The 90,486-nt window shown below is 38.5% G+C and carries 93 protein-coding genes and 1 riboswitch (1 of these 94 cut by a window edge); of the genes, 40 read left to right on the plus strand and 53 right to left on the minus strand.

Going from position 1 to position 90,486, the window contains the following annotated elements:
* The 10 genes from AOB46_RS15705 to AOB46_RS15750 form a co-directional block, all read right to left on the minus strand.
* On the minus strand, positions 1-565 hold the 5' portion of the coding sequence (locus AOB46_RS15705; RefSeq protein WP_062701071.1) for a TMEM175 family protein. Its footprint begins 14 nt before the window's first position; the window shows 565 of its 579 coding nt (coding positions 1-565); its start codon is at positions 563-565; the stop codon falls past the left edge of the window.
* Entirely contained in the window at positions 558-1,097 is a 540-nt protein-coding gene (locus AOB46_RS15710) for an NADPH-dependent FMN reductase (protein ID WP_062701073.1), read from the minus strand. The genes AOB46_RS15705 and AOB46_RS15710 overlap by 8 nt, the downstream gene beginning before the upstream one ends.
* Positions 1,098-1,126: 29 nt before the next feature.
* Entirely contained in the window at positions 1,127-2,026 is a 900-nt protein-coding gene (locus AOB46_RS15715; protein ID WP_062701075.1) for a pirin family protein, read from the minus strand.
* 45 nt (positions 2,027-2,071) lie between these two features.
* Positions 2,072-2,383: a GNAT family N-acetyltransferase gene (locus tag AOB46_RS15720; RefSeq protein ID WP_062701077.1), complete on the minus strand. Its 312-nt coding sequence runs from the start codon at positions 2,381-2,383 to the stop codon at positions 2,072-2,074.
* 166 nt (positions 2,384-2,549) lie between these two features.
* A complete protein-coding gene (locus AOB46_RS15725) occupies positions 2,550-3,425 on the minus strand; it encodes a pirin family protein (protein WP_062701079.1) in 876 nt (291 codons plus the stop codon).
* A 253-nt stretch (positions 3,426-3,678) separates the two neighbouring features.
* A complete protein-coding gene (locus AOB46_RS15730; RefSeq protein WP_062701081.1) occupies positions 3,679-5,082 on the minus strand; it encodes an MFS transporter in 1,404 nt (467 codons plus the stop codon).
* A gap of 128 nt (positions 5,083-5,210) precedes the next feature.
* A complete protein-coding gene (locus AOB46_RS15735) occupies positions 5,211-6,053 on the minus strand; it encodes a hypothetical protein (RefSeq protein WP_241489228.1) in 843 nt (280 codons plus the stop codon).
* A gap of 257 nt (positions 6,054-6,310) precedes the next feature.
* Positions 6,311-7,981, minus strand: a complete 1,671-nt coding sequence (asnB, locus tag AOB46_RS15740; RefSeq protein ID WP_062701084.1) for an asparagine synthase B — start codon at positions 7,979-7,981, stop codon at positions 6,311-6,313.
* Between the two features lie 324 nt (positions 7,982-8,305).
* Entirely contained in the window at positions 8,306-9,973 is a 1,668-nt protein-coding gene (locus AOB46_RS15745; RefSeq protein WP_062701087.1) for a GLPGLI family protein, read from the minus strand.
* Between the two features lie 172 nt (positions 9,974-10,145).
* A complete protein-coding gene (locus tag AOB46_RS15750; RefSeq protein ID WP_062701089.1) occupies positions 10,146-11,351 on the minus strand; it encodes an RsmB/NOP family class I SAM-dependent RNA methyltransferase in 1,206 nt (401 codons plus the stop codon).
* A gap of 384 nt (positions 11,352-11,735) precedes the next feature.
* Between AOB46_RS15750 and AOB46_RS15755 the strand changes: the two genes are divergently transcribed.
* Complete coding sequence (locus AOB46_RS15755) at positions 11,736-12,080, plus strand: zinc ribbon domain-containing protein YjdM (RefSeq protein ID WP_062701091.1); 345 nt, start codon at positions 11,736-11,738, stop codon at positions 12,078-12,080.
* Between the two features lie 495 nt (positions 12,081-12,575).
* On the opposite strand, the gene AOB46_RS15760 is transcribed toward AOB46_RS15755, so the two are convergent.
* Complete coding sequence (locus tag AOB46_RS15760) at positions 12,576-13,511, minus strand: sulfate/molybdate ABC transporter ATP-binding protein (protein ID WP_062701093.1); 936 nt, start codon at positions 13,509-13,511, stop codon at positions 12,576-12,578.
* A gap of 76 nt (positions 13,512-13,587) precedes the next feature.
* Here AOB46_RS15760 and AOB46_RS15765 point away from each other — a divergent pair, with 76 nt between their 5' ends.
* Both AOB46_RS15765 and pheS read left to right on the plus strand, forming a co-directional pair.
* Entirely contained in the window at positions 13,588-14,247 is a 660-nt protein-coding gene (locus tag AOB46_RS15765; protein ID WP_062701095.1) for a YceI family protein, read from the plus strand.
* A 126-nt stretch (positions 14,248-14,373) separates the two neighbouring features.
* Complete coding sequence (gene pheS, locus AOB46_RS15770) at positions 14,374-15,384, plus strand: phenylalanine--tRNA ligase subunit alpha (protein WP_062701098.1); 1,011 nt, start codon at positions 14,374-14,376, stop codon at positions 15,382-15,384.
* A gap of 262 nt (positions 15,385-15,646) precedes the next feature.
* Here pheS and AOB46_RS15775 read toward each other — a convergent pair whose 3' ends face one another.
* Positions 15,647-16,417 (minus strand): DUF3108 domain-containing protein, encoded by a 771-nt coding sequence (locus AOB46_RS15775; RefSeq protein WP_062701101.1) that lies wholly within the window; start codon positions 16,415-16,417, stop codon positions 15,647-15,649.
* A gap of 156 nt (positions 16,418-16,573) precedes the next feature.
* Between AOB46_RS15775 and AOB46_RS15780 the strand changes: the two genes are divergently transcribed.
* Positions 16,574-17,629 carry an NAD(P)/FAD-dependent oxidoreductase gene (locus tag AOB46_RS15780; RefSeq protein WP_062701103.1) on the plus strand — a complete coding sequence of 352 codons (1,056 nt, stop codon included), beginning with the start codon at positions 16,574-16,576 and terminating at the stop codon, positions 17,627-17,629.
* Positions 17,630-17,708: 79 nt separating this feature from the next.
* Positions 17,709-18,038, plus strand: a complete 330-nt coding sequence (locus AOB46_RS15785; RefSeq protein WP_062701105.1) for a 2Fe-2S iron-sulfur cluster binding domain-containing protein — start codon at positions 17,709-17,711, stop codon at positions 18,036-18,038.
* Positions 18,039-18,112: 74 nt separating this feature from the next.
* Here AOB46_RS15785 and AOB46_RS15790 read toward each other — a convergent pair whose 3' ends face one another.
* From AOB46_RS15790 to AOB46_RS15810, 5 genes are all read right to left on the minus strand, one after another.
* Positions 18,113-18,652: a hypothetical protein gene (locus AOB46_RS15790; protein ID WP_062701106.1), complete on the minus strand. Its 540-nt coding sequence runs from the start codon at positions 18,650-18,652 to the stop codon at positions 18,113-18,115.
* A gap of 15 nt (positions 18,653-18,667) precedes the next feature.
* The gene (locus tag AOB46_RS15795) at positions 18,668-19,249 is read right to left on the minus strand and encodes a TIGR00730 family Rossman fold protein (protein WP_062701109.1); all 582 of its coding nucleotides are present in this window, start codon (positions 19,247-19,249) and stop codon (positions 18,668-18,670) included.
* Between the two features lie 75 nt (positions 19,250-19,324).
* Positions 19,325-20,767, minus strand: coding sequence for an aminoacyl-histidine dipeptidase (locus AOB46_RS15800; RefSeq protein WP_062701111.1), 1,443 nt, complete (start codon positions 20,765-20,767; stop codon positions 19,325-19,327).
* Between the two features lie 122 nt (positions 20,768-20,889).
* The gene (locus AOB46_RS15805; protein ID WP_062701113.1) at positions 20,890-21,381 is read right to left on the minus strand and encodes a hypothetical protein; all 492 of its coding nucleotides are present in this window, start codon (positions 21,379-21,381) and stop codon (positions 20,890-20,892) included.
* Between the two features lie 19 nt (positions 21,382-21,400).
* Positions 21,401-22,006 (minus strand): hypothetical protein, encoded by a 606-nt coding sequence (locus AOB46_RS15810; protein ID WP_062701115.1) that lies wholly within the window; start codon positions 22,004-22,006, stop codon positions 21,401-21,403.
* 235 nt (positions 22,007-22,241) lie between these two features.
* On the opposite strand from AOB46_RS15810, the gene recR reads away from it, so the two are divergent.
* Together recR and AOB46_RS15820 are read left to right on the plus strand one after the other, a co-directional pair.
* Entirely contained in the window at positions 22,242-22,853 is a 612-nt protein-coding gene (recR, locus tag AOB46_RS15815; RefSeq protein WP_062701117.1) for a recombination mediator RecR, read from the plus strand.
* Positions 22,849-23,688, plus strand: a complete 840-nt coding sequence (locus AOB46_RS15820) for a glycosyltransferase family 2 protein (protein ID WP_117590584.1) — start codon at positions 22,849-22,851, stop codon at positions 23,686-23,688. Before recR ends, AOB46_RS15820 begins: the two co-directional genes overlap by 5 nt.
* A 56-nt stretch (positions 23,689-23,744) precedes the next feature.
* Here AOB46_RS15820 and secG read toward each other — a convergent pair whose 3' ends face one another.
* The 3 genes from secG to AOB46_RS15835 all read right to left on the minus strand — a co-directional run bounded on the left by secG (position 23,745) and on the right by AOB46_RS15835 (position 27,619).
* A complete protein-coding gene (gene secG, locus AOB46_RS15825) occupies positions 23,745-24,095 on the minus strand; it encodes a preprotein translocase subunit SecG (RefSeq protein ID WP_062701121.1) in 351 nt (116 codons plus the stop codon).
* Positions 24,096-24,228: 133 nt separating this feature from the next.
* A complete protein-coding gene (locus AOB46_RS15830) occupies positions 24,229-26,259 on the minus strand; it encodes a M16 family metallopeptidase (RefSeq protein ID WP_062701123.1) in 2,031 nt (676 codons plus the stop codon).
* Between the two features lie 46 nt (positions 26,260-26,305).
* A complete protein-coding gene (locus AOB46_RS15835) occupies positions 26,306-27,619 on the minus strand; it encodes a M16 family metallopeptidase (RefSeq protein WP_062701126.1) in 1,314 nt (437 codons plus the stop codon).
* A gap of 204 nt (positions 27,620-27,823) precedes the next feature.
* Between AOB46_RS15835 and AOB46_RS23415 the strand changes: the two genes are divergently transcribed.
* The 3 genes from AOB46_RS23415 to AOB46_RS15845 all read left to right on the plus strand — a co-directional run bounded on the left by AOB46_RS23415 (position 27,824) and on the right by AOB46_RS15845 (position 33,517).
* Entirely contained in the window at positions 27,824-27,973 is a 150-nt protein-coding gene (locus AOB46_RS23415) for a hypothetical protein (RefSeq protein WP_157845074.1), read from the plus strand.
* A 66-nt stretch (positions 27,974-28,039) separates the two neighbouring features.
* Positions 28,040-30,370 carry an ATP-dependent helicase gene (locus tag AOB46_RS15840; RefSeq protein WP_062701127.1) on the plus strand — a complete coding sequence of 777 codons (2,331 nt, stop codon included), beginning with the start codon at positions 28,040-28,042 and terminating at the stop codon, positions 30,368-30,370.
* Between the two features lie 384 nt (positions 30,371-30,754).
* Positions 30,755-33,517 (plus strand): TonB-dependent receptor plug domain-containing protein, encoded by a 2,763-nt coding sequence (locus AOB46_RS15845; RefSeq protein ID WP_062701255.1) that lies wholly within the window; start codon positions 30,755-30,757, stop codon positions 33,515-33,517.
* A 103-nt stretch (positions 33,518-33,620) separates the two neighbouring features.
* On the opposite strand, the gene tenA is transcribed toward AOB46_RS15845, so the two are convergent.
* The 8 genes from tenA to AOB46_RS15885 form a co-directional block, all read right to left on the minus strand.
* The gene (gene tenA / locus AOB46_RS15850; protein WP_062701129.1) at positions 33,621-34,271 is read right to left on the minus strand and encodes a thiaminase II; all 651 of its coding nucleotides are present in this window, start codon (positions 34,269-34,271) and stop codon (positions 33,621-33,623) included.
* On the minus strand, positions 34,258-35,091 hold the full coding sequence (gene thiD, locus AOB46_RS15855; protein ID WP_062701131.1) for a bifunctional hydroxymethylpyrimidine kinase/phosphomethylpyrimidine kinase: 834 nt from the start codon (positions 35,089-35,091) through the stop codon (positions 34,258-34,260). The genes tenA and thiD overlap by 14 nt, the downstream gene beginning before the upstream one ends.
* The gene (gene thiE, locus AOB46_RS15860) at positions 35,088-35,723 is read right to left on the minus strand and encodes a thiamine phosphate synthase (protein WP_062701133.1); all 636 of its coding nucleotides are present in this window, start codon (positions 35,721-35,723) and stop codon (positions 35,088-35,090) included. Before thiE ends, thiD begins: the two co-directional genes overlap by 4 nt.
* Positions 35,720-36,517 (minus strand): hydroxyethylthiazole kinase, encoded by a 798-nt coding sequence (thiM, locus tag AOB46_RS15865; RefSeq protein WP_185113877.1) that lies wholly within the window; start codon positions 36,515-36,517, stop codon positions 35,720-35,722. Before thiM ends, thiE begins: the two co-directional genes overlap by 4 nt.
* Positions 36,518-36,583: 66 nt before the next feature.
* Positions 36,584-36,676: riboswitch (TPP riboswitch) on the minus strand.
* A gap of 248 nt (positions 36,677-36,924) precedes the next feature.
* Positions 36,925-37,959 (minus strand): alpha/beta hydrolase, encoded by a 1,035-nt coding sequence (locus tag AOB46_RS15870; RefSeq protein WP_062701134.1) that lies wholly within the window; start codon positions 37,957-37,959, stop codon positions 36,925-36,927.
* Between the two features lie 23 nt (positions 37,960-37,982).
* Positions 37,983-38,366: a DUF3037 domain-containing protein gene (locus AOB46_RS15875; RefSeq protein ID WP_062701136.1), complete on the minus strand. Its 384-nt coding sequence runs from the start codon at positions 38,364-38,366 to the stop codon at positions 37,983-37,985.
* Positions 38,353-39,126, minus strand: coding sequence for a HipA family kinase (locus tag AOB46_RS15880; protein ID WP_062701139.1), 774 nt, complete (start codon positions 39,124-39,126; stop codon positions 38,353-38,355). The genes AOB46_RS15875 and AOB46_RS15880 overlap by 14 nt, the downstream gene beginning before the upstream one ends.
* 15 nt (positions 39,127-39,141) lie before the next feature.
* Entirely contained in the window at positions 39,142-40,395 is a 1,254-nt protein-coding gene (locus AOB46_RS15885; protein WP_062701148.1) for a DUF4886 domain-containing protein, read from the minus strand.
* Positions 40,396-40,469: 74 nt separating this feature from the next.
* Here AOB46_RS15885 and AOB46_RS15890 point away from each other — a divergent pair, with 74 nt between their 5' ends.
* Both AOB46_RS15890 and AOB46_RS15895 read left to right on the plus strand, forming a co-directional pair.
* Positions 40,470-41,312, plus strand: coding sequence for an alpha/beta hydrolase family protein (locus tag AOB46_RS15890; protein WP_062701150.1), 843 nt, complete (start codon positions 40,470-40,472; stop codon positions 41,310-41,312).
* A gap of 65 nt (positions 41,313-41,377) precedes the next feature.
* Positions 41,378-41,821, plus strand: a complete 444-nt coding sequence (locus AOB46_RS15895; RefSeq protein WP_062701152.1) for a hypothetical protein — start codon at positions 41,378-41,380, stop codon at positions 41,819-41,821.
* Between the two features lie 73 nt (positions 41,822-41,894).
* Here AOB46_RS15895 and AOB46_RS15900 read toward each other — a convergent pair whose 3' ends face one another.
* From AOB46_RS15900 to AOB46_RS15930, 8 genes are all read right to left on the minus strand, one after another.
* Complete coding sequence (locus tag AOB46_RS15900) at positions 41,895-42,716, minus strand: flavin reductase family protein (RefSeq protein WP_062701154.1); 822 nt, start codon at positions 42,714-42,716, stop codon at positions 41,895-41,897.
* Positions 42,717-42,804: 88 nt separating this feature from the next.
* Entirely contained in the window at positions 42,805-42,981 is a 177-nt protein-coding gene (locus tag AOB46_RS24105) for a GxxExxY protein (protein ID WP_157845075.1), read from the minus strand.
* 97 nt (positions 42,982-43,078) lie between these two features.
* Complete coding sequence (gene fahA / locus AOB46_RS15905) at positions 43,079-44,326, minus strand: fumarylacetoacetase (protein ID WP_062701155.1); 1,248 nt, start codon at positions 44,324-44,326, stop codon at positions 43,079-43,081.
* A 69-nt stretch (positions 44,327-44,395) separates the two neighbouring features.
* Positions 44,396-44,857, minus strand: a complete 462-nt coding sequence (locus AOB46_RS15910) for a hypothetical protein (protein ID WP_062701156.1) — start codon at positions 44,855-44,857, stop codon at positions 44,396-44,398.
* A gap of 71 nt (positions 44,858-44,928) precedes the next feature.
* Entirely contained in the window at positions 44,929-46,059 is a 1,131-nt protein-coding gene (gene hppD / locus AOB46_RS15915) for a 4-hydroxyphenylpyruvate dioxygenase (protein ID WP_062701157.1), read from the minus strand.
* A gap of 236 nt (positions 46,060-46,295) precedes the next feature.
* Positions 46,296-47,087: a hypothetical protein gene (locus tag AOB46_RS15920; protein WP_062701158.1), complete on the minus strand. Its 792-nt coding sequence runs from the start codon at positions 47,085-47,087 to the stop codon at positions 46,296-46,298.
* Positions 47,088-47,230: 143 nt separating this feature from the next.
* Entirely contained in the window at positions 47,231-48,502 is a 1,272-nt protein-coding gene (locus tag AOB46_RS15925; RefSeq protein ID WP_062701160.1) for an acetyl-CoA hydrolase/transferase family protein, read from the minus strand.
* A 26-nt stretch (positions 48,503-48,528) separates the two neighbouring features.
* Entirely contained in the window at positions 48,529-49,716 is a 1,188-nt protein-coding gene (locus AOB46_RS15930; protein ID WP_062701162.1) for a homogentisate 1,2-dioxygenase, read from the minus strand.
* Between the two features lie 121 nt (positions 49,717-49,837).
* Here AOB46_RS15930 and AOB46_RS15935 point away from each other — a divergent pair, with 121 nt between their 5' ends.
* On the plus strand, positions 49,838-51,901 hold the full coding sequence (locus tag AOB46_RS15935; protein WP_062701164.1) for a TonB-dependent receptor plug domain-containing protein: 2,064 nt from the start codon (positions 49,838-49,840) through the stop codon (positions 51,899-51,901).
* Positions 51,898-52,374 carry a thioredoxin family protein gene (locus AOB46_RS15940; RefSeq protein WP_062701165.1) on the plus strand — a complete coding sequence of 159 codons (477 nt, stop codon included), beginning with the start codon at positions 51,898-51,900 and terminating at the stop codon, positions 52,372-52,374. Before AOB46_RS15935 ends, AOB46_RS15940 begins: the two co-directional genes overlap by 4 nt.
* Before the next feature lie 85 nt (positions 52,375-52,459).
* On the opposite strand, the gene AOB46_RS15945 is transcribed toward AOB46_RS15940, so the two are convergent.
* Positions 52,460-52,837, minus strand: coding sequence for a winged helix-turn-helix transcriptional regulator (locus tag AOB46_RS15945; RefSeq protein ID WP_062701167.1), 378 nt, complete (start codon positions 52,835-52,837; stop codon positions 52,460-52,462).
* Between the two features lie 91 nt (positions 52,838-52,928).
* Between AOB46_RS15945 and AOB46_RS15950 the strand changes: the two genes are divergently transcribed.
* Positions 52,929-53,918, plus strand: a complete 990-nt coding sequence (locus AOB46_RS15950) for an NADP-dependent oxidoreductase (protein WP_062701169.1) — start codon at positions 52,929-52,931, stop codon at positions 53,916-53,918.
* Between the two features lie 4 nt (positions 53,919-53,922).
* A complete protein-coding gene (locus AOB46_RS15955; RefSeq protein WP_185113878.1) occupies positions 53,923-54,393 on the plus strand; it encodes a cupin domain-containing protein in 471 nt (156 codons plus the stop codon).
* A gap of 134 nt (positions 54,394-54,527) precedes the next feature.
* Here the strand turns inward: AOB46_RS15955 and AOB46_RS15960 are convergent, their stop codons facing one another.
* Positions 54,528-54,893: a DUF1304 domain-containing protein gene (locus tag AOB46_RS15960; protein ID WP_062701259.1), complete on the minus strand. Its 366-nt coding sequence runs from the start codon at positions 54,891-54,893 to the stop codon at positions 54,528-54,530.
* A 65-nt stretch (positions 54,894-54,958) separates the two neighbouring features.
* On the opposite strand from AOB46_RS15960, the gene AOB46_RS15965 reads away from it, so the two are divergent.
* The 3 genes from AOB46_RS15965 (at position 54,959) to AOB46_RS15975 (ending at position 56,471) form a co-directional block, all read left to right on the plus strand.
* Complete coding sequence (locus tag AOB46_RS15965) at positions 54,959-55,531, plus strand: Crp/Fnr family transcriptional regulator (protein ID WP_062701172.1); 573 nt, start codon at positions 54,959-54,961, stop codon at positions 55,529-55,531.
* 63 nt (positions 55,532-55,594) lie between these two features.
* Positions 55,595-56,023, plus strand: a complete 429-nt coding sequence (locus tag AOB46_RS15970) for a DoxX family protein (protein ID WP_062701176.1) — start codon at positions 55,595-55,597, stop codon at positions 56,021-56,023.
* A gap of 4 nt (positions 56,024-56,027) precedes the next feature.
* Entirely contained in the window at positions 56,028-56,471 is a 444-nt protein-coding gene (locus AOB46_RS15975; RefSeq protein ID WP_062701183.1) for a carboxymuconolactone decarboxylase family protein, read from the plus strand.
* Positions 56,472-56,675: 204 nt separating this feature from the next.
* Here the strand turns inward: AOB46_RS15975 and AOB46_RS15980 are convergent, their stop codons facing one another.
* The 4 genes from AOB46_RS15980 to AOB46_RS15995 all read right to left on the minus strand — a co-directional run bounded on the left by AOB46_RS15980 (position 56,676) and on the right by AOB46_RS15995 (position 59,435).
* Positions 56,676-57,659 carry an aldo/keto reductase gene (locus AOB46_RS15980; RefSeq protein ID WP_062701185.1) on the minus strand — a complete coding sequence of 328 codons (984 nt, stop codon included), beginning with the start codon at positions 57,657-57,659 and terminating at the stop codon, positions 56,676-56,678.
* 117 nt (positions 57,660-57,776) lie between these two features.
* Entirely contained in the window at positions 57,777-58,451 is a 675-nt protein-coding gene (locus AOB46_RS15985; protein WP_062701261.1) for a type 1 glutamine amidotransferase domain-containing protein, read from the minus strand.
* 82 nt (positions 58,452-58,533) lie between these two features.
* The gene (locus AOB46_RS15990) at positions 58,534-58,821 is read right to left on the minus strand and encodes a putative quinol monooxygenase (RefSeq protein ID WP_062701186.1); all 288 of its coding nucleotides are present in this window, start codon (positions 58,819-58,821) and stop codon (positions 58,534-58,536) included.
* Positions 58,821-59,435, minus strand: coding sequence for an NAD(P)H-dependent oxidoreductase (locus AOB46_RS15995; protein WP_062701188.1), 615 nt, complete (start codon positions 59,433-59,435; stop codon positions 58,821-58,823). The genes AOB46_RS15990 and AOB46_RS15995 overlap by 1 nt, the downstream gene beginning before the upstream one ends.
* Positions 59,436-59,759: 324 nt before the next feature.
* Between AOB46_RS15995 and AOB46_RS16000 the strand changes: the two genes are divergently transcribed.
* Genes AOB46_RS16000 through AOB46_RS16010 form a run of 3 tightly spaced genes read left to right on the plus strand, consistent with a single transcriptional unit; the run spans position 59,760 to position 61,974 of the window.
* Positions 59,760-60,506, plus strand: a complete 747-nt coding sequence (locus AOB46_RS16000) for a metallophosphoesterase family protein (protein WP_062701263.1) — start codon at positions 59,760-59,762, stop codon at positions 60,504-60,506.
* A 41-nt stretch (positions 60,507-60,547) separates the two neighbouring features.
* Complete coding sequence (locus AOB46_RS16005; protein ID WP_062701193.1) at positions 60,548-61,459, plus strand: LysR family transcriptional regulator; 912 nt, start codon at positions 60,548-60,550, stop codon at positions 61,457-61,459.
* A gap of 11 nt (positions 61,460-61,470) precedes the next feature.
* Complete coding sequence (locus AOB46_RS16010; protein WP_062701194.1) at positions 61,471-61,974, plus strand: GNAT family N-acetyltransferase; 504 nt, start codon at positions 61,471-61,473, stop codon at positions 61,972-61,974.
* Positions 61,975-61,984: 10 nt separating this feature from the next.
* Here the strand turns inward: AOB46_RS16010 and AOB46_RS16015 are convergent, their stop codons facing one another.
* Together AOB46_RS16015 and AOB46_RS16020 are read right to left on the minus strand one after the other, a co-directional pair.
* Complete coding sequence (locus AOB46_RS16015; protein ID WP_062701195.1) at positions 61,985-62,449, minus strand: GNAT family N-acetyltransferase; 465 nt, start codon at positions 62,447-62,449, stop codon at positions 61,985-61,987.
* 1 nt (position 62,450) lies between these two features.
* Positions 62,451-62,885 carry a GNAT family N-acetyltransferase gene (locus AOB46_RS16020; RefSeq protein WP_062701196.1) on the minus strand — a complete coding sequence of 145 codons (435 nt, stop codon included), beginning with the start codon at positions 62,883-62,885 and terminating at the stop codon, positions 62,451-62,453.
* 291 nt (positions 62,886-63,176) lie between these two features.
* Here AOB46_RS16020 and AOB46_RS16025 point away from each other — a divergent pair, with 291 nt between their 5' ends.
* The 4 genes from AOB46_RS16025 to AOB46_RS16040 all read left to right on the plus strand — a co-directional run bounded on the left by AOB46_RS16025 (position 63,177) and on the right by AOB46_RS16040 (position 66,481).
* Positions 63,177-64,052, plus strand: a complete 876-nt coding sequence (locus AOB46_RS16025) for an aldo/keto reductase (RefSeq protein ID WP_062701197.1) — start codon at positions 63,177-63,179, stop codon at positions 64,050-64,052.
* Between the two features lie 58 nt (positions 64,053-64,110).
* Entirely contained in the window at positions 64,111-64,590 is a 480-nt protein-coding gene (locus tag AOB46_RS16030; RefSeq protein ID WP_131724395.1) for a hypothetical protein, read from the plus strand.
* Positions 64,591-64,597: 7 nt separating this feature from the next.
* A complete protein-coding gene (locus AOB46_RS16035; protein ID WP_062701199.1) occupies positions 64,598-65,299 on the plus strand; it encodes a DNA alkylation repair protein in 702 nt (233 codons plus the stop codon).
* A gap of 117 nt (positions 65,300-65,416) precedes the next feature.
* Positions 65,417-66,481, plus strand: coding sequence for an NAD(P)H-dependent flavin oxidoreductase (locus tag AOB46_RS16040; RefSeq protein WP_062701200.1), 1,065 nt, complete (start codon positions 65,417-65,419; stop codon positions 66,479-66,481).
* 164 nt (positions 66,482-66,645) lie between these two features.
* On the opposite strand, the gene AOB46_RS16045 is transcribed toward AOB46_RS16040, so the two are convergent.
* Genes AOB46_RS16045 through AOB46_RS16060 form a run of 4 tightly spaced genes read right to left on the minus strand, consistent with a single transcriptional unit; the run spans position 66,646 to position 69,906 of the window.
* Positions 66,646-67,983: a UDP-N-acetylmuramate--L-alanine ligase gene (locus AOB46_RS16045; RefSeq protein WP_062701202.1), complete on the minus strand. Its 1,338-nt coding sequence runs from the start codon at positions 67,981-67,983 to the stop codon at positions 66,646-66,648.
* Positions 67,984-67,989: 6 nt separating this feature from the next.
* The gene (locus AOB46_RS16050; RefSeq protein WP_062701203.1) at positions 67,990-68,427 is read right to left on the minus strand and encodes a hypothetical protein; all 438 of its coding nucleotides are present in this window, start codon (positions 68,425-68,427) and stop codon (positions 67,990-67,992) included.
* A gap of 15 nt (positions 68,428-68,442) precedes the next feature.
* Positions 68,443-69,249 carry a lysophospholipid acyltransferase family protein gene (locus AOB46_RS16055; protein ID WP_062701205.1) on the minus strand — a complete coding sequence of 269 codons (807 nt, stop codon included), beginning with the start codon at positions 69,247-69,249 and terminating at the stop codon, positions 68,443-68,445.
* 27 nt (positions 69,250-69,276) lie between these two features.
* A complete protein-coding gene (locus tag AOB46_RS16060; RefSeq protein ID WP_062701206.1) occupies positions 69,277-69,906 on the minus strand; it encodes an NUDIX hydrolase in 630 nt (209 codons plus the stop codon).
* A 285-nt stretch (positions 69,907-70,191) separates the two neighbouring features.
* Here AOB46_RS16060 and AOB46_RS16065 point away from each other — a divergent pair, with 285 nt between their 5' ends.
* The 6 genes from AOB46_RS16065 to AOB46_RS16090 all read left to right on the plus strand — a co-directional run bounded on the left by AOB46_RS16065 (position 70,192) and on the right by AOB46_RS16090 (position 75,596).
* Positions 70,192-71,010, plus strand: a complete 819-nt coding sequence (locus AOB46_RS16065) for a hypothetical protein (RefSeq protein WP_062701208.1) — start codon at positions 70,192-70,194, stop codon at positions 71,008-71,010.
* A gap of 103 nt (positions 71,011-71,113) precedes the next feature.
* Complete coding sequence (locus AOB46_RS16070) at positions 71,114-71,521, plus strand: hypothetical protein (protein ID WP_241489229.1); 408 nt, start codon at positions 71,114-71,116, stop codon at positions 71,519-71,521.
* A gap of 9 nt (positions 71,522-71,530) precedes the next feature.
* Complete coding sequence (gene csgH, locus AOB46_RS16075; protein WP_062701210.1) at positions 71,531-72,262, plus strand: curli-like amyloid fiber formation chaperone CsgH; 732 nt, start codon at positions 71,531-71,533, stop codon at positions 72,260-72,262.
* Positions 72,263-72,273: 11 nt separating this feature from the next.
* On the plus strand, positions 72,274-72,684 hold the full coding sequence (locus AOB46_RS16080) for a curli production assembly/transport component CsgF (RefSeq protein ID WP_062701211.1): 411 nt from the start codon (positions 72,274-72,276) through the stop codon (positions 72,682-72,684).
* Between the two features lie 24 nt (positions 72,685-72,708).
* Complete coding sequence (locus tag AOB46_RS16085) at positions 72,709-74,073, plus strand: CsgG/HfaB family protein (RefSeq protein WP_062701213.1); 1,365 nt, start codon at positions 72,709-72,711, stop codon at positions 74,071-74,073.
* Between the two features lie 11 nt (positions 74,074-74,084).
* Entirely contained in the window at positions 74,085-75,596 is a 1,512-nt protein-coding gene (locus tag AOB46_RS16090) for a carboxypeptidase-like regulatory domain-containing protein (protein WP_062701215.1), read from the plus strand.
* A 268-nt stretch (positions 75,597-75,864) separates the two neighbouring features.
* Here AOB46_RS16090 and AOB46_RS16095 read toward each other — a convergent pair whose 3' ends face one another.
* The 5 genes from AOB46_RS16095 to AOB46_RS16115 form a co-directional block, all read right to left on the minus strand.
* Positions 75,865-76,509: a response regulator transcription factor gene (locus AOB46_RS16095; RefSeq protein WP_062701267.1), complete on the minus strand. Its 645-nt coding sequence runs from the start codon at positions 76,507-76,509 to the stop codon at positions 75,865-75,867.
* A gap of 219 nt (positions 76,510-76,728) precedes the next feature.
* Complete coding sequence (locus tag AOB46_RS16100; RefSeq protein ID WP_062701217.1) at positions 76,729-77,199, minus strand: OsmC family protein; 471 nt, start codon at positions 77,197-77,199, stop codon at positions 76,729-76,731.
* Positions 77,200-77,320: 121 nt separating this feature from the next.
* Positions 77,321-78,880, minus strand: a complete 1,560-nt coding sequence (locus tag AOB46_RS16105; RefSeq protein WP_062701269.1) for a ribonuclease E/G — start codon at positions 78,878-78,880, stop codon at positions 77,321-77,323.
* A gap of 364 nt (positions 78,881-79,244) precedes the next feature.
* Positions 79,245-79,535, minus strand: a complete 291-nt coding sequence (locus AOB46_RS16110) for an HU family DNA-binding protein (RefSeq protein WP_002984212.1) — start codon at positions 79,533-79,535, stop codon at positions 79,245-79,247.
* 138 nt (positions 79,536-79,673) lie between these two features.
* A complete protein-coding gene (locus tag AOB46_RS16115) occupies positions 79,674-80,345 on the minus strand; it encodes a response regulator transcription factor (protein ID WP_062701219.1) in 672 nt (223 codons plus the stop codon).
* 180 nt (positions 80,346-80,525) lie between these two features.
* Between AOB46_RS16115 and tssO the strand changes: the two genes are divergently transcribed.
* The 8 genes from tssO to AOB46_RS16155 all read left to right on the plus strand — a co-directional run bounded on the left by tssO (position 80,526) and on the right by AOB46_RS16155 (position 90,219).
* The gene (gene tssO, locus AOB46_RS16120; RefSeq protein WP_062701221.1) at positions 80,526-81,056 is read left to right on the plus strand and encodes a type VI secretion system TssO; all 531 of its coding nucleotides are present in this window, start codon (positions 80,526-80,528) and stop codon (positions 81,054-81,056) included.
* Positions 81,057-81,070: 14 nt separating this feature from the next.
* Positions 81,071-81,592, plus strand: a complete 522-nt coding sequence (locus AOB46_RS16125; protein ID WP_062701226.1) for a type VI secretion system transmembrane protein TssO — start codon at positions 81,071-81,073, stop codon at positions 81,590-81,592.
* A gap of 47 nt (positions 81,593-81,639) precedes the next feature.
* A complete protein-coding gene (locus AOB46_RS16130) occupies positions 81,640-82,542 on the plus strand; it encodes a PKD domain-containing protein (RefSeq protein WP_062701228.1) in 903 nt (300 codons plus the stop codon).
* A 47-nt stretch (positions 82,543-82,589) separates the two neighbouring features.
* The gene (gene tssR, locus AOB46_RS16135) at positions 82,590-84,989 is read left to right on the plus strand and encodes a type VI secretion system protein TssR domain-containing protein (RefSeq protein WP_062701230.1); all 2,400 of its coding nucleotides are present in this window, start codon (positions 82,590-82,592) and stop codon (positions 84,987-84,989) included.
* A 373-nt stretch (positions 84,990-85,362) separates the two neighbouring features.
* A complete protein-coding gene (gene tssD, locus AOB46_RS16140) occupies positions 85,363-85,767 on the plus strand; it encodes a type VI secretion system tube protein TssD (protein ID WP_185113879.1) in 405 nt (134 codons plus the stop codon).
* Between the two features lie 179 nt (positions 85,768-85,946).
* Positions 85,947-87,884: a type VI secretion system Vgr family protein gene (locus AOB46_RS16145; protein WP_062701236.1), complete on the plus strand. Its 1,938-nt coding sequence runs from the start codon at positions 85,947-85,949 to the stop codon at positions 87,882-87,884.
* A gap of 12 nt (positions 87,885-87,896) precedes the next feature.
* Entirely contained in the window at positions 87,897-89,402 is a 1,506-nt protein-coding gene (locus AOB46_RS16150) for a hypothetical protein (RefSeq protein WP_062701238.1), read from the plus strand.
* Positions 89,403-89,487: 85 nt separating this feature from the next.
* Positions 89,488-90,219, plus strand: coding sequence for a hypothetical protein (locus tag AOB46_RS16155; protein ID WP_062701239.1), 732 nt, complete (start codon positions 89,488-89,490; stop codon positions 90,217-90,219).
* Positions 90,220-90,486 lie beyond the last annotated feature (267 nt).

Consider the following 90,486-nt stretch of genomic DNA (forward strand, 5'->3'; position numbering starts at 1 on the left):
ATGATTTTTCGATTCTTCGGTCCGGAATCAGCCATATAAGAGCCACGATATAATAAAAACCTATGGCAATATAAGGATAAAAAAATGAAACGGCGATTCCTAAAACATAAAATATGATTGAAATATATTCCTTCAGTTTAGAGTGAATTGCTTCCTTCAGTTTTGAATTTTCCCCTTCACAGCGGATGATCACATGCTCAAGAATGGTGTAGGCAATAGCACTCATAATAAGCCCGAAACCATACGTGGCAACAGGATTTTCAGCAAAATGAGAGGTTCCTATCCATTCTGTGGCAATAGGCATCAGGGAAAGCCAGAACAACAGATGCAAATTGGCCCAAAGAATACTTCCGTTCACCTTTTTTACCGTCTGAAACAGGTGATGATGGTTGTTCCAGTAGATTCCTACATAGATGAAACTGAAAATATAAGCTAAGAATTTAGGCATAATGGGTTTAAGGCTGGCCCAGCTGCTGCCTTCCGGTACCTTTAGCTCAAGGACCATAATGGTGATAATAATTGCTAAAACACCATCACTGAACGCTTCCAGCCGTCCTTTAGTCATTAGATTTTACCTGATTTTTAAAGTCTTTTATCTTCATTTTCAGCTCAGCAAGCATATCGGGATTAATTACGCCGCTTTCCAGATCAAAATTTTCGTAGAACTTTGGAAGTGAGAATGTTTCCTTAATATCTGCCCCAAACTGGGGAAAGAATGTCTTGGCCGTATTCATTACATTTCCTCCGCCATAACCTCCGGGGGAAGTGCTCATCAACAGCATAGGCTTGTTTTGAAATACCTTTACATTGATCCTTGAAGCCCAGTCGAAAACATTTTTAAAAGCGGCACTGTACGATCTGTTGTGTTCCGCAAGTGAGCAGATAATTACATCGCAGTCTTCAATTACTTTTAAAAACCGGTGCGCTTCATCAGGAAATCCTTTTTTCTCAAGATCTACGGAAAAAACCGGCATATTGAAATCATTAAGGTCAATTAAATGGATTTCCTCATCCTGAAAATCTTTCAGAACAAATTTTACCAGTTCCCTGTTGATGGAAGTGGAAGACGTACTTCCTGCAAATGCTGCTATTTTCATGGTTTTTTATAATCAGTTCCGGACTGAATTTATTTTCTGTTTAAAATGGCTTTGGGAAGCGGAACGTATTCTTCTTCATCTCCCGGAACGAGTGGGAAAGCATCATGATTCTGATCGTTCCAGTTAACTTTGGCCTGATCAATCATTTCTTTATCTGAATTCACAAAATTCCAGAATATAAAACGTTCCTCATCAAAAGGTTCCCCTCCGAAAAGATAAACTGTTCCGTTTTCACTCATGTCAAACTCGCAAAGTTTAGTGTCTTTGGCAATCATCAGCTGTTTAGAGCCGTATGAATTCCCGTCAGTGGTTACGGTTCCGTCCAGGACGTACATGGCTGCTTCACCATACAAATCTTTACCGATGCTTATTTTCTTCGGTTCTTTGGTTTTGATCTCGATAAAAAATAATTTACTGTGAACAGGAACTGCCGACTTTCTGCCAAAAGCTTCACCGGCAATCAGTTTATACTGGATTCCGTCTTCTTCCCATACAGGAATTTCATCTGCTTCAATATGATGGAAAGTAGGTTCTGTCTGTTCCAGATGTTTCGGAAGACCTACCCAGATCTGGAATCCGTGAAGCCTTTTATCACTGTGTCTTAAGTATTCAGGGGTTCTTTCAGAATGTACAACCCCTTTTCCGGCAGTCATCCAGTTAACGGCACCCGGTTTTATCTCAATGGCGCTGCCGATGCTGTCTCTGTGGAAAATAGATCCTTCCAGCAGATAGGTCAGAGTAGACAATCCGATATGCGGATGAGGCGGAACGTCAAGATTTTGGTAATCTTTAAGTTCAGAAGGCCCCATGTGATCAATAAAAACAAAAGGACCTACTGCTCTTTTTTCACGGAAAGGAAGAAGTCTTCCTACCAGGAAATTTCCTATATCTGCGGCTTTTTCTTCTATGATGAGTCCGATATTTGACATAATAAAATAAATGTTTTAGTTGTTTGTTAATTTGTTTGAATCTGACTAAAGCTTGTCGTAACCGTTGAATCTTTCATCCACAATGCGTTTCCATTCCGGATGCTTCTGAATATAGGCAAAAACATAAGGACAATAGGGAAGAAGCTTTTTTTCATGTTCTTCAATGTAGTTCAGGGTTTTCTCCACAACAGCTGCTGCGGCACCGGTTCCTGCAAGTTCAGGTTCTGCTTCTGTATGCACCAGTGCAATCTGGTGGCCCATTTCACGGTAATCGATAAAAGCAAAATGCCCGTTTACTTCTATTTCAAATCTTTTATCAGTTTTTACGAGGGGTATATTTTCAAATTCTGGTTTCATAATTTTTGTAGTAAAGAAAAGTTATATCAATTTTGTATCTGAAGATTAAGCCTGACAGGTTTCTGAAACCCGTCAGGTTTGTTGGTATTAATTCTTAGTTTTACCCTAACATTATATAAAGTTAGTAAAAAAGGAATAATCAAAGATTAAGATAAATTTAATTCTTTTAATCTTCCAGGTATCCGAATTTTCCGGTGTTGAAGTCTTCAAAAGCCTGCATGATTTCTTCCCTTGAATTCATCACAAAGGGTCCGTGAGGATAGATCGGTTCATTGATTGGTTCTCCGCTGATGATTAAAATAACGGAGTCTTCATTTGCTTCTATGCTGAATGTCTCCCCTTCGTTTTTGAATAAAACAAAGTGGTCGGCAGCAACTTTTTCCTCACCATTTACCGTAATGCTTCCTTCAATAACGAGGGCTGCCGTATTAAAATGTGCCGGGAAGCTGAACTCTGCTTTTCCGCCTGCGTTTAATTTGGCATTCATCATATTCACGGGGGTAAATGTTTCAGCAGGACCGGTGTATCCGTTATATTCTCCCGCAATAATTTCTACTAATCCGTTGTCTCCCAGATCTGCACGCTCCATGGCAGAATTTTCTATAGCCTGGTATTTTGGGTTGCTCATTTTATCTTTGGCCGGAAGGTTTACCCAAAGCTGTACCATCTGAAAAATTCCTCCTTTTTTAGACCATTCAGTTTCATGATATTCTTTATGCAGAACCCCTTTTGCAGCGGTCATCCACTGTACGTCGCCTTCACCGATAATTCCGCCGCCTCCGGCACTGTCATGATGTTCTACCTTTCCCTGATAGGCTATGGTTACTGTTTCAAAGCCTCTGTGAGGATGAACGCCCACACCTCTTGGCCTTTCAGAACCGTTGAAGTGAAATTTTGAGTTGTAATCCAGCATAATAAAAGGGTCCATTCTCTTCATATCCAGTCTGCCTGCACCCGGAATAAAATTATGAACTCTAAAACCGTCGCCTACAAAATGCGCAGGTCTTGGAGATACTACGATTTCTACCTGTTTAGTTGCCATAATATTGTTGATTTATATAACAAAAATACGACAGACAAAATCCGGACACATTGATCTGTGATAAGTTCGAAGAGGAGCAGGTTAAAAGGCTGAAGCCGGAAAAATGAGCCTGTAAGCTGCTTTTAATGATATTGTTAAGAGTTTGCTTAGAAAAGACTTTTAAAAGTTCTTAGCATTTTTAAATAAAATTTACTACAGGCTAATAAGGGAGATAACATAAAATTATCCTGAAAAATGAAGACAGATACAGGAATTATTCCTCCTTCGATTTCATATTCTTTCCATCTGAAATATGCAGTCTCCTGAAAATCAATCCTGATAAAATAGTGAGTATTCCTACGGTAAGAAAAGTATAACGGAAGGCATTATGTGTTTCGCCTTTAATTAAATCTGAATTTTCAAAAAGTTTTAAAACGATCAGTCCAAAAGCAATTCCAAAGCCAATAGCGAGCTGCTGGTTGACTGATATAAGAGAGTTTCCGCTGCTGGTCTGAAAATTTCTGAGGTCTGCAATGGAAATGGTGTTCATTGATGTGAACTGGATAGAGTTGAAGAATCCCAATACCGCAATAATAGGGACAAACCAGTATAAAGATGTATGGATATCCGGAATGGCGAGAAGGCAGATCAGGGTTCCGATGATGAATGTATTTACCATTAAGGTCTGGCGGTAGCCGTAACGGTTCAGGATTTTAATAACGGAAGATTTACCGAATATTGCGGTTAAAGCCATGGGGGCAATAATCCATCCGGAAGTAACCGCCGATTGTTTATAATCCATCTGAATCATGAGAGGAAGCAGCAGCGGAATCGAGCTGATCCCCAAACGGGTAGCCAGATTTCCTACAATTCCTACTCTGAATGTTCTTACCTGAAATAAGTTTAAAGGGAAAATAGGATTTCCTTCTCTTTTGGCATGTTTATAATAATAGTAAAGAAATAAAAATCCGAGAATGAAAATTAAAAGCACCGGGCTTATATTCTGTATATCTCCGAAAAGCTCTAAAGAAATGGAGAGAAGGAGAGAAGCAGCAGCAAAAATTAAAAAGCCTTTAAGGTCAAAATCTACATCATTGGATTTATAGTCTGGCATAAATTTTAATCCTAAAATAATCCCTAAAATTCCGATCGGAATATTGATCAGGAAAATCCAGTGCCAGGAAAGATAATCTACCATATAACCTCCTACCAAAGGCCCTAATACAGGCCCGATCAGCGCAGGGATAATAGCGAAGTTCATCGCTTTAAGCAGCTCGTTCTTGTCAAACGTCTTAATCAGGGCCAGTTTGCCAACCGGGGTCATCAGACTTCCTCCAACCCCCTGAATAACTCTTGAAATAACCAGATGGGTCAGGTTTTGTGAAAGAGAGCAGAATAAAGATCCCAGACTGAACAGGACCAGTGAAAATATAAATATCTTTTTGGTTCCGAACCGGTCTGCCAGAAATCCGCTGGCCGGCATGAACACAGCTAATGTCAGAACATAGCTGATGATAGCGTTCTGCATATTCAGCGGGGATTCGTTGAGGTCCCTGGCGATGGATGGTAAGGAAGTATTAAGGATCGTGGAGTCCAGCATCTGCATGAAAATGGCAGTCGCCAGAATCAGTGGTAGGATCTTCTTTATAGCTGTTTGTTGTGGGCTTGATTCTGTCATAATGTACAGGCCGAAATGGTCAACGACATTCAGGCTTATTTATTTTGAATATAAGTGATCTGATCTTTAGATAAAGAATTCCTTATAAAATTAAAAAAGTCCTGTGAATTTTCACAGGACTTTTTAATTTATTTTCTTGGTTTTTCTACTCCTTTCCATTCGTCGCCGGCTTTTCGGTACTGGCTTAAGATGTAAGTTTTGAAATCCTTGGTTTTGTATTCTATGTTATCAGTGTTCTGTTCAAACGGCATGATATAGTAATAGTCAACATCTGTTTTATCAGATTTATTTCCTTTTTTTACTGTAGGAACATATTTAGAAAATTTATAGTTTGGAAGGTACTGTCTCAATCTGGTATAGAAAGCTTTGTCTTCCTTTTCATCCGGAATAATGTCTACGATATTGAAATTGTCCTTCTTTTTATCAATCCATAGGTAATAGGTTTTTTCTTCGCCTAAGTTTCTGTTCAGAGAGTTGAAGGCAAAAAGTTCTTTCGGAACCAGTTCCTTGATCTTTTCAGGATCTACTTTAGTATAATATTGTCCTTTGGAAGGATCTACATAGGTTTCGAGGTTGTACATCAGTACAGAATTGTTGGTGAAATTCTTATTTTTGAAATATTGGTTCAAAGATAGTTCAGCTGTTGCTCTTAACTCTTTTCCTCTTTCATCTAATTTTTTGGTAGGATTCTGAGGATTTACTTTTTTTACAAACTCATATAAAACAGCAGGCTTTACATCTTTAAGGTGAGGATACGTTTTAAGCTGTTCAGCTTTTACCAGCCAGTAAAATTGCTGATAATAATCGTCTTTATCAGAATCTTTTACGCTTTTATAAGCTAAAGCAAGCTTTTTTGAGTTCAGGTATTTGCCATATTTTCCCTGTCCAAAAGCAAAACTTATGGATAATAAGGCAAATAAAACAGTAAGATTTCTTCTCATTTTTTTATAATTGATATTTTCGTTTTCCAAATATAATTATTTATTAGATATTATTTTTGATTGTCAGTTAAATTCTGTCGATATTGTTATTGTTAATTCAAAAGAAAATCCTGTATTGCTACAGGATTGATAATTATAACTTTGAAGACTAGACCGGTAGAACTGAAAAATACATTGTAATGATTAATGTCAATAGTCAATTTAATTTTTTCTTCACAAAGTCAATGACGAATAAAACAGTGTCCGTAAATCCATGAGCACAGCGGGATTGGCCATTGCCCATTCACTTATTCATAGGATGTTTCATGAACCTTAACCGCCCTTCCGCTTGGATCATTCATTTTTTTGAAAGCTTCATCCCATTCTAAAGCGATAGGAGTGGAGCAGGCCACAGACGGAACAGACGGAACAGTGGCTGCTGCCGTTTCACTTGGAAAATGTTCTTCAAAAATAGTTCTGTAACGATATTCTTCCTTATTTTGCGGTGTGTTGAGCGGAAACCTGAATCTGGCGTTGGCCATCATTTCATCAGTGACTTCTTTTTCAGCAACTTCTTTCAGGGTGTCGATCCAGGAATAACCAACGCCGTCTGAAAACTGTTCCTTCTGTCTCCATACAATGGAATCAGGAAGAAGATCTTCAAAAGCTTTTCTCAGTACCCATTTTTCAATTTTTCCTTCAGCTGCACTGATCATTTTATCCTGAGGATTAATACACATGGCAATATCCATAAATTCTTTGTCAAGGAAAGGTACCCTTCCTTCAATTCCCCAGCTCATCAGGGCTTTATTGGCTCTCAGGCAGTCATAAAGATGTAGCTTGCTCAGCTTTCTTACCGTTTCATCATGGAATTCTTTAGCATTCGGGGCCTTGTGAAAATACAGGTAACCTCCGAACAGTTCATCGGAACCTTCCCCTGAAAGTACCATCTTAATTCCCATAGATTTAATTACCCTTGCCAGAAGATACATTGGAGTGGACGCTCTGATGGTGGTTACATCATAAGTTTCCAGATGATAGATTACATCACGTACAGCATCCAGCCCTTCCTGAACGGTGAAGTTCACTTCATGATGTACGGAGCCTATATGTTCTGCTGCTTTTTTTGCTGCAGCCAGGTCGGGAGAACCTGCCAGTCCCACGGCAAAACTGTGAAGTCTTGGATACCAGGCTTCCTGGGTGTCTCCGCTTTCAATTCTCTGTCTTGCAAACTTGGCGGTTACGGCTGAAATAACAGACGAGTCCAGTCCTCCGGAAAGAAGTACCCCATAGGGAACATCGCTCATAAGCTGTCTGTGTACGGCATCTTCCAGCCCTTTTCTGATTGCGGCGATATCTGTTTTGTTCTCTTTTACATGATCAAAGCTTTCCCAGCCTCTGATGTACCATTTTTGAAGTTCAGGGCCGTCCGGGCTGTAAACCACATGTCCCGGCAGGAATGTTTCAATGGTTTTGCAGATGCCTTCAAGGGCTTTTAACTCGGAAGCTACATAATAGTTTCCATTTTTATCCCATCCCTGATAAAGGGGGCAGATTCCCATATGGTCACGGGCAATAAGATATATTCCGTTTTCCATATCATAAAGAGAGAATGCAAAGATCCCGTTCAGCTTTTCAAGGAAATCTTTCCCGTATTTTCTGTATAAGGCAAGGATCACTTCACAGTCAGACTGAGTCTGGAATTCAAAATCAGGAAACTCTTCTTTCAGTTCTCTGTGGTTATAGATCTCGCCGTTTACTGCTAAAACTACTTTTCCGTCTTTGGTAAATAAAGGCTGCTTTCCGGAAGCCGGATCTACGATCGCAAGTCTTTCATGAGAAAAGATCACATGGTCATTCTGGAACACTCCGCTCCAGTCGGGGCCTCTGTGACGGATTTTCTTTGACATTTCCAGGACCTGAGGCCTTAATATTTCTGTTTTTTGTTTAGCATCAAACAAGCATACGATTCCGCACATTTTTTATCATTTTTTATTTGAAACAAAAGTAAAGGTGATGTTTAAAAATAACAATAAAAAATAAATAAAAGTTAATATTTTTAATCAATTTATTTATTTTAATGAAAAATATTAACTATAAAAATTGATATTGGTGTATTTGATTAATATTTTTCGTTTCCACGGACACTAGTGTATACTCTATACAAAATAAAAATGAAATAATTATTAATATATGGTAATTTATTATATGAATTTTAGCCCTTACTTTGTGGCTCGAAATAATTTTTTTTCATCATTTGTGTTTTTACCTTCTTGCAATTCTCTTTGCAAGAAGGTTTTGTTTTATTGGGACCCCAGCAAAACTCCTGAAATATTCCAGGAACTGAAGCTTATACCCTCTGTAGGACCTTGCGGAATTTTCACCTGTATACTGTGTTTACCCGCTTTCAGATCACCGAGAGAAATAAAATTGGGATTGGTAACTGTCCCGGGACACCAATTGGATCTGCTGAGGTCTGATGAGGAAAGGCCATCAGGAAAATTACCGGAGGCAGGATTATAAAGGCGGTAAGATCCGCAGTCTGCTCTCCAAGGTATAAAAGAGAAGGTCATTTTCCCGTCCAGCCAGATAGAATTGGCTTTGGGAACAAATTCATCTCCGTTTTCCCAGCCTCCGTGTCCTGTTGTTGTGAAACGGAGCTGAGCGTTTTTCAGTTCCTTCTTTAAAGTAAACTCCACAAAAAGACCTTTATCCTTATCAAACATCGTGGAATAATTCTGCCCGGCCATTTCCATAATGTTCAAAGTATTGAAAAGAGGAATGACCGTATTGTTTTTATGAACAGTCTGATCGCTGTTATGAATGGTAATTTCAAGGCTTACTCTGTGGCCGCCTTTATCGTAATTGCCTATAAAAGCGCCTACCCACAGTTCTTTTCCGGAAAGGGAAGGCTTCAGTTCCGTAATATCCTGGCGGAAAGGGCTGATTGTCTGCCAGTCTTTCCCTTTGAGTTGGATATGATTGAATTTCTGGATGCCGAATGCGGTAAAGAAACGCATCATTTCTACAGCTGGACTATAGTTTTCGTCAGCAGCTACACCAAAATATTGTTTTCCGTTTCCATTATCATAAGCAGGAAGTGTTTTGACACCTTTTTCCAATCCGTCAAAGAAAGAAACAGCTTTATCCTGCGGAATGAAGAATACGGTTCCGGTTCTGTCATACGCATCACCGTTGGACTGTTGTCTTAATTCCATAAAGATATTTTCTCCTTCTTTGAGGGCAGGGAACTTTATTTTTTTAAGAATAATTGTTCCGTTGGCGAATTTCTTTATGCTTTCATTGGATTTGGATTCATCTGAAAAATTGATCGTTTCATTTTCAAAAACTTTCAGTGTAGTGAAACGGCTTTTCCACAGAAGATCTTTATAGCCTAAAAGATCAGTGGACTGTACTGAGCCTTTGACGATCTGGTCAATATCCGTTTTCTTCACTTTCTTAATAGAGGTGGCCGTGATCAGTGAATTTTTGTTTCTTTCAACTTCCAGTACCAATCCTAAATTCTGTCCGAGAACAGAAGGTCCGCCATTGATTTTTAAGTCATTCGTGTACCAAATCTCAATGGTATTGGAATTGATTTTAGTGACTGCTTTTTTACAAGTATAGCCTAGGATTTTCTTGGTTTCATCCGTCATTTCAAAAGTCTGCTTTTTCACAGATTCCGCATCTGAGGAAGAAATAATTTCCCCCGGTTTCAGAAATGCATAAGAAACAATAGTATTGGTAGGCTTTTCCACTTTGGTGATCTCAAACGGATAGCTGCTCTTCTGCTCACGGATAGTCTGGTTCAGAATGAAATTTTCTTTTTCATTGGCCCATACCAGGGTAAGAGGCTGGTCAGACACTACCTTGCCATTATAGGAGCTGGTATACTGAATTTCATAGGTTTGCGCGGAGATCAGGCAGAATAAAAAGAGACTGAAGAAGCTTAATAGAATTCTTTTATGCATAATGAGATCATTTTCTATAAAGATAAAAATAGACTTTACAGCGTGAAAAATAAAACCGTTAACGTGATTAATGAGTAGAGATTGAATGTTCTGATGTTACATAATAACTTTAAAAAACAAAAAAACTACCCTGAAAATAGAGTAGTTTTTATATGGTATTGATAAATCCGGTTTACGAAACTCTTTCGATAAGTGCCATATAGAATCCGTCGTATCCTGTACTTGGCATTACCTTTTCATCTTTGATCATTTTGAATCCCGGATTGTTTTTAAGGAATTCATCTACCTGAAGATTGTTCTCTGAAGGCAAGATAGAGCAGGTGGCGTACACCATTTTCCCTCCTTTTTTCAGCATTTTAGAATAATCCTGAAGGATCTGCTGTTGTTCTTTTTTTATTCTGTCGATGAAATCCTGGTCGATTTTCCATTTGCTGTCCGGGTTTCTTTTTAAAACCCCCAGTCCTGAACATGGAGCATCAATCAGAAGACGGTCTGCTTTTTCATGAAGGCGTTTGATCACTTTATTGTCAGAAATCATGCGGGTTTCAATATTATGAGCTCCGGCTCTTTTGGCACGGCGTTTCAGCTCTGCAAGCTTCCATTCAAAAATATCTAAAGCGATGATCTGTCCTTTATTTCCCATTAATGCAGCAAGGTGAAGAGTCTTTCCACCGGCTCCTGCACATGCGTCTACTACTCTCTGGCCTTCTTTTACATCAAGGAAATATCCGATTTTCTGTGAAGAAGCATCCTGAACTTCAAACAATCCTTCTTTGAAAGCTGTGGTAAGAAATACATTTTTCTTTTCCTCCAGCTGTACGGCATCCGGGTAGTTTTTAATAGGATAAGAAACCACGTTTTCATCGGCAAGATCAGAAATAAGCTCTTTGGTAGATGTTTTTAAAGTGTTGGTTCTTAAAACAGTCGGTGCCTGCTCGTTCAGGGCGTGCATTTCTTTTTCCCAGCCGGAACCCAGTTCTTTTTCCAGAGTCTCAGCCAGCCATTCAGGGATAGAATGTTCAATAGCTTTGGTAGGAACCGTATTCTTTTTAAGTTTGGTAAGAATATCTGCGATTTTTATCCCGTCAAACTCTTCAAATTTCTTATAGTTGGTCTTGCTCCAAAGCAGATAAGCAAGAATAAGTTTATAGATGTTGTTGGGTTTTACCCCTTCTCCCATATAATATTCAAGACGTCTTTTCCAACGGATGATATTATAGAAGATCTCAGAAACAACGGCTCTGTCCTGGCTTCCCCATTTTTTATTAGCTTTTAAAAGTCTTTCGATTACTTTATCGGCGTATTTATTTTTCTCGAAAAATGTTTCCTGCAAAGCATCGTGAATTCCGATCGCCAGGTTTCTGTGAATAAGTTCCATAATTGGGTCTGCTGTTTTGAATCTGCAAAAGTACAATTTTTAAATGACAAGCCCTAAAATGAATATAAGTGCTTTTAATTGGCTGTCTTTTCCGGTACAATCTGAAATCCTTATTGCCGTATGTTAAGATCTGTTCTTTAGCAATGTTTTAAGATAGAACAAGGAAAATGGTTTCCGGATACAATATTTTTACGGTCACTGACTTTGGTGATTTTGTGAGCAGTAATTTTTTTATTGTGCTGAATTTCCAGCCGGATATTGATCTTCACCATTCAGCATGTTTTGTTTTTCACATCCATGAAGAGCAAAGCAATAAAAAATATCTCATGGTTGAAAAATTTTAATTAAGAATATAAAAAATTAACTTTGCAAAAAATTAAAAATATGAGTGATACTGTACTTTGTCCAAAATGCAGCTCTGAATTTACTTATCCGAGCGATAATATGATGGTGTGTTCCCAATGTTTCTATGAATGGAATCCTGAAGAAACTGCTGCGGAAGCTGCTAATGAAGGAAAAATCCTGGATTCAAACGGGAATGAGCTTATGGATGGGGATTCTGTAGTGGTGATCAAAGATCTTCCGGTAAAAGGAGCTCCAAAACCTGTAAAAGCAGGAACAAAAGTGAAAAATATACGTCTTCGTCCGGGAAGTGATCATAATATTGACTGTAAAATTGATGGTTTTGGTGCTATGGCCCTGAAATCGGAATTTGTGAAGAAAGCGTAGTACAGCTGGCTTTTGGCGGTTGACAATTGCTTGGCTTCGGATAAAAAGATTTTTTTTGGATCTGAAAAAAATCTAAAATTAGAGTCTCTATCCATACTTTTTGCCACTCATGCACGAATTATTGTATCAGTGCATGAGTGGCAAAATATTTTTCACTGATGGCAATGATGAATTCGATTTGAAGCTTAATAGGAAAATGTCTTTGTTTATCTTAATTAGTCAAAAACTATTTGTGTTAAACGCACAAAAAAAGGAAAAAATTGGACAGTGTAATCTTTCAAAGACTTAATTGCAAAAAGTTGCTAATGTCTGTCTCAGGGCAGAAAGAGAATTAACCAAAAATTTCCTTATGCTGTGTAAATACAAATGTAAGAAAAAGTTTAATAACGAAGTTCTGTATTTGTGATATTTTTATCCACAAACTAACAATAAGTGTAAGATAATCTTTGAGTTATGACGGGTTTTGAAATTCGAAAGTCTAAGGAACTGATTTTTTTAACCGAATGAAATACGAATCATTCCCTGTATCTTTTCATCAGTATACATCACCAGTTCTTTATCTTTCACCTTAATTTTGTTCCAGTAGTGGGTTCCGGCAAATCTGCTTTCAAGAACTTCGGCTTCCTGCCCGTTTCCTGTGAGTTTTATTTCCTTCGGGTAATAAAAAGATTTGGAAATCTGAAAATCAACAGTCTCGGTTTCATTAAAGATATTAACTTCTCCGAAAAGCCTGGCAACGTAAGAATTATACGGATTTCTGTAAGTCTCTTCCGGTCCGTCATTCTGAATTAGTCTTCCATCCTGAAGAATTACAATCTGATCCAGCCACGGCATAATATCCTGAAGTTCATGCGTAGAAATGATCAGGGAGATCTGGTGCTGTTTCACATATCTGAACAGCCTTTCACGAAGTTCTATCTTTCTTGGAAAATCCAGATTACTGAAAGGTTCATCTAAAATAAGCAGTTTAGGTAACACAGAAAGCGCTCTTGCTATAGCTACCCTCTGCTGCTGGCCGCCGCTTAAATATTTAGGAAGAACATGGGCAAACTCCTGAAGTCCTACTACTTCCAGAAGTTCCATGACGGTTTCTTTTTTCTGGGCTAAATTTATATTAGAGATAAATTTTCCTACATTTTCTGCAACGGTAGCATACGGCATAAGATCAAAATTCTGGGCAACAAATTTCATGTCCGCTTCTCCGGGAACAAGATTGCCTTTGGGCCCCAGTAGATGGGTCCCATTAAAAATAATCTCACCGCTTTCCCAATCCAGAAGTCCGTAAATAAGACTTAGAAGAGTAGATTTTCCGCAACCGCTTTCTCCTGCCAGAGCAATGATTTTTCCTGCTTCAAATCTTAGATTGAGGTTCTGGAATAACGGTTTGTCTTTGGTGTGGGAAAAGTATAAATTGTTTATTTCTAATAGCATAATACAAATGTAAGGTTTTTATGAAAACATAATTTTTTTTATTATATTAGCAGAAGTAATAAAAATATATCAAAAAATGAGAAAAAGACTGTTTTCATTAGCTATTCCCGCTTTATTTGCTGCAGCTGTAATGGTTTCCTGTAAAAAAGATAAGCCTCTTACCAGCGAAAGCAATGAAGTAACCACTACAAAGGAAGGGAACCAGTATACGCTGGATACATTGAACAGTAAAGTGGAGTGGAAAGGATATAAAGTTTTCAAATCGGAGAATACAAGCCATTTCGGAACCATAAAATTTGAAAGTGGTGATGTAACCGTAAAAGACGGGAAGCTTGAAAGCGGAAAATTTGTTGCAGATATGAATTCTTTAACTTCTGTAGATTTAAAGGATGATGCAGAAAGTTTAGGGAAATTAAACGGACATCTTAAGAGCGGAGATTTCTTTGAAGTAGAAAAATTTCCAACGGCTTCTTTTGAAATTACAAAAGTGGCACCTACTACTTCAGGGGATTACAATACTTTATTAGATGGTAACCTAACGATTAAAGGAATTACAAAACCGGTTCAGTTTAAAGCGAATGTTTCCGTAAAAGACGGAGAAGTAAGTGTTGCTACTGAGCCTAAAGATATCAAAAGAGAAGAGTTTGGAGTAAAATTCCAGGCTCCTGCTGAAAACGGAGTGATTAAAGATGAGGTAACCCTTCAGATCAACGTTAAAGCTTTAGAAAAGAAATAATTTTTTTATTTAAGTGAAATAAGTGATTGAAGTCTGCCTCCGAAAAAGGGGCAGATTTTTTTATGACAGATTCATTATTAAACTTAAAAACCGTATTTTTGCAAAACATTTTGAAAGGGTAAAACAATGATAGAAAAGATAGAAGAACTACTTACCGAGGTAAACGGCTTCAATGCTACATCAAAGGAGGAAATAGAAAACTTCCGAATCAAGTACAATGGGAAGAAAGGGGTTCTGAATGATTTTTATGAAACATTAAAGACAATTCCTAACGACCAGAAAAAAGATTTCGGACAGAAAATTAATACTTTGAAGCTGGCCGTGAATGGAAAACTGGAAAATCTTAAAGAAGCTTCCCAGTCTTCAATTGTTGTTGAAAAAGAAGACCTTACAAGACCTGCTTTTCCTTTGGATCTGGGATCAAGGCATCCTATCAACCTGGTAAAAAACAGAATTATCGAAATTTTTAAATCGATAGGTTTTGCTGTAGCCGATGGTCCTGAAATAGAAGATGACTGGCACAACTTTACAGCACTGAACCTTCCTGAATACCATCCGGCAAGAGACATGCAGGATACTTTCTTCATTGAGCAGAACCCTGATATTCTTTTAAGAACACATACTTCTTCTGTACAGATCCGTTATATGGAAGAAAATCAGCCGCCTATCAGAATTTTATCTCCGGGAAGAGTGTTCAGAAATGAAGCGGTTTCTTCGCGCTCACACTGTATTTTCCATCAGATTGAAGGATTATATATTGATGAGAACGTAAGCTTTGCAGATCTTAAGCAGACCATCCAGTTCTTCACTACAGAGCTTTTCGGAAAATCAAAGATCAGAATGAGACCTTCCTATTTCCCGTTCACAGAACCGAGCGCTGAAATTGATGTATATTGGGGATTAAACTCTGAAACCGATTACAGAATCACCAAAGGTACAGGATGGTTGGAAATTATGGGTTGCGGAATGGTAGATCCTGCCGTGCTGAAAAATGTAAATATTGATGCTGAGAAATATTCAGGATATGCTTTCGGGATGGGTATTGAGAGAATTGTAATGCTTCTTTACCAGATGAGCGACATCCGAATGTTCTTTGAAAATGATATCAGAACTTTAGAACAGTTCAAAACATTATAAAAAAATCAACCCTCCGGAATTTCCGGAGGGTTTTGTTTTTAATTACTGACCTAAGAAACAAAACGTAATTAAAAACGATCTTATTGAAAAATTACAACGTGTTTTTTTAAGGCTGCCGGGAAAGGTTCCTGAAGATATTTTTTATTCAGTTTTCCTCTGCTGTTATTATTAAGACAACCGTCTTCCGGAAAATATTACATCCGGAATAAAAAAATGCCTGTAAAAATTTTACAGACATTTGATTTATAAAAAAGGGATACTTTTACTTGATAAACTTTAAAGGATACTTTACATTTTTGTAGTCGTCAATACTGGCTTTTAAAGATCCTACGGCAAGTTCAGCTTTCAACAGCATGGGAACATGGTTGGCATCATTGGAAACCCACATGGTAACACCTTCTTTTTGCTTAAAAACCCTTCCGCTTTTTACAGACGGTATGATTTTCAGGCAGTTGATCTTCCCGAATTTTGTCTTCAGATCCTCTGTTCCGATTACTTTGAGCTGGAAAGGGAACATTTCATCATCAATCCATACATTCATGTTTATCACAGTGCCTACTTTCAGTTCATTGGGGCTTTTGCTTCTCAGATAATAAAAGCAGGAAAGCATATCCTGAACTCCTTTTACGGATTTAATCACTTTTGATCCGTTAGCCGGAGTTTTCTTATCCGTTAAGATCAAAGTATTATCGTTATGATTAAAAACGGTTTCAAAATGCTGGCGGTAGCTTCCTTCACGTACATTTCTTACATAAAAGCTCGGCAGACCGGTCTGCATATTGATAAAACTTTCATACAGATCTTCTACCTTAAAGAATGCTTTTACGGCACCTGTGGTCTGTCCTGTCCCTTTCACATAAAGATGGGGAACTCCCATATACGTTGTGGTTTTGGTCGTAAGATTAGCTGTTCCCGCATTCAGAATGCCATAATGTATTCTGAGGGTAATAGATTCACCATCAGCGATATTATCAACCTGGGCTTGACCCAAAAAGAACAGGAATACTGCAAAAAGGTTTAAAATTTTCTTCATGATATGACTTTTACAAAAACACTGCCAAATTTAAAAACACCGGATATTTGAATGTATTTGATAAATCTCAGGTTTTTATTTAGAATCAATTAAATAGGCTTCGCATTAAAATTAGTAAATTTGCAGGTATATGTATAATTAAATTATCTTTTTATTATGATAACTACCGATATATTGATCATAGGTGCCGGACCTACCGGGCTTTTTGCTGTATTTGAAGCAGGATTATTGAAAATGAAGTGCCATATTATTGATGCACTTCCACAGCCGGGAGGACAGTTGGCGGAACTTTATCCTAAAAAGCCTATTTTCGATATTCCGGGGTATCCTTCAGTAAATGCCGGAGAATTGATTGATAATTTAATGGAACAGATTAAACAGTTCCAGCCTGGATTTACTTTAGGAGAGACTGCGGTTTCTTACACAAAAGTAGATGATGAATGGTTTGAAGTAATTACTAACAAAGGAACAGTTCACAGAGCTAAAGCCATTGCCATTGCAGGAGGTTTGGGAACTTTTGAGCCGAGAAAGCCAACAATTGAGAATGTTGCTGATTATGAAGAAAAAGGACTTGAATATTTTGTAAAAGAGCCTGAGCATTTCAGAAATAAAAAAGTGGTGATTGCAGGAGGAGGAGATTCTGCTCTTGACTGGAGTATTTTCCTTTCCAATGTTGCCAGTGAAGTAACTTTGATCCACAGAAGAAATGAGTTCAGAGGAGCTCTGGATTCAGTAGAAAAAGTTCAGGATCTTAAAAATCAGGGAAAAATAAAACTGATTACCCCTGCTGAAGTTACTGCCATTAAAGGGAACGGAAAAGTAGAAGCAATTACCGTAGAGGTAGAAGGTCAGGAAGCTTACGATATTGAAACAGATTATTTCATTCCTTTATTCGGTCTTACTCCGAAGCTGGGAGAAATCGGAAACTGGGGATTAAATATCGAAAAAAATGCGATCGTAGTAAACAATGCTCTGGATTATCAAACCAACATCGATGGTATCTATGCGATTGGTGATATCAATACCTATCCTGGAAAACTAAAGCTGATTCTTTGTGGATTCCACGAAGCTACTTTAATGTGTCAGAGTGTATACAACAGATTAAACCCAGGGAAAAAATTCGTTCTGAAATATACAACAGTAAGTGGTGTAGACGGATTTGACGGAAGCCGTAAAGAAGCTGAGAAGGCAGTTGTTAAAAAAATTGACTAAATTTGCTGCAGGGAAAATGACAGAGCATCAGAGATGAAGATCTGTTTGTCATTAACTATTAACCAGCAATTATCAGTAAATGAACGATATCAATATTAAAATCACCGATAGAGAAGGAGTAACCCACGATGTAGTAGCCCCTACGGATATGTCTATGAACCTCATGGAAATTATCCGTTCTTATGAACTGGCAGAAGAAGGAACTATTGGTGTATGCGGAGGAATGGCCATGTGCGCTTCATGCCAGGTGTATGTAATCAACGATCCGGGGCTTGAGCCAATGGGTGCAGAAGAAGATGCCATGCTTGCAGAAGCTTTCCATGTAAAAGACAACAGCAGACTGGGATGCCAGCTGCACATCGTTAATGAAATGGAAGGACTGGAAGTAGAAATCGCTCCTTATCCTTAAACGAATATTTTTTAATCTTAATAAGAAACCCGTTCGAGCTTTTCGGACGGGTTTTGTTTATGCTAAAAAAGCTATTATCTGTAATCTGAAAAATAAATTGTTCCAAAATCTTTAACCGTTTCAACTTTTGTTTTACTTTCAACTTCCCCATTTTTATAGGATTCAGATATTCTAACTTCTTTGTGAAGAATGAAATTATTTGAAAGTTTATCATACTTAAAAGTAATTATTTTTTTCATTTTTGTCCCTTCTGGAACCAATTGGTAGACTAGAATAATAGAAAAACTATTCTTTCTAATTTTTAAATCCTTGAAAGGATCTGTGAGATCTTCATTACAGTCTGAACAAGGCACAATATTATTGTTTGATGTAGAAAATGAAGATGTTCCGTCTTTTTGTAACAAGTCTATTCTTACAATTCTACAGTTCATATCATCATAATCTCCAATATAATTATTTTTACATTTAACGCTTTCAATTTCTATATTGTCAGGAATTTTATCATTATTCAGATCATTTGTATATTCTTTGAAGATGTATCTTGATTTTTGCGCCTTACAAAAATTATTTAAAAGGAATGAAGAGAATAATATCAATATAAATTTAATCATCATTTATCAATCATTATTTTAAACTTTATCCTTCGAAATCCACTTACCAACTGTAGGTGCCTGATAGTTTCTCATCTTTTCCAAAAGTTCTTCGATGTTTCTACTTATCAAAAGCATATCCCGGTTCACCTGCTTTAAAAAACCTTTATCCACCATGGTCTGAACCAGTTTTATTAAGTCATCATAAAACCCGTCAATATTAAGAATCCCAATGGGTTTTTTGTGAAGACCAAGCTGTGCCCAGGTGATCATCTCAAAAAATTCTTCAAGGGTTCCGTAACCGCCCGGAAGAACGATAACACCATCACAAAGCTCATTCATTTTAGTTTTCCTCTCGTGCATGGTTTCCACAAGGATAAGCTCTGTTAAATTTTTATGGGCGATTTCTTTGGATTTTAAAAACTGGGGAAGAATGCCGGTCACTTTTCCGTTTTCGCTTAAGGCTCCATTGGCTATGGTTCCCATTAAGCCGGTTTCCGAACCTCCGTATACCAATTGTATATCTTGTTTTGCTAATGTTTTACCCAGTAAAAAGGCCTGTTCCTCATAGATTTTATCCGAGCCGAAGCTTGACCCGCAGAATACGGTGATACTTTTCATCGTTAAATGGATTTAAAATTAAAAATATCCAAAATCATAAGACTTTGGATATTCAATATAGCAATATTATTTAATTTATTTCAAAGGGATATTCGCTAAAATATCTTTTGTAAAGCTCCAGAATTTCTGTGCTGAAGGAATATTCGCCTTTTCATCGGGAGAGTGGGCCCCTCTGATTGTTGGTCCGAAACTCACCATTTCCATTTCAGGATAGTTGGCTCCGATGATTCCGCATTCCAGTCCTGCATGGCAAGCCACAACATGGGGTTTTTCTCCGAATTTCTCTGTGTACAGTTTTTCCATCAGCTGAACGATTTCTGAACCTGGCTTAGGCTTCCATCCCGGATAGGAACCGCTGAACTCTACGTTCATTCCTGCTAATTCTGCCACAGATTTTAATTGTTCTGCCACAGAATATTTGGAAGAATCTACAGATGATCTGGTAAGGTTTAGGATTTTAAGCTCTCCGCCTTTTAATTCCACTCTGGCTACGTTATTAGACGCTTCTACAAGATCTTTCACATCCGGGCTCATTCTGTAAACCCCGTTGTGAAGAGATTTTAAAGTCAGAATGATCTTTCTGGAATTGTCTTCAGAAACAGCTTTATCCGCTGAAGTAGAGTTTTCAATATTAATCTGGATGGCCGGTTCAACAGAAGCAAATTCTTCTAAAATATCTTTTTTAAGAACAGTTACTTCCTCAATGAATTCCTGAGCATTTCGCACAGAAACCAGAGCAACACCTTCTCTTGGGATAGCATTTCTAAGCCCTCCGCTGTCAATAGAGATCAGCTGGATGTTTTCCTTGGCGAGACCGCTGTAAAGAAGTCTTCCCAGGATAATATTGGCATTTCCGAAACCTTTATGAATGTCCATTCCGGAATGTCCCCCCTGAAGTCCTTTAACTTCAATTCTTACGATTTGTCCTTTAGGGGCTTCTGTTTCATATTGCTGGGTAATGGTTACGTCAACACCTCCTGCACAGCCTATATCAATTTCGTCATCTTCTTCCGTATCAAGGTTCAGTAGGATTTCACCCGTCAGTTGTCCCGGTTTTAAGCCTAATGCTCCTGTCATTCCGGTTTCCTCATCAATGGTGAAAAGCGCTTCCAGAGCAGGGTGAGGAATATCTGAACTTTCAAGGATGGACATGATTGTTGCTACTCCTAAGCCATTGTCAGCTCCTAAAGTAGTTCCTTTTGCCTTTACCCAGTCCCCGTCAATCTCCATTTTGATGCCTTCCGTTTCAAAATCAAAATTAACGTCATTGTTTTTCTGGCAAACCATATCCAGGTGCGACTGAAGCACAACGGATTTGCGGTTTTCCATTCCGGCCGTAGCCGGTTTTTTAATGATTACGTTTCCTATTTCATCCACAGTCGTTTCAAGTCCCAGATTTTCACCAAATTCCTTGATGAAAGCAATTACTTTTTCTTCTTTCTTTGATGGTCTTGGAACAGCATTCAGTCTGGAGAAGTTTTTCCAGATAATCTGCGGTTCTATATTAGATAATTCCATGAAATTTATTTTTTCTCAAAATTACGAAATAAAAAATGCTTCCGTGAATTCAGAAGCATTTTTTGTAGGGAGTTTTCAGAGCAAAACGGTAAATCTGCTCATTCGTCTGCATCCTTTTTTTATTAACATCCGCATTCTCCGTAAATAGGCATTGTCTCTACCGTTCCGTCCGGTTTTTCAATCGTCAGGGTACCTTCGAATAATAAAGCTTCCTCGCCTTTTATTTTTTTGCCTTTTACAGAGATTTTATAGTTGTCGTTTTCTATTTCTTTGGTAAGTTCCTCATCAGCTTCCATATCGCTTGAGGAGATCAGATTCATGGCTAGTCTTTGTCCGTCCAGCTTCATATAAGCTGTTTTTCCGGCATCATCTGCATAGATGTATTTCTCTGCTTCAAAATCAGCCTTATTTCTGGCAAAATAACATGAACATTCTTTAATCTCTTTCGGAAAAGGGAAGGTGTCTACCAGTATTTTTCCTGATGAAGCTTCTGTTTTTGCAGAATCTTTTGCAATATTCAGAGAATCGGCAGTTGCGGCCTCAGTAACGGAACCTTTATCCTTTTTACACGCTGTTAAAAGTAATGCTGAAAAGAAAATAATCAGATATTTCATTGTCTGTTGTTTTTAAGATTTAGCCCCTTGCTCTTTCCAGAAGAACCATCATCAGTAATGATAGGATGACAAGACTCTCATCTTCATCATCAATATCAATCATTCTGTCCAGCTGAAATCTTCTTCCGAAGAGTGAAGGCATTTTTTTCATTTTAAAATAAGCTTTTCCGTCAGTTCCGGTTACGGTGTAAGACGGATTAAGGAAATATCCTGTAAACATTCCGATGATTGGAATTTCACCTACGAAACCATCCCAGAATCTTACCCATGCACTGTCTTCCTGTACTTTGAATTTAGGCTGATCATTGGCGTCAAGAATATCATAGCTTGCTTTCCAGATAGAACGCATTCCTTTTCTGGCCAGTCTTCCGTAATTTTTGTTTTCAGTGATATCATTCAGAGAATAAGAAGCATTGAAATCAATCCATTGATTGGCTTTGATCCTGAACAGTTCTTTAGATTTGCTTTCATCATTGAACACAATAACATCTTCTTTCAGCCTGAACATTTTCTGACGGACATAGGCCACATAATTTCCGTTTCGGTCTGTAATGTTAAAGTCGCTGGCTAATGTGGTGATTTTGAATTTGAAATCCAGCGGATAATTAAGGTTTTTAAGTACCATCGAGTTTATTTTTCTTCAATTAATATTCGAACCCAAAGATAGAGGTTTTTTTAGAGATTGAGGAAAAAAGAGAGGAGAGAGATAAAAGATAATAGATAACAGACGGATAGATAATAGATATGAGACTGCATCTGCTATTCTTTATCTTAACCTAAATATCAGACATTACATATTGAGGACAAAACCATTCCATAAACCACTGGCACTCCTCAACTATATTCCTTATTTTTGCGTTATGGATTACCCTAGTAAAGTTTTGGCAAAGGCGGTTGATGAAATTTCGGGACTGCCCGGGATAGGAAGAAAAACGGCTTTGCGGCTGGCATTACATTTATTGAAACAGCCTAGCTCCAGGGCAGTAGGCCTCGGAAACTCCCTGATTAATCTTGTTAATGAAATAAAATACTGCAGAGAATGCCATAATTTCTCTGATTTTGATGTATGTGAAATATGTGATAATGAGAAGAGAAGCAGTGAGCTGATCTGTATTGTAGAAGATGTAAGAGATGTTATTGCTATTGAAAATACAGGGAAGTTTACAGGGAAATACCTGATTTTAGGCGGGAAAATATCACCCATGGAAGGAATAGGGCCTTCCCAGCTGAATATCCCGAGTATTGAAAGAAAGCTGAATGAAGGGAAAGTGAAAGAATTCATCTTTGCGCTGAGTGCTACTATGGAAGGAGATACAACGGCTTATTATATTTATAAGAAGTTTAAAAACTTCAATGTGAGCTTTTCAAGCATTGCCAGAGGAATTTCAGTAGGAGATGAGCTTGAATATGCGGATGAAATTTCTTTAGGAAGATCTATTATCAACAGGCTTCCGTATAACGAAAAAGATTAATATGAAGCTGTCTGTTATTATCGTCAATTATAATGTTACCCGGCTGCTCAGGAACTGTCTTTTGTCTGTCCAGAAATATACAGATCAGGAAATCTGTGAAATCATTGTTATCGACAATGCCTCTACGGACAGTTCGTGGAAAGAACTGATCTCTGAATTTCCGGAAGTCCATTTCATTGCTTCCGAATCTAATGACGGTTTTGCCATAGCCAATAATAAAGCCATTAAAACAGCATCCGGAGAATATCTTCTGATCTTAAATCCTGATACAGAACTGGAAGGTTTCTACATGCAGGAACTTCTGGATTTTGCCGATTCTAAGCCCGATTTTGGAGGGCTTGGCGTACGAATGCACGATGCACAAGGTGTTTTTCTGCCTGAAAGCAAACGTTCTGTTCCTGATATGTTCAATTCTTTTGAAAAGCTGTTTACCAATTTTAAAAAGAACAACTCAAAATCCTATTACAGAAACGATATTAATGAATATGCTGTAGCAGAAGTAGATGTGCTTACGGGGGCATTTCTGCTGGTGAAGAAAGAAGTGTACGAAAAAATAGGAGGGCTGGATGAAACCTATTTCATGTATGGTGAGGATATTGATCTTTGCTATACCTTATTAAGAAGCGGCTATAAAAATTATTATTACGGAAAAGCCTCTATTCTTCATCATAAAGGAGAAAGCACGATTAAAGATGAAGTATATCTCGAAAGATTTTACGGAGCCATGCTGATTTTTATTGATAAATATTATAAAAATTCCAAGCCCGTTCAGTATTCATTTTTAAAGACCGGCTTAAAGCTCAGACATAAAATTGAAAGAATTAAGCTCAAATAAAAAGCAGTTCAATAATTTGAACTGCTTTTGTTTTATATAAAAGTCTATGCTTTTTATTATTTTGCCGGAGCTACCGGGGTTTGAGCCGGAGTTGTTGTAGAAGCCGGAGCAGACTGCTGTTTTGCCGGAGCCTCTTTTTTCACAGGCTGTTGTGTCGGAGCAGTTGTTGAAGGTTTTCCGGTAACCACAACACTGATAAGGATAAGAACGATAATTGTTCCTCCTAACGTCCATGTTGCTTTTTCCATGAAATCATTGGTTCTCTGTACCCCAAACTGTGCAGAAGATGCACCTCCGAAAGTACTGGAAAGACCTCCACCTTTTGGATTTTGAGCCATAACAACAATTACCAGTAAAACGCAGGCAATCATAATAAGAACCATCAATAGTGTAAATATAGTATCCATTAATTCTGATATCTTTTTGAATGGGCAAATTTAATCTTTTTTTACCGAATGACAAAAAAAGATGTCTGCAAATATTATTTAAAATAAAAACGACAGCATTTGCTGTCGTTTTTTATATGAAAACAGGCTGTTTTTATTTAAAGTCTGAATCTTTAGCCTGGTTCAGCTGGTAAGATTGTACAGTCAGATCTACATCCATACCGCCCATATTCTGGATGATGGTAAACGGAAGTTTAACGCCTGAAACATCTTTATAATTGTTATAGCTTGTAGGAATGGAACCTCCTTCAGATGCTTTGATCTCTCCGGTCTTAAGACCTGTTTTAACACTGTAATAATATGTGTCTTTAGGCCCTTTTACCACATATGAATCTTCATTGTTGTATTTTTCGATTCCTGCCACTTTAATATCCGCAGATTTTGCGAAAGTAAGCTCAGGGAAAAGCTCAGGTTCAGTCATTTCAGCTTTTTCTTTATCCGTTAAAGGAACTTTTTGCCCCTGCGCCTGCTGATAGCCTTCTTTACCGTCAAAAACAATCTTCTGAAGAGTATTTCCTGCCATTTTCAGCTCCATAAGCATTTTGCCGCCTTTAGCCTGGATTAGTTTCATGCTCATATCCATTCCCTGGATTTTAGTGGTAGCATCCGAAGAAATAGAAGTAACCTTTTGAACTGCAGCCAGACCGCCGATTGCATTAATGTATTTATCGGCTACAGATGCAGCAGTAACATTGGCGTCTACCTTTTGTACAGCAGGTTTAGCGATTGGATTCGCTTCTCTGTCAAAATATTTTACCGGATAGCCCAGTTTTTCCAGTCCTTCAGAAATATCAGCTGCTTTTCCAGCGATGAAGATTCTGCTCTGGTTAGGAAGGATTGTAGCTTTAGCAGCAGCAGAAACATCAGCCACCGTTACTTTATCAATAGATTTCAGATAATTGGAGTAGAAATCTGCCGGAAGATCCTGTACTTTCTGGTTTAAAGCAAATCTTGCGATGGTTTCAGGTTTTTCAAGAGCCATAATGAAAGATCCTTTCAGTTTGGCCTTTGCATTTTCTAATTCCTGAGGTTTTATCGTGGTAATTCCGTTAAGTTCAGTCATGAATTCCTTAATGGCTTTGTCAGTAACCTCATTTCTTACACTGGCTTCAGCAGAAAATACCGGAGTATATTTGCTGGCACTCATGCTGGAGTAAGCTCCGTAAGTGAATCCGTTCTTCTCACGAAGATTCATGAAAAGTCTGGCTTCAGCACCCCCTCCCAGAATATAATTGGCAATAGTAGCCGCAAAATAGTTCGGGTCTTTCATTTTTAAAGTATTCAGATTCCCTACAGATACTACAGATTGTACCGCAGAAGGAACATCCACTACATTAATCTCTGTTTTTGCCACGTTAGAAGCGGGCTCTAAAGCAGCAAACTTGGTGCCTGCTTTTTTCCAGCCTCCGAAAGCTTTTTCAACCTGAGGCTTTATCTGGTCAAACTTCACGTCCCCTACAATCACAAGGTATGCATTGTCTGGTGTATAATATTTGTTATAAACATTCTGTACATCAGAAAGCTGAATTCTATTGATTGATTCAATGGTTTCAAATTCTCCTCTTGAAGTATTTTTTCCGTACATTAATGCATTGGAAACTCTTGACGCAATAGAAGGTGCATTTTTCTCGTCGGCCTTTAAACCTTCAATCGTTCTGTCCTTCGAGTTCTTGATCTCCTCTGCAGAAAAATTAGGATTTATAATAGCATCAGCCATCAGTCCTAAAACCTGAGGGAAATACTTTGATAAAGATCCTGCAGAAGCACCTGCTGATGAGAAATTAATTTGAGCTCCTAAAAAGTCTACCTTTTTATTGAATTCATCTTTGCTTAAGTTTTTAGTCCCGTTTTCAAGCTGTTCTGCCATGATCTCGCTTACTCCGGTTACATTTCCTTCATAATAAGGAGGCCTGTCCATGGAAAGGCTGGCGCTTACTCTCGGCAGTTTATTGTTTTCTACCACCATTACAGTGAGCCCGTTGCTCATCTGGAATGTTTTTGGTTTAGCAATATTGATGGCAGGAGTTGGCCCCGGCTTTGGCATTGCGTTAAGGTCTATTTTTTGTGCAGAAAGCATTCCTGCGAATAAAAATGCTGCCGCTATATATGTTAATTGCTTTTTCATTTGTAAAAATTATTATGGTAATCAATTCTTTCCTGTACTCCGTAGATTACTTTTTCTCAGGAAGGTAGTTAATGATTACTCTTTGGTTAGGATTCAGATACTTTTTAGCCGCATTTTGCAGATCTTGTCTGGTGATTGATCTGTAAATTTCAATTTCCTTATTGATAAGGTTGGTATCTCCCATCAATACGTGGTTGGTTGCCAGTGAAACAGCAATTCCCTGAATACTTGAGTTAGCATTTACAAACTGATTTTCAAACTGATTCTGAAGTTTCTGATAATCTTCTTCAGAAATTAAAGTAGTCTGAACTTTTTTGATTTCTTCATCAATTACTTTTCTCAGATCCGCTTCAGGTGTAGGTCCCATCGGGATGGCAAAAAATGCAAAAACTCCGTCTTTTTCAAAAGCAATCGGATTAGCAGAAACCTGTAAAGCTTTCTTATCCTGATCTACCAGCTTTTTGTATAAAACTGAGGATTTTCCACCGCTCAGGTAAGCAGAAAGCATGTCCAGTATTTTGGAGTCTCTTTCTGTATTAGCAGGCGTTCTGTATCCATAAATATAAGCAGGAAGCTGAATATTGGCATCCGTATACGTTACTACTTTTTCCTGAGTAATAGGAGCATCTTTAGTGTAGGTTCTTGTAATAGGCGCTCCTTTCGGAATCCCTCCGTAATACTCCTGAATCCATTTTTTAGTCTGTTCAGACTTAATATCTCCTGCTACAACTAAAGTTGCATTATTCGGGATATAATATTTTTTGTAGAAATTCTGGAATTCTTCCAGCTTGGCAGCATTAAGATCTTCCATAGAGCCAATCGTAGGCCAGTGGTACTGGCTGTTGGTGAACATATTGTTAAGAATAGCGGTGAAAAGATTCCCGTACGGTCTGTTATCCATGTTCAGCCTCTTTTCTTCTTTTACAACTTCCCTCTGAGTATCCACCCCGATCTGGTTGATTACGGCATGGCGCATTCTTTCCGCTTCCATCCACAGTCCAAGCTGTTCGTTGTTGGATGGGAAAGTTTCATAATAATAAGTTCTGTCGTTACTGGTGTTGGCATTGTTCTGTCCCCCGTTGGAAGAAACAATTTTCATCCATTCACCTCTTTTTATATTAGGCGTTCCTTCAAATAAAAGGTGTTCAAAGAAGTGAGCAAAGCCTGTTCTTTTTGCAGTCTCGTCCTTGGCTCCTACATGATACATTACTCCTGTAGTAACTACCGGTGCAGAATTATCTTGATGAAGGATTACGTGAAGGCCGTTTGGCAAGTCATACTCTTCGAATTTAATTTGCTGTGCATTCAGCATCATTCCGAAAAAAGATGCAGCTGCAACAGAAAGAAGTCGTTTTTTCATAAAGCAGAAATTGTTTTGCATAAATTAGTAGAGAAAACAGAGTATTTGTTACATTTCTTTACATATTTTTTTCATTTCTGTAAGAACATGAAAATTATTTTAAAATCGGAATGAAAGTTTACTACATGGTATTTTTTGTCTTTTTCTGTGTGTTGATAAGGGAACAGGAGATTATAGATAAAAAGGCCTTCAATAAATGGTTTTATGATCCAGTTGAGCTTTTCAGATTCTGAAGGAGCTTCCCATCATACACCGGTAAAATTCTTTCAATTCAAAGGAAGAAAAAGGTTCAGGCAAAAGGTTTTGAATAAGCAAACCCACACAGCACTGAAAGAATACCCGTCCGGAAGTTAAATTGGCCTCATAATTTGAATTCTCCTTTGAATACATTAATTTTGTGTTCCAAAAATTTTTTGCAGCATGGATTATCTGAAAGGACTCAATGAATCACAATATGAAGCCGTTACCTCTTTACAGGGACCTCTGATGGTACTTGCAGGAGCGGGCTCCGGAAAAACACGTGTACTTACAATGCGTATTGCCCACCTGATCAATAACGGAGTAGACCCTTTCAATATCCTGGCATTAACCTTTACCAACAAAGCCGCCCGCGAAATGAAAGAGCGTATTGCCAAGGTAGTAGGAACCAGCAATGCAAGAAGTTTATGGATGGGAACCTTTCACTCCGTTTTTGCCAGAATCCTGAGAATTGAAGCCCATTATCTGGGCTATCCTTCCAATTTTACGATTTATGACCAGCAGGATGCCCTGAATGTGATCAAGAAAGTATTGAAAGACATGAATATCGACGCCGATCTTTATAAACCTAAAAAAGTTCAGGCAAGAATTTCTACCTATAAAAACAACCTGATCACGGTAAAAGCCTATTTCAACAATCCCGAGTTGATGGAAGCAGATGAAAAGGCCAATATGAAATTCATCGGGCAGATCTATCAGAGATATGTGGATGCCTGCTTCAAAAACGGTTCCATGGATTTTGATGATCTTCTGCTGAAAACCAATGAACTTTTGACCCGTTTTCCGGAAGTGCTGGCCAAATATCAGGACAGATTCAGGTATATCATGGTGGATGAGTACCAGGATACCAACCATTCACAGTATCTTATTGTAAAAGCACTGGCTTCAAAATTTGAAAATATCTGTGTGGTAGGGGATGATGCCCAGTCGATCTATTCCTTCCGTGGGGCCAACATCTATAATATCCTGAACTTTAAAAAAGATTATCCTGACGCCATTACTGTGTCACTGGAGCAGAATTACCGATCAACACAAACGATTGTGAATGCAGCCAATGTTGTGATCGCAAAAAACATTCAGCAGTTCAAAAAGAATGTGTTCAGTGATAATGAAGAAGGAGACAAAATTAAAGTATACCGTTCCCTTTCCGATGCGGATGAAGCCAATTTTGTAGCCGGAAATATCTGGGAACTTCGCAACCGTGATCAGAGAAAATACAGTGATTTTGCTATTTTATACAGAACAAACTCCCAAACCAGAGCATTTGAAGATGCCCTGAGACGTAAAAATATTCCATACAAGGTATACGGCGGTCTTTCCTTCTACCAAAGAAAAGAGGTGAAAGACCTGATTGCTTACCTCAGACTTCTGATCAATGAAAATGATTCTGAAGCATTGACGAGAATTATTAATTATCCGGCAAGAGGAATTGGGGAAACTACACAGAACAAACTGATTGTTTTTGCAGATGCCCAAAATGTTTCCGTTTCAAAAGTTCTGGATAACCTTCCGATGTATGCTCCGCAATTAGGATTAAATAACGGAGTTTTAAATAAACTGAATGACTTCTGGTCGATGATAAAAGCATTCCAGGTATTGCTGAAAACTGAAACCGCTTACAGCGTAGCAATGGAAGTGGCAAAGCGAAGCGGGCTCATCAAATTTTTAAAAGATGATCAGACTCCGGAAGGAATTTCCAGAGTAGAAAACGTACAGGAATTAATGAACTCTATGCAGGGATTCATTGAAGAGCAGATGCAGCTGGAAGATGGCGACCCGAGCCTTTCCAATTTCCTTGAAAATATTGCCCTTTCTGCTGATACCCAGGATAAGGAGCTGGAAGATGATATGGTCTCGCTGATGACCATTCACCTTTCAAAAGGTCTTGAATTCCCGGTAGTTCATCTGGTTGGTCTTGAAGAAAATCTTTTCCCGAGCTTTATGAGTTCTGCAACCCGGGAGGATCTGGAAGAAGAAAGACGTCTGTTTTATGTGGCACTGACCAGAGCGGAGAAACAGGTTTTCTTTTCTTATGCCGTTTCCCGTTTTCAGTGGGGAAAAATTACTGATGCTGAGCCTTCAAGATTTTTAAGCGAGGTGGATGAAGAGTATATTGAATTCATCAATCCGGCCATAGAAAAAAGATTCATCAATAATGCCGGTCTTAAATCCAATATTTTTGATGAACATCCTTCTGAGCAGCGTTCTTTCAGAAAAGTAGAAAAGAAAACGATTGATAGAGGAGATGCTTCACAGCCAGCTCCTGAAGTACGAAAGCTGAAACCTGTAAGTACTGCTAAGATTATCAATCCAAGTGGGGCTTCTTCCCAGAATATTGAAGTAGGTGATAAAGTAAGGCACGATCGTTTCGGAATCGGAGAAGTAACTTTCCTGGACGGAACAGACCCTCAAAACATTAAAGCCAAGGTTGTTTTCATGCATGAGGGTGAGAAAAACCTGATTCTTAAATACGCGAAGCTTACGAAAATATAGAATTCTTCAGTATATAGCTGAAGCTACAATATAAAAACGGATCCGGAACAGGGTTCGTTTTTTTGTATATGATAAATAAGGGGATGATACTAGATGACAGACGGATAGATGATAGACATTCAGGCTAAGAGCAATACAACGTAAATCAAAAATGGGATTTTATTGAATGAAGAGGAGAAACAGTTACCTGTAACCTAAAAAAATATGACAGAGCCGGTCTATTGAAACCCTGCTTCATATATAAAAACTCATAGACTTTCGTCCTGCATAGACAAAAACTATAACTCTTTTTCAAAAAACAAAAGTCTATTAATTTTGTAGACTAATAAAATTACTTTACATTTGCCACTCAAAAAACATAAACTATTAATTGATGTAAAGGATATGAAAAATAAAAATACCATCTTATCAGCTTCTGTTTTATTTTTTCTGGGAACTTTTGCTTTCGGGCAGGAAAAAGAAAAGGACAGTCTGAAAACAAATAAGGTAGAAGAGGTTGTTATTCTCGGTTCAAGAGCAGGGGCAAGATCAAAAGCTGACAGCCCCGTTCCGGTGGATGTCTTTAATATAAAGGAAGCATCGGTAGTTCTTCCGCAATCCAGTATAGGGCAGATCCTGAATTCACTGGCTCCGTCTTTTACTTCTACCATTCAGACGAATTCAGACGGAACAGATCACCTTGATCCTGCCCAGCTGAGAGGATTGGGACCAGATCAGGTTCTAGTTCTGGTGAATGGAAAAAGAAGGCATACTTCAGCGCTGGTGAATGTGAACGGAACACCGGGAAGAGGAACGGTAGGAACTGATCTTAATGCCATTCCTTCATTTGCTCTGAACAGAATTGAAGTGCTTCGCGACGGAGCCTCTGCTCAATATGGATCAGATGCCATTGCCGGAGTTATCAACCTGGAGCTGAAAAAAGATACCGGAAAACTGACCGGACAGGTAAGCTACGGCGGAAATTTAACGCCAACGGCAAATGACCATACGGAAAATTTTGACGGCCAGAATATTCAGCTGGACCTTAATTATGGAAATAAGATTGGAAATAAAGGCGGCTTTTACAATATTACCTGGTCTTCACAGTTCAGAGATCCTACTTCAAGAGCAGGAGCAGAGAGCGGATCTATTTATAATGCCTATAATGCCATTGAAAAAAGAGCCCTGAATGACGGGGTAAACCTTTCATCTCTGTTCAGCAATATCAATAATACTCCGAATTCACAGCAGCTTATAGATTATATTCACCAATATGCACAGGGAGTAGGTTATTTCAGCGCTGCCCAGCAGAGTGCGATTCAGAATACTTCGATTATCCAAGATATAAAGGATGCCCAGGGAAATGTAATCCAGAAGGGTCTTCAGTCTTTACTGAATTTTGATGTTACTGATCAGGAACTGGCTTACCGGGGATTGACCAGAAAAGATTTTAATATGCAGGTTGGCCAGTCTAAGCTGAACAATCACCAGCTTTTTGCCAATATAGAAGTTCCGGTAAATGATGACTGGAAAGTATATTCATTCGGTGGATACAGCATCAGACACGGTGTTTCCGGAGGATTTTACAGGAAACCCAACCAGAGCAGAACGTTTACAGGGCTGTATGCAGACGGTTACCTGCCGCAGATTGGAACCGATATTCAGGATCTTTCTCTTGCGGCCGGAATCAAAGGACAATGGAACGGCTGGCATATTGATCTGAGCAATACATTTGGACAGAACTCATTTACCTATAACATCAGGAATACAGGAAATACCTCTTTAAGATTTAATTCTCCAAGGGAGTTTAATGCCGGAGGATTGAGATTTTCCCAAAATACAATCAATCTGGATTTTTCTAAAAAATATGATGTATGGAACGGAATTAATGTAGCTTTCGGAGGAGAAAACCGTTATGAAAATTTCAAAATGACAGCAGGAGAGGAGGCTTCCTACGCAACTTATGATGTTTCCGGAAATAGATGGACCAACAACAGCCCGAGACCTACAGACTTTTTCGGAAATGCACTTCCGGGAGGTTCCCAGGTATTCGGAGGATTCAGGCCTGCCAATGCGGTGGATAAAAACAGGCAATCTGTAGCAGCCTATGCTGACGTGGAATTCAATTTTACCAATTGGCTTTTGGTGGATGCTGCAGCGAGATATGAGAATTATTCAGATTTCGGATCAACTTTCAACTATAAATTAGCTTCAAGAATCAAAGCAGCACCTAACTTTAATGTGAGATTAGCCGGATCTACCGGATTCAGAGCACCGTCTATTCATCAGATTTACTATAATGTCACATCTACTTTATATACAAATGGCCAGCTTCTGGAAGTGGGTACATTCAGTAATGATTCCAGAATTGCAGAATTACTGGGAATTCCAAAATTAAAGCAGGAAACATCCAAATCGGCGAGTATAGGATTTACCTATAGAATTCCTTCGGTTAATTTATCTTTTACAGCAGACGGCTATTTTACAAAAATTGACAACAGGATTATTCTTACCGACCAGTTTTTAAGAGCTGATGTTCCGCCAGCGGCACAAGCTGCTTTTGATGCGGAGAATATCAACGGAGCACAGTTCTTTACCAATGCCATTGATACGGAAACAAGAGGAGTAGATGTTGTAATCGCCCATAATATGAAGGTTTCAGGGCTGAAGCTGGATAACAGTTTTGCCATAAATCTCAGCCAGACGAAGAAAGTAGGAGATATCCATTCTTCAGGATTATTGCAGTCTGCCAACCTTGAAAAAATTTATTTTTCAGAAAAATCCAGAGTGTATCTGGAAGAAGCTGTTCCAAGGGTAAAAGCCAGCCTGTCACATACCCTTTCATGGAAAAATGCAAGCCTTTACCTTAGAAATACTTATTTCGGAAAAGTAACCGGTGCAGATATTCTTGATGCCAATGGCGATGGAATTCTGGAACCAAACGAACATCAGCAGATCACAGATAAAATCATTACGGATCTTTCCCTGGCGTATCAGTTTACCAAAAATGTCGGACTGACAATAGGTGTGAATAATCTGTTTGATATTTACCCAACCAGAAATCTTCCGGCTTCTACCAACAATGATCAGTTTGTGTATTCACGTTCTACTTCACAGTTCGGACAGAACGGGAGATATGTGTTCTCCAGACTTAATTTCAATTTCTAATATTTTTTTTCACTTTCTGTTATTATTAAAACAGGTCCTTTTTGGGACCTGTTTGTTTTGTATTTAATCTGAAATAAATAAAGAATTAAAAATTTAACCCGGATTATTTCCACATCTTTAAATCATAAGCTGCTTCCCAGAAATGGAATTCCATCTTTGATGACATGACAAATGCTTCCGTCATTTTTTTTCTGGTTTCCGCGGTACTGCTTTCTGCTGCTTTGTCACAAATTGCGATAGCCTGATCTACAGCTACGGAAAATTCATCTCCGCCATAAGTGTCAATCCATTTTTGATAAGGGTTGTTCTTTGTTTTTGGCTGGTTTAAAATGTAATTTCCGACTTCCCTGTAAATCCAGAAACAGGGCAATACGGCTGCAATGGCCACTTCCACGGCTTCCAGTGCGGCAGTGCTTCTCAGAAAATGAATATAATGATGGCAGGCAGGCTGTAAAATACCTTTATCCGTAACGCCAAAATCCACGAAGTAAGATTCATGCAAGGCATTTTCAACCACAATAGCGTTTTCAGCAAACCTCATAAAAGCCAGAACATCCTGAATATCCTGAATTTTTGCCGCAATCAATGAAAGAGTTCGCCCGAAGTGCTCAAGATATAAAGAATCCTGAGCCATATAAAAACGGAACTTTTCCTGAGGCAGGGTGCCGTTTGATAATTCTTTAATAAAAGGCATGTCCAGAATAGACTGATAACGTTCTTCTATAACTTTCCACGTATGTTCAGACCATTTCATTTTTGATAAGTTTTTGAGGATTAAAAAAGTGATTCAACGGACCGTTTCCAAAACCTGTTTGCACATCTTTACCGTTTTCTATCGCCTGATATACGTATTGCTGTCCCAAAGAAACAGCATCATACAACGTTTTTCCCTGTGCAAGATAAGCGGCGATGGCAGAGGAAAGGGTACAGCCGGAACCGTGGGTATTATTGGTATCAAATTTTACCGTTTCAAAAGAATGGTACTGTTCATTTTCATCGTAATACAATGAAGTTATGGTTGAGGTCTCCTGATGCCCGCCTTTAAGAAGGATGCTTTTACAGCCCAGTTTTTTGATCTTTTCTCCCGCAGCGTATAAATCTTCAATGGTATGAACAGGCATATCAGCCAGGATTGAGGCTTCATCCATATTAGGAGTAATGACATCTGCTATCGGAAAAAGGTCTTCAATAATGGCGGTGATGGTTTCCTTTTCAATCAAACGGTGTCCGCTTGTGGCTACCATGACAGGATCAAAGACAATGGGTATTTTTCTATATTTGGCTAAAGTTGAAACGATGGTTTCTACCAGTTGCGGAGTATGAACCATTCCTATTTTAACGGCATCAGGGAAAATATCATCGAGGATCGCTTCAATCTGATCTGCTACTGCCTCTACAGGAACGGGATATATTTTCCTTACACCCTGCGTATTCTGAACCGGCAAAGCAGTGAGGACCGATGTGGAAAAGCAGCCTAAAGCAGAAGCCGTTTTAATATCAGCCTGAATGCCTGCGCCGCCGCTTCCGTCAAATCCTGCAATCGTCAGTACGGAAGGATATTTATATTTTTTCATTTTAAAATTTCATTTTTTAATTCATAAGCTGCCTTTTGAGGATTTGAAGCACTGCATATCGCGGAAACAACGGCAATGCAGTCGGCACCGGCATTAATGACTTCTCTTGCGTTTCCTGGATTAATCCTGCCGATTGCAACCAATGGTTTATCAGTAAGACTTCTGATTTCTGCTATTCCTTCAAGTCCCCATTCTGTTATGGTATCTGTTTTGGTTGAGGTTTTAAAGACAGGGCTTATTCCTAAATAATCGGAGACTGAAGTCTGTTCGTTTTCAAGCTGCGAAAGGTATTCAATGGAGTAACCTATCATCTTATTCTTAATAAGAGGATGCTGCCGGAGGTCAACAGGTGAGGCATCGCTGTTACCCACATGAATTCCGGCTGCATTGATGCTTTCTGCAACTTCAGTATTGTCATTAATGATGAGTGGAATATTATATTTTTCCGTAATTTCAATAAGCTGCCGGGCCTTCTGAAGAAATGAAGCGGTGCTGCTATGTTTTTCCCTCAGCTGGATGATGTCAACCCCTCCCAGAATAGCCTGTTCAGCTACTTCACGAAAATTTTTTCCGGCACAGTCTGCCTCGGAAATCACCAGATAAAGCTGATAAGGAAAAGAAGAAAGACTCATTTTTGTTCAATTTTTATATGGCTGAAAAATTCTTCTTCAGTTATGTTGTATAGTTTATCAAGCAGATTGGCCTGAAGACTTCCCGGACCTTTACTTTCCCGGGCAGCCAGCTCTCCTGATATACCAATCAATGCCATTGCTCCTGCCGTAGCGATGACTTTATCTTCCTGAATCCCGGCAAATGCTCCTGTTAATGCAGTGGCAGAGCATCCAAGACCTGTCACTTTAGTCATCATCGGATGACCGTTTTTGATGAGGACTTCCTGTTTTCCGTTTAAAATAATATCTGTTTCACCGGAAATACAGACGGTTGTATGATACTGTTCTGCAAGAAACTGTGCCGAATGAACAGCCTCATTGCTTTGTACTGTGCTGTCTACTCCTTTCGTTGTTGTAGTATTAGCTTTGGCAAGAGCGATGATCTCAGACGCATTTCCTCTGATTACCGCAGGCTGATATTGTAAAAGCTGTTGTAAAACCTGATCCCGGTATGAAGTAGCTCCTGCTCCTACAGGATCTAAAATCCATGGTTTTCCGGTGGAATAGGCAGTCTCAGCAGCTATGAACATCGATTCAGCCCAGTATTCATCAAGAGTTCCGATATTAATAACTATTGAATGGGAAATGTTGACTATTTCGCGGATCTCAGATTTTGCATGAGCCATGATTGGAGAAGCACCTGCTGCCAAAAGAGCATTGGCTGTATTGTTCATGACTACATAATTGGTAATGCTGTGAACCAGAGGGGATTTTTGTCTGACAAGCTGTACCTGTTCCCAAAGAATTTTTTCCATTGTTATCATTTAGAATAAGATCAAAAAAAGCTTTAGGAAAAATCCAGACAAAAAGGTACTGAGGCCAGTGTATTTTTTGCTTTTCCCTACGTCGGTGTAAGCCGTATCAGGTTCAAAGGGACTCTCTCAATTCTTTTCAGAATACCCCTAAAGCAAGACAAATGTATAAAAATTATCTGTGCAGACAAAAACCGGCAATGTATTTTCCTTTCTTTTGGGGAAAGGCTTCTTTTTTCAATAAAAACTGATTTTGGTTAAAAAGAAAAATTGAAATAACTTTCGCAGGATAATAAGTTCACCTGCTGTATCAGTGAGAAAAATGAAAATGACCTGTGAGGTTTTTCTTCACCGCAATGGCTTATTTATGGGCAATAAATCAACGCAGTTGATCCGATGAACCGGATGTTTTATTTCTTCCGGGAGACAATAAAATCTACCATCTGATCTACCATCTGATCCAGATAGGCTTTATCAGTTGTAGAAAAGCTGTGTACACCATTATCAATGATCATTAAAGACGTCTGAACTTTTGCTCTTTTCAGTTTCCGGTGCAGTTTTTTAGATTGGCTTAAAGGAACAATTTTATCCTTGTTTCCCTGTACAATTAAAGTAGGGACACCGTGAGAAGCAAAATTAACAGGAGATAGGGTTTTTAAATAATCTATAGCCTTTTGCTGGTCTTTATTAATATCATACCCGGATAATCCTTTTACCAGATTCTGCTGCAGGCTGATAATCTTTTTCGAGATCATGCCGATCATAGAAACCGGAATAGTGCCTGCACTCGTATGAAAAAGCTTATTAAGATCTGCGGGGCCGTAATGGTCAATGACATAATTCACTTTTGACGAATATGATGAAAGGTCCGGGCTGCCGATATACGTGTTATCGGGGGTATAAGCTGCGAGCAGAGAAAGGTGGGCTCCTGCTGAAGCTCCGAAAAGCCCGATGTTATTGGTATCAAAATTATATTTTTCTGCATTTTTCCTAACCCATCTTACCGCATCTTTAGTGTCTTCCAGTGGTAAAGGGAAATGAGTGCTTTCATTCAGCAACGTATAGTTGATGCTGATCACTGCATATTGCCTGGCGATCAGTTTTTTGATGGTGTTTTCAACATAATTATCAGCATGGATTATTTTATCACCTTCTATCCATCCGCCGCCATGAACATAGATTAAAACAGGAAGCAGATCAGCCGTTTTATTTTTAGGAGTATAAAGATCAAGTGCAACAGGATTTCCTTTTCTGTTAGTTTTATATACAATATCTTCAGAAACTGCTGCTATCTCCGGGAGCAGGGTACTCTTTACACGTGGAGCCTGAGTCGGGGATTGTGAAAAAGTCTGTGAAAAAATTAAATTGGAAAAACTTAAAAATAAAATAAAAAACAGGTTTGTGAAAAACCTGTATATTGATATGTTGTTAATTGTTGAATGCATAATAAACTTTTTTAAGGAATGTGCTATTTTACTAATTCCTCAAAAAGCTTACCAAAAGTGATTTCCAGATCTTTGGATTTTCCGGGATGAGGTCTCGAAGTTTGGATTACGGAGCTTCTTACAGCCGTCAGCCAGCGGAAACGTTCAGGAATGTCAAGAAGAGCAATAGGTCCGCCTTCTTTACTGCCTTCAGCAACTTTCTTGAAGCTTTCCAGATTATGGATGATGTCATCATAATCAAGTTTGCTGTGCATCAGCCTGAATTTATCAGGGCACAGATAGAATTCCACGCGGATGAACTTCTCTTTTTTGGAGAACATGACCAGCCCGATATTGAAAAATTCCTCCCTTTCAACTTTAGGTACCAGGCGTATTACAGCGTATTCGTATATTTTATCCTCTTGCATTTTTGGCTTCGTTTAAAAAGATTGGAGAATTTTCCAGTCTGGTTTTCAGGAATTGGAAATAGATTTCACGGATTTCTTCAGGAGTTTCATCAGCATCATTCCAGTGCAGCCAGTCTTCAGGGATCAGATTGACGATGTCTCTGAAAAGAGCATCATTCAATACTGTATGGGCAAATGCATCAGCTTCGTCCAGCATTTTGGCCTGCGGCAGCAAAACATGGTCTTTTACATATTTAAACGGTGTTTTGGCTGCTGTGTCAAAGTTCTGCCATGAATGATGGAAGTAAAAAGAGGCTCCATTGTCAATCACCCAGAGTTCTTTATGCCACATCAGGAGATTGGTATTTCTGAATGTTCTGTCGATATTCGTGATAAATGCATCCAGCCATACAATTTTGGAAGCCAGAAGTGGATCTATTTTTACACCGGGATCATAGGTAATAGAACCGGAAAGGTAATGAAGCCCCAGATTCAGACCTTCCGAAAATTTCAAAAGATCCTGGATTTCTTCATCAGCTTCCGTTCTTCCAAAATCTACATCCAGATTCACCAGTACCAGTTCCGGTATCTTCAGTCCAAGAGCTTCGGTGATCTTTCCACCCAGAAGTTCGGAGATAAGCATTTTTACTCCATGGCCGGCACCACGGAATTTCAGTACATATTTAAAATCATCATCAGCTTCTGCCAAAGCAGGAAGAGAGCCGCCTTCTCTCAAAGGAAGGATGTAACGCATTACGGTTACCGTTCTTAAATCCAGCATACCGCAAAAATAAGGTTATTTTTTTAGAATCTTTTTAGTGAATTCTGTTTCTCCTTCTTTATATTTTAACAGATATATTCCGGAGGAAAGATGATTTAAAGGAATAACATATCCCGGAACCGATTTTTCAAGTTTGTAACGAAGTATTCTTCCTGCAGCATCAGTCAGTGAGATCACTGAAATTTTCTTATCGGTAATAATATTGATGTAATCCTGTGCAGGGTTCGGATAAATATGAGTGGAAACTGTATTCTGTTCCTTTATTCCGAGACTATGAAAAGCCACAGATTTCGTTTTTGTTGAATTTTTATTGCAGGCATTGGTTATCAGGCTTACCTGATAATTTCCTGTGGAAGTATAGGTATGCTGAGGGTTTTCCAATGCTGAGGTTGTTCCGTCCCCGAAATTCCAGAGAAAAGATGTTGCATTCTGCGTTTGGTTGGTAAACTGTACGGTATTTCCGGATATCTGATAGGTAAACCGTGTAGGAACATCATTGGCACTGACAAACCAGGTATTCAGTCCATTGAAAGCTACATTTTTTACAACACTTTTTATCGCCTGCGATTCCGTAGTGGTGAGGTTTCCATTAAAAGAGGCGAGCTCGGGGTCTTTCTTAAATATCAGGGTATAGAAAGTATAGGCAGCTGCCATAGAGCCTAAATAGCTTGGATGTGACCCGTCTGAAGAATAAAGTTCCATTTCAGGATACTGCTGTCTGATCATTCTCCATACTTTCCCAACGGGAGATACAAGGCTTTCATTAAGACTGGCCATTTCTGTATATCGGGCAGAGATCAGGTCATCCATTCCCTCATAGGTACATGAGGCTGTATTGCCATTGGCACAGTTGGTTGCATCTCCGTTTTTATAGCCCCATGTCATAAAAAATAAGGGATTTCCGCAGGCGTTGGCGTTTTTTATCTGTTCTGCAAGCTGCTTTGCATAAGGAAACATTTCATTCTGTACATAGGAGTTCGGAAAAGACGGGATCTGGCTTTGCTCCTGTAAGACCACATAATCCCAGTTTCCCTGATTGATTACTGAGGCAACGGCCGGATTCTCCGAATGCTGTTTCAGTCGGGCCCCGCCTATTGTGTGGCTTTCATAAGCCAATTGATCTCCGGAAGAGGCTGCAATAAGTTTTACCAGCTCCGGCAGATTATTGGTGTAAGTATAGCTGTTTCCCACAAAGAAAACCCTTTTTACAGTTTGGCTGAGGGTGAACGAAAATAAAATTAAAAATAGAAAGAGTAGAGTTTTTTTCATATATTTAGTTTAGAGTGAATATTGCAAATATAGCTGTTGTTATAAATATAATGCAGTGAATAAAACATTTATTTATGAAATTGATAAAAGATTTTAATATAAAGCTGGAAAATCCGGAGACTAAAACATTTCTGGCCGATGCTTTCTATTCTGAAACGGGTGCAAAACTACCTCTCGTCATTTTTGTTCATGGTTATAAGGGCTATAAAGACTGGGGAGCGTGGACTCTTATGGCTGAAAATTTCGCGGAAGCCGGTTTTTTCTTTGTGAAATTTAATTTTTCCCACAACGGAACAACGGTAAATGATCCTCATAACTTCGCTGATCTGGAAGCCTTCGGAAATAATAATTATTCCAGGGAGCTTTCTGATTTAGGAGTGGTTATTGATTATTTCAGCCATCATCCTAAAGTTGATGACCAGAAAATTATCCTGATCGGTCACAGCAGGGGAGGTGGGGTTTCTATTGTGAAAACCTGTGAGGATGAAAGAATCAACGGATTGATTACGCTTGCCAGTGTAGATACCCTGGAACGCTTCCCAACAGACAATGCTCTTGAAAGCTGGAAGGAAAACGGAGTATATTATGTTCTGAACGGGCGTACCAAACAGGAAATGCCTCATTACTACCAGTTTTATGAAGATTTTGAAAAGAATATCCACCGTTTTGATGTGGAAAGAGCGGCTGAAATGGCAAAAGCCTACGTCCTGATTATTCATGGAACCCATGATGAAAGTGTGAGCGTAAAGAATGCTGAGCATCTTCATATTCTCAATCCTAATTCTGAACTCTTTTTAGTGGAAAATGCAGATCATACCTTCGGATCAAAAGAACCCTGGACGGAAAGCAGACTTCCGCAACACCTGAACACCGTAACAGAAAAATGTATTGAATTTATTCAGAAAAATATAAAATAAAACCTATCTGGAACAAAGTTTGAAGCGATAGGCTTAAAAATAATCATCACCTATTAAAAGTAATTATGAAAAAACTGATGGTATGCGCTGCTGCATTTTCATTGCTGGCTGCTGTTTCATGTAAAAAAGAAATCCCTAAAACTGCCCCTGCTGAAACCGTTAAAGAAGTTGTACTGGCACAAAATATTCTGACAAAGAATGTAGGTAAATATCCCACTGATATTAAGCTCTTTGAAGATAAAGAATTAACAGACAGACTTAAAAAGCTTATGGGAGCAGATTATGATGAAATGGTTAAAAATTTCAATGTGGTAAGTCCTATTAAAGTGGAAAATGAAGTATACAGGGCAAACGGATGTATGCAGCATAATTGTCCGGGATATTACGCATTCATTTATTTTGATGCTAAAAACGATAACCTGAATGTCCTGATAGACAGAGACGGAAAAGTGAAAGAATATGCTGAAAAAGGAAAAATAGAAGTCAGTGAAGAGCTGAAAACAAGGTAATAAGTTCTATTTTTTGATAAAAAAGGAGTGAAAGTTCATTTTCACTCCTTTTTCATATTTTAATTTATCCTGATTATTTCATTAAGATTTTCCAGGCTTCTTCAATTCTGCTTTCTAATAGTAATTTTTGGGCATCAGTGTGGATATTTTCATCGGCATAAAAATCTCCGGCGGGTAATACTTCTGTATTGGCAAGCATTCCCAGGTCATTTCCTGTAAATACTTTGCTGTATTTGATGGCATCCGGCAGAAGATCAAAGCCGATTCCTTTGGTAACCAGAGGTTTCGGAACCTCAAAAAGGCTGTTTTCATTGCTTCTGGAATACCAGTTACTTCCTAATCTTGCTACCATATCCAGTTTTTCCTGATCCAGATTTCCTGCTTCATTCAGATATTCTTCCCTGATATGGATTTTCTGAACTTCACAGATCACCAGATTTCCTGCGCCACCCTGATCTCCCAGAGACTTTACTTCTAAAACTCTGCACTCAAAATTAACCGGGCATTCTTCAATCAGTTTGGGTTTCACCAGATCTGCATCTTTCATGGTCAGTCCGGATTTCACAAATTCATTAACGCCTGTTTCATATTCTGTTGAAGCTAAAGAGATTTGCTGTACAATGGGAAAATTAACGGTTCCAATTACTACTTCCGGAACTTCCAGAACATTTTCCAGGGTATGTTTCGTTGTATTGTCACGCACTCTTCTTGAAGGCGAGAAAATCAGTATCGGGGGAACCGTACTGAACATATTGAAAAAGCTGAATGGAGATAAATTGATGTTTCCGTTCTTATCTACCGTAGAGGCCAGCGCAATAGGACGTGGTGATACGGCCGTCTGCATAATGGTCTGCAGCTGAACGGAAGTTATTTCGGAGGGGATTACTGTTTTCATTTTTTTATTTTTTTAACACTTAAGAGTTATTTTAGTTATCTTTAATGCTGTTCATTAAGGTACACTTAAGGTTGAAAATCTACGATTTTCATTCTTTTGGAAGTTCTTTAAATACCTTTGATGCGAAAGATTCACATCCTTCATGATAAAGATTAGTACCATTGAAATTAACTAGTATAGCTCGTGGTATTTTTAAAAGATTCATATAATTTATTGTTTGTGCTCTATGGATCTGATGAATTTCAGCAACTGATTTTAATTCCAAAACAATTAATTATTCTATCAAAAAATCACATTTTAGCTTACAGTTGATACGAGTTCCATTATCATGTAACTTAAAAATACTAAAGTGTTTTAAAAAATTATGTGGTTGGAATAATTTTACCGCTTACTTCTCCAAATCCCACTCTCACACCATCTTTTTCAGCCCAGGCTTTCATTGTTACTGTATCATTATCCTCAATGAATTTTCTTTCTTCACCATTGCTTAATGATAAAGGGTTTTGCCCTCTCCAGGTTAATTCCAGCATAGAGCCGAAAGATTTAGGATCGCTTCCTGAAATGGTACCGCTGGCATACATATCACCAACTTCCACATTGCATCCGTTTACGGTGTGGTGAGCAAGCTGCTGGGTCATATTCCAGTACATATGTTTATAGTTACTCTCACAGATCAGGTTTTCCTCACCGTTTTCAGGCTGGATGTATACTTCAAGGTTGATGTCGTAATTTTTATCTCCTTCAAATTTCAGATAATCCAATACTTCAGGATCCTGTGCAGGAGAAGCGGTTCTGAATGGTTCTAAAGCCTCAAGAGTTACAACCCACGGAGAAATGGATGATCCGAAGTTTTTAGCAAGGAAAGGTCCCAGCGGAACATATTCCCATGACTGGATATCTCTTGCAGACCAGTCGTTGAAAATTACCATTCCGAAGATGGCGTCTTCAGCCTCTTTTGTGGAGATGCTTTCGCCCATCTCTGTATTTTTGCTGATAATGAAAGCCATTTCCAGTTCAAAATCAAGCTGTTTGCTTGGTCCGAAAACAGGTTTATCAGCATCGGCTGGTTTTGTCTGACCTTTTGGACGGTTGATTTCTGTTCCGGAAACTACGATGGAGGAAGCTCTTCCATGATAGCCTACCGGAAGGTGCTTCCAGTTAGGAAGAAGGGCGTTGGCAGGATCGCGGAACATTTTACCTACGTTGGTAGCGTGCTCGATGCTGCTGTAGAAGTCCGTATAATTCGGAATGTGTACAGGCATCATCATTTTTACTTTATCAAGGTCGTAGAAAGCATCTTCAATGGTTTTTTGATCCTTGGATAAAGCAGAACCTTCCTGCAGAAGCTCCTGGATTCTGATGCGGACTGCATTGGTAACCGGTTTTCCCAGTTCAATAAATTCGTTCAGGGTATAGGCTTCAAATACATTATCGTCTAAGCCTTCTATATCTTCAAAATAACCCAGATCGTACAGGGTCGCAAGATCAATTACCTGATCTCCGATTCTGGTACAGCATCCAATATATTCTTTATTAAAAACAGTTACTCCAAAGGGAATATTGTGTATGGAAAAGTCCGAATTCGGGGAATATTCTACAAATGATTTCATAAGTTTGGATTTAAATTAAAGGATAGGAAAATAAGAGCATTGTTTTATGTTCCTGCCGGTGAGGGAAGTTTATTTCTTCTTTTTAGAATAGGATTCTTCATCAATCCAGCGGTCTTTGGTGTTGACATCAATAAGATACAGAATATCTTTTTGTTTAGTCAGCAGCAGGGTTTTGGTGACCGGAATCGGGACTTTTGTATTTTCAAGCATGTCTGCTCTTAAGGAAACAATGTTCTTTTTCCTTACGATATCGCCGGTAAAAACATTGGAACTGCTTTCTCCGGTAGCTTTATCATCAAAAACTTCTACATAGGTAGCCTGATTTCCTTTGATAATGATGAAGTCTCTTTCCGTATGGTCTGCTGCATCCTTAATGAAAACAAATTTCTTGTTATCAATGTTTACATTTTCAAGATGCTGGTTGATACCTTTTCTTTCTTCAAGTCTGTTGAGGATTTCATTGATGGTTCCATATTGAGCTTTAAGCCCTAATGTTCCCAGTAATAAAACTCCGATTAAAAGTTTCTTCATGTACTGTGTTTTATAAAAAAGTTTTGCCAGAACTCTTCATCCTGACAAAACTTTATAATGATATTGTTAAATTAAAGATTACCTCTTCTTTCCTGTTCTCTTTCCAGCGCTTCGAATAATGCCTTGAAGTTTCCGGCGCCAAAACTCTGTGCACCGTGTCTTTCAATAATTTCGAAGAACAGGGTAGGGCGGTCTTCTACAGGCTTCGTAAAGATCTGAAGCAGGTACCCTTCTTCATCATGGTCAATAAGGATGCCAAGTTCCTGTAATTTTTTAAGATCTTCATCAATATGACCTACTCTTTCAGGAACCATATCGTAATATGCTTCCGGTGGAGCAGAAAGGAACTCTACACCCCGTTTTTTTAATTCGGTTACTGTATGGATGATATCTTTTGTAGCAACAGCAATGTGCTGTACGCCTTCTCCTTCATAAAAATCAAGATATTCTTCTACCTGAGATTTCTTTTTACCTTCTGCAGGCTCGTTGATCGGGAATTTAGCATATCCGTTTCCGTTGGACATTACTTTAGACATTAATGCAGAATATTCTGTGTTGATCTGCTTATCATCAAAAGAAAGGATGTTTACAAATCCCATTACTTTTTCGTACCATTCTACGGTAGGGATCATTCTGTTCCAGTCTACGTTTCCTACGCAGTGGTCTACATACAGTAAACCTGCTTCTTCAGGTTTATAATCACTTTCCCATTTTTCGTATCCCGGCATGAAGGCACCGTTATAATTTTTTCTTTCTACAAACATGTGAACGGTTTCTCCGTAGGTATAAATTCCGGACATTCTTACTTCACCATGCTCATCGTTTAGCGTTACAGGCTCCAGATATGGTTTTCCGCCTCTTTTAGTAGTTTCTTCGAAGGCTGCATAAGCGTCGTCTACCCAAAGTGCCAAAATTTTTACTCCGTCACCATGTTTTTTTACATGTTCATTAATCGGGGAATCAGATTTAAGACCGGTAGTCAGTACCAATCTTATTTTTCCCTGTTGAAGAACATAAGAAGCACGGTCTCTTACTCCTGTTTCAGGACCTGCATATGCTACAGACTGAAAACCGAAAGCGGTTTTATAATAATGGGCAGCCTGTTTCGCATTCCCTACATAAAACTCAATGTAATCTGTACCGTTAATCGGCAGAAAATTCTCAGCTTGAGCAATTTTTTCGGCAAATGTAAGTGTTGACATATTTTCTTTTTACTTTTATTTTAATGGTATGCAAATTACAAAATTCTGAGTAATAGGGAAAATATTAATAAGCAATCCTTGGATTTACTTAACATAAAGTTAAAGAAAAGTTCATTTAAGTATATTTAAGTTTCTTATTCTGAAGTTGGGATATGTACATTTGTATTCACAAAAAACAAGTGGAAAAAAAATGTTTCGAAACACGAAAGCCGTAGAACTTCTACAGCTTTCGTCATTTATAAGAGTTCTACTTTTCTGTTGAGCCTTCCGGCATCGGGATTGTAATTGTCCCAGATCTTCCAGACATTGTCTATTTTACGGATAAAATAGATCTGGGTATTCAGCTGGTTTACAAAATGTTCTTCTCCTGTTTCACCTGCTTTGAAAAGCAGATTCCAGAATTCCTGGGATTCAAGGATTTTTTTATCCGGTTCATCAGTCACCAGATGAATATCAAAGACCTCATAATTAGACCGGTTGTTTTTGGTAACCAGCTGAAAGTCTCTTTCACAAAGTTCTTTACTGAACTGTGAGGTTCTCTCTAAAAAAGGGGATCCGTCAAATACAAGTTCCTTGAAAAGTTCGGGCTTATGAGCCGGGAAGTGTTTGTAAAATTCAAAGGTGGCGGCACAGTAATCATATACCAGCTGGGTAATAAATTCCTGGCTTCCGCTCTCTTTTTTTTCATGATTCCTTTTTTTTACCGATAAAGTATAGTCGTTGAGATCTCTGTATCCCAGAAAAATACATATTTTATCGAGAGTTTTCAGAAACCTCAGATCACTGTGGGTTTTATCCTTATAATCATTTTCAAAAAAGCGTTGCAGGGTAACGTGCGAAATTGTGTTTCCTATTTCAAATTTTTTTCCTCCTTTGAGTTCCTCCGCTTCAGATAGTTCTTCTTTAATGATTTCGGAAAGGATGATATAATGGCTTCTCTTCCATTCACTCACATTCCCCAAAACAGAATCCCTGACTTTTGAATGCTTTACAACTTCTTCTCTTATCGAATTATATATCGTTTTCAATTTCCTTGGTTTTGAAAGGATTTCATCAAAAATACTGCCAAATGTTAAAGTTTTTTGATGTGTGTTTAATTGGTATCTGAAAAATTTCTCTGCTTAGGGAACAAAAAATAGCAGGGCAAAGAAATCTTTCAGAATTGTTGTTGCTATTTAAATCTCTCATAAGCAGCCTTTTCCAGCATTTCTCTATCGTCCGGATGGGCAATGCTGATAAGTTCCTGGGCTCTCTGACGCAGGTTTTTACCATACAGATAAGCTGTTCCATATTCGGTCACTACATAGTGAATGTGCCCTCTTGTGGTGACTACTCCGGCCCCCTGTTTAAGAAAAGGAACAATCCTTGAAATTCCTTTCTTGGTTCTTGAGGTAATGGCGATAATCGGTTTCCCGTCTTCACTTAAAGCAGCACCTCTCATAAAGTCCATTTGTCCTCCAATTCCGCTGTACTGCATAGTTCCTATAGAATCTGCACAAACCTGCCCGGTAAGATCAATTTCAATGGCAGAATTAATGGCTACCATTTTTTTATTTCTCATAATATTGATCGGGAAGTTTACATCACTTACATCTCTGAATGCAAAAACGGTATTGTCATCTACATAATCATAGAGTTTTCTGGTTCCGAAGCAGAAGCTGGTAATGGTTTTATTATCGTTGTAACCTTTATATTTATTGTTGATCACATCGTTCTTAATGAGGTCAATTACACCGTCGCTCAGCATTTCTGTGTGAATTCCCAGGTCTTTATGGTTATTCAGACATTTCAGTACAGCATCAGGAATGGTTCCGATACCCATCTGAAGGGTGGATCTGTCTTCAATAAGCTCTGCAACATTTTTTCCTACCAGCATTTCCTCAGGGCCGACTTTGGATCCGTAATCTACGGTTGGAAGCTCTTCTTCATGCCATACAAGTTTGTGAATTCTGCTGATGTGGATCATGCCATCACCATGGGTTCTCGGCATTAAAGGATTAACGATGGCGACAATAATTTTGGCTGTATCTACTGCTGCTCTCGCCACATCTACAGAAGTTCCCAATGTACAGAATCCATGTTTATCGGGAGGTGAAACGGTTACCAGCGCCACATCCAGAGGCAAGATGTTTTTTCTGAACAGAATAGGAATTTCACTTAAGAAAACAGGAACAAAGTCTCCTCTGTCAGAATTTACCGCATCACGAACCGGAGTGGAAACAAATAATGAGTTAATGAAGAATTTGTCTTTATATTGAGGTTTGGCAATTTCCACATTTCCCTGCTGGGTAATGGAAACCATTTCTACATTTTCCAGACGGTTTGACTGTCTTGCGAGTTCGTCAATAAGATAATTCGGAGTACATGCGCTTCCGTGGAAAAATACGCGGTTTCCGCTTTTGATAGTATATATAGCTTCTTCTGCACTTATATAATTGTACATAATGAATTTTTTTATGAATGATTTTTTTATTCCTGGGAGCGGTCTTCCATGGTTTTGTCAGTTTCTTCCAGCCAGGAAGTTTTGTAGGAAGGATCTTCTACTTTTAAAGCTTCTTCGGTGATTTTCAACGGACGGAAAGGATCTACCATTACAGCATATTCCTCTGTGAATTTTTTACCGATGCTTCTTTCCATAGCGCCTGGGTGAGGCCCGTGAACAATGCCTCCCGGATGTAGGGTGAAGTCCATAAGATCAATATGGTTACGGCTCATGAAATCTCCTTCTGTATAGAAAAGAACTTCATCAGAGTCGATATTAGAGTGGTTGTAAGGAGCAGGGATTGCCAGTGGATGGTAATCATACATCCTTGCACAGAATGAGCAGACTACGAAATTATGTCCCTCAAAATTCTGGTGCACCGGAGGGGGCTGGTGAATTCTTCCGGTAATCGGCTCGAAGTTTTTGATATTGAATTTGTAAGGATAAAAATAGCCATCCCAACCCACAACGTCAAAAGGATGCGTTGCATAGATGAAATCCGTAATCTGGTTTTCCTTTTTTACTTTAATTAAAAATTCTCCCTTTTCATCTTTTGGTTCTTTAAAAACCGGGGCAATAATATCCCTTTCGCAGAAAGGAGAATGCTCCAGAAGCTGCCCGAATTCATTTCTGTATCTTTTAGGAGTATAAATAGGAGAGTGGCTTTCCAGTACAAAAAATACCGTATCATCAGACTGTAATTCTACTTGATAAATAGTCCCTCTCGGAATAATAAGATAATCACCTGTAACAAATTCAAGATCACCCACAAAAGTTTTCAGGATACCATTTCCCTGATGTACATACAGAAGTTCATCACATTCTGCGTTTTTGTAGAAATAATCCATGGATTTTCTCGGTTTGGCAAGCCCCATCTTCAGATCATTGTTCATCAGAAGGATTTTACGACTGTCCATGAAATCATCTTCCGGCGTTACATTCATCCCTTTGAACATTCTTGGAGCAACATTTTTCTCTACAGCAATCTTAGGGGTAACGTCTTTCGGTATTCCTATGGATTTGATCTGTGTAGGACGGTGGATATGATAAAGCAGTGAGGAAATTCCATGAAAACCTTCCGTGCCGAAAAGCTGTTCGTAATAGAACTTATCTTCCGGCGATTTAAATATGGTATGCCTTTTTTGTGGGATGCTTCCCGATTGATGATATCTCATTTTACTTTTATATGTCGTTTCTCAAATTTACTAATTTTTCGTGAATTGATTTCAACAACATTTATCATGGTGTTTTGTATTTCAAAAATAATTGTTAGATTTGTCTAACAATTTTAATTTCATGAAGCGAATATTATTTTCTTTTACTCTTTTATCTTCCTGCTGCTTTGCCCAGGAAACAGATAGTCTGGGTGTTTCTCAAAAGATGAAGGCAGATTCAGTGAAGGTTTCTCAGCTAAAAGTCAGAACCAGTAATATTGAAGATGTAGTAATCACCGGAACCATAAAACCGGTAAGCAGATCGAAAAGTCCGGTGGCAGTAGAAATCTACAGCCAGAAATTTTTTCAGAAAAACCCTACCCCAAGCATCTTTGAATCGATTGCAATGGTAAATGGGGTAAAACCTCAGCTGAACTGTTCCGTATGCAACACCGGAGACATTCATATCAATGGTCTGGAAGGACCGTATACCATGATCCTGATTGACGGAATGCCTATTGTAAGCTCCCTTTCCACGGTATATGGATTGAGTGGAATCCCGAACAGTCTTGTTGACAGGATTGAAGTGGTAAAAGGACCTGCATCCTCTATTTACGGTTCGGAAGCAATGGGAGGAGTAATCAATATCATTACGAAGAATGCTCTTACTGCTCCGAAATTAAGCGTTGACCTGATGACAACAACATGGAATGAAAATAATCTTGATCTGGCAGCTAAATTCAGTGCCGGGAAAAATGCTTCATCACTATTGAGTTTAAATTACTTCAGCTTTAAGGAAAAGATAGATCAGAACAGGGATAATTTTACCGATACGGCATTACAGAGCCGGATTTCAGTTTTTAATAAATGGAATTTCAGGAGAAAAGAAAACCGGCAGGCGAGTTTTGCCATGAGGTACCTCTATGAAGACCGTTTTGGAGGAGAAATGCAGTGGAACAGGGTTTACCGGGGAAGTGATAAAGTATATGGGGAAAGTATTTATACCAACCGCGCAGAGGTTTTCGGGCTGTACCAATGGCCGTTGAAAGAATATGTGGTTACCCAGTTTTCCTATAATTATCATGACCAGAACTCTTTTTACGGAGCAAATCCGTTTGATGCGCTTCAGAAAGTAGCATTTGCCCAGACTTATTGGAGTAAAAAGCTTACAACTCATGATCTGACGGCCGGATTTACTTTTAAAAGAACATTTTATGACGATAATACACCGGGAACCTTATCAGCGGATGGAATGACAAATGAACCAATGAAATCCCCGATCTGGGGCGCTTTCGTTCAGGATCAGTGGGAAATCAACGAGCATACATTGCTGCTGGGATACAGATTTGATTATGATAAAATTCATCACTCCGTTCACTCTCCGAGATTTGCCTGGAAATTTTCTCCGAATCCCTATCATACTTTACGTTTCAATTTCGGAACCGGTTTCAGGGTAGTGAATCTGTTTACGGAAGATCATGCGGCGCTCACGGGATCCCGGGAGGTTGTGATTCAATCTGATCTTAAACCGGAAAGATCCGTTAACGGGAATCTGAACTATATCTGGAAAATTCCTGTTGGAAACCGTCTTGTTCAGTTAGACGCTTCTGCTTTTTATACCTATTTCAGTAATAAGATCGTAGGGGATTTTGATACGGATCCTGATAAAATTATTTACGACAATCTTCATGGGTACGGAATTTCAAGAGGGGCTTCGATGAATGTTGATTTCAGTTTCAGATTTCCGCTGAGTGTAAATCTTGGGATAACGTATCTGGATGTTTATCAGAAATTTGATAATGGACAGAAATCCCAACAGCTGCATGCCCCGAAATGGAGCGGAACTTACAACCTGAGCTATAAGTTCAGGAATGATCTTACAGTAGATTTTACCGGACAGTTCTACGGACCGATGAGGCTGCCTGTACTTCCTGATGATTACCGCCCGGAGTATTCACCATTGTATTCTCTGGCCAATATCCAGATTTCCAAAAGTTTTAAATCAGGATTTGAAGTGTATGGTGGGGTTAAAAACCTGTTCAACTTTACTCCAAAAGATCCATTGATGCGTCCGTTTGATCCTTTTGATAAATATGTAGATGATCCGATGAACAATCCCAATCACTATACCTTTGACACAGCCTATGGCTATGCTCCGATGCAGCGGATCAGGGGATTCCTCGGAATAAAATATAATCTGAAATGAAAAACTTATTTTTATTTTTAATGTTTGTGCCCTGTTTTTATCTGTCTCAGATGAAGACAGGCACTTTTTCTGATCTGGAGGCGGGAATAGGAAAAGAGCCAAAGCCTATTATCATTCACCTGTACACGGACTGGTGTAGTGTCTGTAAGATTGAGAAATATCGTTTGAATAAGGATCCGGAAACGGTAAAGCTAATCAATGATAAATTTTACATGATTAATTTTGAAGCTGAAAAAACGAAAGAAAAGATAAAATTTCAGGGAAAGGAATTCAGCTATCTCTCCAACGGAAGTTCCGGAATTCATGAGCTGGCCCTGGCTTTATCGAAAAATAAGCAGCAGCCGGTGTATCCGTTGTGGATTTTTCTGGATAAAAATCAGAAAATGGTGTACTATCATGAAGGAGCCATGAATCCCGAGATCATGAAGCAGAAGCTATTGGAAATTTTGGTATCAGAAAATGTGAAGCTGTAAATATTGATTTGATATTTTTGCGGATTATACAGAGCCGGCAGATTTTTTACTTTGCATTTGTTTGTAAGAATATCCATTTTAAAAGCTATCCCATCGATTGCTTAATCTTCTCCCGGTGGATAATTCCCCAGTTCACTAAAGTTTCCGTTACCGGAAAAACAGATTTGCCATATTCAGTTACTGCATAAGTAACGGTTACCGGCTTGGTATCCTGCACTGTTCTGGTGATCAGAAGGTTGGTTTCCAGCTCCCTTAACTCTTTGCTCAGCATTTTGGCAGAAATACCTTCAATCCCGCGTTCCAGCTTTTTAAAGTGAATCTGCTGATCTGTTCTGTTTGTTAAATAACGCAGAATCATGAGTTTCCATTTTCCGCCTAAAACATCGAGGCTGTCGCGCATTGCAAATAATTCTTCCGTACAGGTAGCCTCTCTTTCCGTTCCGTTTTCTGTGATTTTTGCCATAATAGTTTCATTGAGGTAACTAGTTACCTGCTGTTAACTGATAGCAAATATAAACTATTCAGCTGGTACATTTGTGCATCAACCCAACCCAATGAAAGCAGTTATATTAAACAACAATTTTCAGCTTGAAGACGGTTATGCAGAAAAACCTGTTCCGAAAAGCCATGAAGTCCTGATCCGGATCAAAGCCAGCGGCTTCAATCCGATAGATTACCAGATGCTGGAAAACGAACTGGAAAGAAAGCTCATCAGTTCACCGATCTTAGGCCGCGAATTGTCAGGGATTATTGTAGCAAAAGGTACTGATGCTGTCCAGTTCAATATCGGAGACGAAGTTTACTGTGGCAGTGGCTCAATGGGGAGTAATGGTTCCTATGCCGAATATATTGCCGTACCTGAAGCCATTGTTTCCTTCAAGCCCCAAAACCTCAGCTTTGAGCAGGCTGCCTCAATTCCTTCAGTAGGCCTGACTTCGCTACAGATCTTTAAACGTTTAAACCCGGGTTATGACGACAGTATTCTTGTTACCGGAGCCGCAGGAGGGGTAGGATCATTTTTAATTAAGCTTTTAGTAGCTCATCATTATCAGAAGATCGTGGCTACCGTCGGAAATGTGGAAAACAGGCAGATGCTTTTGAAAATAGGATTAAAAGATCATCAGATCATTAACTATGAAGGGGCAAATCTTAAAGAAAACCTTTTGAAGGCGAATAATCATCAGCCTTTTGATATAGGAGTTGATCTCGTAGGAAGTCATATGTCTGAAATTACCGCGGACCTTTTAAAGCTTAACGGAATTTATACGGATGTTACGGCTCTTGTGACCAAAGATGCTCATGAAATCCTATTCAATAAAGGAGCCCTGATTATGAATATTTCCAATTACACCTACAGCATGACCAAAACTTATTCATACTATCAAAACGGACTGAATGAAATCGCAAGGATGATAGAAAACGGAAGTGTTACTCCTCCGAATACTAAAATTGTAGGTCCGCTTTCCCTGGAAACAGTGGTGGCAGCACATTCCATCTTAAAGAATAATCAGACCCGGGGACATAAACTTATCATGCAGCATTAAAGAAATGAATACAATACCAAGACGCATCGTAACAGGCATTAAAAACGGAAAATCGGTCATCATAGAAGACCGGAGATCAGAAAATACGGTAGAACATTTACCGGGGCTCATTATTTCAGATCTCTGGAATACCCAATCAATGCCCGCTTCGCTGGAATCTGAGCAGCCAATTCCCAATACAGGATTTCCACAAACCCCGAGAAACGGGACTTATTTCAGGTATGTGGTTATTCCGCCGGATAAAGATTTAGGTACAGAATGGAAACCGGGCGAACCTCATCCCCTGATGCATCAGACCCAAACTTTAGATTATATCATCATTCTTTCCGGAGAACTTTATCTTATCATGGAGGAAGGTGAAACTTTGCTTAAACCCGGAGATATTGTGATCCAGAGGGGCACCAGCCATGCATGGAGCAACCGGTCCGGCCAGCCGTGTATTCAGTTAGCCGTTCTGATTGATGCGGAAGATTAATATTTCCCAAAGATTGCACAGATCTCCCAGAAAAAGATTTGGGAGCTGGATTTATGCAGATTCTTAAAATCAAAATTGTAAAAATCTGCCGCACCTGTATAATCTTCAGGCGAATATCAAATCAAAATACGGAATTACTTCAGGAGCACGGCAATAATGGCTAGGATGGCAGGGAGGGCCTGTACAAAGAATATTTTCTTCGTGGCAGAAACAGCGCCATAGATTCCTGCTACAGCTACACATCCCAAAAAGAATAAGGAGATATTGGTCTGCCATTTCGGGTCTTCTATGAAAAAAGACCAGATCAGCCCTGCGGCAAGAAAGCCGTTATAAAGCCCCTGATTGGCGGCTAATCCTTTGGTGGGTCTGAACATTTCCGGAGGCAGGGCAGCTTTAAAAACCTCTTTTCCTTTGGTTTCCCAGGCGAACATTTCCATCCACAGGATATAAATATGTTCTAAGGTAACTACAGCAATAAGAATTTTAGCAACGAGTTCCATGATTTTATATTTTGTCATTGTAAAACTAAAAAAATAAAGTTAAGTTTGGTTACTCAATTGCAAAGATGGACACTTTTAAAGCACACTTAAACAAATTTATTACGATTACAGATCAGGAATATGATTCTGTATTTTCTTTTTTTCAGGTGCTCGAAGTAAAGAAAAAGCAAACCTTGATGCTTAACGGAGAAATTTGCAGATTTATGTATTTTGTGGCGGAAGGGTGTTTACGAAAATTCTTCATCAATGAGAAAGGAGCAGAGCAGACCACGGAATTTGCAATAGAAAACTGGTGGATTACCGATACTTTTGCTTATGAAAGACAGATTCTGTCGGATTTCTCCATTCAGGCCGTGGAACGTTCTACAATTCTGGTCATTGATCTCAGGCAACAGGAACTTCTGCTTCAGAAACATCCGGTGATGGAACGCTATTTCAGAATGATCTACCAGAGAGCTTATGCCGCTTCGGAGAGAAGGATCCGTTATCTTTATGAAATGTCCAGGGAAGAACTTTATCTTCATTTCAGTACACTTTATCCATGGTTTATTCAAAGGATTCCTCAGTATCTGATTGCTTCTTTTTTAAATCTTACACCGGAATATCTGAGCGAAATCAGGGCAAAATTGCGTTCTTAAACCAGTTTAAGATTTTTACGGATTATAAAGCGGAAATTTGTCATGTGATTAAAAACCAATACAATGACAGATCAGAAAAATCAGATTCCGCAATTGTTTTTAAGACTTGCCCTTTCAGTGACCATGCTTTCTGCGGTGGCTGACAGGTTCGGATTCTGGGGCAAAAATTCAGCGTGGGGAAACTGGAGCAACTTCGAAAAATATACCCAAAAACTTACCTTTTTTCTTCCTGAGTCATTAAGTACTGCTTCTGCGTATGCCGCCACTACATTGGAAATGCTTTTTCCGGTGATGCTGATCCTGGGATGGAAAACCCGTATTGCTGCTTACGGATCAGGTTTTCTGCTGTTGGTTTTTGCGTTGTCAATGATCATGGCGCTCGGACCTAAAGCTCCGCTTGACTTTTCGGTCTGGGTAGGCTCTGCCGGTGCTTTTTTACTGGCTGTACAGCCCGGATATTTCTTTAGTATAGATCATTTAACCCAAAAATAAAATTATGAGTACAAGAATTAATATTGCAGCGGTAGACGCAGCAGCGTACAAAGCGATGTTAGGATTAGAAGGATATCTTCAGAACATTTCGCTGAACCATATCCAGAAAGAATTAATCAAAATCAGGGCTTCACAGATCAACGGATGTGCTTTCTGCCTTGATATGCATGCCAAAGATGCCATTAAATACGGAGAAAACCCTCAAAGGATTTTTATTCTTGAAGGATGGAGAGAAGCAAAAGATTTTTTTACTGAAGAAGAGCAGGTATTGCTGGCTATGACTGAGGAGATTACACTTATCAGCCATAAAGGTCTGACTGAAGAAACATTTCAGAAAGCTAAACAGTATTTTGATGATGCCCAGATTGCCCAGATTATTATGGCGATTGTAACGATCAACGGGTGGAACAGAATTGCCGTGAGTACGCATATGCAGATCCCGAAATAGTATTTATACCAAAAATAGCCTTTTAATTTTGAAAGGCTATTTTGGTATAGAAGGGAAGAGGGGAGCGGGAAGTTCTTGCAGTGTGTATAGAAATTGCAGTATTTTTTATAGAAATTGAATTTTTAACAACTAAAGTTAGAATGGCTATATATTGTTTATAGTCCAATCGTACCTCCATCTTCCTGCTTCCATCTTCCTTTCTCCTTATATCTCATTCAGTGCAGAATTGATAAAACTCAACTCTTCCTGAGAAAGTTCAATAGCCATTGCTCTGGCGTTTTCTATAGCCTGCTGCGCATTTCTTGCTCCGGCCAGAACAACAGTGATGGCTGGTTGTAATGAAGTCCAACGTAGTACAAGCTGAGAAAGGGTAGCTTCTTTTTCCTGGGCAATAGGCTCAATTTTGTCAAGGAAAGCTTTTACTTTATTCAGGTCAAATTGTGAGAAGTAACCGTTTCTATGGTCATTTTCTTTTAATTTATTTTCCCTGAAGTATTTCCCGGTAAGAAGACCTCTTTCCATTGGACTGTAAACGATAATTCCCGAATTGTTTTCTAAAGAATAGGGCACAAGATCGCTTTCAATGGTACGGTTCAGCATACTGTAGGCTACCTGGTTGCTTGCCAGATGAAGAGTTCTGTTAGCTTCCTGCATCTGTGCAACAGAATAGTTACTCACTCCTGCTGCGCGTATTTTTCCCTGCTGAATTAACAATTCCATAGCCTCCATTGTTTCACTGATCGGAGTGGTGCTATCTGGCCAGTGGAGCTGAAGTAGGTCGATATAATCTGTTCCCAGTCTCTTTAAGCTTTCTTCCACCTCTTTAATGACATTGGCTTTAGAAGCATATTTGTAAACGGGAATTGTTGTTCCGTTTTCTTCAGCATCAAAGAAGAATTCTCCTTTTCCGTTATTGCTTCCATCCCACACCAATCCGAACTTTGTTAACAGTTGGATCTTTGAGCGGTCTTTGCCTTTAATGGCTTCTCCGATCATTTCCTCACTAAGCCCGAAACCATAGAAAGGAGCGGTATCAATAGAGGTTACTCCGTGGTCCAGCGAGGCGTGGATTGAGTTGATAGAATCCTGCTTTTCATTTCCTCCCCACATATTTCCTCCGATGGCAAAGGCTCCGTGGGTGATTACTGATAATTCAAGTTCTGTATTTCCTAATGTTCTGTATTCCATTTTTGTTTTAAAATTTGTTGAAAAACAACCACAAAATCTGAAAGCTGATTTCTCTTTTCCTTCGTTCTTCCGGCTTAAACATTACTATTTTTATGGTTGATATTGAGGTATTGTTTGTTATTTGCTGAGCTCTTTTAAAATAGCTTCCCCCACACTTTTTGCAGACTGCGGGTTCTGCCCTGTGATTACTCTCCGGTCTGTAACCGTATGATTCTGCCAGAGTCCTGATTTTTCAAACCGGGCTCCTCTTTCTTTTAATTTATTTTCCAGAAGAAAAGGAACAACATCCGTTAATTTTACTTCAGCCTCTTCTTCATTGGTAAAAGCATTGATCTTTTTACCGTTTACCAGATACTGGCCGTTGCTGAGTTTAATATTAACAAGGCCGGCAGGGCCGTGGCATACACCCGCTACAATGCCTCCGTTTTCATAGATCTTTGAAGCGATGGCCGCCAGTTCTGTATTATCTGCAAAATCCCACATGGCACCGTGTCCTCCTGCATAAAAGATGGTTGAATAATCTTTAGGATTAACCTGTGCCGGAGTTAAAGAATGATCAATCTTGTTTTTGTATTCTTTGTTTTCCCAGAACTCTTTGTTAACAGGATCCTTTAAATCAAATCCGTCTACAGGAGGAGTTCCGCCTTTCGGACTTACAAAATCTATTTCATAGCCGGCTTTATGAAGAACTTCCCATGGATGGGATACTTCACCCAGGTAATATCCTGTATTCTCTCCGGTATTTCCTTTTTTGTCGTGGCTGGTAACCACGAATAAAATTTTCTTTTTCATAGGTTTAAATTTTTGATGCTGAGCCTGAACAATTCCTATTGTAAGAAGGCTTAAAAATAAAAGGGCCAGTTTTTTCATTGAATTAAAGAATATGGGTGATGTAGATCTGAGGTTTTTCCTGTAGTTTTTCATCCACAATGGCTCCGAAAGCCTGGATATAAGGCTGCTGGTTGTGTTGGGCAAGTCCTTCTTCATTTTTCCAGATCTCATAAAATACAAACTGGTTCCTGTCTTCAATACCCTGATGAAGGCTGTATAATTCGTTGGCTTCTTCTTTTCTGGTTTCTGTTACCATAGTCTGAAGAACTTCCAGCACTTCTGCCTGATGCTCTTCTTTGGACTTGATTATTGCTGTAAGGTAAATTTTCATTAGACTAGCTGTGGTTTTAATTCCTGTTCAAAAATATGTTTAAGATGTTCTCTGTAAAGTTTCATGTCGCGTTCTATATTGGCATTTTTTTCTACATCATGGAAGTGGAAACTTTCCATTTTCTCCAGAGAAACGAAAGCATTCATTCTGTGGAAGCCAAATAACGGACCGTCATCCACGCTGGTTTCATTAAAAAATTCTCCCGGAAGTGTAAATGCTGTAGCCGGGGCATTCCAGCTTGTGGTGACCATGTATTTTCTTCCACCCAGCATTCCGCCGGTTCCGTAGTTGATTTCCGGGTTTTCTGCATTTCTTCCGTCATTCATATAAATTCCTTTGGCGTGACCTGCCGTGAAGACATCGTCAATATATTTTTTCAATCCGTTCGGAAGCTGGAACCACCAGATAGGAGTGTGGTAAATGATATAGTCTGCCCATACAAATTTTTTCACTTCTTCATCCTTATCATAACCTTCTGCCAAATTGGTGATCTTTATTTCTGTATTTTCAAATTCTCTTAATACTTCCATAGTGTTTTCTGCAATGGTATGATTATATTTTCCTCCGGAATGTCCGAAATTCTGTCCTCCGTTGATGATTAATACTTTTTTCATTTTTTATGATTGTTAAATTTTCTGATGCAAAGTTAGGTTGGGGTTTTGTATAATAAAAATAATATGAATTATAGATAAGTATTAGAAAAATTATAGATAAGAAAGTGGAGATGAGAGACGGATAGATGAGAGACACGGGATGGTTGTCAATAGTAAATGGTTAGTTTTGCTTTGCAAGTGAATGGTGAAGGATAAGTTTGATTGTACAGTAAGCAGCCTGCAATCTGATCCCTTACTATACTGAATAATATGTATAAAAATCATACTCTTTCAAACTATTTGATCAGGCAGCTCATGTAAATTTGTCAGATCAATTGAATGAATATGATACAGATTGCGGTTTTTAGTGATGTGCATGGGAATCTTCCGGCATTGAATACTGTTTTGAAGGATATTGAAGAGAGAGGAATACAGAAAAAATTCTGTCTTGGAGATCTGGTAGATTTTGCCCCTTGGGGAAATGAAGTAATAGAGAAAATTAAAGACCTGAATATTCCCTGTTTAATGGGGAACCATGATGAAAGAATCGCTTTTGATATTCCTGTAGTCCCTTTATCTAAGCATTCACAGGAAGAAACGGAAGCAAGATATATTGCTATTGATCATTCTAAAAAGACTATCACGGAAGAAAATAAAAGATTTCTCTCGCAGCTGCCTTTTCATTTGAAACTGAATTATAAAACAGGCAAGAAGCATTGGAATATTCAGCTGGTCCATTCGAGTTTGAAAAGCAATGATACCTATCTGTATGAAGCTGAAAATGATGAGGTTTTTTCGGGTATGCTGGAAGATTCTCAATCTGATATTATCATTATGGGGCACACTCATTTATCATTCAAAAAACATCTGGATAACGGAAAATGGGCAGTCAATTGTGGTTCTGTAGGACGTTCCAAAGAAGAAAACAGATTAGCTTCCTATCTGGTTTTAACATTGGATGAAAATAAAATTATCCCAGAAATGGTAAAACTGGCTTACCCGCTTGAAGAAACAGCCCACCAGATCGAAGAAAGTGAGATTCCGGATTATTATGCAGCATTCCTGAGAAATCAAAATATATCAGTAATATAATTATTCCGTAACTTTGTATTATAATATTTATAATTAAAGTTATGGTCAATTTAGAATGGTACCGCACTTTTAAAGCTATTTATAAAACGGGAACCCTAACAGGGGCTGCTGAATCCCTTTTTATTTCACAGCCGGGCGTAAGTCTTCATTTAAGCTCCCTGGAAGCGTATGTAGGGTATAAATTATTTGACAGAACAGGCAGGAAAATGATTCCTACAGAAAGAGGCAAAGTTTTATTCAATGCTGTTTCAGAACCCCTTGCCAAGCTGGAAGATGTAGAAAAAAACTTCCAGAAATCTACAGAAAAATTAACGCCTACCATTAGTGTGGGCATGTGCTTTGAAACATTCCAGACGACATTGGAACAATATGTTTCTACACTACCTTTCAACCTGATTATCAGCTTTGGGGAATATCCTGAAATGCTGGAACAGCTTGATAAAGGAATTCTGGATCTCATCATTACCCCCAAAAAAGGAGTTTCCCCCAATATTGAACATGAAGCTTTTTCTTCAGAACAGATCATTCTGGTAGGAGGAAAAGATGTAGATACGGAAAGCTTTTTTGAAATAGCAACCACAAAAGGCCCCGAACATATTGAAGAATGGCTGAAACAGGAAAAATGGTATGGAACAACCGGAGATATGGAACATTTATTTCAGTTCTGGATCATGAATTTCGGGCATAAGCCGAATTTCCGTCCGAATTATATCGTTCCGAATTTAAATTCAATTATACGATGTCTGAAAGGAGGAACCGGACTGGCAGTTGTGCCTGATTTCCTATGCAAAAATGAAATTGACAACGGTGAGATAAAGCTGATCTGGGAAGGAGAAAAAAAACTGGAAAATACCCTGTATTTCGGATGCCGCAAAAAAACAAATTATCAGTCTGAAATAGATCATATCAAGGGTCTGTTCCGCCAGATGATGGGTAAGAAGGTAATGGCATAAACCCATAGATTATGAAAAGAATAACCGAAACTGAACGTCTTTTATTGAGAGAATTAACGCCTGAGGACGCAGAAAATTTCTTTCAACTCAACCAGAATCCGAATGTTATAAGATATACAGGGGATTCATCATTTTCCAGTGTAGAAGAAGCACAGCGTTTTTTAGAGAACTATAAAGATTATGAAGTGAGCGGCTATGGAAGGTGGGCGGTTATAGATAAAGAAAACCATACATTTCTTGGCTGGTGCGGTTTAAAATATCATAAGGAAACCCGTGAAACAGACATTGGATTCCGTTTTTTTGAAGAATACTGGAATAAAGGATATGCTTCTGAAAGCGCAGCCGCCTGTCTGAATTATGGATTTGAAAAATTAAATCTTCAGAAAATCATAGGACGGGCAATGGCTGTAAATACCGCTTCTGTAAAGGTACTTCAAAAAATAGGAATGAACCTTGAGCGTGAATTTGATTTTGAAGGGAATAAAGGGATTATCTATACTATTGAAAACAGTTAGGAACAGAACGTCAGCGGAGCGGAAATTCAAGGACCACCATATCCCGCATCTGCAGACCATTTTCGTAAATCGGTGAAGGGTAATTTTCTATAAAAAAATCTTTACGGATTCCTTTTTTAACAAATCCGTTCTTTTCATAGAATCTGATCTGCTGAAACCCGGTGTCTGAAGTTCCCACCACTAAGATTTCATACCCGTTTTCCAAAGCTGTTTCTTTAGCTTTATCAATCAGAATGCTGCCAATACCCCTGTTTCTGAAATTTTCCCTAACAGCCATATTTTTGATCTCTAGCTCTGTATTGCTGTTCCTGTAAATTGCTATCACCGCAATATCAAGATTTCCGTTATTCAAAAGATAAATATCGGATTTGAAGATATATTGATTGATCGCTTCAACGGTTTCATCGGCAAGAAGAAGCAGATGATACGGAATTTCTGAATCCTGTTTTATTTTTCTGAAGGTAAAATTCTCCATTTTACAGGCTCATGTGAATAATTGGATAATCTTTTCCGGAACCGTCTTTCTCTGATCTTCCGGTCTGTCTGAATCCCATTTTTTCGTAAAAACCAATAGCCTGAGGATTCTGTTCATTAACGTCTACTTTGGTAAGACCCGTTTTTATCTTCATAAATTCATATAATTTTCTGCCATATCCTTTTCCACGGGTATCATTATGGATGAAAAGCATTTCCAGGTTACCTTCTGCAACAGAGGCAAAACCTTCTGCTTTTTCATTTTCAGTGATGAGGTATACTTCCAGATTCGGAAGATAATCCCTTGGAATAACTTCTTTGAAATAATTGAAATCTTCCTCAGCAAGAAAATCATGAGTGGCTTTTACCGCCGATTCCCAGATCTCCATAATTCTTGAATAGTCGTCAGCATTGGCAAGCCTGATCGTATGTGACATTGTCTTTATTTTTTTACAAAAATAGGAATTTAGATGCTAGTTCCCGGCTAGAATGATGATCGGATAGACAAATCTATTTTCCATCGCTCGAGGATCAGGGAGGTTGAGCAGATTTTTATTTATTGATTAAAAGGAATTGTTGCCACAGATGCCAAATAAAATTTTTTACATCTCTTACACTTTCTCGGTTTATTTTAATAAACAACAGTAAAATTGGTAAGCCGGAGTTTGAAATTTTTATCGCAAATTTGTTATACCTTATCTTGATATTAAAAATTTAAAGTAAAAATTATGCAAAAGAAAACCTATACAGGTCAGCCTGTAGTGACCTTAAATAATGGTGTGGATATTCCGGCACTTGGATTTGGAGTGTGGCAGATGGACAATCTGGAAGAATGTGAAAAAGCGGTGATCAAAGCAATTGAGACAGGCTATCGCATGATCGATACGGCAGCGATTTATCAAAATGAAACGGCAGTAGGAAAAGCGGTAAAAAACAGCAGCGTTGACAGGGATGAGCTTTTCATCACCTCAAAAGTATGGGTTCAGGATCATGGATATGAAAAAGCTAAAAGCGCATTCCAGAGAACACTGGACAGACTGCAGATGGATTATCTGGATATGTATTTGATCCACTGGCCTTACGGAGATTTCCTGGGAACATGGAAAGCATTGGAAGAGTTGTATCAGGAAGGAAAGATCAAAGCGATAGGGGTATGTAATTTTACAGTAGAAAAACTGGAAGAGCTAAAAGAAAATTTAACCGTAGTTCCTGTAATCAACCAAATTGAACTTCATCCGGTATTCCAGCAGAAGGAGCTTCAGGTATATGACAGGGAGAATAATATCATTACCCAGCCATGGAGTCCTCTTGGAAACGGAAATGCAGACCTTTTACATAATGCAGAGTTAAAAGCAATTGCTGAAAAATACCATAAAACAACAGCACAGGTGATTCTGAGATGGCATCTTCAGGAAGGATTTGTTGTAATTCCTAAATCGGTAACCCCTTCCAGAATTGAAGAAAATTTCAATGTTTTTGATTTTGAACTGACAGAAGACGAAATGAATACCGTTCGTTCTCTGGACACAGGCAAAAGACTGTTCTTTGATCCGAAAGATCCGGAATGGGAACAGAAAATGCTGAAATCTGTAGCTGATATTTAACAATTCTAAATTTTCCGCGGACCTGAAAATCTGCGGAAAGTATTTTTTAGCCATGTGGATGAATTCAAGAAAATTTGATGAAGATAAAGGTATAATTATTCTGAACCCTGATTATATCTTCTCTTTTGATACTTCCGACAGTTTTGGAGAAAGACTGCTTGGAGCTGGACTGCTGGTTGATCATGATTTCAATTGTATATTTCACATGAAGGCATTTCGGCATGGAAAAATAACGAAAAACACTTCAGATACTTATACTGAAGAAGGAAAAGTCCCGGAAGCCATTTTTAATTATCTTGAAAAATTAATGGATTCCGACTATCAAAGTTTAAAACAGATCTACGAGTATGTAACTTTCAGCATGACGGATACCGGGTCGCAAACGTTCTTAATGAATTGGACGAAGCCTGTTTATATCAGTATTACAGAAGGGCTTCCACAGGAGTTTTTTGTTTCTGAAAGCGAGCAGTTATTGTTTAATTTCAATCAATATCTGAAAAAATGGGTGGAAGAAAAGTACAGAAACTGGCTTAAATAAAACCGATATGACAGCAAAAGAATTCATAGAAAGGCTATCGTCATTCAAAGATGAGAAAGAAATTGATAAGGTTAAAAAGTTTTTTAAAGGAAATGATGGAGTAACCCGGCATTTTGGGGTAAGGTTCGGAAATGTATTCAATACGGCAAAAGAATTTTCTACGATGCCTTTAGAGGAAATTAATAAACTGCTCGACAGCGAATTTTATGAAGTGAGAATGGGAGCCGTGAGCATCATGGATTTCCAGGCTGCAAATAAGAAAATTTCCGGAGAGATGAAAAAGGAACTTTTTGACCTTTATCTGAAACGTCATGACCGCCTGAATAACTGGGATTTTGTAGACAGGGGAGCCCGGAATATTATCGGGGAATATCTTATTGATAAACCCAGAGCTATTCTTTATACACTCGCAGAATCTGCAGACCCTTGGGAGAGGAGAACCGCTATAGTAAGTACTCATGCCTTTATCAGGAGGAATGATGTGGAAGATACATTTGCCATTGCAGAAATCCTTGTGCATGATCCTGATGAACTGGTGAATAAAGCAGTGGGAAGCTGGATAAGGGAAGCCGGCAAAAAAGCTCCTGAGAGACACCATTCTTTTCTTGACCGATATGTGAAAACAATGCCCGCTACAACATTTTCTTATGCCATAGAGAAGCTCGATCCCGAAATAAAGAAACAGTATAAAGCCCTTAGAAAAGGATAATATTTCCTTCACTGAGCTCTGATTTTTCATTCGTGCCAAACCTTGAAATGATCTTATGAATCTTATCATAAAGTATATACCATGGGTTTTTTGTAAATTTTAAATAAAATTAATTCTATGTTCTGGCCTGACACCATCAGTAAAAAATTAAATGTAAAATATCCCGTTATCCAGTCTCCGATGTTTGGGGTAAGTACACCTCAAATGACAGCTGCTGCTGCAAGATCCGGAAGCCTGGGGTCTCTGGCGGTTGCTGATCTCTCTGCAGAAAAAGCTATTGGGCTGATCCGGGAAACAAAAAAACTTACAGGTGAGCCTTTTGCTGTTAACCTGTTTGTTCACAACATTCCCGAAGCCACAGAAGCCTTAAAAGAGAAGTACAGCAGAACAAAACAGTTTATTGAACAACTGGCGCAGGAAAATCATCTTGAGGTACAGCTTCCTGATTTTAATGCTCTTCAGGTAAATGGCTATCAGGAGCTGGTACAGGCTGTTATTGATGAAAGCTGTAAAATACTGAGCTTTACTTTTGGAAACCTGGACGATAAAAGTATTCAGAAGCTTAAAGAAAACGGGGTGACCCTCATCGGAACCTGTACTTCAGTTGAAGAAGCTTTAATTCTCGAAAAATCAGGAATTGATATGATCTCTGTTCAGGGGATAGAAGCTGGAGGCCACCGGGCTAGCTTTAATGCAGATAATATACCGGAGATTGGAGGAATGTCTCTGTTTTCTGAAGTGTATGATCATGTGAGAGTTCCTCTTATTTATGCCGGCGGTATCTATAACGGGAAAACGATAAGGGCAGCCAGAGAATTAGGAGCACAGGGATTTCAGGTAGGAAGCATGCTGCTGGCTTCTCAGGAAAGTGCCCTGCAGCCATTTGAAAAAGAAAGGCTTAAAAATGTAAATGAAAAAGATATTATGCTGACCCGGAGCTTTTCAGGACGCTATGCCAGAGGAATAAGAAATAAGTTCATTGAAACTCTTGAACATTCAGAATATATTCTTCCATACCCCTATCAGAATAAACTGACCAATGAATTAAGACGGGTTTCAAAAACAATGGATAATACCGATTTTGTTGGTATCTGGACCGGACAATCTATTCATCAGTACAGCGAAGTTTCTACAGAAGAGATTTTGATTAATCTGATCAGGGATGCTGAAAAGATAAACTAAATTCAATAGAAATGAACTTTTACACTATTGCTGTTTAACAATAAAAATTCAATTTACTGGCGGCGGGCTTCAGCCCGCCGCCAGTGCTAAAAATATCCGGAATCCTTAAAAAAAACAACTCTTTTCAGTCAAACTGAAAGGAGTTGTATATAATTAATGTTATATTATTTCGTAAGATCCAGCCCTCCGAAGTTCCCTGAACTCATCATCAGGTAAACGCCTTTGGTCTTATCCAGAGTATTCCAGTACACATGGAGATCTTCAGCATTGGTAAATACTCTTAAACGGTCATTTTTAAATTTTTCTTTAATGAATTCCGGAGAAATAGGTTCCATTCTTTTGATCTTTAAAGCGTCTTCAGAATAGAAAACAATGGCTTCATCAAGTCCGTCCATGGCATGATCGTACTGCTCAAGGAAAACAGGATTTAAGCTTGAATAGGTGTGAAGCTCAAGAAAACCGTATTTGGTTTCGTTCTTAAACTGTTCCTTAAACGCTTTTACTGTTGCTTTTACCTTGCTTGGAGCATGAGCAAAATCTTTGTATAAAGTTCCTTTATCTTCTCTTTCTACTTTTTCAAGACGTTTAGAGGCTCCTTTGAAGCTCATGATCGCTTCATAGAAATCTTCGTCCATAATTCCCAGCTGCTGGCAGATATGTCTTGCTCCTTCCATGTTCAGAAGATTATGAGCACCGAAAACAGACAGAGGAACATCTCCTATTTCCGTTTTTAAATACACTTTTCCACCAGTGATCTCATATTCAGGGGTTTTGTAAGGAATTTTTCTGAAATAGTTTTCAGCTGCCTCCACTACTTTCACCACTTCAGGATCTTCTTCATTATAGACCAGAACGCCGCCAGGTGTAATACTTGCCGTAAATTTTCTGAACTGCTCTATATAATCATCGAATGTTTTGAAAACATTGATGTGGTCCCATGCGATACCGCTCATCAAAGCAATATTCGGCTGATAAAGGAGGAATTTTGAACGAAGGTCAATAGGAGAGGAAAGGTATTCATCACCTTCCAGCACCATAAAATCATTGTCCTGCGTTAATTTTACCATACAGTCAAAACCTTCAAGCTGTGCCCCTACCATAAAATCAACATCTTTCTGATGGAAATTCAGAACATGAAGAATCATGGATGTGATGGTTGTTTTACCATGTGATCCGGCAATAACTACCCGTGTTTTATTTTTGGACTGTTCATAAAGAAATTCGGGGTATGAGTAAATTTTTAATCCCAGTTCTTTTGCTTTGGCCAGTTCCGGATTATCCTGATGGGCATGCATTCCGAGAATAACAGCGTCAATATCCGGAGTAATTTTTTCCGGGAACCAGCCCATTTCCTGGGGAAGAATTCCTTTCTTTTCCAGTCGGGATCTTGAAGGTTCAAAAATAGCATCATCTGATCCTGTTACCTGGTATCCTTTGTCTTTTAACGCAATAGCAAGGTTATGCATGGCGCTTCCGCCTATAGCAATGAAGTGGGTTTTCAACTTTATTTACTGTTTTTTTACGTTGTTATTAATAATTTCCTGAAACGCATTGGTAATGTTATTCCAGTTGGTCGTGAAGTTAGGCATAATCATGCTGGCATCAGTTTTACTTCCTTCATTAGGCCCTTTCTTTATATTGATGGACGTTGCTATATTGTCATACAGCTTTTTACGGTCCTCCTGTATTCTTCTGAAATTATTCTGGGAAAGCGTATAATCCAGTTTTTTTAGATCTTCGTTAGAAATTTTGAAATCCTGTTTGTACTTTTTTCCCTGGCCTTCAAAAGAATAGTGTACTGTATTGCCTTTTATAAGCAGATTTTCATAGATAGGAGCATAACCTCCGCTTCTGGAATAGCTGATATCAAAATCTGAATATACCTTCTGGCTGTTGCACGAAACTAATACTATGACCGCGAATAAGATTCCTAATATTCTGTTCATAATTTTTTACTTACTTTAATTATCTGAGTCCTTTTGTTCTAATTTTTTAGCTTTAAGTTCTTCATCATAATTGTGCAGTACGTTGAAGTCTTCAGTCTGCTCAATGGCAGTCATGATCTTCAGTAATATTTCAGGCGCTTTTTCATTATCGTAATCAATATCAAGAGGTGCTTTGAACTCCATTGTAGGTTTTACACCTGTAACCTTTACCCGGAGCCCTTTTTTGTCAAATGCCCTTCTGAATCCGTTAATTTTGATCGGGATTACAATCGGGCGCTGATTTTTTACCAGCTTGGCGGTACCTCTTCGTCCCTGTGCAAATGCCGATGTAGTACCCTGAGGGAAAGTAGCTACCCAGCCATTGTCCAAAGCTTTCATAATATTATCAACCTCGCTCATATCAACCATTCTGTTGATATTTTTACCTTCCGCTCTCCAGGTTCTTTTTACCGTTACTGCTCCTGCGATCTTAAAAATCTTCGGAAGAATTCCTTTATTCATGGTTTCTTCAGCAGCTACATAGTAAAAATCAATCTTGGGATTAAGCAGATAGATCGGATTTTTAATCGTGTTTAAATATCCGTTATTTACAGCACAGAATGCGTGGTACATTGCGGCTACATCTGCAAAATACGTCTGATGGTTAGATACGAAAAGCACATTGGAATCCGGAAGATCCACAAGGTGTTCAGTACCGGTTATTTTTAATTTATTAAAGCCGTTGAACCTTCTGTAGGATACAACTCCTAAAATAAAAATAATGAACCTTTTTAAAAAATAAGGTGTTCCGAATGCATCGGTGAAAATATTTTTCTTCGCCATCTCTCAATTAAACACGGTAATGCAAAGTTACATTTTTTTCAGCAACTGGCTAAACTCACTCAATATCATTGCCGTAGCGCCCCAGATAATATATCCGTTGAAATTAATCACCGGTACCTCATGGCCTCCTGCGCTTGGAAGAGCCATCAGTTCGGGGCTGTCTGGCAGATTGAGGAAAGAGGTGATAGGAAATTCTATAGTTTCCACAGCTTCACTCTGCTGAAGAACAAAGAGCGGATTTTTTTTCGTATACGAAATATAAGGATATACATAAAAGTTGCTTGGCGGAATATAAATGGGAGACATTTCCCTGATGATCCTTACATAATGTTTATCTATTCCGATTTCTTCTGAAGTTTCACGTACCGCTGTTTCAGCAAAGTCTCTGTCCATTTCTTCGCGTTTTCCTCCGGGAAGAGAAATTTGTCCGCTGTGACGGTCATGCTCATTAATCGTTCTCTGAATCAAAGGAAAATACCATTCATTATCTTTTAAATATAATACAATATTAACCGCTGCAAACTTTGGATTTTTAGCCAGCACTTCATCATAGGTAAATACAGGGCGGTAGGGTGGTGAAAATATTCCATGTGCATTTTCACCGGGCAGGCCTACACTTTTTATTTTCCTTAACAGGTCTTTTCCGAAACTTTCCATACTCCAAATTTAACAATATAAACTGAAGAATGGAAGCTGTTAACATTAATTAACCATCCGGGGAAATTTTAAAATCAGGATCCCTCGCAATCAGGAAACAAAAGCCTGCGAAGCTCCCTTTACCGTATTTTCCCCTAACGGCAATAAGTGACCCTGTAAAAACTGCAAACCGTTACTTTCAATACCATAAACCGTGATTTTTGAAATTTACGCAGATATGGTGGTTTCTTGCTTCGGTTTAGCTTCTACCTTTGTCTCACTATTAACCAATTAATTTTTACTAAGATGAAAAACTTCATTACAGGTGTATTTACACTAATGGCCATGAGTTTCGGCTTCGCACAAGCAAACATTGATGTGACTGCCCAGATCGGAAACTTAAACACAGCTACAGTAGACCAGACAGGTCTTTTGAACATCAACTCCTTAACACAGGATGGAAACCGTAATACCGCGGATATTGACCAGGTAGGTGCTTTCAACGTAAACATTGCCTCAAGCGTAGGAAACAGAAATTCAATTGATGTAGACCAAACCGGGGTTGCCAATTACAACAACGTAAGCCAGCTTGGAAACAGAAACTCTGCAACAACCTGGCAGTTCGGAATGCTTAACTCTACAGAACAGGCTCAGATAGGTAGAAGAAATGAGGCTTCATCTATGCAGCTGGGTACCGGAAATGAAGTCGTACAATATCAGGATGGAAGAAGAAATTCTGCTTCAGCCATTCAGGTAGGGGATGACAACGTTGCTTATCAGGTACAGGATGGAAGAAGAAATGAGGCTAGCGGACTTCAGTTAGGAGACAGCAACATTTTAGTACAGTATCAGAGCGGTGACGACAACAGCGCTACTAATGGCCAGGTAGGAAACGGAAATATCGCACTTTCTGCTCAGGTAGGAGATGATAATACATCTGTCGGTGCTCAGATTGGAAACAGTAATCAGCTGTATCAGCTTCAGGCCGGTGACTCCAATACAGCCATTGATCTTCAGATGGGTAACGGTAACTTTACCTGGGTAGCTCAGAGCGGAGTAGGGCATATGCATGTAGGAGCTCAGGTTGGTAACGGAAACACCATGGTGGTAAACCAATCTAATTAAATCCGGTTGTACTGTAATCTTATAAAAAGGAGAGGCATGCAGTTTCTCCTTTTTTAAGCCTTAAGAATTTTATGACTCTCTATTCATCATAAACCTAATAAAAATGGATGCCGTATATAAGCCCGGATGGAAGCTGGTGCTATTTTTTGCCACAGTTTTCATACATGCTCAGCAGATAGATTGGGATAGGGTCAACAGCAGTACTGTTCTTAATCTTATAGCCGGACAGTACACAGAGCAGACACTATATGGTTCACAGGTGCTCCAGATGGGGAATAATAACAATACAGAACTATCTCTTAACACCAGAACCCATATTGCCGTTCAGCAGCTTGGAGATTACAATACGCTTTTATTCATCAACTCATTTACAGACAAGGAAACAAAAACAGGGGTTATTACCCGGGGAGATAACAATATTATTGATATTACCGGAAGCAACAGTATTTCAGACGGAATGCAGATTCAAGTAAAAGGTGATAATAAAACTATTTTTATGAGAAACTATTAAAACACAGTGATGAAACTTTTATATTCCTTAAGTCTGTGCACTTTATTTATCTTCCTGTCTGTACAGGGTTACGGCCAGGAAGATAAAAAAGTGATCGCAAAGATTGAAAGCAGCATTCTTGAAAATCAGATCAGGCTGAAAGCAGTTGTTACCAATAACACAACAGTTTATAAAGAGTTGAACTATCTGTTGGTTTCCATTAAAAAGGGAGACGGAGGTAATCTCTCTAATAATCAGCAGGGCGGAAAATTTTCCATTAATCCCAATGAAGTAAAAACACTGTCTGAAATCAATGTCAATCTTGAAAAAAAAGATGCTCTGAAAGCTTTTCTGTATGTAAGAGATGAAGAAACCCAAAAACTGATAGCTAAAGACAGCCTGGAGCTGAATACAGATCTCTTTAAAAAGAAAGCCGCTAAAATAGAAGAAGATGCTGTTTTTGAATTAAAAGGTCTCACGATTGATGAGACGAAAACCAAAGTAGGAAAAGACTTTTATGACTTTTTCTACCTCCAGTACAGTCAGCTTCCGGATAAAAGCAGCGGAGCGGTTACTATTTCTGAAATGCCCCTCCGCGGAACCAGCGGACAGATCAGTATCCAGATTGATGATAAAGTGATTTACAGCTTTATGACCAATCCAAATGAGGATTATTTAAAAGAGCAGCTGGCCATCAGCTTAAAATATATCAAAGAGTTTAATATAAAGAAAAACCTGATCAAAAATGAATTTATCTACTAAAAACGTCAGTCATGAAAACTTTTATCATTATTTTGACCTTTATTGCGGGTATTTTCTCCGGAAAGTCCCAGCAGCTTGTCTATAAGCCCATTAATCCTGCTTTTGGCGGAGATACTTTTAATTATCAGTGGCTTTTGAGCTCGGCAAATGCGCAGAATCAGTTTGATGAAAAAGATGATTACCGCAGTTTGCTTGATGACATGGATTCCCTCAACAGCTTCAGCCAGAGCCTGAACAGACAGGTGCTGAGCGAACTGTCAAGGAAATTGTTTGAAGATCAGTTTGGAGAAGGCAGTATCAAACCCGGAAATTATCTTTTCGGATCCCTGTATTTACAGATTACGTCTACTGCCCAGGGACTTCTGATCAATATTTTGGATACCAGTACAGGCGATCAGTCCGAGGTCGTTATTCCAAAATAATAATAACTAAAAACCAGACGTATCATGAGAACTTACACTTACACCAGAATTTTTTTCTGTACGGTCCTGCTATGCTGCATACAGGCGTGCAGTTCGATCTTGGGACTTCCTTCAGATCCCGAAAGATCTACCATGGGCGAGGTAACTCCCTTTACTGCGGAACTGAAAAATCTGCCTCTGCCTAAAGAAAAAATTGTTATCGGTGTGTACAAATTCAGAGACCAAACCGGGCAGTATAAGCCTTCTGAAAATGGGAATAACTGGAGTACAGCCGTTCCACAGGGAACCACTACCATTCTGATCAAAGCGCTGGAAGACAGCCGGTGGTTTATCCCGATTGAAAGAGAAAATATTGCCAATCTTTTAAACGAAAGACAGATCATCCGTTCCACCAGACAGGAATACCTGAAAGATGCTGATAAAAATAATCAGTCGCTTCCCCCTCTTTTATATGCAGGCATCCTGCTTGAAGGCGGCGTGATTTCCTATGATAGTAATATCATGACCGGAGGTCTGGGAGCCAGATACTTCGGTATAGGTGCTTCCACACAGTACCGACAGGACAGGATTACCATTTACCTGCGAGCTGTTTCTACTCTTAACGGTGAGATTCTTAAAACCGTTTATACCTCCAAAACTATTCTTTCCACCAGTGTGAACGGAAGTTTTTTCAGGTATATTGATACTGAAAGACTTCTGGAAGCTGAAGTTGGACTTACCCAGAATGAACCCGTACAGCTTGCCGTAACAGAAGCCATCGAAAAAGCGGTGAAATCCTTGATTATTGAAGGTATAAGGGATAAAATATGGGGTAAAGCTTCTGAAAATCTGGAGGGTTACCAGGCAATGATCAATAATTACAATAAAGAACAGGAACAAAATTCAGGAAGAACAGTAGGAAATAAATTTCCTGAAAATTACAGACAGAAAATGTCCGTTTTTGCCAATATCGAGGCTCAGAAAGTCAAAGATGATTATGTAAACCCCAAAATGAATGCAGGTGGAAAGCTGGGGATGAAATATTTTGTGAGCCCTAATTTCAATATAGAAACCAGTGCTGGCTATTTCACTCTGGAAAACGAGAATATTATCAAGAGAAGTTATTTTGTTCCTGAAGTCAGCCTTGAATATATTTTATTCCCAAAATATAGGTTCAGCCCTTATATCTATGGTGGACTGGGTGCTATGTTTTCAGAATATAAGCCCCAGTATAAAGGGCAGTTTGGAGGAGGCCTTGAATATATGATAGGAAATAATACCTCACTCCGCCTTTCTTCACAGTATGATATCGGTTTTAAAGACAACTGGGAAGGGCTGGTTAACGGAAAAAGAAAAGACCAGGCTCTTCGCTTTGCCCTCGGGATCAACTTTTATTTTGGAAACAAATAAAAACATGAACTATGAAAACTTTAATAAAATTACTCAGCATATTCATCCTTGCTTTTTGTCTGTTTTCATGTAATGAAGACCTTGTAGAACAGGCCCAGACAGGAATCTTGAAAGGAAAAGTCGTGAAAAGAGGGACCAATGTACCCATTCCCAATGTGAAAATTTTTACGGCTCCAACCACGGAAACCGTTTTCAGCGGAACCGACGGAACTTTTTCCATTGCCGCCATGCCGGTAGGAAATTACTCTGTAAAAGCCGAATTGTCCGGTTACCTTACCACTTTTCAGGCTGTAAATATACAAAAGCAGGATCAGGTGGTTACTGTAGTTTTTGAGATGGATGATGATACCTCTCTCAATTCCCCACCTTCAGCACCGCAGCTGCTAAGTCCGGTAGACAATGCGGTGAACCAGCCCTTAAGTGTTGAACTTACCTGGAGCGCTGTGGATCCTGACTCAACAGACGTCCTGAAATATAGTTTGACAGTAAAAAACAATCTGAACACCAATGTGATTCAGGTTAATGATCTGACGGCGAATCATTATACGCTTTCAGATCTGAAGTTTGGTGTAAGTTACTTCTGGCAGGTGTCTGTTTCGGACGGCATTCACCCGCCAGTTTTAAGCTCAATCAGTAAGTTTACTACCAATACAGTTCCTGCTAACCGATATCATTATGTACAAAAGCAGAGCGGAAATTTCGTTATCATGTCAAGTGACGGGTTGGGAAACAGCTTTCAGTTCACAAGCTCTTCCTATAACAGCTGGAGGCCTAGAAAAAATAATAATGCAGGTTTGATTGCGTTTTTGAGGACAGAAGGAGGTAGTACCCATATTTACACAGCTAACCCGGATGGTTCCAATCCTTTTAAAGTGACCACGGTTCCTGCTGCGGGATTCAATCATTATGAAATGGATTTTGCATGGAGTACCAACGGGCAGGAAATCATTTATTCTAATTTCAATAAGTTGTACAGGATTAACAAAGACGGAAGCGGGCTGAATTTAGTGTACACAACACCTGACGGGAGTATGATTTCCGAATGCGACTGGAGCTATGACGGAAGCAAAATTGCCCTGAAAACAAATGATTACAACGGATACAATACGAAGATCTTTATTATTGACATGACAGGAAATATCCTGAAAACGGTTTTATCAGGCTCTTTAGGGGCTTCCGGTGGTCTGAACTTTTCTGTAGATGGGCAGATGCTGGTTTTTACCCGCGACCTTTCCGGATACGAGGATGGAAGCGGCAATTACAGGCAGCTGGATTCTGATATAATGATCTATAATCTTACCAATGATGCAGTATACAATATCTCTTCGGAAAGCGAGAAGCCCTTGGGAACCAATGATCTGGATCCGAGATTCTCACCTAATAATGCACAGATAATCTTTATGAACACTTCCAACGATAATATCTCGCAGAAAAATATAATGGTTATTGATCTTAACTCTTCCATGACCGATCTTTCGCGAACGATGCTCTTCAGTAACGGGGAAATGCCTGACTATGAGTAGGAAAGATGGTCTCAATATTTTTTAGGTTCAGGAGAGAAGTAGAGGCTGGAAGATATACTTTACTCAACACACAAGATGTATACAATTTTAAGTTTAAATTTTTTTCCTAATGTCGTTTATGGTATCGGTCAGCCTCTTATCTTTCCTGGAAATTAATCATTCACCTGTAAGCAAAATTCACAATTCACACTAATAAGTTTCACAGTTCTTTAAAGAAAAATTCCAAGCCTCATGGTTTGGAATTTTTCGGTGGATCAAAATAATTTTTTTAGTCAATGATGTGGTTTTCCAAGGCGTATTTTACGATTCCTACAGAATTTTTTACATTGAGTTTTAAGAGAATTCTTTTTCGGTGGGTTTCAACTGTGTTGATGCTTATAAAGAGTTTTTCAGAGATATCTTTGCTGCTTAGTCCGTCACAGATCAGTTTTAGAATTTCTATTTCGCGGCGGGTAAGAGGGCCTTTAATAAGACGGCTGGGTCTGCCTTCGCTGCTGATAAAGCTGATCATTCTTTCTTTTGCATAGTCGCAGATATAGATTTCGTTTAGCAGCAGGGCATTGATAGATTTCAGAAATTCATCGTATCTGCTGTTTTTGTCAAGATAGCTTTTTATGCCTTTGTTGAAAAGCTTCCGGATATCAATCACTTCATAATTATTGCCAATGACAATAATTTTGATTCTTTTGTTACTGGAGGTAATTTCATCTACAAGTTTGAAAATATCCGTAAGTACCAGCATGTTGGAACTGATAACCAGAATTTCCGGGGGATCTTCTTTTAAATGTTCAAATAAGGGTTCGAAAGAATTACAAATGTCAATGTTGTTAAAAATCTGGCTCTGTGAGAGCAGTTTTGATAAACTTTCCGTATACAGTACCGGTTCATCAAAAATGGTTAATCTTGGTTTCATCATGGTCAGTTTTGTTTATATAAAAATAGGAAAAAATCTTTATATTTTAAACAAAATTGATAAATAATTGTAAAATTTTACATTAATAATGATAGAAATTTTATTGATTTTTTATCAAATAATTCCCTTTTTATTGATTTTTGAATTTGAAAATTAGAGTTATTGGTTTTAAAACAGCGTATTAAAAGGTATTCTGATGATTTATTTTTGAAAATAGATTTATTTAATTAACACAACAGGGATATGCTGAACGGGAAAATTTACGGAATTGGCAATAAAACAAAACTGATTGGCCTTATGATGCAGTTCCTTTGCTCTTTCTATCATAGATTCTTCAGCTACTGTAACGGTAGGATGTAAAGTAACAGAGGTGAAATGTCCGCTTCCGTCAGGGGTTTCAGTCATAATTCCGGTAGCTTCATCAGTGTAATCAGTTACAATGATACCGTCTTCAGCGCAGAAATGCAGGTACCAGAGCATATGACAGGAAGAAAGTGAGGACAAAAACAGTTCTTCAGGGTTGTGCTTTGTTTTATCTCCACGGAATGCGGGATCTGAAGAACCTTCAATAGGAGATTTATTTTCAATCTCAATAGTATGGCTTCTTTCATAGTTTCTGTAATTGTCCGTTCCGGTTCCTTTGTTGCCGGTCCAGTGAATAGTTGCTTTATAATGATGTTCCCTGTTCATGATCTAAGTTTATTTCTTGTGTGCAGATTGAGCCATTTTTTGCATTTTTCCATTCTGTAAAGTAAGTCCAAAAGAATGTAATAAAAAAACCTCCAGCAGAACTAGAGGTTTGAATTTTGTTTTAATTAGAGAACTCTATCAGTTCTTCTTTTTTAGAATTGTAGATTCTGTATTCTAAATATTTAAAAGAATCCCTTGGGATGATGGTAACCCATTTTTTATACTTAATGAACCATTTCATCTGGATACTTTTGATGCCTTTGGTAAGGTAGGCTTCCACGAATGGGTGTACATGCAGGTAGATTTTTCCTTTTTCTTTCTGCAGAATACTTCTAAGAGTTTCTCCCATTCTTTCCACGATAACAATTGGAGCTACAATTTCTCCATCTTTATTCGGGTTTTCTTCTTTGGTTTCGATTTGTTTTTCCGGGCGGTTTCTTTGCCGGGTGATCTGGATCAGTCCAAATTTGCTTGGTGGAAGAATTTTATGACGGGCTTTGTCGCGCTTCATTTCTTCTTTCAGGTGTTCATACAGGTCTTTTCTGTGATCCGGGTTCGGCATGTCAATGAAATCAATCACAATGATACCTCCCATGTCGCGGAGACGAAGCTGTCTGGCAATTTCTGTGGCAGCCATTTTGTTCACTTTCAGAGCGTGCTCTTTGTTTACGGCAGTTCCGGTAGTAATATTATTTCCGGAGTTAACGTCTACTACATGAAGAGCTTCTGTATGTTCAATAACGAGGTAAGCGCCTTTTGAGCTTGGAATGTTTACGTGCTTTCCGAAACTCTGTTTGAGTTGTTTTTCAACATTGTAATATTCCAGAAGAGGAATGTGAGAATCATAAAACTGGACAATATTCTTTCTTTCCGGGGCGATTACCTCCAGATAGTTTTTCATTTCGCTTACCATCTGTTCGTCATCACAGATAATATTTACGAAATCCTGGTTGAAATTGTCTCTTAAAATAGCTGAAGCTTTGTCTTCTTCGCTTAAAACTTTAGACGGAACTTTATTTCGCTGGATGTTTTTAAAAGTGCTTTCCCATTTCTGAATCAGCTGATTCATGTCGTTATGGAGGTCTGCTACCTTTTTTCCTTCCGCTACTGTTCTGATGATTACTCCGAAACCTTCAGGTTTGATACTGTCGATCAGGGTTCTCAGTCTTTCTTTTTCTTCCGAGGTTCTTATTTTTTTTGAAATAGAAACTTTGTTGTCGAAAGGGATCAGAACCAGAAAACGCCCCGTAAGAGAAACCTGGGTAGAGATTCTGGGACCTTTTGTGGAAATAGGTTCTTTGGTGATCTGAAGCAGAACCAGGTCATCTTTGGCAATGACTTTGTCTACGGTTCCGTTTTTGTCTATTTCAGGTTGTATCTCGAAATTTTTTAAGCTTGAAGTGCTTTGTTTTTTAGAAATAGTATCTTTTAAAAACTTTCTGTATGTAAGATACTGAGGGCCAAGATCCTGATAATGCAGGAATGCATCCTTATCATATCCTATATTGACGAATGCCGCATTCAGATTTGGCGCAAGTTTTTTTACTCTTCCTATAAACAGATCTCCAACTATAAAATCGCTTTTGTCCTCTTGCTCATGAAGTTCACATAGTCTTCCGTCTTCCAGCAGTGCAATCTTTGTAAGATCATCTTCATGCGAAACGATGAGTTCTTTCTTCATTTTTTCTAATAATAAGGTTAAGATGATAGGAAACGGCTCTGTTTTTTTGCAGGTCATCCGATATTAAATATAAGGATTTAGAATGACAAATCTTTATATTTTTTTGAAATGCCGGAAAAAGCCTGTTTCCCGAGGAATCTTATAGTTGCAAACAAAAATATAGTCGGTGAACTTTAAAAAATTAAAACCACCAACTATATTTATTATATTGTAAATCTCAAGAAAAAGAGATTATTTCTTCTTATGTCTGTTTGCTCTTCTTCTTTTCTTTCTCTTGTGAGTTGCAACCTTGTGTCTTTTTCTTTTCTTTCCGCTTGGCATAATTTTAATTTTTTAGTAACTAGTTAATATTCAGTTAATGTTCTTATTTTACTGCAACTTTCGTTTTTACTTTCTCTACAAAAGATTTTGAAGGCTTGAAAGCAGGAATATTATGAGCAGGAATCTCAATTGCAGTGTTCTTAGAAATATTTCTTCCTGTTTTAGCAGCTCTTGTTTTAATGATAAAAGATCCAAACCCTCTCAGATAAACGTTATCCCCATTATACATAGAAGTTCTGATCTCCTGCATAAAAGCTTCTACAACTTTCTGTGTTTCATTCTTTTCTGTTCCCAACTTATTTGAGATGGTGTTTACCAATTCTGCCTTTGTCATTTCCTTTTTTAATTTTAAATTTTAGGTGTGCAAATTTAGTTAAAAAAATTGAATACTAGCAAATTAGTGGCAAAATATTTTTGTTTAAATAGTAGAGTTTTACTGTTTACGGTATATTAATATTATATTAAGTTATTGTTACATGCTGGAATTGTAGTAGCCGTTCTCTACACAGAAACGGATGAGGTGCAGCTTTGTTTTCAGTCCCAGTTTTTCTGTCAGCCTATTGATATAGGTATCTATTGTTCTGGTGCTCAGGTTCAGCTTTTCTCCGATTTCTTTGTTGCTGAATCCTTCATAACAGAATTTCATCAGCTGGATTTCGGTTGAGGTAAGCTCTTCCTGTCCTTTTTTCTGGCGTTCCATGTAATCCTGTACGGCAAGAGGCTGCTGTTCCCATTCTTTAGAATACGCTTCATAATCAAATTCTTCAGAGCCCGTACTTCCTTTAATAATATCCTTTATAATATTGCTTTTTTTCTGGCAGTAATAAATATTGGGAATTTTAGAAAGGATTTCTGCCATATCTTCCTGGTAGGTATTGGAATAAGTAACGATGGGCGTTTCAGTATTGTTTTTTCTGATGTACTTGATGGCTTCAATTCCGCTTAATACCGGCATGAACAGCTCAATGATGAACACATCTTCCTGTCTTCTGTAGATTCTGTTAACGAGCTCGTGCCCGTTATTGCAATCATTCAGAAGCATATAGAAAGGGTTCTCCATCAGCGTTTTGATCATGATTTTTTTAAAATAAAAATCGCTGTCAGCTATAGAAAATCGCACCGTATTGGATAAAATTTTACTCATCTTTTAATATCGATTTGGCCTATGATATTTAAAATTCAGAGGCCTAATTTATGAAAAACTTATTAAAGTGAAAATTAATCTTAATTTAATTCCAAACACGTTGAAAATGGTGCGGGGAAAATACATCTTGTGCATAAAATTTTTTTTTTATATTTTCACAGGCCAAACAAATCGCAAATTATGTCTTCTAGCAGGGAAAAAAAATTAAACAAATCAGACGTCAGAACGGGCATTTTGAAGTTTATTCTGTCTTTTGCTGTTCTTTCTGTGGTATCCTTTTTATGTCTATTTCTCTTTTTCAAGAGTTATGCTGTACAAAGAGAAGGTATTGACAGGGATGACCGCGAATATACATCTCTTATGCAGAAAAGTGATCAGCTTAAAGCTGTTGTTGACGAGATCTATCAGGAAATGAGCCAGCATGATAAGGTAAGAAATGACGGATTTCTGAGAACCAGTATCTTTGATAAGATGAAAGATGTAAAAAACGTCATGGGTAAAGACAGTGCAGGAAGTTTTAAACATTATGCCATTCTGATGAAGCAGATCAATCCTATGCTTACCCTGAAAAAAGAGATTGTTAAGCAGGAAAATAGAAAGCAGGGTGTATGGGCCGAGCTGCAGGACTGTATGGGAAAAACAGGAGTTGTTGACAGGGAGCTTCAAAAAGATCCTACAAGAAACTTTACAGGAGGTAAAAAAAGAAAATAAATAAAAAAAAAGTTATGCAGGGACAAATCACACTATCCAAGAAAGAAAGGCATTACCAGTTTTTTTATTTAATACTGATGCTTCTGGTTGCCATGATATTTCTCGGGATCATCTTTTTAAAAGGATTTGATTCACCGTTTTCAGATGAAGATATAATAGCTATTCAGAAGCTCGAGAAAAAGAAAGAGTTTGAGAGACAGCAGAAACTTCTTCAACCAAGAATAGACAGTACCTATTCCATTATCAACAAAATGTCAGGCACAGCACCGGAACCTTATATTGAACAGGAAATTTCTATCGGAATCAATGATATTGGAAATCATTTTGATGATGGAGTAACTGATATCCGTAAAGAAGCCTATCCACAGATCGTTAAATTCTATAAAATGTATTTTGAGGATAAAAGAGCACTTTCTACCACTACTGAAACTCTTCAGAAACTGGAAAAGGATCTCACCGACTGCCAGATAGGATTCAAAAATAAGCAGGGACGCCTTTATGACAGAAATGAACAGATAAGGAACAGAACCCAGTAAACCAAGCAAATAAATATTAAAAAAATAAAACACATCAATCACTAACTATGAATTATTTTCAAAAAAACAAAAAGAACATTATAATAGGTGTTATAGCAGCTCTGCTGATTGCCGCACTTGTTGCATTATGGCTCCAGAAGAAAGTGATCCACTCTTCCGATGATATTCTTGGAGTAGTTTATCCGTCCACTTTATTCATCGGAGATACTCTTTCATTCGAAGATAATACCCAGTTTGCCAAAACCAAAAAATGGACTTTTGGAGACGGAACCACTTCTGATAAAAGCAAAGGGATTCACTTCTATAATAAATCCGGATATTACACTGTAAGCTTAATTGTGGATAACAAGTACACGAAATTCTTCCAGGTAATGGTAAGGGAAAGGCCAATGAGACCGGATACCACAAAGATAGCAACGACTATTGAAGCCCCTCTTCAGGCTATGCAGAATGAAGCGGTACAATTCCGGGCAGTATCTGATGCAACCAAGTTTGAATGGAAATTTGGAGAAAGCGGAGGTGTAGACGCCAGAGAAAAATTTGCTATTTACACTTTTAAACAGCCGGGTGAATATAAAGTGGCTCTGTTAACGGAAGAAAGCAGAGAACCTGTTTATCACACGATTAAAATCATTCCTGAGTACAACTCTTTGGATGATGTATTGCCTGTAGAAGATGCTTATGCGAAGGTTGATAACAATTTCAAATACCACCTTCAGCAGATTGCCAACGGAAACGATTTCAATATGCATTACAACTACCTTTTGAAAACATACCTGTGTAACAATGAAAACTCAGTGGTGAAGGTAAATGACAGTAAGGTCAATAACTTTTATATGTACTGTGCAGGGCTTCAGTTTGACAAAAATGTAGTGATCCAGACCGTAAAAGTGAATTTTGATGATACACAGACCTGTGTAACCAAAGTAGATATCAACCAAAGCAAGTAATATTCTCCGGATAACCGGATGCGCCAATCATAAAAAGATAAAATAGGATGAAAAATAAATTTCCTCTAGCAGCATATTATATAGGATTATCAGTGTTATTAGCGAGCTGTCAGGTGAAGCTGCCGTCTAAAAGAACACCTGAGCCGTCACAGTACGGGCAGGTAGACAATTCACCGGTAGTGAACGGGTACCCGAAAAAATCAGTTCCATGGATTGTTATTTCGGACCGCTCCAGAAACACAGCCTATCTTGATAAAGATGACGAGAAGTCGTATAAAGAAGTTAAATTCCTGGAACCTCTAATGGTTCTGAAACATAGAGACGGAATGGTAAAAGTAGCGGAATATGTTCCGGATGCTTTAATGAAAAAAGTTTCGTCAAAATCTATTAAAACTTACGGATGGATTTCAGAATCCGATCTTCTGTTATGGAACAGCTCTTTAAAAAGTGAAAAGACCGGATATCCGGTAAGAGTAGCGGTAGTTCCGAATAACAGTGATGTCATCAGAAGTGCCGAAAGGTATTATAAGAATGACTCCATCATGGTGTTCAACTCGCCAAGCCTTATCGAAAACGCTAAAGCTAAAATTCCGAACGGGCAGATGGTGTATGTATACAAGCAGGCCGAAAATAACAGAAGATTCCTTGTAGGTAAAAAACCTTCTATTGATATAGACAGTATCAGCACCAATCTGTATGGCTGGGTAGATGCCAATGTGATCTCTGCATGGGGAGAACGTTCTGCCATTAAGCTGAAAAATGATGCCGGATATAATGACACTACCTTAGGAGTTCATGAAGGGTATCCCGGAGGGGCAAATACAGAAAACAGAACGGCTATTCTTCTTACAGACGCCAGCAAGAGAACTCCTCTTGAAAATATTTATCCTGTAACTCTGGCATTGAATGAGGCTCCAACCCCTGATTCCAAAACAAAGTATTTTACCAATATTCTGGATTACAGTAAGAATTATGTATTTAATGTTTTAGGAGATAAAATTTATTTCGACCGGTATAAAGAAATTACGGAAAGAGATAAAAATATCAACATCGTTTTTGCTTTGGATGTAAGTGCTCCCAATGCACCTTACGCACCTATTGTAAAATCATTACTTCAGGATCTGCAGCTTAGATTTGAGACCCCGTCCTATTTTAATACAGTAAAATACGGTGTGGTTTTGTATAAAAACAATCCATGTGGAAATAATGTATCAGTTTCCAGTTTAAATACAGACTACAATAAGATCACCAAATTTATTGATGAGAAAACGAATGAGATGAACTGTGTAAGCAACAGCGGGTATCAGCCGGTAGGAGAAGCGCTTTCCGCAGCAGGAAACCTTCTTTCCAATGTTCCGGATGAAACGAATATTGTGATTACAGTGGGAACTTCGTCCAGCCAGAGCGGAAATATGTATGGAGTGATCAGCTCACTTTCACAGGCTCAGGCAAGACTGATCATGTTCCAGACCAGCGCAAGATCATCCGATAATTACAATGATTTTGTATTGATGTCTGAAAATGTGGTAACCAATACCGCCAAAAATATAGCTGAACTTAAAAAGCAGAAGATCGTTAAGCAGGCCGACGTTCTTACTAAGAATAATTTTAGTCTTGTAGAAGGGGATGCCGGGTTTTTCTCATTAGATTATCCTAAGCAGAGTATGTCTCAGGGGTTTGTAATCTTCCCTAAAAAAGGAGAAATTGCAACGCCGGGATATCTTAAAAAATCTGTAGACAGTCTTATTGCACAGGTTACTTTAGATAATCAGACCATTGATAAGTCACTTAACGAATATTTCCATTCTTCTGTAGGAGCAGGAAATACAGATGTAGATCTGAAATATAAATACCTGTATCCGGGACTTACAAATCCTGTTTCTGCAGGAATTGCCGCACAGCTCATCAACTACGGAAACCCATTCCTTGTGAAAGGGCACATTCCGAAAGACCTGAAAGATTTCAAACCGGGACATGAAAAAGGAATTCTGATCTCTGAAACAGAATTTGATAATCTGAAAAATTTCTATACCGAAGTATACCAGAAAACAGATGCCGGCAGAGAAGATTTCAGAAGAGCAAGCGCTATCAGGGAATATATAAAACTGCTTAAGAAATATAATCCTACAATAAAGTTCCTTGATAAAGGAGATCTTTATCAGAAATCTATGTCTTATGCCGTAGGTTTAAGTACCGGGTTTGATCTGTCTGAAGAAGAAATAATGGCTAAGTTTAACCTGAGAGGATGGAAAAAATCTAAAGATATTTCAGACCAGACGGTAAGAAACTATTTCCTGAACTATAAAAAGCTTGCAGACAGAATGCTTTCCTATAGAAAACATCCTGCTGTAAAGATTGAGCAGAACGGACAGACATTCTACTGGCTTAATGAGCACTTTATGCCAACCATGCAGGAAACAGAAGCGCCGGAATATACCAAGCATTAATTATAACATATATAATAATATCTAAAGCAGGAGTTTAACTTCTGCTTTTTTATGTTGAAAAAATGAAAATGAACCTTGATTATTTTGCACTTATACAAATTTCATAAAACGCAGGAAATTCTGTTTTATTTCTCATTTAAGTGTAAAATATCTCTGTTTTTCAAGGTTTAAGAGGTTGTTTGAAATCTTTTATTCATGGTGTTTTGATGCTGTTTTTAAATCCAGTATCGTAGAATTACTACAAAAAGTCGTAGAACTACTACAATTTTTCAGATTTACAGTAAAAAGCTTTTTTTTAAAAAAAGGACGTTCTATATTTGCTCAACAATCAATCACCAAATCACAAAATATTAACGATTAAAATTTACTAATCATGGCAGCAAATTCAAGAGGAATTTTAAAATTCAACGGAGGAGAAGGTCAGAAACTATTAAAGCTGAACTACAGCGTATCAAGAACCACAGACGTTTCAGGACGTGTAGCATCAGATCCTTCTAATGCACTTATTAAGATTACAGTAGAAGCTACTGAAAAATCAGATATCCTTGAAAGCTTATTAAACGGAAAGTATAAACCTACAACCGGAGAAGTTACTTTCAACAAATCTCACGAAGAAGGAACTCTTATTACTTTGAGCTGGAATAACGGATATGTAATTCAGCATCAGGTAGAGTTCGATGCAATCGACGAAAACAGCATGCTGATCAGTTTCGTAGTGAGTGCAGAAACCATCGACTACGGAGGTTCTAAGTACGACGGAATATGGCCGGGTGCTTAATCTTACACTATTACACATCAACATTCATAAAAAAAGGCTGTCCCAAGAAAGACGGTCTTTTTTGCCTGGGATGATTTATTCTATGTTACTTAAAGAAACAATAGACAAATAACCTGCCGGAAATATATGGACCGGATGATTTTTTTTATTACCTTTAATGTATTCAAACACAATAAAATATGAAAGCCCAAACACAAAATATGCCGAAAAACTCTTCATTTCGTCCGTCTCAGAATGCCGACGGAATTTCTGAAAATCAACATTCCGGGATCAACCGTCTGGTGAAACTGTCTTTAGTGATAGAAGGAAAAATTATTAAATTTTATAAGCATTTTAAGCTGAAACAAAGCACCAGCCGTCATCATGAATTTAGTTTAACCCTGGCCCATGATGCTTTGGGGGACCGCCAGACCCATACTCTTGAAGAAGCCAATAAATTCCTGGGGAAACGTCTTACTGCCGTTATTTCATATAAAGATATTGAGAATAGCCCCGAAAGAAATTTTGTAGGGATCATTACTAAGGTAGGCTTCAGCCAGGAAAAAATGAGTCTGGGGAATATCGTTCTTTCAGGATACAGCCCAACTATTCTTCTTGACGGTGCCCCGCATGTACAGAGTTTCGGAGGCGGCCAGCCTGTGAATATGGGAATTATTGCTGAAGAAGTGATCAGGCAGGGTATTGATAAAAGCCGGTTTGATATCAGAATTGATACCAATGATTATTCCCAGATCATATACAGCAGCCAATACAATGAAACCCATTATAATTATCTGGCACGAATGGCAGAGGCCTATGGTGAACAATTCTATTATGATGGTGAAGTACTGCATTTTGGTAAGCTTCCACCTCAGAATAAGCCCATCAAACTTACGTATGGAAGTAATGCAGATGATATTAAAGTAGAATTAAAAGCAGTTCATACGAAACCCGAGTTCTATGGATATAACAGCAGCCGTAACGAAAAACTTACTTCCGGGGCAACACCGATCCAGCATGTAAGTGACCTGGCCAAAACAGCTTATGAACACAACGATAAAATTTATAAAACACCCGCTCTTCAGGTAGCCCCTATCAAAGCAACTACCCATCTTGATGTTGAATATTCACAAAAAAGTACTTCAGGAAGTGAAGCCGTAAATGTATTTTCAGTATCAGGAAATACTACTGTCCCGTTTTTACATCCTGGATGTGTGGTTGATCTTCAGATGAGAAAACCTGATACCAACGAAGCATCCTATTTCACCAGAATTATGGTGACTGAAACCACCCATGAGATTGATACCATTGGCCATTATACAGGAAGTTTTGAAGCTATAGCTTCAGACACAGGATTTTTACCAAAACCGGAATTCACTTTCCCAAAAGCCGAACCACAAATTGCAACCGTGATTTCCAACGCTGATCCCGAGGGACAGGGAAGGGTACAGGTAAGATTCGACTGGCAAAACAATGATACAACTCATTTTATCAGAATGATGAGCCCGGATGCAGGAGGAACAGACCGGGTTACCCAAAATAGAGGTTATGTGGCCATTCCTGAAATAGGAGACCAGGTAATGGTAAATTTTGTACACAGCCATCCGGACCGTCCATTTGTTATGGGAGGAATGTTCCATGGCGGAGTAGGACTAGGCGGAGGATTGGATAACCGCGTTAAATCCATTCAGACCCGAAGCGGGCACAAAGTAATATTTACTGAAGATGAAAGTATCATCATTACCGATAAATCCGGAAACGAAATCCATCTGGATACAACAGGAAGCAATATTACCATTACTGCCCCTGAAACCATGACATTGAACTGCAGAAATATGAATATCAATGTCGGTGAGAATATGACAACGAATGTGGGAGTCAATAAAATGGATACTATTATGGTTAATCATTCAGAAAGTGTAGGTTCCATGAAATACCTTTCTACCGGAGCAGATTTTATAACGAATGTAACCGGAAAAATGACAGAATTTATCCAGGGAAATAAAGAATCTCACACAGAAAAAGACCGATTAAGAGTAGCTAACGGACAAATTACCACCCAAAGCCAAGGAACATTTGAGCAGCATGCTCAGAAAGAAGTACAGAATAATTCCGGAGAGAAGTCTAAAAACCACTAATTTTTTGTACAAATGAGCAAAGAATCTTACATAGGTGGTGACTATATAGAAACAACCGGTGGTGATGCTAAAACTTTTGCAGGAAAAAGTATTGTAAACTCTTCTGCACAGCAGTTTGCTCAAAAAGGAGAAACGTCAGGGGTAAGTTACAGCGTAAATACTGCACCACCCTCATTAGGCAGCCTGGATCTTATTAAAATTAAGATCAACACAACTTTTGATGTCTGCCATGATGAAGTTTCCAGTTTCAGTGAGTTTAAAAGTTTCTGGATATTGGAAGATAAAGGAAAGTACTACCATTGGCTTAGTCTCAGAGGAAATCCTGAAGACAAAAATAAGCCGGATCCTTTACCTGTCACGCTGGCAAGTACAGACAGTTTTGTGTTCACAGCGACCTTTAAAGCAAAAGCTCCGGTAGCATGTAAAATCCGGGTTCAGGATTCAAACAAAAGATATGTTTTTAAAGAACAGCAGCATCCTAAAAAAAATAAGGATGAAGAACATGAGCTGACATTCACCTGCGATACAAAGCCCTATAAGGATACCGTGCAGTATCTGGAGAATTTTACCCTCAATTTTGAATATTCCGAAGACGGGAAAAATTGGGTGCCCATGAAAAGTGTTAAATTCTGCTTATACCTTACAATAGGAAGTCCGGGATATGATCAACTGTCTCCTTCTTCAGCAAGAGGAGGAGAGTATACTGCTGAAGACGGAAATCGCAGGATTATAAATAGAGCAAACGGTAAAGAAAGCATACTGGAAACATTCCTGTATGTTGGATGTAAATTTGGTAAAGGATCCAGAAATGCTGATGAAATTATGAATAATGTCTTTGCTCATATAAAAACTTTAAATGTTGAAAGGGCCCGTATAAAAGGTGCTATGGGATATTGGAGGAATACCAGCTCACTCCATGCCAGCAGCATGCGGTTCCGGGGAGTAAGATATTTGATAAAATATGGAGAAGCAAGATGTGGAGAATGGAGTTCTTTTTTACAGGATATATGCAAAATACAGTCAGGAAGCCTGTTTACAGGCAAATTTGATGATTTTGTAATATTGCCTACAGGAACTGTGGATGCCGGCGGATATAAGAATTCTCTGTTTTTGGTAAAAGAATGGACAATAAAAGACCCTCTTGCCCCTGTAGATATAAAACAAAAAGCACAGGATTTAAAAAATATACCTCTGAATTTATTCTGGGATCATGTGTTTACCAAATACGGCAATACATATTTTGATCCCTCTTATGGGTTATCATCAACGGTGAAATTTGCTGATGATGATGCATTATTAAAAGATTATGCATCAAAAGCTTTGAGCGGTATTCTGTATGCCAAAACAGATCCTGCCAATCCGTTTACAGATGCTATAGCCTATAAGCCACAGGCTGGGAAATATTTAGATCCATTTAAAGATTATACCCTTACCACCGATAAACAGAACAGATACAAATATAAAACGGTTATTTCGGATATGCAGAAAGAGTTGATTAAACAGATTTATCCTAATTAATAAATTGGCTATGAAAAGAATATTTTTTTTGATATTAGTTTTCTTACTACAATTGGTCTCATGTCAAACCCATACAAAATCTAATATGAATGCAAATGCTGAATTAATCTTTAATAAAGAACTGGATAAAAACCTTTCTGTTGAGTGCTTTGTAGACAATAGCGGTAATTATTATACCTGGGAATTTAAAATCAAAGGCAAAGAAAACAAAACACTTGATCAGTTTAAGATCAGTAAACAGAAACTGAATGAATATAGTCCGCTTGCCGGCAGACCGGGTTTTTATAAACAGTTTAAAGTAATTGCAGCCTTTAAGAATATGGATAATATTGTATTCCTGCTGGATAAATTCGGACAGGTTGATGTGCAGTTATATTCTTTATCAGGAAAGAGTTCCAGAGTTATTATTCCATTCAAAAATTATCAGTTATCCCCAATGGATACAGACATACTGGGAGAGGATTTCCAGGATGTTAAAATGATAAATAATACCATCTATACCCTTTCAAAACATCTGAGGGAAAACAGCAGGTTTTATCACATTTCAATGGTTGATCTCATTGATAAAAAGGCACAGGAAAGTTTGATAAATGTATCTGCCAAAGAATCGGTTAAAGACCAGAATGGTGATCAGAAAACAATTGTCCAGCTTGAAGACAGTTCCTACAAATCAACGGGGTTCGGTTTTAAATTTTCCCTGTTAAATAATAATCTTCTGGAGGTAAAAAAAGATAATGCAGACGATTTTATGACGAGAATTAATTTTGCTCCTTCAAAAATGGATAAAAATAAGGACATCAATACAATTATAGAATAAAACCATATCGAATTTTACTATAAAAGCCCTGTCATAAAACAGGGCTTTTTTTGTGAATTTTACTCTTCTGTATTCAGAAAATAAACCTTGATACTTCCCGTTTTAGTGTGAAAATAAATACAGTGTCAATTAGAAAGAATAACGATTAATAAAGGGAGTTTCGAGTGTTTTAAATCAAAAGTCGTAGAATTACGACATCAAATCGTAGAATTACTACAATTTTTCAGATTTACAGTGAAAAGCTTTTTTTTAAAAAAAGGTCGTTCT

Source organism: Chryseobacterium indologenes (genome assembly GCF_001295265.1).
Lineage (GTDB): Bacteria > Bacteroidota > Bacteroidia > Flavobacteriales > Weeksellaceae > Chryseobacterium > Chryseobacterium indologenes_A.

Coding starts and splice junctions, on each gene's coding strand:
- AOB46_RS15710 (WP_062701073.1), bottom strand. CDS start 1,097: ATGAAAATAGCAGCATTTGCAGGAAGTACGTCTTCCACTTCCATCAAC.
- AOB46_RS15715 (WP_062701075.1), bottom strand. CDS start 2,026: ATGTCAAATATCGGACTCATCATAGAAGAAAAAGCCGCAGATATAGGA.
- AOB46_RS15720 (WP_062701077.1), bottom strand. CDS start 2,383: ATGAAACCAGAATTTGAAAATATACCCCTCGTAAAAACTGATAAAAGA.
- AOB46_RS15725 (WP_062701079.1), bottom strand. CDS start 3,425: ATGGCAACTAAACAGGTAGAAATCGTAGTATCTCCAAGACCTGCGCAT.
- AOB46_RS15730 (WP_062701081.1), bottom strand. CDS start 5,082: ATGACAGAATCAAGCCCACAACAAACAGCTATAAAGAAGATCCTACCA.
- asnB (WP_062701084.1), bottom strand. CDS start 7,981: ATGTGCGGAATCGTATGCTTGTTTGATGCTAAACAAAAAACAGAAATA.
- AOB46_RS15745 (WP_062701087.1), bottom strand. CDS start 9,973: ATGCATAAAAGAATTCTATTAAGCTTCTTCAGTCTCTTTTTATTCTGC.
- AOB46_RS15750 (WP_062701089.1), bottom strand. CDS start 11,351: ATGGAACTTATTCACAGAAACCTGGCGATCGGAATTCACGATGCTTTG.
- AOB46_RS15755 (WP_062701091.1), top strand. CDS start 11,736: ATGAGTGATACTGTACTTTGTCCAAAATGCAGCTCTGAATTTACTTAT.
- AOB46_RS15760 (WP_062701093.1), bottom strand. CDS start 13,511: ATGCTATTAGAAATAAACAATTTATACTTTTCCCACACCAAAGACAAA.
- AOB46_RS15765 (WP_062701095.1), top strand. CDS start 13,588: ATGAGAAAAAGACTGTTTTCATTAGCTATTCCCGCTTTATTTGCTGCA.
- pheS (WP_062701098.1), top strand. CDS start 14,374: ATGATAGAAAAGATAGAAGAACTACTTACCGAGGTAAACGGCTTCAAT.
- AOB46_RS15775 (WP_062701101.1), bottom strand. CDS start 16,417: ATGAAGAAAATTTTAAACCTTTTTGCAGTATTCCTGTTCTTTTTGGGT.
- AOB46_RS15780 (WP_062701103.1), top strand. CDS start 16,574: ATGATAACTACCGATATATTGATCATAGGTGCCGGACCTACCGGGCTT.
- AOB46_RS15785 (WP_062701105.1), top strand. CDS start 17,709: ATGAACGATATCAATATTAAAATCACCGATAGAGAAGGAGTAACCCAC.
- AOB46_RS15790 (WP_062701106.1), bottom strand. CDS start 18,652: ATGATGATTAAATTTATATTGATATTATTCTCTTCATTCCTTTTAAAT.
- AOB46_RS15795 (WP_062701109.1), bottom strand. CDS start 19,249: ATGAAAAGTATCACCGTATTCTGCGGGTCAAGCTTCGGCTCGGATAAA.
- AOB46_RS15800 (WP_062701111.1), bottom strand. CDS start 20,767: ATGGAATTATCTAATATAGAACCGCAGATTATCTGGAAAAACTTCTCC.
- AOB46_RS15805 (WP_062701113.1), bottom strand. CDS start 21,381: ATGAAATATCTGATTATTTTCTTTTCAGCATTACTTTTAACAGCGTGT.
- AOB46_RS15810 (WP_062701115.1), bottom strand. CDS start 22,006: ATGGTACTTAAAAACCTTAATTATCCGCTGGATTTCAAATTCAAAATC.
- recR (WP_062701117.1), top strand. CDS start 22,242: ATGGATTACCCTAGTAAAGTTTTGGCAAAGGCGGTTGATGAAATTTCG.
- secG (WP_062701121.1), bottom strand. CDS start 24,095: ATGGATACTATATTTACACTATTGATGGTTCTTATTATGATTGCCTGC.
- AOB46_RS15830 (WP_062701123.1), bottom strand. CDS start 26,259: ATGAAAAAGCAATTAACATATATAGCGGCAGCATTTTTATTCGCAGGA.
- AOB46_RS15835 (WP_062701126.1), bottom strand. CDS start 27,619: ATGAAAAAACGACTTCTTTCTGTTGCAGCTGCATCTTTTTTCGGAATG.
- AOB46_RS23415 (WP_157845074.1), top strand. CDS start 27,824: ATGATCCAGTTGAGCTTTTCAGATTCTGAAGGAGCTTCCCATCATACA.
- AOB46_RS15840 (WP_062701127.1), top strand. CDS start 28,040: ATGGATTATCTGAAAGGACTCAATGAATCACAATATGAAGCCGTTACC.
- AOB46_RS15845 (WP_062701255.1), top strand. CDS start 30,755: ATGAAAAATAAAAATACCATCTTATCAGCTTCTGTTTTATTTTTTCTG.
- tenA (WP_062701129.1), bottom strand. CDS start 34,271: ATGAAATGGTCTGAACATACGTGGAAAGTTATAGAAGAACGTTATCAG.
- thiD (WP_062701131.1), bottom strand. CDS start 35,091: ATGAAAAAATATAAATATCCTTCCGTACTGACGATTGCAGGATTTGAC.
- thiE (WP_062701133.1), bottom strand. CDS start 35,723: ATGAGTCTTTCTTCTTTTCCTTATCAGCTTTATCTGGTGATTTCCGAG.
- thiM (WP_185113877.1), bottom strand. CDS start 36,517: ATGGAAAAAATTCTTTGGGAACAGGTACAGCTTGTCAGACAAAAATCC.
- AOB46_RS15870 (WP_062701134.1), bottom strand. CDS start 37,959: ATGCATTCAACAATTAACAACATATCAATATACAGGTTTTTCACAAAC.
- AOB46_RS15875 (WP_062701136.1), bottom strand. CDS start 38,366: ATGCAAGAGGATAAAATATACGAATACGCTGTAATACGCCTGGTACCT.
- AOB46_RS15880 (WP_062701139.1), bottom strand. CDS start 39,126: ATGCTGGATTTAAGAACGGTAACCGTAATGCGTTACATCCTTCCTTTG.
- AOB46_RS15885 (WP_062701148.1), bottom strand. CDS start 40,395: ATGAAAAAAACTCTACTCTTTCTATTTTTAATTTTATTTTCGTTCACC.
- AOB46_RS15890 (WP_062701150.1), top strand. CDS start 40,470: ATGAAATTGATAAAAGATTTTAATATAAAGCTGGAAAATCCGGAGACT.
- AOB46_RS15895 (WP_062701152.1), top strand. CDS start 41,378: ATGAAAAAACTGATGGTATGCGCTGCTGCATTTTCATTGCTGGCTGCT.
- AOB46_RS15900 (WP_062701154.1), bottom strand. CDS start 42,716: ATGAAAACAGTAATCCCCTCCGAAATAACTTCCGTTCAGCTGCAGACC.
- fahA (WP_062701155.1), bottom strand. CDS start 44,326: ATGAAATCATTTGTAGAATATTCCCCGAATTCGGACTTTTCCATACAC.
- AOB46_RS15910 (WP_062701156.1), bottom strand. CDS start 44,857: ATGAAGAAACTTTTAATCGGAGTTTTATTACTGGGAACATTAGGGCTT.
- hppD (WP_062701157.1), bottom strand. CDS start 46,059: ATGTCAACACTTACATTTGCCGAAAAAATTGCTCAAGCTGAGAATTTT.
- AOB46_RS15925 (WP_062701160.1), bottom strand. CDS start 48,502: ATGTACAATTATATAAGTGCAGAAGAAGCTATATATACTATCAAAAGC.
- AOB46_RS15930 (WP_062701162.1), bottom strand. CDS start 49,716: ATGAGATATCATCAATCGGGAAGCATCCCACAAAAAAGGCATACCATA.
- AOB46_RS15935 (WP_062701164.1), top strand. CDS start 49,838: ATGAAGCGAATATTATTTTCTTTTACTCTTTTATCTTCCTGCTGCTTT.
- AOB46_RS15940 (WP_062701165.1), top strand. CDS start 51,898: ATGAAAAACTTATTTTTATTTTTAATGTTTGTGCCCTGTTTTTATCTG.
- AOB46_RS15945 (WP_062701167.1), bottom strand. CDS start 52,837: ATGGCAAAAATCACAGAAAACGGAACGGAAAGAGAGGCTACCTGTACG.
- AOB46_RS15950 (WP_062701169.1), top strand. CDS start 52,929: ATGAAAGCAGTTATATTAAACAACAATTTTCAGCTTGAAGACGGTTAT.
- AOB46_RS15955 (WP_185113878.1), top strand. CDS start 53,923: ATGAATACAATACCAAGACGCATCGTAACAGGCATTAAAAACGGAAAA.
- AOB46_RS15960 (WP_062701259.1), bottom strand. CDS start 54,893: ATGGAACTCGTTGCTAAAATTCTTATTGCTGTAGTTACCTTAGAACAT.
- AOB46_RS15965 (WP_062701172.1), top strand. CDS start 54,959: ATGGACACTTTTAAAGCACACTTAAACAAATTTATTACGATTACAGAT.
- AOB46_RS15970 (WP_062701176.1), top strand. CDS start 55,595: ATGACAGATCAGAAAAATCAGATTCCGCAATTGTTTTTAAGACTTGCC.
- AOB46_RS15975 (WP_062701183.1), top strand. CDS start 56,028: ATGAGTACAAGAATTAATATTGCAGCGGTAGACGCAGCAGCGTACAAA.
- AOB46_RS15980 (WP_062701185.1), bottom strand. CDS start 57,659: ATGGAATACAGAACATTAGGAAATACAGAACTTGAATTATCAGTAATC.
- AOB46_RS15985 (WP_062701261.1), bottom strand. CDS start 58,451: ATGAAAAAGAAAATTTTATTCGTGGTTACCAGCCACGACAAAAAAGGA.
- AOB46_RS15990 (WP_062701186.1), bottom strand. CDS start 58,821: ATGAAAATTTACCTTACAGCAATAATCAAGTCCAAAGAAGAGCATCAG.
- AOB46_RS15995 (WP_062701188.1), bottom strand. CDS start 59,435: ATGAAAAAAGTATTAATCATCAACGGAGGACAGAATTTCGGACATTCC.
- AOB46_RS16000 (WP_062701263.1), top strand. CDS start 59,760: ATGATACAGATTGCGGTTTTTAGTGATGTGCATGGGAATCTTCCGGCA.
- AOB46_RS16005 (WP_062701193.1), top strand. CDS start 60,548: ATGGTCAATTTAGAATGGTACCGCACTTTTAAAGCTATTTATAAAACG.
- AOB46_RS16010 (WP_062701194.1), top strand. CDS start 61,471: ATGAAAAGAATAACCGAAACTGAACGTCTTTTATTGAGAGAATTAACG.
- AOB46_RS16015 (WP_062701195.1), bottom strand. CDS start 62,449: ATGGAGAATTTTACCTTCAGAAAAATAAAACAGGATTCAGAAATTCCG.
- AOB46_RS16020 (WP_062701196.1), bottom strand. CDS start 62,885: ATGTCACATACGATCAGGCTTGCCAATGCTGACGACTATTCAAGAATT.
- AOB46_RS16025 (WP_062701197.1), top strand. CDS start 63,177: ATGCAAAAGAAAACCTATACAGGTCAGCCTGTAGTGACCTTAAATAAT.
- AOB46_RS16030 (WP_131724395.1), top strand. CDS start 64,111: ATGAATTCAAGAAAATTTGATGAAGATAAAGGTATAATTATTCTGAAC.
- AOB46_RS16035 (WP_062701199.1), top strand. CDS start 64,598: ATGACAGCAAAAGAATTCATAGAAAGGCTATCGTCATTCAAAGATGAG.
- AOB46_RS16040 (WP_062701200.1), top strand. CDS start 65,417: ATGTTCTGGCCTGACACCATCAGTAAAAAATTAAATGTAAAATATCCC.
- AOB46_RS16050 (WP_062701203.1), bottom strand. CDS start 68,427: ATGAACAGAATATTAGGAATCTTATTCGCGGTCATAGTATTAGTTTCG.
- AOB46_RS16055 (WP_062701205.1), bottom strand. CDS start 69,249: ATGGCGAAGAAAAATATTTTCACCGATGCATTCGGAACACCTTATTTT.
- AOB46_RS16060 (WP_062701206.1), bottom strand. CDS start 69,906: ATGGAAAGTTTCGGAAAAGACCTGTTAAGGAAAATAAAAAGTGTAGGC.
- AOB46_RS16065 (WP_062701208.1), top strand. CDS start 70,192: ATGAAAAACTTCATTACAGGTGTATTTACACTAATGGCCATGAGTTTC.
- AOB46_RS16070 (WP_241489229.1), top strand. CDS start 71,114: ATGGATGCCGTATATAAGCCCGGATGGAAGCTGGTGCTATTTTTTGCC.
- csgH (WP_062701210.1), top strand. CDS start 71,531: ATGAAACTTTTATATTCCTTAAGTCTGTGCACTTTATTTATCTTCCTG.
- AOB46_RS16080 (WP_062701211.1), top strand. CDS start 72,274: ATGAAAACTTTTATCATTATTTTGACCTTTATTGCGGGTATTTTCTCC.
- AOB46_RS16085 (WP_062701213.1), top strand. CDS start 72,709: ATGAGAACTTACACTTACACCAGAATTTTTTTCTGTACGGTCCTGCTA.
- AOB46_RS16090 (WP_062701215.1), top strand. CDS start 74,085: ATGAAAACTTTAATAAAATTACTCAGCATATTCATCCTTGCTTTTTGT.
- AOB46_RS16095 (WP_062701267.1), bottom strand. CDS start 76,509: ATGAAACCAAGATTAACCATTTTTGATGAACCGGTACTGTATACGGAA.
- AOB46_RS16100 (WP_062701217.1), bottom strand. CDS start 77,199: ATGAACAGGGAACATCATTATAAAGCAACTATTCACTGGACCGGCAAC.
- AOB46_RS16105 (WP_062701269.1), bottom strand. CDS start 78,880: ATGAAGAAAGAACTCATCGTTTCGCATGAAGATGATCTTACAAAGATT.
- AOB46_RS16110 (WP_002984212.1), bottom strand. CDS start 79,535: ATGACAAAGGCAGAATTGGTAAACACCATCTCAAATAAGTTGGGAACA.
- AOB46_RS16115 (WP_062701219.1), bottom strand. CDS start 80,345: ATGAGTAAAATTTTATCCAATACGGTGCGATTTTCTATAGCTGACAGC.
- tssO (WP_062701221.1), top strand. CDS start 80,526: ATGTCTTCTAGCAGGGAAAAAAAATTAAACAAATCAGACGTCAGAACG.
- AOB46_RS16125 (WP_062701226.1), top strand. CDS start 81,071: ATGCAGGGACAAATCACACTATCCAAGAAAGAAAGGCATTACCAGTTT.
- AOB46_RS16130 (WP_062701228.1), top strand. CDS start 81,640: ATGAATTATTTTCAAAAAAACAAAAAGAACATTATAATAGGTGTTATA.
- tssR (WP_062701230.1), top strand. CDS start 82,590: ATGAAAAATAAATTTCCTCTAGCAGCATATTATATAGGATTATCAGTG.
- tssD (WP_185113879.1), top strand. CDS start 85,363: ATGGCAGCAAATTCAAGAGGAATTTTAAAATTCAACGGAGGAGAAGGT.
- AOB46_RS16145 (WP_062701236.1), top strand. CDS start 85,947: ATGAAAGCCCAAACACAAAATATGCCGAAAAACTCTTCATTTCGTCCG.
- AOB46_RS16150 (WP_062701238.1), top strand. CDS start 87,897: ATGAGCAAAGAATCTTACATAGGTGGTGACTATATAGAAACAACCGGT.
- AOB46_RS16155 (WP_062701239.1), top strand. CDS start 89,488: ATGAATGCAAATGCTGAATTAATCTTTAATAAAGAACTGGATAAAAAC.